The 115,343-nt window shown below is 35.7% G+C and carries 118 protein-coding genes (2 of these 118 cut by a window edge); 85 read left to right on the top strand and 33 right to left on the bottom strand.

The window, feature by feature from the left end; all coding sequences use genetic code 11:
- On the top strand, window positions 1-233 hold the 3' portion of the coding sequence (locus tag ABMA70_RS13025; RefSeq protein ID WP_392992970.1) for a hypothetical protein. The gene continues 163 nt to the left of window position 1, outside the view; only the last 233 of its 396 coding nucleotides appear in the window; the start codon falls outside the window, past its left edge; its stop codon occupies window positions 231-233.
- A gap of 20 nt (window positions 234-253) precedes the next feature.
- On the opposite strand, the gene ABMA70_RS13030 is transcribed toward ABMA70_RS13025, so the two are convergent.
- Both ABMA70_RS13030 and ABMA70_RS13035 read right to left on the bottom strand, forming a co-directional pair.
- Window positions 254-688 carry a hypothetical protein gene (locus ABMA70_RS13030; protein ID WP_103218344.1) on the bottom strand — a complete coding sequence of 145 codons (435 nt, stop codon included), beginning with the start codon at window positions 686-688 and terminating at the stop codon, window positions 254-256.
- Window positions 689-820: 132 nt separating this feature from the next.
- Complete coding sequence (locus ABMA70_RS13035; RefSeq protein WP_392992968.1) at window positions 821-2,656, bottom strand: hypothetical protein; 1,836 nt, start codon at window positions 2,654-2,656, stop codon at window positions 821-823.
- Window positions 2,657-2,732: 76 nt separating this feature from the next.
- On the opposite strand from ABMA70_RS13035, the gene ABMA70_RS13040 reads away from it, so the two are divergent.
- From ABMA70_RS13040 to ABMA70_RS13065, 6 genes are all read left to right on the top strand, one after another.
- The gene (locus tag ABMA70_RS13040) at window positions 2,733-3,224 is read left to right on the top strand and encodes a hypothetical protein (RefSeq protein WP_103218342.1); all 492 of its coding nucleotides are present in this window, start codon (window positions 2,733-2,735) and stop codon (window positions 3,222-3,224) included.
- 31 nt (window positions 3,225-3,255) lie between these two features.
- Window positions 3,256-4,101: an NIF family HAD-type phosphatase gene (locus tag ABMA70_RS13045; protein WP_392992965.1), complete on the top strand. Its 846-nt coding sequence runs from the start codon at window positions 3,256-3,258 to the stop codon at window positions 4,099-4,101.
- A 175-nt stretch (window positions 4,102-4,276) separates the two neighbouring features.
- Window positions 4,277-5,158, top strand: coding sequence for a M14 family metallocarboxypeptidase (locus ABMA70_RS13050; protein WP_392992963.1), 882 nt, complete (start codon window positions 4,277-4,279; stop codon window positions 5,156-5,158).
- Between the two features lie 138 nt (window positions 5,159-5,296).
- Window positions 5,297-5,689 carry a MarR family winged helix-turn-helix transcriptional regulator gene (locus ABMA70_RS13055; protein ID WP_103218339.1) on the top strand — a complete coding sequence of 131 codons (393 nt, stop codon included), beginning with the start codon at window positions 5,297-5,299 and terminating at the stop codon, window positions 5,687-5,689.
- Entirely contained in the window at window positions 5,686-6,915 is a 1,230-nt protein-coding gene (locus ABMA70_RS13060; RefSeq protein WP_103218338.1) for a TolC family protein, read from the top strand. The genes ABMA70_RS13055 and ABMA70_RS13060 overlap by 4 nt, the downstream gene beginning before the upstream one ends.
- An 11-nt stretch (window positions 6,916-6,926) precedes the next feature.
- Entirely contained in the window at window positions 6,927-9,989 is a 3,063-nt protein-coding gene (locus ABMA70_RS13065) for an efflux RND transporter permease subunit (RefSeq protein ID WP_392992959.1), read from the top strand.
- 47 nt (window positions 9,990-10,036) lie between these two features.
- Here ABMA70_RS13065 and ABMA70_RS13070 read toward each other — a convergent pair whose 3' ends face one another.
- Window positions 10,037-11,413, bottom strand: a complete 1,377-nt coding sequence (locus ABMA70_RS13070) for an HD domain-containing protein (RefSeq protein WP_392992957.1) — start codon at window positions 11,411-11,413, stop codon at window positions 10,037-10,039.
- A 56-nt stretch (window positions 11,414-11,469) separates the two neighbouring features.
- On the opposite strand from ABMA70_RS13070, the gene ABMA70_RS13075 reads away from it, so the two are divergent.
- The 3 genes from ABMA70_RS13075 (at window position 11,470) to ABMA70_RS13085 (ending at window position 17,303) form a co-directional block, all read left to right on the top strand.
- Window positions 11,470-12,828, top strand: a complete 1,359-nt coding sequence (locus ABMA70_RS13075; RefSeq protein ID WP_392992954.1) for a hypothetical protein — start codon at window positions 11,470-11,472, stop codon at window positions 12,826-12,828.
- Between the two features lie 290 nt (window positions 12,829-13,118).
- The gene (locus tag ABMA70_RS13080) at window positions 13,119-14,711 is read left to right on the top strand and encodes a hypothetical protein (RefSeq protein WP_392992952.1); all 1,593 of its coding nucleotides are present in this window, start codon (window positions 13,119-13,121) and stop codon (window positions 14,709-14,711) included.
- A gap of 87 nt (window positions 14,712-14,798) precedes the next feature.
- On the top strand, window positions 14,799-17,303 hold the full coding sequence (locus tag ABMA70_RS13085) for a cation-translocating P-type ATPase (protein ID WP_392992950.1): 2,505 nt from the start codon (window positions 14,799-14,801) through the stop codon (window positions 17,301-17,303).
- On the opposite strand, the gene ABMA70_RS13090 is transcribed toward ABMA70_RS13085, so the two are convergent.
- Entirely contained in the window at window positions 17,274-17,777 is a 504-nt protein-coding gene (locus ABMA70_RS13090; RefSeq protein WP_392992947.1) for a YgjP-like metallopeptidase domain-containing protein, read from the bottom strand. The genes ABMA70_RS13085 and ABMA70_RS13090 overlap by 30 nt on opposite strands.
- Before the next feature lie 15 nt (window positions 17,778-17,792).
- On the bottom strand, window positions 17,793-18,305 hold the full coding sequence (gene thpR / locus ABMA70_RS13095; RefSeq protein WP_392992944.1) for an RNA 2',3'-cyclic phosphodiesterase: 513 nt from the start codon (window positions 18,303-18,305) through the stop codon (window positions 17,793-17,795).
- A gap of 286 nt (window positions 18,306-18,591) precedes the next feature.
- On the opposite strand from thpR, the gene ABMA70_RS13100 reads away from it, so the two are divergent.
- From ABMA70_RS13100 to mnhG, 10 genes are all read left to right on the top strand, one after another.
- A complete protein-coding gene (locus tag ABMA70_RS13100) occupies window positions 18,592-21,399 on the top strand; it encodes a G8 domain-containing protein (protein WP_392992942.1) in 2,808 nt (935 codons plus the stop codon).
- A complete protein-coding gene (locus tag ABMA70_RS13105) occupies window positions 21,399-21,980 on the top strand; it encodes a hypothetical protein (protein ID WP_392992939.1) in 582 nt (193 codons plus the stop codon). Before ABMA70_RS13100 ends, ABMA70_RS13105 begins: the two co-directional genes overlap by 1 nt.
- Window positions 21,981-22,130: 150 nt before the next feature.
- Window positions 22,131-22,349 carry a hypothetical protein gene (locus tag ABMA70_RS13110; RefSeq protein WP_392992936.1) on the top strand — a complete coding sequence of 73 codons (219 nt, stop codon included), beginning with the start codon at window positions 22,131-22,133 and terminating at the stop codon, window positions 22,347-22,349.
- Between the two features lie 106 nt (window positions 22,350-22,455).
- Window positions 22,456-24,585 (top strand): hydrogen gas-evolving membrane-bound hydrogenase subunit E, encoded by a 2,130-nt coding sequence (gene mbhE / locus ABMA70_RS13115; RefSeq protein ID WP_392992933.1) that lies wholly within the window; start codon window positions 22,456-22,458, stop codon window positions 24,583-24,585.
- Window positions 24,578-25,003: an MnhB domain-containing protein gene (locus tag ABMA70_RS13120; protein WP_392992930.1), complete on the top strand. Its 426-nt coding sequence runs from the start codon at window positions 24,578-24,580 to the stop codon at window positions 25,001-25,003. Before mbhE ends, ABMA70_RS13120 begins: the two co-directional genes overlap by 8 nt.
- Entirely contained in the window at window positions 25,004-25,315 is a 312-nt protein-coding gene (locus ABMA70_RS13125) for an NADH-quinone oxidoreductase subunit K (RefSeq protein WP_392992927.1), read from the top strand.
- 86 nt (window positions 25,316-25,401) lie between these two features.
- Window positions 25,402-26,790 (top strand): complex I subunit 5 family protein, encoded by a 1,389-nt coding sequence (locus ABMA70_RS13130; protein WP_392992924.1) that lies wholly within the window; start codon window positions 25,402-25,404, stop codon window positions 26,788-26,790.
- 12 nt (window positions 26,791-26,802) lie between these two features.
- The gene (locus ABMA70_RS13135) at window positions 26,803-27,150 is read left to right on the top strand and encodes a Na+/H+ antiporter subunit E (RefSeq protein ID WP_392992921.1); all 348 of its coding nucleotides are present in this window, start codon (window positions 26,803-26,805) and stop codon (window positions 27,148-27,150) included.
- Window positions 27,147-27,413, top strand: coding sequence for a monovalent cation/H+ antiporter complex subunit F (locus ABMA70_RS13140; RefSeq protein WP_103218325.1), 267 nt, complete (start codon window positions 27,147-27,149; stop codon window positions 27,411-27,413). The genes ABMA70_RS13135 and ABMA70_RS13140 overlap by 4 nt, the downstream gene beginning before the upstream one ends.
- Window positions 27,413-27,697, top strand: coding sequence for a monovalent cation/H(+) antiporter subunit G (mnhG, locus tag ABMA70_RS13145; RefSeq protein ID WP_103218324.1), 285 nt, complete (start codon window positions 27,413-27,415; stop codon window positions 27,695-27,697). Before ABMA70_RS13140 ends, mnhG begins: the two co-directional genes overlap by 1 nt.
- Before the next feature lie 4 nt (window positions 27,698-27,701).
- Here mnhG and ABMA70_RS13150 read toward each other — a convergent pair whose 3' ends face one another.
- On the bottom strand, window positions 27,702-28,715 hold the full coding sequence (locus tag ABMA70_RS13150) for a S8 family serine peptidase (protein ID WP_392992917.1): 1,014 nt from the start codon (window positions 28,713-28,715) through the stop codon (window positions 27,702-27,704).
- A gap of 194 nt (window positions 28,716-28,909) precedes the next feature.
- Here ABMA70_RS13150 and ABMA70_RS13155 point away from each other — a divergent pair, with 194 nt between their 5' ends.
- Window positions 28,910-29,587 carry a hypothetical protein gene (locus tag ABMA70_RS13155; protein WP_392992914.1) on the top strand — a complete coding sequence of 226 codons (678 nt, stop codon included), beginning with the start codon at window positions 28,910-28,912 and terminating at the stop codon, window positions 29,585-29,587.
- Between the two features lie 80 nt (window positions 29,588-29,667).
- Here the strand turns inward: ABMA70_RS13155 and ABMA70_RS13160 are convergent, their stop codons facing one another.
- A complete protein-coding gene (locus ABMA70_RS13160; RefSeq protein WP_103218321.1) occupies window positions 29,668-30,123 on the bottom strand; it encodes a hypothetical protein in 456 nt (151 codons plus the stop codon).
- Window positions 30,124-30,539: 416 nt separating this feature from the next.
- On the opposite strand from ABMA70_RS13160, the gene ABMA70_RS13165 reads away from it, so the two are divergent.
- The 5 genes from ABMA70_RS13165 (at window position 30,540) to ABMA70_RS13185 (ending at window position 32,864) form a co-directional block, all read left to right on the top strand.
- Entirely contained in the window at window positions 30,540-30,812 is a 273-nt protein-coding gene (locus tag ABMA70_RS13165; protein WP_103218320.1) for an RNA-binding protein, read from the top strand.
- A gap of 59 nt (window positions 30,813-30,871) precedes the next feature.
- Window positions 30,872-31,084: a hypothetical protein gene (locus ABMA70_RS13170; RefSeq protein ID WP_103218319.1), complete on the top strand. Its 213-nt coding sequence runs from the start codon at window positions 30,872-30,874 to the stop codon at window positions 31,082-31,084.
- A gap of 411 nt (window positions 31,085-31,495) precedes the next feature.
- The gene (locus tag ABMA70_RS13175) at window positions 31,496-31,765 is read left to right on the top strand and encodes a PepSY domain-containing protein (RefSeq protein WP_103218318.1); all 270 of its coding nucleotides are present in this window, start codon (window positions 31,496-31,498) and stop codon (window positions 31,763-31,765) included.
- The gene (locus ABMA70_RS13180; RefSeq protein ID WP_392992909.1) at window positions 31,765-32,187 is read left to right on the top strand and encodes a cytochrome b/b6 domain-containing protein; all 423 of its coding nucleotides are present in this window, start codon (window positions 31,765-31,767) and stop codon (window positions 32,185-32,187) included. Before ABMA70_RS13175 ends, ABMA70_RS13180 begins: the two co-directional genes overlap by 1 nt.
- 176 nt (window positions 32,188-32,363) lie before the next feature.
- On the top strand, window positions 32,364-32,864 hold the full coding sequence (locus ABMA70_RS13185) for a hypothetical protein (protein ID WP_392992906.1): 501 nt from the start codon (window positions 32,364-32,366) through the stop codon (window positions 32,862-32,864).
- Between the two features lie 110 nt (window positions 32,865-32,974).
- Here ABMA70_RS13185 and ABMA70_RS13190 read toward each other — a convergent pair whose 3' ends face one another.
- Entirely contained in the window at window positions 32,975-33,442 is a 468-nt protein-coding gene (locus ABMA70_RS13190) for a DUF2938 domain-containing protein (RefSeq protein WP_392992903.1), read from the bottom strand.
- Between the two features lie 74 nt (window positions 33,443-33,516).
- Between ABMA70_RS13190 and ABMA70_RS13195 the strand changes: the two genes are divergently transcribed.
- A complete protein-coding gene (locus ABMA70_RS13195) occupies window positions 33,517-33,894 on the top strand; it encodes a MerR family DNA-binding protein (RefSeq protein WP_392992900.1) in 378 nt (125 codons plus the stop codon).
- Between the two features lie 26 nt (window positions 33,895-33,920).
- On the opposite strand, the gene ABMA70_RS13200 is transcribed toward ABMA70_RS13195, so the two are convergent.
- Window positions 33,921-35,654 (bottom strand): cystathionine beta-synthase, encoded by a 1,734-nt coding sequence (locus ABMA70_RS13200; RefSeq protein ID WP_392992898.1) that lies wholly within the window; start codon window positions 35,652-35,654, stop codon window positions 33,921-33,923.
- Between the two features lie 132 nt (window positions 35,655-35,786).
- Here ABMA70_RS13200 and ABMA70_RS13205 point away from each other — a divergent pair, with 132 nt between their 5' ends.
- The 3 genes from ABMA70_RS13205 to ABMA70_RS13215 are packed head-to-tail and all read left to right on the top strand — an operon-like array spanning window position 35,787 to window position 38,313.
- Window positions 35,787-36,950 carry a lanthionine synthetase C family protein gene (locus tag ABMA70_RS13205; RefSeq protein ID WP_392992895.1) on the top strand — a complete coding sequence of 388 codons (1,164 nt, stop codon included), beginning with the start codon at window positions 35,787-35,789 and terminating at the stop codon, window positions 36,948-36,950.
- A gap of 14 nt (window positions 36,951-36,964) precedes the next feature.
- Complete coding sequence (locus tag ABMA70_RS13210) at window positions 36,965-37,603, top strand: HD domain-containing protein (protein WP_392992892.1); 639 nt, start codon at window positions 36,965-36,967, stop codon at window positions 37,601-37,603.
- Window positions 37,603-38,313 (top strand): class I SAM-dependent methyltransferase, encoded by a 711-nt coding sequence (locus ABMA70_RS13215; RefSeq protein ID WP_392992889.1) that lies wholly within the window; start codon window positions 37,603-37,605, stop codon window positions 38,311-38,313. Before ABMA70_RS13210 ends, ABMA70_RS13215 begins: the two co-directional genes overlap by 1 nt.
- Window positions 38,314-38,349: 36 nt before the next feature.
- On the opposite strand, the gene ABMA70_RS13220 is transcribed toward ABMA70_RS13215, so the two are convergent.
- Window positions 38,350-38,901, bottom strand: a complete 552-nt coding sequence (locus tag ABMA70_RS13220; protein ID WP_392992886.1) for a TetR/AcrR family transcriptional regulator — start codon at window positions 38,899-38,901, stop codon at window positions 38,350-38,352.
- Window positions 38,902-38,984: 83 nt separating this feature from the next.
- Here ABMA70_RS13220 and ABMA70_RS13225 point away from each other — a divergent pair, with 83 nt between their 5' ends.
- From ABMA70_RS13225 to ABMA70_RS13250, 6 genes are all read left to right on the top strand, one after another.
- A complete protein-coding gene (locus ABMA70_RS13225) occupies window positions 38,985-39,551 on the top strand; it encodes an NAD(P)H-dependent oxidoreductase (RefSeq protein ID WP_103218309.1) in 567 nt (188 codons plus the stop codon).
- 92 nt (window positions 39,552-39,643) lie between these two features.
- Entirely contained in the window at window positions 39,644-40,642 is a 999-nt protein-coding gene (locus tag ABMA70_RS13230) for a hypothetical protein (RefSeq protein ID WP_392992883.1), read from the top strand.
- Between the two features lie 18 nt (window positions 40,643-40,660).
- A complete protein-coding gene (locus tag ABMA70_RS13235; RefSeq protein WP_103218307.1) occupies window positions 40,661-41,317 on the top strand; it encodes a hypothetical protein in 657 nt (218 codons plus the stop codon).
- 74 nt (window positions 41,318-41,391) lie between these two features.
- Window positions 41,392-42,234: a hypothetical protein gene (locus ABMA70_RS13240; RefSeq protein ID WP_392992880.1), complete on the top strand. Its 843-nt coding sequence runs from the start codon at window positions 41,392-41,394 to the stop codon at window positions 42,232-42,234.
- Complete coding sequence (locus ABMA70_RS13245; RefSeq protein ID WP_392992877.1) at window positions 42,231-43,943, top strand: ankyrin repeat domain-containing protein; 1,713 nt, start codon at window positions 42,231-42,233, stop codon at window positions 43,941-43,943. The genes ABMA70_RS13240 and ABMA70_RS13245 overlap by 4 nt, the downstream gene beginning before the upstream one ends.
- On the top strand, window positions 43,940-48,067 hold the full coding sequence (locus ABMA70_RS13250) for a hypothetical protein (protein ID WP_392992874.1): 4,128 nt from the start codon (window positions 43,940-43,942) through the stop codon (window positions 48,065-48,067). The genes ABMA70_RS13245 and ABMA70_RS13250 overlap by 4 nt, the downstream gene beginning before the upstream one ends.
- Window positions 48,068-48,387: 320 nt before the next feature.
- On the opposite strand, the gene ABMA70_RS13255 is transcribed toward ABMA70_RS13250, so the two are convergent.
- On the bottom strand, window positions 48,388-49,287 hold the full coding sequence (locus ABMA70_RS13255) for a helix-turn-helix domain-containing protein (protein ID WP_103218302.1): 900 nt from the start codon (window positions 49,285-49,287) through the stop codon (window positions 48,388-48,390).
- 67 nt (window positions 49,288-49,354) lie between these two features.
- On the opposite strand from ABMA70_RS13255, the gene ABMA70_RS13260 reads away from it, so the two are divergent.
- The gene (locus ABMA70_RS13260; RefSeq protein ID WP_103218301.1) at window positions 49,355-50,056 is read left to right on the top strand and encodes a hypothetical protein; all 702 of its coding nucleotides are present in this window, start codon (window positions 49,355-49,357) and stop codon (window positions 50,054-50,056) included.
- 166 nt (window positions 50,057-50,222) lie between these two features.
- Here the strand turns inward: ABMA70_RS13260 and ABMA70_RS13265 are convergent, their stop codons facing one another.
- Window positions 50,223-51,455, bottom strand: a complete 1,233-nt coding sequence (locus ABMA70_RS13265; RefSeq protein ID WP_392992870.1) for a hypothetical protein — start codon at window positions 51,453-51,455, stop codon at window positions 50,223-50,225.
- 293 nt (window positions 51,456-51,748) lie between these two features.
- Between ABMA70_RS13265 and ABMA70_RS13270 the strand changes: the two genes are divergently transcribed.
- Complete coding sequence (locus ABMA70_RS13270) at window positions 51,749-52,726, top strand: SAM-dependent methyltransferase (RefSeq protein ID WP_392992867.1); 978 nt, start codon at window positions 51,749-51,751, stop codon at window positions 52,724-52,726.
- A 10-nt stretch (window positions 52,727-52,736) separates the two neighbouring features.
- Here the strand turns inward: ABMA70_RS13270 and ABMA70_RS13275 are convergent, their stop codons facing one another.
- The gene (locus tag ABMA70_RS13275) at window positions 52,737-53,702 is read right to left on the bottom strand and encodes a YeiH family protein (RefSeq protein WP_392992865.1); all 966 of its coding nucleotides are present in this window, start codon (window positions 53,700-53,702) and stop codon (window positions 52,737-52,739) included.
- Window positions 53,703-53,747: 45 nt separating this feature from the next.
- On the opposite strand from ABMA70_RS13275, the gene ABMA70_RS13280 reads away from it, so the two are divergent.
- From ABMA70_RS13280 to ABMA70_RS13300, 5 genes are all read left to right on the top strand, one after another.
- Complete coding sequence (locus tag ABMA70_RS13280) at window positions 53,748-54,251, top strand: GrpB family protein (protein WP_392992862.1); 504 nt, start codon at window positions 53,748-53,750, stop codon at window positions 54,249-54,251.
- Window positions 54,252-54,315: 64 nt separating this feature from the next.
- Complete coding sequence (locus tag ABMA70_RS13285) at window positions 54,316-55,644, top strand: M23 family metallopeptidase (RefSeq protein ID WP_392992859.1); 1,329 nt, start codon at window positions 54,316-54,318, stop codon at window positions 55,642-55,644.
- 37 nt (window positions 55,645-55,681) lie between these two features.
- A complete protein-coding gene (locus ABMA70_RS13290) occupies window positions 55,682-56,350 on the top strand; it encodes a hypothetical protein (protein WP_103218295.1) in 669 nt (222 codons plus the stop codon).
- A gap of 31 nt (window positions 56,351-56,381) precedes the next feature.
- Window positions 56,382-56,921 carry a hypothetical protein gene (locus ABMA70_RS13295; RefSeq protein WP_103218294.1) on the top strand — a complete coding sequence of 180 codons (540 nt, stop codon included), beginning with the start codon at window positions 56,382-56,384 and terminating at the stop codon, window positions 56,919-56,921.
- A gap of 195 nt (window positions 56,922-57,116) precedes the next feature.
- Complete coding sequence (locus ABMA70_RS13300; RefSeq protein WP_392992855.1) at window positions 57,117-57,947, top strand: hypothetical protein; 831 nt, start codon at window positions 57,117-57,119, stop codon at window positions 57,945-57,947.
- Between the two features lie 22 nt (window positions 57,948-57,969).
- Here ABMA70_RS13300 and rluF read toward each other — a convergent pair whose 3' ends face one another.
- On the bottom strand, window positions 57,970-58,857 hold the full coding sequence (rluF, locus tag ABMA70_RS13305; RefSeq protein WP_392992852.1) for a 23S rRNA pseudouridine(2604) synthase RluF: 888 nt from the start codon (window positions 58,855-58,857) through the stop codon (window positions 57,970-57,972).
- A 119-nt stretch (window positions 58,858-58,976) separates the two neighbouring features.
- On the opposite strand from rluF, the gene ABMA70_RS13310 reads away from it, so the two are divergent.
- Entirely contained in the window at window positions 58,977-60,143 is a 1,167-nt protein-coding gene (locus ABMA70_RS13310; RefSeq protein ID WP_103218291.1) for a hypothetical protein, read from the top strand.
- Here the strand turns inward: ABMA70_RS13310 and ABMA70_RS13315 are convergent.
- Window positions 60,140-61,768, bottom strand: a complete 1,629-nt coding sequence (locus tag ABMA70_RS13315; protein ID WP_392992848.1) for an AMP-binding protein — start codon at window positions 61,766-61,768, stop codon at window positions 60,140-60,142. The two genes, ABMA70_RS13310 and ABMA70_RS13315, sit on opposite strands and share 4 nt — an antisense overlap.
- A gap of 211 nt (window positions 61,769-61,979) precedes the next feature.
- On the opposite strand from ABMA70_RS13315, the gene ABMA70_RS13320 reads away from it, so the two are divergent.
- Both ABMA70_RS13320 and ABMA70_RS13325 read left to right on the top strand, forming a co-directional pair.
- The gene (locus tag ABMA70_RS13320; RefSeq protein ID WP_392992845.1) at window positions 61,980-62,312 is read left to right on the top strand and encodes a hypothetical protein; all 333 of its coding nucleotides are present in this window, start codon (window positions 61,980-61,982) and stop codon (window positions 62,310-62,312) included.
- A gap of 22 nt (window positions 62,313-62,334) precedes the next feature.
- A complete protein-coding gene (locus ABMA70_RS13325; protein ID WP_392992842.1) occupies window positions 62,335-62,694 on the top strand; it encodes a nucleotide pyrophosphohydrolase in 360 nt (119 codons plus the stop codon).
- An 8-nt stretch (window positions 62,695-62,702) separates the two neighbouring features.
- Here ABMA70_RS13325 and ABMA70_RS13330 read toward each other — a convergent pair whose 3' ends face one another.
- Window positions 62,703-63,143, bottom strand: coding sequence for a hypothetical protein (locus ABMA70_RS13330; RefSeq protein ID WP_103218288.1), 441 nt, complete (start codon window positions 63,141-63,143; stop codon window positions 62,703-62,705).
- Window positions 63,140-63,928 carry a hypothetical protein gene (locus tag ABMA70_RS13335; RefSeq protein ID WP_392992839.1) on the bottom strand — a complete coding sequence of 263 codons (789 nt, stop codon included), beginning with the start codon at window positions 63,926-63,928 and terminating at the stop codon, window positions 63,140-63,142. The genes ABMA70_RS13330 and ABMA70_RS13335 overlap by 4 nt, the downstream gene beginning before the upstream one ends.
- Window positions 63,929-64,152: 224 nt before the next feature.
- Here ABMA70_RS13335 and ABMA70_RS13340 point away from each other — a divergent pair, with 224 nt between their 5' ends.
- Window positions 64,153-64,644 (top strand): hypothetical protein, encoded by a 492-nt coding sequence (locus tag ABMA70_RS13340; protein ID WP_103218286.1) that lies wholly within the window; start codon window positions 64,153-64,155, stop codon window positions 64,642-64,644.
- Between the two features lie 46 nt (window positions 64,645-64,690).
- Here ABMA70_RS13340 and rlmF read toward each other — a convergent pair whose 3' ends face one another.
- The gene (gene rlmF, locus ABMA70_RS13345) at window positions 64,691-65,605 is read right to left on the bottom strand and encodes a 23S rRNA (adenine(1618)-N(6))-methyltransferase RlmF (protein WP_103218285.1); all 915 of its coding nucleotides are present in this window, start codon (window positions 65,603-65,605) and stop codon (window positions 64,691-64,693) included.
- A gap of 163 nt (window positions 65,606-65,768) precedes the next feature.
- Between rlmF and ABMA70_RS13350 the strand changes: the two genes are divergently transcribed.
- The 3 genes from ABMA70_RS13350 (at window position 65,769) to ABMA70_RS13360 (ending at window position 67,628) form a co-directional block, all read left to right on the top strand.
- Complete coding sequence (locus ABMA70_RS13350) at window positions 65,769-66,197, top strand: host attachment protein (RefSeq protein ID WP_103218284.1); 429 nt, start codon at window positions 65,769-65,771, stop codon at window positions 66,195-66,197.
- Between the two features lie 208 nt (window positions 66,198-66,405).
- Entirely contained in the window at window positions 66,406-66,579 is a 174-nt protein-coding gene (locus ABMA70_RS13355) for a hypothetical protein (protein WP_158246892.1), read from the top strand.
- A 104-nt stretch (window positions 66,580-66,683) separates the two neighbouring features.
- Window positions 66,684-67,628 (top strand): carbon-nitrogen hydrolase family protein, encoded by a 945-nt coding sequence (locus ABMA70_RS13360; RefSeq protein WP_392992834.1) that lies wholly within the window; start codon window positions 66,684-66,686, stop codon window positions 67,626-67,628.
- Window positions 67,629-67,658: 30 nt separating this feature from the next.
- On the opposite strand, the gene ABMA70_RS13365 is transcribed toward ABMA70_RS13360, so the two are convergent.
- Window positions 67,659-69,131, bottom strand: a complete 1,473-nt coding sequence (locus ABMA70_RS13365) for a carbon starvation protein A (protein ID WP_103218282.1) — start codon at window positions 69,129-69,131, stop codon at window positions 67,659-67,661.
- A 94-nt stretch (window positions 69,132-69,225) separates the two neighbouring features.
- Here ABMA70_RS13365 and ABMA70_RS13370 point away from each other — a divergent pair, with 94 nt between their 5' ends.
- On the top strand, window positions 69,226-69,858 hold the full coding sequence (locus tag ABMA70_RS13370; RefSeq protein WP_392992831.1) for a trimeric intracellular cation channel family protein: 633 nt from the start codon (window positions 69,226-69,228) through the stop codon (window positions 69,856-69,858).
- Window position 69,859: 1 nt separating this feature from the next.
- Here ABMA70_RS13370 and ABMA70_RS13375 read toward each other — a convergent pair whose 3' ends face one another.
- A complete protein-coding gene (locus tag ABMA70_RS13375; protein ID WP_392992828.1) occupies window positions 69,860-70,702 on the bottom strand; it encodes an MBL fold metallo-hydrolase in 843 nt (280 codons plus the stop codon).
- A 78-nt stretch (window positions 70,703-70,780) separates the two neighbouring features.
- Between ABMA70_RS13375 and ABMA70_RS13380 the strand changes: the two genes are divergently transcribed.
- Entirely contained in the window at window positions 70,781-71,122 is a 342-nt protein-coding gene (locus ABMA70_RS13380; RefSeq protein ID WP_103218279.1) for a MerR family transcriptional regulator, read from the top strand.
- Here ABMA70_RS13380 and ABMA70_RS13385 read toward each other — a convergent pair.
- A complete protein-coding gene (locus ABMA70_RS13385; RefSeq protein ID WP_199177549.1) occupies window positions 71,106-71,582 on the bottom strand; it encodes an Rrf2 family transcriptional regulator in 477 nt (158 codons plus the stop codon). The genes ABMA70_RS13380 and ABMA70_RS13385 overlap by 17 nt on opposite strands.
- 38 nt (window positions 71,583-71,620) lie before the next feature.
- Between ABMA70_RS13385 and ABMA70_RS13390 the strand changes: the two genes are divergently transcribed.
- Both ABMA70_RS13390 and ABMA70_RS13395 read left to right on the top strand, forming a co-directional pair.
- Window positions 71,621-71,986: a group 1 truncated hemoglobin gene (locus ABMA70_RS13390; protein WP_103218277.1), complete on the top strand. Its 366-nt coding sequence runs from the start codon at window positions 71,621-71,623 to the stop codon at window positions 71,984-71,986.
- A gap of 12 nt (window positions 71,987-71,998) precedes the next feature.
- Window positions 71,999-73,159, top strand: a complete 1,161-nt coding sequence (locus tag ABMA70_RS13395) for an NnrS family protein (protein WP_392993654.1) — start codon at window positions 71,999-72,001, stop codon at window positions 73,157-73,159.
- Here the strand turns inward: ABMA70_RS13395 and ABMA70_RS13400 are convergent.
- Window positions 73,156-73,842, bottom strand: a complete 687-nt coding sequence (locus ABMA70_RS13400) for a TrkA C-terminal domain-containing protein (protein WP_392992823.1) — start codon at window positions 73,840-73,842, stop codon at window positions 73,156-73,158. The genes ABMA70_RS13395 and ABMA70_RS13400 overlap by 4 nt on opposite strands.
- 180 nt (window positions 73,843-74,022) lie before the next feature.
- On the opposite strand from ABMA70_RS13400, the gene ABMA70_RS13405 reads away from it, so the two are divergent.
- Both ABMA70_RS13405 and ABMA70_RS13410 read left to right on the top strand, forming a co-directional pair.
- A complete protein-coding gene (locus ABMA70_RS13405; RefSeq protein ID WP_392992820.1) occupies window positions 74,023-74,481 on the top strand; it encodes a hypothetical protein in 459 nt (152 codons plus the stop codon).
- Window positions 74,482-74,495: 14 nt separating this feature from the next.
- On the top strand, window positions 74,496-75,326 hold the full coding sequence (locus ABMA70_RS13410; RefSeq protein ID WP_392992818.1) for a hypothetical protein: 831 nt from the start codon (window positions 74,496-74,498) through the stop codon (window positions 75,324-75,326).
- Here ABMA70_RS13410 and ABMA70_RS13415 read toward each other — a convergent pair.
- Entirely contained in the window at window positions 75,319-75,759 is a 441-nt protein-coding gene (locus tag ABMA70_RS13415) for a methylglyoxal synthase (RefSeq protein ID WP_103218272.1), read from the bottom strand. The two genes, ABMA70_RS13410 and ABMA70_RS13415, sit on opposite strands and share 8 nt — an antisense overlap.
- Before the next feature lie 118 nt (window positions 75,760-75,877).
- Between ABMA70_RS13415 and ABMA70_RS13420 the strand changes: the two genes are divergently transcribed.
- Window positions 75,878-76,171, top strand: coding sequence for a DUF6172 family protein (locus ABMA70_RS13420; RefSeq protein ID WP_103218271.1), 294 nt, complete (start codon window positions 75,878-75,880; stop codon window positions 76,169-76,171).
- A 66-nt stretch (window positions 76,172-76,237) separates the two neighbouring features.
- On the opposite strand, the gene ABMA70_RS13425 is transcribed toward ABMA70_RS13420, so the two are convergent.
- The 3 genes from ABMA70_RS13425 to ABMA70_RS13435 form a co-directional block, all read right to left on the bottom strand.
- Window positions 76,238-76,591: a hypothetical protein gene (locus ABMA70_RS13425; protein WP_103218270.1), complete on the bottom strand. Its 354-nt coding sequence runs from the start codon at window positions 76,589-76,591 to the stop codon at window positions 76,238-76,240.
- A gap of 136 nt (window positions 76,592-76,727) precedes the next feature.
- Complete coding sequence (locus ABMA70_RS13430) at window positions 76,728-77,366, bottom strand: flavin reductase family protein (protein ID WP_392992813.1); 639 nt, start codon at window positions 77,364-77,366, stop codon at window positions 76,728-76,730.
- On the bottom strand, window positions 77,360-78,115 hold the full coding sequence (locus ABMA70_RS13435; RefSeq protein ID WP_392992810.1) for an SDR family NAD(P)-dependent oxidoreductase: 756 nt from the start codon (window positions 78,113-78,115) through the stop codon (window positions 77,360-77,362). Before ABMA70_RS13435 ends, ABMA70_RS13430 begins: the two co-directional genes overlap by 7 nt.
- A 37-nt stretch (window positions 78,116-78,152) precedes the next feature.
- On the opposite strand from ABMA70_RS13435, the gene ABMA70_RS13440 reads away from it, so the two are divergent.
- Window positions 78,153-79,418 carry an ABC1 kinase family protein gene (locus ABMA70_RS13440; protein ID WP_392992808.1) on the top strand — a complete coding sequence of 422 codons (1,266 nt, stop codon included), beginning with the start codon at window positions 78,153-78,155 and terminating at the stop codon, window positions 79,416-79,418.
- A 312-nt stretch (window positions 79,419-79,730) separates the two neighbouring features.
- On the top strand, window positions 79,731-87,296 hold the full coding sequence (locus tag ABMA70_RS13445; RefSeq protein ID WP_392992806.1) for a BspA family leucine-rich repeat surface protein: 7,566 nt from the start codon (window positions 79,731-79,733) through the stop codon (window positions 87,294-87,296).
- A gap of 4 nt (window positions 87,297-87,300) precedes the next feature.
- Here the strand turns inward: ABMA70_RS13445 and ABMA70_RS13450 are convergent, their stop codons facing one another.
- A complete protein-coding gene (locus ABMA70_RS13450; RefSeq protein ID WP_103218265.1) occupies window positions 87,301-88,173 on the bottom strand; it encodes an ArgP/LysG family DNA-binding transcriptional regulator in 873 nt (290 codons plus the stop codon).
- A 95-nt stretch (window positions 88,174-88,268) separates the two neighbouring features.
- Between ABMA70_RS13450 and ABMA70_RS13455 the strand changes: the two genes are divergently transcribed.
- Together ABMA70_RS13455 and sugE are read left to right on the top strand one after the other, a co-directional pair.
- Window positions 88,269-88,904, top strand: a complete 636-nt coding sequence (locus ABMA70_RS13455) for a LysE/ArgO family amino acid transporter (RefSeq protein ID WP_103218264.1) — start codon at window positions 88,269-88,271, stop codon at window positions 88,902-88,904.
- Between the two features lie 8 nt (window positions 88,905-88,912).
- Window positions 88,913-89,242: a quaternary ammonium compound efflux SMR transporter SugE gene (gene sugE, locus ABMA70_RS13460; RefSeq protein WP_103218263.1), complete on the top strand. Its 330-nt coding sequence runs from the start codon at window positions 88,913-88,915 to the stop codon at window positions 89,240-89,242.
- Here the strand turns inward: sugE and ABMA70_RS13465 are convergent.
- Window positions 89,232-90,218, bottom strand: coding sequence for an LLM class flavin-dependent oxidoreductase (locus ABMA70_RS13465; protein WP_392992802.1), 987 nt, complete (start codon window positions 90,216-90,218; stop codon window positions 89,232-89,234). The two genes, sugE and ABMA70_RS13465, sit on opposite strands and share 11 nt — an antisense overlap.
- Window positions 90,218-91,279 (bottom strand): alkene reductase, encoded by a 1,062-nt coding sequence (locus tag ABMA70_RS13470; RefSeq protein WP_392992799.1) that lies wholly within the window; start codon window positions 91,277-91,279, stop codon window positions 90,218-90,220. The genes ABMA70_RS13465 and ABMA70_RS13470 overlap by 1 nt, the downstream gene beginning before the upstream one ends.
- 85 nt (window positions 91,280-91,364) lie before the next feature.
- Here ABMA70_RS13470 and ABMA70_RS13475 point away from each other — a divergent pair, with 85 nt between their 5' ends.
- The 11 genes from ABMA70_RS13475 to ABMA70_RS13525 all read left to right on the top strand — a co-directional run bounded on the left by ABMA70_RS13475 (window position 91,365) and on the right by ABMA70_RS13525 (window position 98,627).
- A complete protein-coding gene (locus ABMA70_RS13475; RefSeq protein ID WP_103218260.1) occupies window positions 91,365-91,667 on the top strand; it encodes a helix-turn-helix transcriptional regulator in 303 nt (100 codons plus the stop codon).
- 151 nt (window positions 91,668-91,818) lie between these two features.
- Window positions 91,819-92,571 (top strand): class I SAM-dependent methyltransferase, encoded by a 753-nt coding sequence (locus tag ABMA70_RS13480; protein WP_103218259.1) that lies wholly within the window; start codon window positions 91,819-91,821, stop codon window positions 92,569-92,571.
- 2 nt (window positions 92,572-92,573) lie between these two features.
- Window positions 92,574-92,771 (top strand): cold-shock protein, encoded by a 198-nt coding sequence (locus ABMA70_RS13485; RefSeq protein WP_103218258.1) that lies wholly within the window; start codon window positions 92,574-92,576, stop codon window positions 92,769-92,771.
- A 166-nt stretch (window positions 92,772-92,937) separates the two neighbouring features.
- Window positions 92,938-93,765, top strand: coding sequence for an endonuclease (locus tag ABMA70_RS13490; RefSeq protein ID WP_158246888.1), 828 nt, complete (start codon window positions 92,938-92,940; stop codon window positions 93,763-93,765).
- Window positions 93,766-93,966, top strand: a complete 201-nt coding sequence (locus tag ABMA70_RS13495; protein WP_103218256.1) for a hypothetical protein — start codon at window positions 93,766-93,768, stop codon at window positions 93,964-93,966.
- A 125-nt stretch (window positions 93,967-94,091) separates the two neighbouring features.
- Complete coding sequence (locus tag ABMA70_RS13500) at window positions 94,092-94,679, top strand: TetR/AcrR family transcriptional regulator (protein WP_103218255.1); 588 nt, start codon at window positions 94,092-94,094, stop codon at window positions 94,677-94,679.
- A 20-nt stretch (window positions 94,680-94,699) separates the two neighbouring features.
- Complete coding sequence (locus ABMA70_RS13505) at window positions 94,700-95,221, top strand: GNAT family N-acetyltransferase (RefSeq protein ID WP_146037862.1); 522 nt, start codon at window positions 94,700-94,702, stop codon at window positions 95,219-95,221.
- Window positions 95,222-95,238: 17 nt separating this feature from the next.
- Complete coding sequence (locus ABMA70_RS13510) at window positions 95,239-96,891, top strand: AMP-binding protein (RefSeq protein WP_103218253.1); 1,653 nt, start codon at window positions 95,239-95,241, stop codon at window positions 96,889-96,891.
- Window positions 96,860-97,198, top strand: coding sequence for a hypothetical protein (locus ABMA70_RS13515; protein WP_392992792.1), 339 nt, complete (start codon window positions 96,860-96,862; stop codon window positions 97,196-97,198). Before ABMA70_RS13510 ends, ABMA70_RS13515 begins: the two co-directional genes overlap by 32 nt.
- Before the next feature lie 56 nt (window positions 97,199-97,254).
- Window positions 97,255-97,980: a pirin family protein gene (locus ABMA70_RS13520; RefSeq protein ID WP_103218251.1), complete on the top strand. Its 726-nt coding sequence runs from the start codon at window positions 97,255-97,257 to the stop codon at window positions 97,978-97,980.
- Window positions 97,981-98,033: 53 nt separating this feature from the next.
- Complete coding sequence (locus ABMA70_RS13525) at window positions 98,034-98,627, top strand: hypothetical protein (protein ID WP_392992789.1); 594 nt, start codon at window positions 98,034-98,036, stop codon at window positions 98,625-98,627.
- 19 nt (window positions 98,628-98,646) lie between these two features.
- On the opposite strand, the gene ABMA70_RS13530 is transcribed toward ABMA70_RS13525, so the two are convergent.
- On the bottom strand, window positions 98,647-100,350 hold the full coding sequence (locus ABMA70_RS13530) for a transglutaminase-like domain-containing protein (RefSeq protein WP_392992786.1): 1,704 nt from the start codon (window positions 100,348-100,350) through the stop codon (window positions 98,647-98,649).
- Window positions 100,351-100,611: 261 nt separating this feature from the next.
- Between ABMA70_RS13530 and ABMA70_RS13535 the strand changes: the two genes are divergently transcribed.
- The 3 genes from ABMA70_RS13535 (at window position 100,612) to ABMA70_RS13545 (ending at window position 103,281) form a co-directional block, all read left to right on the top strand.
- Entirely contained in the window at window positions 100,612-101,259 is a 648-nt protein-coding gene (locus ABMA70_RS13535) for a hypothetical protein (protein ID WP_392992783.1), read from the top strand.
- 88 nt (window positions 101,260-101,347) lie between these two features.
- Window positions 101,348-102,925 carry a Na/Pi cotransporter family protein gene (locus tag ABMA70_RS13540; protein WP_392992781.1) on the top strand — a complete coding sequence of 526 codons (1,578 nt, stop codon included), beginning with the start codon at window positions 101,348-101,350 and terminating at the stop codon, window positions 102,923-102,925.
- On the top strand, window positions 102,922-103,281 hold the full coding sequence (locus tag ABMA70_RS13545; protein WP_103218246.1) for a hypothetical protein: 360 nt from the start codon (window positions 102,922-102,924) through the stop codon (window positions 103,279-103,281). The genes ABMA70_RS13540 and ABMA70_RS13545 overlap by 4 nt, the downstream gene beginning before the upstream one ends.
- Here ABMA70_RS13545 and ABMA70_RS13550 read toward each other — a convergent pair.
- Window positions 103,278-104,153, bottom strand: coding sequence for a LysR family transcriptional regulator (locus tag ABMA70_RS13550; protein WP_158246886.1), 876 nt, complete (start codon window positions 104,151-104,153; stop codon window positions 103,278-103,280). The genes ABMA70_RS13545 and ABMA70_RS13550 overlap by 4 nt on opposite strands.
- A gap of 105 nt (window positions 104,154-104,258) precedes the next feature.
- Between ABMA70_RS13550 and ABMA70_RS13555 the strand changes: the two genes are divergently transcribed.
- From ABMA70_RS13555 to ABMA70_RS13565, 3 genes are read left to right on the top strand one after another with little or no spacing between them, the layout of a single operon-like run.
- Entirely contained in the window at window positions 104,259-104,786 is a 528-nt protein-coding gene (locus ABMA70_RS13555) for a YceI family protein (protein ID WP_103218244.1), read from the top strand.
- Between the two features lie 14 nt (window positions 104,787-104,800).
- Window positions 104,801-105,580: a 4,5-DOPA dioxygenase extradiol gene (gene ygiD / locus ABMA70_RS13560; protein WP_392992777.1), complete on the top strand. Its 780-nt coding sequence runs from the start codon at window positions 104,801-104,803 to the stop codon at window positions 105,578-105,580.
- A 13-nt stretch (window positions 105,581-105,593) separates the two neighbouring features.
- Window positions 105,594-106,460, top strand: coding sequence for an SDR family oxidoreductase (locus ABMA70_RS13565; RefSeq protein WP_392992774.1), 867 nt, complete (start codon window positions 105,594-105,596; stop codon window positions 106,458-106,460).
- Here ABMA70_RS13565 and ABMA70_RS13570 read toward each other — a convergent pair.
- The gene (locus tag ABMA70_RS13570; protein WP_392992771.1) at window positions 106,457-107,665 is read right to left on the bottom strand and encodes a PAS domain-containing protein; all 1,209 of its coding nucleotides are present in this window, start codon (window positions 107,663-107,665) and stop codon (window positions 106,457-106,459) included. The genes ABMA70_RS13565 and ABMA70_RS13570 overlap by 4 nt on opposite strands.
- A gap of 208 nt (window positions 107,666-107,873) precedes the next feature.
- Here ABMA70_RS13570 and ABMA70_RS13575 point away from each other — a divergent pair, with 208 nt between their 5' ends.
- From ABMA70_RS13575 to ABMA70_RS13605, 7 genes are all read left to right on the top strand, one after another.
- A complete protein-coding gene (locus ABMA70_RS13575; protein ID WP_392992769.1) occupies window positions 107,874-109,064 on the top strand; it encodes a hypothetical protein in 1,191 nt (396 codons plus the stop codon).
- Entirely contained in the window at window positions 109,045-110,241 is a 1,197-nt protein-coding gene (locus ABMA70_RS13580) for a hypothetical protein (RefSeq protein ID WP_392992767.1), read from the top strand. The genes ABMA70_RS13575 and ABMA70_RS13580 overlap by 20 nt, the downstream gene beginning before the upstream one ends.
- A gap of 80 nt (window positions 110,242-110,321) precedes the next feature.
- Entirely contained in the window at window positions 110,322-110,834 is a 513-nt protein-coding gene (locus ABMA70_RS13585; protein ID WP_103218238.1) for a hypothetical protein, read from the top strand.
- 131 nt (window positions 110,835-110,965) lie between these two features.
- On the top strand, window positions 110,966-111,433 hold the full coding sequence (locus ABMA70_RS13590; RefSeq protein ID WP_392992760.1) for a hypothetical protein: 468 nt from the start codon (window positions 110,966-110,968) through the stop codon (window positions 111,431-111,433).
- 46 nt (window positions 111,434-111,479) lie between these two features.
- Window positions 111,480-112,544 carry an AI-2E family transporter gene (locus ABMA70_RS13595; RefSeq protein ID WP_103218236.1) on the top strand — a complete coding sequence of 355 codons (1,065 nt, stop codon included), beginning with the start codon at window positions 111,480-111,482 and terminating at the stop codon, window positions 112,542-112,544.
- 20 nt (window positions 112,545-112,564) lie between these two features.
- Window positions 112,565-114,220 (top strand): Na/Pi cotransporter family protein, encoded by a 1,656-nt coding sequence (locus tag ABMA70_RS13600; RefSeq protein WP_103218235.1) that lies wholly within the window; start codon window positions 112,565-112,567, stop codon window positions 114,218-114,220.
- Window positions 114,221-114,232: 12 nt separating this feature from the next.
- Window positions 114,233-114,667 carry an OsmC family protein gene (locus ABMA70_RS13605; RefSeq protein ID WP_103218234.1) on the top strand — a complete coding sequence of 145 codons (435 nt, stop codon included), beginning with the start codon at window positions 114,233-114,235 and terminating at the stop codon, window positions 114,665-114,667.
- Between the two features lies 1 nt (window position 114,668).
- Here the strand turns inward: ABMA70_RS13605 and ABMA70_RS13610 are convergent, their stop codons facing one another.
- On the bottom strand, window positions 114,669-115,343 hold the 3' portion of the coding sequence (locus ABMA70_RS13610) for an FAD-dependent oxidoreductase (protein ID WP_392992757.1). It continues 507 nt past the right edge of the window; the window shows 675 of its 1,182 coding nt (coding positions 508-1,182); the start codon falls outside the window, past its right edge — the gene reads right to left on this strand; the stop codon is at window positions 114,669-114,671.

The raw sequence follows: 115,343 nt of genomic DNA on the forward strand, positions 1-115,343 counted from the left end.
AAGATTATAAATACGATGACTGTGATAAAAATATAAGTACTATTAGTGGATTACGAGATTCATTTAAACTTCTTTCTGAAATTTATATCAAGAATGGAAAATCACTTGAAAATAGCGACCTGAAGATCGTGAAATGCCCAATGGCAAAGGCCCGATGGATTCAAAAAGGTTCTTCTGTTAAGAATCCATATTATGGAAAGAAGATGCTTACTTGTGGTGAAATAGAATCATAAGAAGTAAGCATCTAAATTTTTTATAAGTGTATACAACGGTAAGTATCAAAAGTTTGAGACTCGATATCGTAAAGATAGAGTGCCTCAGAATATCTCTTTGTGTAAGCAACGTAGAGTCCACCTGATTGTGGATTTCCACAATAGTAGCGCTTGTCGTGTTCGAGTCGATAAACAGCAGTAGATGCCGAGCTAAATTGTTCAACATCTTTTTGTGCCTCAAGATAGGCGCTTTGAACTTCATCGTAGAATGGAAGTTCTGGCGTGAACTCGACACATTTGTATTCTTTTAGATTTCTCAAATCAGTATTGTCGATATAGTAGTAAAGCTTAGAACTTTCTTTGTAATAGATCTTAATGTGAGACTCGTGTTTCCCGCAGTAAAGGGCACCGTCATTAGAGTGGTGAAAGGCCATCGCAGAAAGTTGTAGTAATACAGCTAGACTGATTAATTTCATAAAATCTCCTTAATATTTCTACTTTATACACCAAATCCAATATATTGAGTCAGAGATTGTACTTTTAACAAGGTTTGAAAAGGAAGAATCCAGGAACCTCGTTAGAAGTTCCCGGAATTATTAGATCTTATCTTAGTTCTTTTCGATTGAAGATGTCTTAGCGTAGTTAATCGCTGTTGTAAGCAGAAGCCCAACAAAGAATAAGACGCTTAGGCTTGTTTGGTAATTAAAGCCTTCAACTCCAGCGATCTCCATTCCACCAATGGCAAGGATTCCAAAAAGAAGAGCAAATAAAGCGTCTCCTGTGATAAGTCCTGCGGCAGTTAAGATTCCTCGGTGAGTGATCTTTGTCACTGACTTTGTCCCAGCTAGTCTTGCAAGCGATCCCAGAAGAATTCCCGTCCCAATATATGATGGAAGATAAATTCCTACAGCAAAAGCAAGTGAGCTTAAAATAATACCTTTACGCTTTCCGATGATTTCAATGATCACAGCTAAAAGTCCAAGGCCTGCTCCGGCAAGTACTGGCATCATTGGAATATCACTTTGAATAAATAGTGATTTTAGAACTGTTGCAAAGAAAGCCGCCTGTGGTGCAGGAAGGGCTTCACTTCCAAGTGTTCCTGTTTCATGAGCAACGTAAACCGCTAGAGGTACAGAGATTGCACCACCAAGAAGACCAACAAGTTGTCCGATGAAAGAGCTTGAAACTTTAAGGCCATTAAATTGCATTGTCTTATAATCTTGAGATGAGTCGTTAGATGCACAGATGGCAACACAAGCTGCAACAATAATTGGAACTAGAAAGTAAACACCTTGGATACCTTCAAGACCAATTGCAAGTCCAACCAAACTTAGAACTAGCATTCCCATAAAAACAGTTCCACTAACAGGTGAAGCAGATGATCCAACTTGAAGTGATAAAAGTGCACCTAGGCCACTTAGGAAAAAGATGAGTAGTAGGGCAACAATTCCAAGTGCAACAAGACCTACGAGTGTTGCTCCTGAATACAGCATCATCGCAATTAGTAAGAATGCACCAAACCCAATCGATGCTAGAAGTTGCTTTCTTACGCTTGCTGGAATTTCTAATTGTTCAGCATCAAAGTCTGCTTCTTTATTAGCTAGAGCATTGCGAGTTTTTCTACCTTCAATAATATAAGCAATTAATGAGTAAACAACAGCAACAACCATAGCTGCTCCACCAACCCAACGAAAAGTTGTTCCTGGCATATTTTGAGCGGCCGACATTCCTTTAACAACTGCATTTAAAAGTCCTCCAAAGAAGATTAGGATTGCAGTAGGAACAGTTAGAAGTGCTCCAATACCAAAGTATAGTGGGTTAATTGGAAGTGGAAGTTTTGTTTCAACGCCACTTAGTGTGAACTTTAGGTCATATATACTTGCCTTTAAAACTTTAATTTGACTTAGGAAGGCCATGACAAATCCAAATGCTAGCCCTGGAATAAGTGAAAATTTTAAAGGTGGTCGTGCCTGAGGATTTTCTGCTGCTGTCTGAATTAGACGGTCACAGGCAACGGCCTCTGGCGCTGGAAGTTTTGGATCAGTTAAGAATCTCTGTGTTGCAAGACCAACAAATCCCCAACCTAGGAAACATCCTGCAGCTGAAGCTAAAATGAGAGATAAAATATCGACTGGTGGAACAGCTACTCCAAGTTCTGCTGCTAAGATTTGAACGATTGGAGCAACAAATGCGACACCTGCTGTTACGGCAACTCCTGCTGAGCCTGTTACTTGGGCCATGGCAAGAAAGCCTTTCATATCGTCTTTAAAGAAGGTACCCATTGCGACCCAGCCAAACAAAACGACGAGGGGACTGATCCCCGGTGTAATTCCAGCCTTTAGTGCTGAAAAGACAAATGCTGATCCGAGAACAAAGGAGATGACGAAGCCGAAGACAATTCCAGCTCTTTTCGATTTTAACGATGGTTCGTTAGCATTACTCATAAACTTTCTCCAGTTATTATTTAGTTATAATTATAGAATTACTTTACTGCTTAGATTTAGCAAGTATTATGTATATATGACGAAAATTGATAAAGAAAAGCTAACAGAAGAAATGAATTCTAAGAATCGTGAATGGCTAATTGAGTCTGATGGTGTTTCAGCGCTCTTCATTCATAATCTCGAAAACTTCGCTTATCGCTACCTTGAAACATCGACTGATAAAGGAATTAAGTGTGTTGTTGATGGTGAGCTCTATCAAGTCAAATCAACTGAGCCATCAATCATTGAGGCCCTTAAGTGGGATAATCCAGAGCTTAAGAAATCCCTTATCGATTTATGTAAGAAGTATCCAGGAAAAGCCTCTAAAGAGCTTAGAGTTAATCTAAGTTTAGTGACGAAAATGCTAGGGGAGCATAAGAATGAATGCTCTGCTCATATCACCTGCTTACTGCCAAATGGAGAGAGTTTAATTCTCTTTGAAAAGACTACGTCTATGAGTTTTGATGATCCGATTGAGCTTAGAAATAAGCATGCGGCCCTTCTAGAAGAGGTTTCAGTAATTTTTTAAGTATTTGACTAAAATGGTCGATAAGATATCAGTGAGATACCTTATTTTCATCCTAATATTCATTTCATGCTCTAAAGTTCTTAGGGGCCCAGCTCAGCTAAAGCAGAAGCATATTGTCTTTGATCTGGACCACACGCTCGTGGCCGAAATAGAAGAGGGTGAAACATTTAATCCGAAAAGAACTATTACCATCCAAGGCATTCACTATAGGATTATTCCATACGCCCAGGAACTCATCACTGAGTTATCAAAACGAGAAGATGTTTCAATTTCTTTTTTTAGTGGTGGGAGCGAGGATCGAAATCTTGAATTGTTAAAATCGCTCAAACTTTCAGACGGAAGTGATAAAAGTTTTCATGATATTTCTTATCGCATTCTTTCAAAGCGCCACCTTTACGATAATAGAAAAAATGTCCCTGAAGATTCTCGCTTTGTTCATAAGTGGAAGAAAGATATCTCCCTTGTTAGTGATGATCTTGATTCAATCATTCTCGTGGATGATCATAAAGACTTCTACTATCAAGGTCAAAAAAACAATACAGCATGGTTAGGAGAGTGGTTTAATAATTTTGAAAGCTATTCAGATGTGGAAGATTACAGGAAAAGAATTGGAGATGCTAAGGGCTTCAGACTTCCTCCATCATATAAAGACTGGTGGATGAATCGCAATAAACTGGCCCTTGTTGGAAGCGCTATTGAAGAAGCTTTGGATAACGATGAAGTCTTTGTGGAATCAATGAGAATTCATCTCAAGCATCTAGATGAGCAAAGAGCTGGAAGTCTTGAGAGTTTAAAAGATCGGGTTCATACCTTTGGAATACGTTTTGCGCCGGAGTCTTGTTCCTCGGCGCTTGGAAGTTTTCTTCAAATCCGATAGAAATGATATGTATGCAAGGAATTGGTTATATGAAAATAAGCGAAGTTGCCCAGACAACAAATCCTCGATACGTGTAACCAAAGACAGTTGGTAAAATTCTAATTGAGATTCAAGATATTGAAGAAATAAAAAAATAGTGCCAAAATCTTTTTGTGAAGTTTAGTATGAGGCACTTATGTGGAATGACGAACAAAAGAATATCTGGTTTGAAGAACAAGAGATAAAAAGATCGTATCGAGAAGAAGTCGTAACAAAGATTAAGAATCTAGAAAATCTTTTTGATATCTCTCAGTATGGAGCACTTCCGTACGATGAGAATAGGTATCCGCTGTTCTTAATAAAAAGCAAGAATTTCTTACCTGAGAATAAAACGATTCTAATTACTGGTGGTGTTCATGGTTATGAAACTAGTGGTGTTCATGGAGCTCTCGCTTTTTTAGAAACACAAGCTTTAAACTACACAAACGATTTTAATATTATTGTTGCTCCATGTATTAGTCCTTGGGGTTATGAAACAATTAATCGTTGGAATCCAATGACCGTCGATCCTAATCGTTCATTCTTCAATGATGGTCCTGCGCCCGAATGCAACCTTTTCATGAAGGCCATTTCTGAATTAAATCTTGAGATTTTTGCTCATTTCGATCTTCATGAGACAACGGATACTGATAATACTGTCTTTAGGCCGGCCCTCGAAAAAAGAGATGGAATACCTCAAGATATTTGGGATATTCCAGATGGTTTCTACCTGGTGGGAGATAGTGAGAATCCAACACCTGAATTTCAAAAAGCAATTATTGAATCTGTTCGTAAAGTTACACATATCGCACCAGCTGATATAAATGGGAATATTATTGGAGAGAAGCTAGAACAAGAGGGTGTGATTAATTATCCTTTAAAGAAGCTTCATCTTTGTGCATCTTTTTCTGATGCAAAATTTTGTACGACAACAGAGGTGTATCCAGATAGCCCAAGGGTTAGTGCTGAAAATTGTGTGGATGCACAAGTGGCCGCAATTATTGGTGGCATGGATTTTTTAGTTAACTCGATTAAATAAGCTGAAATTTTTCTAATGAATTATATTTGAAATCTTAAGATATCTTTGTAGAATACTTAACAAAGTTAAATATTAACAAGGTTACGTATTATTAAAGATTCATTATCTCGTAAATTTATCGAAGTCATCCCATCATCCATGGGCATTATTAGATCGTATATTAAAAGTGCTAGTGAGTCAGAGCTTAGCTTTCCAAAATATCGAATCCTTGCAAGAGTTGATAATGGCACATGTTCAGTAAGTGACCTAGCTGAAGTCATGTGTGTATCTTGTGCGGCCATTTCAAAATTAGTAGATACTTTGGTCAACGATAAATATATATCTCGTGAGACTTGTAAAACAGATCGAAGAATCACGAATCTAAAAATTACATCAAAAGGCAAAAAGAAATTTGAAAAAGTCAGAAGTGCTGCTAGCTGTCGCTTTTTAGAAAACCTAGATGATATTGATTCATCTGAGGTTAAAAAAGTAACAGATGCACTACTGGTAATTGAAAATTTTGTTAAAAATATACAGGAGACTAATTCTTGAAGTTTTATAAAATTGGATTATTGTTTTTTACACTTGTTCCTTGCTTAAGCAGCGCTTCAGTTGAGGATCTTTATTTAAAATCTTTAAAAAAGTCAAAACAAGTTGAAGTATTCGATCTTACAGAGAAGAAAACTATTTCAGACCTTGAAACTGTAGAGTCAACACTTTATCCGTCAGTTGATATTGTAAATACTAACACTTATAGTGAAGAGTATCGCAATGTTACAACTCGTAATAATGAAGTTGATTCAGAAGTTTTCCTTTCTTTAAATCAGAAACTATTTCAAGGTGGAGCTGAGTTTGCTCTATATGACTATAATAAAATTGTACCAAAGCAAGCTAAAGCTCTTACTGATAGAAGTCTTGCAGAGTACTACTCTCAATTCACGTCGCTATTCTTTCAAATGTCTTCCGCTATTGAAGAAAAAGAAAGAGTCGATGCATTATTAGAGAACCTAAGAAAGAGGGTTAGTATTGTTAGAGGTAGAACAAAAATTGGACGAGATCGCAAGGCCGATCTATTTGCTCTAGAGTCCCAACTACATCGCCTCGAAGCAGGACTTGTACAAAGTAAGGCACAGGTAAAGACTTCGATGACTGATCTTATGAATTTTTCTGGACTCGATAATATTGCTGAAGTGAAAGATAGTGTTGATCCATTAAAGTTAACGCTTTCATTAAATGTCGATCTTGAGAACACACCTGAACTTAAAAGTTTGAAGTATGATTATGAAGCTTCTATTGCAGAAGCAAAGATCGAAAAGGCCGCATATTATCCCCAGGTTGATCTTAGGGCCAATTACAATATTGATAAGAACGAGATTGGAGAGCGTGATTGGGGTGTAAGTCTCAATGTCTCTTTAAACTTATTAGACTTTGGTGAAAGAAAGTCTCGAGTTGTAAGTAAGAGAATCGCTTCACAAATCAACAAGGCCCAAATTGATTTCAGTAGACGTAATACGAAAAATCGTTGGAATGCATTTGTTCAAAATTTTGAATATAAGAAAAATGAATTAAAAACACTTAGAAAAGCATTGTTTCGAAGTCGTGCTTCGTATCAAGAGCAGTTGAAAGATCTAAATAAAGGCCTTGTTACACAGATTGAAGTTATTAGGTCACTAGATGATGTCATTGATCTTGAGAAGTTAGCGATTAGATCGTCTCTTGAAGTTAAGTCTTTATATTATCAAGCGAATGCTTACTTAGGTAATATCCCTAAAAATTAAGAAGGTTATATATGAGTTTATCATCATTATCGATAAGAAATCCTGTATTTGCATGGATGTTAATGTTCTCTCTCATTCTCTTTGGAATCTTAGGATTTAGAGAATTAGGAATTAATGAAAACCCAGATGTTGATTACCCATCAATTTCAATTGCCTACCAATATGAAGGGGCAACTCCAGAAGTTGTGGAAAAAGACGTATTAGAGCCGGCCGAATCTATTCTTGTTTCAATGCAAGGGATTAAAGATATGACATCTACTGCTGGACGTGGGCAAGGGCGAATTGATTTAGAATTTACACTTGATAAGGATATTGATTTCGCACTTCAGGAAGTTCAAACTCTTCTAGGACGTGCTCAAAGACAGCTTCCTGACGATGTCGAAACTCCAACAGTGACAAAGTCCAACGCAGCTGATGATCCAATTCTCTATTTAGCTCTTGTTTCAGATACTTTGTCTGAAAGAGAACTTAATATTTTGTTTAAAGATGGTGTTATTGATCAGCTGACTACAATCGAGGGGGTCTCTGAAGTTCGTGCTTTTGGTGCGAGAGAGCCTATGATGAGAATTGATGTTATCGCTGATAAGCTAGAAGCGTATCAATTAACTCTCTCTGATATTGTTCTTACACTCCAACGAGAAAGTGTTGAGCTACCTGCTGGTAAGTTTGAGACGGTTTCAAATGAGAAGAGTTTAAGAGTCTTAGGTGAAGGACGAACAGTTGAAGACTTCAAGAATATGATTATCAATCGACGTGGTGGCCAAGCTAATTACGTACCGATAAGACTTTCTGAAGTTGCAAATATTTACGCTGGTGTTGAAAATCGTACGCGTATCTCACGTGTTAATCAAAAACCATCGCTATCGATGCCAATTTACAAGCAAAGAGGTGTTAACGCAGTTGATGTTGCGGATAGAGTTAAGGCGAGAGTTGAAGAGATTTCTAAGAACTTGCCTGAGGGGACAAATCTTTCTGTAAACTTCGATAGAACATCTTTTATTAGGTTATCAATTGATGAACTTCTTCAAAACCTTGTGCTATCAGTAATCTTAACTTCTTTAGTGTGTTGGCTATTTTTGAACTCAATGTCGGCAACCATAAATATTCTTCTGGCCATTCCTACTGCCATTATTGGAACGTTTTCTTTTATGTACTTAATGGGATTCTCATTAAATACATTCTCACTTCTTGGACTAACCTTAGCAATCGGTATTGTCGTTGATGATGCTATTGTTATGTTGGAGAATATTGTTCGCTACGCCAAGAAGGGACATGATAAGGTTCAGGCAGCTTTTAAAGGAAGTCGTGAGATTGCATTTGCTGTTCTTGCCACGACCGCTGTTCTTGTTGCAATCTTTGCACCTATTACACTAATGCCTGGAATCGAAGGAAGGTTCTTTAAAGAGTTTGCTTTAACAATCTGTATTGCTGTATCTCTATCTTCTCTAGAGGCCCTGACTCTAGCACCAATGAGATGTTCACAATTCTTAAATGTTGCTTCAAAAGGAATCTTTGTTCACGTTTGGGTTGATAGGGCCGTAGAGTTTGGAAATAAAGTTTACATGGGAATTCTTAAGTTCGCACTAGGTCATAGAATTAAAGTTCTTCTTGTATCGACTGCACTGATTCTTGTTGCTTTCTTATCTCTTAATCATATCGATAAGGAATTTGCACCTGAGTCTGATCGTAGCTTCATGTTTGTAATTTTCATCGCTCCAGATGGAAAGAGCTTAGATTACACAAATGAGAAAGTTAAAGAGTACGAAGAAATCGTTTCTAAAAATGAAAATATTCAAAGAATGATTGTTGCAGTTGGTGGTGGACGAGGTGCTACTTCTGGAAACCGTGGTTTTGGTGTTTTAATTCTTAAAGACCGCGATCAGAGAAAGCTCACTCAATTTGAAGTTGCAGCTCAGTTGAGAAAAGAATTATCTGTTATAAAAGGTCTAAAGATCATCATTAGAGATCGTATGGGATCTGCCATTGGTGGCCGAAGAGGAAGTCCAATTGAGTTTACAATTACGGGGCCAGATGCCGCAATTCAAGCACAATTATATGAACAACTTGAAAAGGGGATGAAAGAATCTGATCTAATGGTTGGAATTCGCTCCGATGACATCGGACAGCTTCCTGAAGTTCACATTATTCCTGATCGAATTAAAGCACAACAACGTGGTGTTGAAGTTAATACTATTGCAACTGCTCTTAATGTCGGAGTTGCTGGTTCGGCCGCAACAAAGTATACGGAGCGTGGTAGACGTTACGATGTATTTGTTCAATTAGCAGAGGAAGATCGTACACGCGAAAATATCTCGTCACTACTACTTCAAAATAATCGCGGAGAATTTGTAACTCTAAATGATGTTGTAAAGATCGAAGATGCATTTGGACCACAGTCTATTTATCGTGAAAATAGAGCCAGAGGGATTCGAGTTGATGCCAATTTAAAAACTGGTGTTGCTCAAAGTAGGGCAATTGATTATATCAAAGAACTTGGTGAGAAAGTATTGCCAAAGGGTTATTACTTAAAGTTTTCAAAGGATCTAAATGAATCACTCTTTAGTGTTTTAATGATCATGGTTTTAGGACTTGTTATTGCCTATATGGTTCTGGCCAGTCAGTTTAATTCTTTTTCAGATCCACTAACTGTCTTTCTGGCGATACCTTTTGGATTAGCTGGCTCATTCATCGCACTATGGTTGTCTGGAAGTACTCTAAATATCTACTCGATGATTGGTATCTTACTCACAATGGGGATTGTTAAGAAAACTTCTATTCTTATTGTTGAATTTTCAAATCAACTAAGAGATGAAGGCAAAGAGTTAAAAAATGCCATCTTAGAGGCTTGTGAAACACGCTTTAGACCTATCATTATGACTACTTTTACAACTCTTGCATCTGCTGTTCCAGCGGCCGTCATTGTGGGAGCGGGCTCTGAAACAAGAAGACCTATGGCCCTCGTTATTATTGGTGGGGTTTTTCTTTCAACTATTTTTACTCTAGTTGTTGTTCCTTGCTTCTATTCACTAATAGCAAGACCTCGAAGAAAAATTTTAGAAGAAGTTGAATCATAAATATAAATACCGGAGGATCTTTTCATGGATCCTCTGGTATATTTTATTTATTTTAGGTCTTTTAAGATCGCAATAAGCTTATGATAACTTTTATTAGTATATTGTTGGTTTAGAAAAGTAATTAATTGTTCATTTGAAAAGTTTTGTCCCTTATCCTTTGTTTCAAAGAAGAAGTTCACAAATGACTCTGAGATCATCATAACTTTTGAAAGAGGGGAGATATCATCTCCTGGATCCATGGCAAAGCCTTCTCCATTTCTTGTACCGTGGTGTTGCAGGATAATTTGATCAACACCGTTAGGAAGTTTTTTAAGCTTTGAGACTTGCTCTGCTGCTAGCTTGGCATGCATTAAAATATAATTTAAGTTCTGTTCACTAACATCAAGTTTATATGCAAGATCTTCAACTTCAAATGCATCAGGATGTTCTTTGTAGACTGGTGCTAGGTAAATATCATGAAAGAAGAAAGCGCAGGCCATCTTCTCTTCTTGAGCAGAGTTACCCCACGAAACTTGTTTTAAGATAAACTGACTTACATATGTTGCAAGAATAGAGTGGGTATAAAGATATGATGATTTATTTGCAAGAAGATATGCTAATAATTTTTCAAGTTCACTCGATTCTTCAATAACTTCCTTGATGATCTTTATACAAGTTTGGCTTACTTTTGATACCTCTTCGAGGTTTGCTTCATCGCTTAAGAGTACAGAAGCAAGAGATTCTAATGAGACTTCAACGGCCTTAAGCTTTTCTTCTGGCGTCGCTGTTGTTTTTAAGTGCATGATTAATTGCATCGTTAAAAAGTTGATACACTGAAGTCTTTTTTCTGACTTCACATAGACTTGATCATCTTCTGCACTTATGTCTTTTTCATTAATCTTGTCATCCTTTGAATATACTAATTCAAATTCATCTTCATCTTTTTGTTCTTTTCGAAGATAAATATCACAGAAGGCCTGATCAGTTAATTTAAGTAGGTCTAGTGGAAGTGGGTAAAAATCTCCAACATCTAATGCAACCATATCCTTTGCCGTTACATTCATTAGCTTTGCTGATGATCTAACGATTGATTTAATATCGTATCGATTAGGAATGTAAATAACAGATGGTGGGATTGCGACTGTTGAATTTTGTTCAGTTAAATTATTAAACATAATAATATTAGACTTCAATTTCACAGAAGAAATGAGGTTTAATATTTCATCAGAAATATTTGGGAAATCTTCAAGAAAGTTTGCACAAACAATTAGATTTACGTAATCTCTACGACCTAAGTAGTTTTGAATTTCACTTTTTGTTTTTGCAACGATTACTTTTAAACCGACGTATGCACTTAAGTTCGCAGCATAAACGGAACTTAAGATATTTTCATCAGAAATAATCAAAACTCTAGATCGCATATAATTCCCATCGTAATAATTCATATGTATTATATACTATTATTTAATTTAATTAAGCTAAAGTTGTTAGGAGATCAGAAATGATAAGAGCATTATATATTACTGATGAAGATATCAATAAAGACAATTATCTAAGAAGTAACCTTCCTAAAGAAATCGAGATAGTAAAGGTGAACTCTAAAGATGAGGCTATCGATCAAGTATTGAGTAAAGGTCCATTTCATATTGCTTTAATTGATGTTGAAAATAAGGATATAGAAGCGCTTGATCTAATGACTGCATATAGTGAACTTGTCGATAGTATTGATTTTGTATTCTTTGGAAACTCATCGCTATATGCTGGAAATGTAGAATCCCAACTCGATGAAGAGATGATGGCCGTGGCCCATCACCTTGAATATCCTTTTAATGAAGACGCACTAGAAAATGTGTTTATGGATATCATATTAAAATATAAAAGAATTGAAGAAAGTGCGGCCTTGATTGAAATCGATGAATCTGAATTTGCTCCATTAAAGCTTCGAAGTTTATATTTATTTAAATCAATACCAGCGGATGCATATATTAAATTTTCTTCAAATAAATTTATGAAAGTGATTAAGAAAAATACTCTTATCACTGAAGCTTTAATTCAAAGTTTTGTTAAAAGAAAAGTTAAGTTTGTATATCTCTATAAAAGTGATCAGCTACAAGTTCTAGAAGATGCTATTACAGAGATGTATATTACGCTTGATAAGTATAAGGATACAAAAGTATTGCTTGAGAACCTTATTCGATCAGTTGGTATCATCCATTCGTACTTAAGATGGATTGGTACTGGAGATGCTGTTTTATCTCTAGTTGATAAGGTGATTGAAAAATGTGAGTACGTAATTGAAAAGGAGCCGGATTTATTAGCCCTGCTAGGAAAGTTTCCATTCAGCGCGGGAGACGTTGCTGAAAAGAGCATTCTTACATCACTATTTGGATGTAGTATCCTAGAATCCATCAATTATAAGGCAAGTGGGACAAGATCTAAAATTATACTCAGTGCACTCTTGTGTGATTCAACATTAGAAAATGATGACTTGTGTAAGATAAATTCAGTTAAAGATCCAAATCTAAGAATGTTTTCTGAAGATGAACAGGAAGAGTTTAAGATTCACCCTGTGAGAGAAGGTGAGTTAGCAAGTTTATTTACTAAATACCCAGAGGTTGATTTTATTCTTCATCAGCATCATGAACAGCCTGATGGAAGTGGTTTTCCTGTTGGTCTTCGTGGAAAGAAAATAACTTTAATTTCTGCAATTTTTATTCTTTGTAATGATCTTGCTTCTTATATAATTCAAAGAGGGCTAAAGAGATCTGTTCTTAGAAAGGCCGCAGAGGTATTAGAAGAGAAGTATTCGTACGTTCCCTTTAAGGAACCTTTCAAAATGTTAACGAAAAAATTCTCTTGATAATAAAAGCCTTGATTATGCACAAGTGAGTATCATTTAACTAATGATAGTGTAAGTTTTAGTGCTAACTTTCAAGGCTAATTCTCCCTAATTCTAGTAATCTATAATTGTAAGCTTTTCAGAAACTCAAGTTGATGATTTTGTTCAACTTTTATCGTTTAATACCGAATATATTTCTATGACCACTCGTTAAGGAGCATTGAATCTATAAGTATATTCTTATCATATTTCTACTTACTTTCTCTAGTAGATCATTTGCTGAGACCGGCAGTTGTTTGGTCAATTCTGAAGTGGTCAAAGATAAAATAAGTTACTTAAGAACAAGTGTTATTTGCGCAAACTCTTCATCGTTAAATGATTGTCTTGAACTTGTGCAGTTAAGAGATATTGAGCATTCTCATTTAATTGATGCCGCTATTAAAGAGGATTCAGCTCTTGTTTGCTCTCTACCTGTTACTGGCTATCCTGTTGTTACATCTACTTTTCTTGCTCTTCAAAAATCTTCGATGCAAGTCATCTCAGAAAAACTTGCTCCTAGAAAGTATGTAAATGATGCACTTGATTTTTATCAACATATGCAAGCTCATAAGAAGCGTGTTGTCGAGATGGGAATGAGACTACTTAAGGAATTTCCTGACGAATTTAAAGGCTTGGATGAAAATATTTTAAAGAGTGTTTTGTCCGTACATGATAATGCCAAAGTAAGAACCACTAGTCGCTATAACGGACGTCCTTTTTATGAAGTGCTCTATAATGAAGGATATGGAAAAAAACTAGATCGTAAAATTGTTGATGCTTTAAATAATCAGGATGAAAAATTTGTTAAAGAAGTCTTTGATCAGTTTAATCTTAATGATTCGACACGTGAAAAAATACTACGTATTGAAAAAATCGCAGACTTTGTTGATAGAGGTATGAGTCCTGTTGCAACTGAGGAATTTGGAAGGAAGACAACTCTGGCAAGTCAAAGTGACTTTTTTCTTAAAGATAAGATGGATAGAAATTTAGCGAAGTATCTGGAAGATAATTATCAAGATATCAATAAGGACCTTCATTATAAGAAATTGAGTGTTCTCGAAAAGGCAAAACTTAAGTCTAGGTTAGATGTTAAGCTAAAGTATGGTGAGCTTGTCAATGAAAAGAAAGCTGGGGTGTTTGCAATTAGTAGGGCCGCACTAGCTTCACAAATTAAGAGTCATGCGAAATCTTTAGGAAGTCGAATTGCTGGACTTTTATCTAACACGAAATTTATTAAAGGAGTTACAGGTGTTGATTTAATGTTAACTTCGATAAAGACTGGATGTCAGGAAATCGGTTATCACGACTGGGTACAGGATCCTAATTGTGGGCCATTAATTGGCTTAGGTCCTAATGTAATCAAATTTTTAGATGAGCCTTGGCAGAGACAAGAAATGGCCTTGCAGCATGGCCAGCATATGTGCAGTGTTGTTGATGGCATATATAATGATCTTCAATCGAATCGTGTTAATAGGAAATCATGCCTTAGGGATGGAAAGGTAAAACTTAATGGCCTCGATAAAAGAAATATTCTCGTAACTAGTGAAGATAATAAGATTGATAAAGTCCAGTTTTATGAAAGAAAATACGGACGTATGGGAGTTACGATACCCGTTCTTAGTAATTTAGAATTTGATCCAAATGGGGAAATTGAGAAAGCCTGTTTTAGTGTTCAAAATGGTACAAAGAATCTATGTAAGAATAAATATGAGATAAAGTCTAATAGTTTAAATAATGTTTACAGAAATGCTATTAGCAAAGCTCAGGAATATTTGAAAAAGAACTCTTTTGATATTGCGCGTTCTATTTCTTGTTGTCTTAGAGAAACTCAGGACCCTTCGTTAAAAGCCTTCTGTGCAAATTGAACAGATAAACTTTAGTCCTCTTAAGTATTTTTACGCATGCTACTCTTGCTAGAATATGATCAACTTTAATGATTGGTGAACGTCAGTATGCAAAAGAAAGTCTCATTTAGTAGTTTAGTCGGTCTTACTGGAACACCTAATGGATTAGATGAAAAAGAAGTTAGCAAGCAACGTTTAAAGTTTGGATCAAATGAAATTGTCGAACGCATAGGAAATCCATGGATTGATATCATTATTGATACGCTCAAGGACCCTATGGTATGGTTTCTCGTTGGGATATCTGCTGTATTTTATCTTGTTGGTGATTATACTGAGTCTCTCATTCTAATGCTTGCAACACTACCGTTAATCTTTATGGATGCCTTTTTACATTTGCGTACACAAGTCTCAACGGCAGCTCTACGGAGTCAATTATCCTCTAAGGTTATATTAATTCGTAATGGTAAAAAAGTAGAAGTTGATTCGTATGAAATTGTACCTGGCGATCTTGTGGTTCTCTCTTCTGAAGGAGCCTACTTGCCTGCAGATGGTTTTTGGGAGGAGGCAGATTCACTTCAAGTAGATGAATCTGTACTAACTGGGGAAGCCTTCCCGATAAAGAAAAATCCCATACATTTTGATCCATTTAAAAATACAGCTGATACTTTAGTTGAAACAAATATATTAGGCTTTGCTGGAACACGAGTTTTAGCTGGAAAGGGAAATCTTAGAATACTATCGACTGGTAGGAATACTTCATATGGAGAGATCGTTCAGTCTGTCGCTCAGATCGCTCACGAAAGAACTCCTTTACAGTCTGCGATATTAGAGCTCACACGATTTCTAATATATGCTGCTGTCATGCTCTGTTTTATCATTGCAGCGGTTAGGCTCTACCAAGGTCATGGTTGGCTTGATGCTCTCTTAAGTGCAGCAGTATTGGCGGTTGCTGCTATCCCTGAAGAGTTTCCAGTAGTCTTCTCCTTTTTCTTAGGAGTCGGTGTCTATCGTTTAGCGAAACACAATGCACTTGTTCGAAGAGCGGTATCGGTCGAAAATATTGGTCGAGTCACTCAGATTTGTACGGATAAAACAGGCACGATAACGGTTGGTAATCTAGAGTTGACCCACTTTGTGAATGCATCTGATACTTCAGAGTCTCATCTTCTTACAATGGCACTTGCGGCATCTAATAGGCAGGGGGCCGATCCTGTTGATATTGCAATTATTAATGAAGCGAAGAATAGAAATACGACAATACTTAATCGTTTGTCGGTAATTCCTTTTACAGAGGATAGAAAGAGAGAGACGGCATTTATTGAATATGAAAATACCTTAAGGTGTGTCATCAAGGGGGCCCCTGAAATTGTTTTATCTAAATCATCTCTTAATGACGAAGAAAAGAAGATGTGGGGAAAAGAAATTGAGACATTGGCCAAAGGTGGTCACAAGGTTTTGGCCGTTGCAGCTCTTGTGGTTAATGACGAGCTTGTGGAGTCTTGTTTAGAGCCTGAAGAAGGATTTCACTTTTATGGACTTTTGGCATTTGAAGATCCTGCCCGTCCCGAAGTAAAAGAAGCCTTAAAGTATTGCATGAAAAATGAAATTAAAGTTTTAATGATTACGGGAGATCATCCAGATACCGCCCGCGCAATAGCGAAAGATATTGGCTTAATACAAGAATCAGCTGTCATTATTTCTGCCGAGAGTGAGCCTCATAAACTTGAAGAAGAGTGGTTACAAGATAATCCAGGGTTCTTTAAAGGTGTTGATGTTGTTGCAAGATGTAATCCTGTACAGAAATTTAAGATTGTTGAGAGTCTAAAGAAAGCCGGGGAGCTCGTTGTCGTCACTGGTGATGGAGTAAATGATGTTCCAGCACTGAAGGCCGCTGATATTGGTGTTGCAATGGGGCTTCGTGGGACGAGAAGTGCCAGGGAGGTATCTTCAATCATTTTGAGTGACGATAATTTTAGCACAATTGTAAATGCAATTCGTGAGGGCAAGCAATTATTTGAAAATCTCAGAATGAGTTTTAAATACTTACTACTTATTCATATACCATTTGTTCTATCAGCTGCCTTAATACCGCTACTTGGTTATAAACTTCTTTATTTGCCAATTCATGTAGTATGGCTTGAATTAGTTATTCATCCTACTGCTCTTTTTGCTTTTCAACAAAATATTAATTTAGATACGCAAAAGGATCTTTCACATCGAAGATCATTTTTTAGTAAAAAAGAGTTAATGACTATTTTAGCATTGGGATTGAGTTTGACTGCAATACTCATTATCTCTTATATTAGTGCGCTCTCTGAGAGTCAAGATGTCGCTCACGGGCGTGCTAAAGCGATGGCACTGCTTTCTCTTTGGAGTGCTGGGATAGTTATTGCATTAACAAAGTGTCGAACAACTGCCGCTAAATTGATCATACTGTGCACAATCTTATTATCTCTTGTTCTCACACAATATAACTTAATGGCAAATGCGTTGCACTTATCTCCACTTCATCTCATGGATTGGATTAGGGTGATTACCATCGCTTTTGTATTTGTCTTGATTTTATTTCTTTTGGATAGTCCTTTAAAAAAGAACTTCTCCCTGATCAAGTAGCACAAGATAGAGTCTTAAATCGAACTCAACTTGGTGATAGTTTGGTTGCATATATTCACAAAGTTTATAGAATGCTTTGTTATGATCTTTTTCTTTAAAATGGGCAAGTTCGTGTACCACAAGCATTTCGAGCATCTCTTTTGGTGCGTCTTTAAGAACTCGTGAGATTCTCATTTCATGCTTCTTTTTTAACTTTCCTCCGTGATTTCGACTAATGTAGGTATGTGTACCAAGTGCATCATTTACAAGATCTTTTTGTTTTTCGTAAATAACCTTACTGAGCTGAGGAACATTACGCATATACTTATCTTTAAGCTCATTTGCATATTTATAAAGTAATTTATCAGAATTTATTTCATGCTTGTTTGGATATTTTTTTTGCAGGTAAGATTTGAGATTACCACTAGCAATGAGGTCTTCAATTTGTTGTTTGATATGTTCTGGATAGTATTTAAAGTACTTTTCAATAGGCATATATACTCCAATTCCTCAAAAAGTTGCTAGAGGAATGTATTCAACACCATTTTTGGTTGAATGACTATGAAATAAAGTAAACTCATTAACTAGAATATTGAAGTCATGTATTTGTACCGTCTTAAGGAAGCTTCTTATCTCTTCTTCACCAATACCTTTATCCATTCTGCCTATGGTGAGATGAGGAGTGTACTTCATATTATCCAATTTTAAATCTAATGTTTGTAGCTTTTGTTCAATCTGAGTTTGTAGTTTTTCGAGCTGTGGATTATGTTCAACTCCAATCCATAACGGTGTGCCTCTACGGTGCGGATGAAAATAACCTAAAGATTGAAAAGTAAGGGGAAAAGGTGAAAACTTAATCGTTACCATTAATTTGTTAATTTGAGCTAATAATGCATCAGAGACTTCACCAATATATTTTAAAGTTAGATGTAAGTTGGCAGCAGGGTAGCGATTGAAATATTGATGTGCAAAGCTTATCTGATCTATATGCTCTTTGATATCTTTAGGTAAATCAATTGCCATAAAAACTCTCATCTCACAACATTCCTAATTTAGTATTAGTTTAAAAAAAGCCTCACAATTTGAATGGTTAAATATACTGAAATATTACTTATTAAAACATGAACCTATTTTTGTTTGCACATTTTTGTGCATATTTCTTTCTTGATAATTTGCTCTATTGCAATATCTAAACTACTGAAATTATTGTCTTTAATTAAATGTTCTTTAGAAAAGTTAAAATCACTTTTGTTCCACGATTAAAATACCAAAGGATCTATTCTTACTGGTTTTATTATAAGGGAATTAAATGAGAGATTTATTTAGAACGTTTGTGGTTATTAGTTTTGGAATACTAAGTTTAAATAATGTATATGCTGAGATTAAAGGTCATATTGATGCTGTAAAGCTTGTAAATAATAAATTGGTGGTAAGTGGTTGGGCCTGTGATCAGGCAGTAAATCAATCCATTAACGTTCATATTTACGCCGGTGATTCATTAAGCAGTAAGAAAATACTTTCAAACTTTAAAGCAAGTAATCCAAGTGAAGCCGCTGTTTCAAATGTTTGCCAAAATACATTTAATAAACATCGTTTTGCTCACGTATTTTCTGACGATCAATGGAAAGCAAATGCTGGAAAGCTTGTTTTTGGATTCGGTATCTCTCTAACTGGTGGAGCGAATCTTCAGATTGGAAAAAGTGGTTACTTTCGAATTCCAGCCTATGTTACTGATAGAAAGATTAGTGACTTCTATACAACGAGTGGACAAAATTTAACGATACCAAATGGAATTACTGCTACTCTTGATCGTGATATTAACGTCGGTTTATTGCAAGTAGATGGAGAGTTCAGGTGCCCAGATAATACATCAAGCTATCAAATTATAGCCAAAGGTATTTTAGTGAACGGTAAGTTTATATGTGGAACAAGTTCTAAAAGATTTCAAGGAAATTTAAGAATTGAGCTTGCTGATGGACTAGAGTTAAATAGTGGAAACCACTCAATGGGAAAGAGGGCCTTTGCTGTTCATAGTCAAGGACAATTACACCTGCATGGAGCTTATAAGAATAGTGGAATCATTAAGTTAGCAAGTCACGCTAATCCTGGTGATACATCAATTACACTTTCAACAAATGTTAACTGGAAGAAAAATGATGAGATTATTATTTCTTCGACTTCATTTGATATGAATGAAGCTGAAAGAGTAAAAGTTGTTTCAGTAAATAATAATGTCGTCGTACTTAATCGAGCTCTATATCACAAACACTGGGGTGTTAATCGTACTCTTAGTCATAGTGGGAAAAGTTGGACGCTTGATAATAGAGCAACTGTTGCAAACCTAACTCGTAATATTTTGATTACTTCATATGGTGGCGGACATGAGTCATCATATCTTGGTGGTCATGTTATGGTGATGGGAAATGCTAAGGCATATGTTGACTCTGTCCAATTTTCAAAATTAGGAAGAATGGGGGAGATGGCAAGATATCCATTCCATTGGCATATGGTTGGAAATGCAAGTGGACAATACATTAAAAACTCGTCTGTAACAGATAGTTATCAAAGATGTATCACCGTTCACGCAACTAACTACGTAAGCGTTATTGGCAATGTTTGTTATAATCACTTCGGACATGGTTACTTTTTAGAAGATGGTAATGAAGTAAAGAATACGCTTAGTCATAATATCGGTCTGGTTTCAAAGAAAGTTCCAGAATCTCGTGCTTTATTAATTTCAGATGTCAGAGGTGTTTCAGCAAGATTTCCTAGTCCATCTACATTTTGGATTTCTAACCCAGATAATACTGTAGCATACAACGTAGCGGCCGGATCTGAAGGTACTGGATTCTGGATGGCATTTGAAAAAAATAGAATTTGTTCTCCTGACGGTCTATGTTCGACTCCGATAACGAATAATACTCTAAGATATGACAATAATACGGCCCACTCAAGTAAGGTTGGTCACACATGGGATGGGGCACCTGATGGGGCCTTAAGAAATAATCCAAATAATCCCGAGGATAGAGAGCTTGTAAGTGCTCATTATGGGCCATCTACTTATCCTGTGTTTAAAAACCTGGTTGCTTTCAAGAATACAGAGAGTGGAATCTATTTTAGAGGAAGGGCCGCTCAATTTGATAATGCTGTACTAGCAGATAATCGCTGGGCAATCTTTACTGCTTACTCTCAACGTTTTACTAATTCGGCAATTGTTGGGCAATCAGCAAATAACTCTAATAAAGATAAGGGGATTCTCGCAAGTGCTCTACCTGGTAATTCTTTTGTTTCCGGAATCGTTGTCTATGATGGGCCTTTTGAATTAGATAATGTAACTTTCTTTGATTACCCAAATACACAACAAAGTTACAATGGTAAAAATATTACTCCAATTCCAATCACTAATATTGGAGGAGCGAATCGATTTGAAAATAAGGTACGCGGTCTGAAATTTGCCACAACACCTTGGAAAAGATTTTACTATGAAACGAATAATCAAAACTGGATTGATTCGCCTTATTCAATGTCGGTTAGAGACCTTGATGGTTCCCTAACTGGCGTTAGTGGTTCAGTTGTTGTTCCTTATAATAGTTTCAATAATAATGGCTGTAGTGCAAGAACGAATTGGAATGCTTACGTTTGTAACTATAATCTTGGTCTTTTTACTTTCCGTTCTGTTAAGGGGAGAAACGGCGTAGAAGATAATAATAAGATCTACTTTACTTTAAAAAGAGGAGCACAAGCTAAGGTTCTAACTTCAATTGCTTCTAGTAATTGGAGTAATAAATTTAATACTATTGTAGGGACAAATGATATTTATCAAGTTGATTTTGAATCGGTTCCCTCTCTAGATAAACAATTTAAAATTAACTACCAAGCTGAAAGTAATCAGGCCACAAGTGCTGTTGTACAAATCGTTGGTGGAAATAATTGTGATCTCATTGGAGCAACAAAGTTACAAAGCTTATCTGCTCTAAGAGGCCATAATGGAAATGGGTATTATGTCTCTGCTAATTCTATGTATCTTAGAATGAAAGCTACAATTGTACACCCATGGCATGCTAAAGCTCCACTTAGTAACTCGTTTTATAGAACTATGGATATAACTTGTAGGTAATGATGAAAAAAGTTGTCATCTTTTTTATAATCACATTTTCAGGAGTTATGCTTATCGACACGGATGTTGAAACGGCAAATGTATCAGTTGTTGAAAGAGCTAATGAAGAGGCATTTTCAAATGAAATAATCTTGAGTGATGATCATAATTCTTTCGAAGAAGTAGAAATTGTAAATATTGAAGATAGGATCGAAAAGATCGAGATAAAAATTTATGAGTCAGATGATCTTTCAAGTGCAATTGCTAATGATCTTAGTAAAACTATTTTAAGTCTAAAAGAAAGTTCTGGAATCGAGGTTGATACTTTGGATAAGCTTTCAAATGCAGAGAGGGCATATATTATTTTGAAGAATATAGGGCCTGAAGACTTCTACCAATTGTCGTATCAAGACAAGGATATTTTAATGGAAGAGTTTGGTGGACGAGCAGTTCTTAGTGAATATTATTATAAGCATGAAGTTCTCGGTGAAAATTATGATTTACCAAATCCAAATCAAATAAGGCAATTACGTAGTCTTGCACAATCAAAGATCATTGATGAAGGGGATTCAACAATGATGGTGTATGAAGGTAATAATTGATCATTTTTTTTAGCTCCTTAAAATCACACATTAGTAAAAAAAGTTAAGATTTAGCTTTGAATAAATTAATACAATCTATTGTCAATATATATATTATTGATGTCTAAAAATCCGGTATAGTTATAGGAAGTGTTAACGAAGGAGCATTGCATGAATGTCAATGAAATCATTTTCCTAATTTCATGCCTCGCATTGATTGGAGTGTATATTACGATTGAGAAGTTTATCAAAATAAAATCTTCAAAAAGAGAATATTATACTAATGCAAGTAAATTGAGTGATTCAAAGAATCGTAGCGCAAAGGTTACAACTGATCACTTGGTTGCCATGAAAAAGAAAAGTCAATTATCGGCTAAGAAAAGTGCTTAGAAAAAGAAAGATTCATTTTTTGAGGTCATACTAGATTTTGTATGACCTCATATTTCAAACACACACTCACTGAAAATTAAACTCGTAATTTATACGAAGGATTGTTTTGAAGATACTAGTGGAAGGTATATTTTCGTTTTCAAGTGTGAATAATCTATTTGGTGCTCTTGTCGCCATCATAGGTATAGGTGTCTTTATTTATAGTCTCATCTATATGAAGAGCTTTAGTTCTAAAGATAAGCTAATCTACTATCTTTCTCTAATTCTTTTTTCAATATCGATGTTTGGGATAATATACTCTTCAAATCTCTTATTTCTCTATCTGTTTTGGGAGATGACTAGTGTTACATCCTTTTTTCTTATCGGCCTAAAAAATGAAGATTCGCAAGTTAGAGAAAAAGCAAAATGGGCACTCTATACAACCGTTGGAGGAGGGCTTTTTCTTCTTTTTGGAATATTACTTATTTCTCAAATAGGTGCTGATTTTGGCCTGTCATTTTATGACTCATTTAATTTAACTAAGTTGATGGAATTGAAGAACTTTGAAAATCATATTTATTTCAGAGTCTCTTTAATCGCACTCTTTATAGGTATTTGTTCTAAATCAGCTCTTTTTCCATTCTCTTTTTGGCTTCCTTTGGCCATGGCGGGGCCCACTCCAGTGAGCAGCTTTCTTCATTCTGCAACAATGGTAAAGGCGGGCCTGATCTTAGGATTAAAGGTATTTCCATTATACGCACAAGACTCACTTTGGCAGATGCTCTTTATTAGTGTTGGTGCCATTACAGTTCTTCTTGGTGGTTTTCAGTGCTTACTTCAAAGTAATTTTAAGACAATGCTAGCATATTCTACTATTTGTATTCTTGGTATGTTGGCCATCCTTTTAGGAATTGCTAACGAATATTCAATTATAAGTTTCGTCTTATTAGTTATTGCTCACGCGTTTTATAAAGCAAGTCTCTTTCAATATGTTGGCTATTTTTCAAAGGCCTTAAAAACGATGGAACGAAAAGAGCTCTTAAATGGTGATCGAGTTGGAATATTAGCTTTCATTATTGCACTTCTTAGTACCATGAGTATGATTGGATTTCCCTTAAGTATTGGCTTTTATGCAAAGGAGTATATCTATTTAACAAGTATCAAGACATTCTTACCTTGGATTATCATTCCTACTTTTTTTATCGGTAATCTATTTATGGGAATACAAGCGGTGAATCTTCTTCGGGTATCGTGGCCTACAAGAAAGAGTTATGTGATAAATTATAAGGGACTCCTTATATCTCCCTTCATTTATTCAGTCTTGGCCCTCGTTATTGCACTAGTACCTAATCTAACTGGTGTCGGCCTTATTGCTGAAAAAGCATTAGGAGAAATTGGTTTAAGAGAGCAAAGTGTTCATATTAAGTTATGGCACGGTATTCAATATCCATATAATCTTGTTCTTTTTCTGAGTGTTTTGACTATTCTAGGTAGTGTTGGAGGAAGTTTCTTTCTCGATAAATACTTTATTAAGCTTGATGAATTTTCAAAGAAGTATTCAGAGTTTAGTCTGTGGCCTCACTTAGAAAAAATACTTTATTTGATTTTGGACTATTTTAAAAAAATGAATTTGTTGATGCAAAATGGAAGTTTTGCACACTATATACGCATAACATTAAGCTTTTTAACCTTACTTACTATTCTTTCTCAATTTGGTATAACAAATTTTGTCTTTCCAAAAATAGAATTTACTCTTTCAAAATTCTTAAGTTTGTCAGGAATTCTAACTGGATTAGTATTTGCATATATAAGTAAGTCAAATCTTAAGGCTATTCTATATTTTGTACTTTCTGGTTTCTTCCTAGTGCTCTTCTTTGGTTATCATAGTGCTGCAGATGTTAGCATGACTCAACTTATGGTTGAGACACTTTCTTTATTTTTTGTTTTCTTCCTTATAAAGGCCGTTCCAATAGATGGACGTGATCTAAGAATCAATATTAAGCCTATAAACTTTATCATTGCTTTTCTTTATGGCCTCTCAATTATGATTTTTTCTCTAACAAAGAAATTGGATTTTGATATGAGTGCTAGTCGCTATTTTTTTGAAAACTCAAAACTTTTGGCAAAAGGAGAAAATGTTGTCAATGTGATTCTCGTGGACTATCGGGCAATGGATACTTTTGGTGAAGTTCTTGTTGTTGCTATCGCTATTGTTGGTGTATTAGCTATTTTTTCTAAAAGAGGTGAGCGTGAATGAAGCACTAATTCGAGGTAGCTTTAAGCTTGTTTGTCCACTTCTGGTCATTTTATCTGTCTTGTTACTTTTAAGAGGACATGATTTGTCAGGTGGAGGATTCATAGGAGGCTTACTTTTATCTTTGGCCATGATTCTGCACTTTATATCCCACCATGACTCAAGACTAAGAAAATGGATTTACGATAATTACACTTATATTATAGGATTGAGCATTTTAGCTCTTGTTTATATCTTCTCATTTCCTGTTTTTTTAGGAAAGGCACCACTTAGTTCAATGTGGTCAAGTATTCCTTTCCCCATAGCTGGAAAAATTAGTTCTGTTCTTGTTTTTGATACCCTCGTTTATATTATTGTTTCTTTGAGTACAACGATGGCCTATGTGAAGTTTATTAGCTTTTCAAAGGAAAATGGTAACTAGATGACGTTCTTAGTTGGTTGTATATTTTTAATTATCGGTTTTCTTTTTTTATTAAAGAATACTTGGGTCAATAGTATCTTTGCGATTATTACTTTAGGTAATGGTGCTAATCTAATTATCTTCTCAATTGGAAAAGTCGTCTCCCATGGTTATCCATTTGCTAAAGTCGGAGCGAAGTTTGAGGCCAGTATTGCTGACCCATTAACTCAAGCACTCATCTTAACTGCGATTGTTATTTCTTTTGCAACACTTTGCTTTGTCATCTCAGTTATAAAGAAAATCAATGATTCAAGAGAAAAGGGGAAGGCGTAGTGATACATCAGAACTTTTTTATCGTCTTTCTTATACTACCTCTTGTTTCAGCTGCCTTTTCTCTTTTGTTTAAGGAGTCAGACAAATTGATCTTATTCTTTTCAAATTTATTTGCACTTCTATATTTTATAATTTCTGGATTATTCCTTTTTTCATTTAAACAAACATCAACATTTGTAGTAGGAAGCTGGGAAAGTGGAATTGGAATATCTTTAAGTTATGATATTTTTTCAGGAGTTATGATTTTCGTTGTCGGCGCAATATACTTCACTGGTGTGCTTTACGCTTATCCTGGTGTTACTGTTGAGAAAAAAAGCATTTATCATTTCTTGTACAATACACTCTTTCTGGGATTGACTGGTGCCTTTCTTACTCGCGATCTTTTTAATTTATTTGTGTGGTTTGAAATTACGCTAATGAGTAGTTATGTACTTGTTGTCCTTGATTCATCTCGTAAAAGACTTAAAAGCGGTCTTAAGTATATACTCCTAAATTTCATTAGTGGACTTATTTTCTTGATTTCAATTGCACTCATTTATAAGTTTACAAATACATTAGACTTTAAGGTTTTAAGCGAAAGATTGGCACAATTATACGTTAGTGACCCCGGCCTTGTTCGCTCTCTTGCGATCTGTCTCTTTGGTGCTTTTGCAATTAAGTCAGCATTTTTTCCATTATTTTTCTGGCTGCCAGAAAGCTATCCAAAACTTTCAGCTGGACTTAGCGGAGTCTTGGCGGGGCTTCTGACAAAACTTGGCCTCTATGCAATGATTAGAGTCTTCGGTCAGGTTTTTCCTTCTGATCTTCAATTGTTTTGGACAATTCTAATTTTAGCGATTCTTACTCTTCTTGTCGGTGTATGGTTTGCAGTTGTTCAAAACAAATTAAGAGAGATCTTAAGTTATCATATTATTAGTCAGGTTGGTTTTATTGGAGTAGGTGTAAGTTTTTGTCTTCACCCTGATTTGGCAATAAAGAAGCTTGGTTTCTCTTGTTCTCTTTTTTATATCTTTCATCACATTTTAGTTAAAACAAATCTATTCTTCGTTTCTGGCCTGATCAGAAACTTTGCATATACAGAGAAGATCTCTAGGTTAGGTGGACTACTAAAAACATCTCCTGTTATTGCTATTCTCTTTATGATTCCTGCTGCTAGCCTGATTGGAATACCACCATTTTCTGGATTTTGGGCGAAACTTGGTCTCTTTAAAATAGCAACTGAGAGCCGTCTTATTTGGATCATTATTCCCATGATTATAGGAAGCTTCTTTACTTTATATAGTATGGTGAAAATATGGAGTGGAGTGTTTTGGGGTGAGTATCATGAGTTTATTGTGTCTTTTCCAAAGGTCTCTATTATTCGATCATATATCTCCTGTATCTTGCTTTGTATTTTTACTTTAATTATTAGTTTTAACCCACTACTAATTTATGAGCTTGCCCTGGAAGTCGGTAAGATCGGACTAATTTATTAACGAGGTTCTCCTATGAGATTATGGTATATCTTAGAATTTATTATTCTCTATTTATGGGATCTTACTCTAGGTGCTTTTAGAGTAGCTCAAGATGTAGTGACACCTCAGAACTTATCAACTCCAGGAATTATAAAATTTCCACTAGAAGTACAGAGTGATTTTGAAATTGCTTTGTTATCAAATCTCATTACTTTCTCTCCTGGGACCATGGTTATTGATTTAGATGCAGATAAAAAACATCTCTTTATTCACATGATGTTTTTAGAAAATGAAGAGGAGGCCATTAAGGAATTCAAAGAAGTTATTGAGAGTCGTGTTTTAAGAATTCTAAGGGGAGCTTCAAATGGAGGAGTTAAATGAGTGTTCTGCTAATGATCTCTATTGGCCTTGTTGTCTTGACCTTCTTTCTTCTCATTCTAGAAGCAAAAAGAGAAAAGGAAGTCCTTGTTAAGGTCCTTGCTTTTGACTTAATTGGAATCTCTGGTGTTAGCCTTTTTCTAATTCTTTATACATTATACGGAGATCTCTTTTTTTATAATATTGCCTTGTTATTTGCTGTCGTTGGCTTTGTAACAGCATTTGTATTTGCAGTTTATTTATCTGATATGAGTAAGGAGAATTAATGATAAATCTTATCGGTGAAGTTTTAATCTTTTTAGGATCTATCTTTGTTTTCCTTGCTGTCGTGGGATTTATGAAAATGCCGGACTTTTATATGAAGCTTCAGGCCGCAAGTAAGGCCAGTGCATTTGGAGCAGGTTTAATCTTGTTAGGAACAGCAATGATATTTGCTAATCTTAATATCGTAATAACTAACTTCTTTCTTTTTATATTCTTATTGATTACGACACCGATTGCAACACATGCAATGGCCTATGCTTATACTAAGAAAAATGAAACTTCATAATTTGTTATTTAAGTGCCTCATAGGCATCTACAATTCCACCAGATACACTCAGGCCTTCAAGGCTTTTTAGTGGACGACTTGTCTTAATTAGTCGCTCTCTCATTGTCCATCTCGACTTCGGCCCATGTGTTGCCAAAACCATGGCCGCAACTGCTGCAACTAGTGGTGTTGAAAAGCTTGTACCACTCGATGGACCATAGGTATTTGATAGGTGTGTTGTTAGAATTTTATCACCAGGTGCAAAGAGGTGAACTGATTGATCTCCATAATTAGAAGACTTTACTCTATTACCATTCTTATCATTTGAGCCCACGACAATAATATTTGCAAATTCCTCTGCATAAGCACCTGGGTATCGATTCGTCGAGTTTTCAACTCCAACATTTCCAGAAGAGGCAATGACGAGAATCCCTTTGTCATTTAGTTCTCTGAGTACTTTCTTAAATGCCGGTGACGTTACTTTAAGCCTCGCAGAAAAGCTTATAATATCTGCTCCTCTCTCCATTGCGTATCTCATTGCCTCTATAAGGTGTGGAAGCTTATCCTTTCTCTTTGCCATAGGCTCTGGTTTAACGATAGGAATGATCTTTATACCTTTTGCAACGCCCTTGATACCGAGGCCATTGTCATGCTTTGCTGCAATGACGCCTGCTACAGCAGTGCCGTGTTTTGTTTGAAAGTCATAATCTCCTGAAAGATCACCATTTTTCTTATTCGCATTATAACCATAATAATCATCTGTATAGCCGTTATTATCGTCATCAATCCCATTGTTTGGAATTTCCTCTTTATTAATAAGAATACTGTCTTTTAAATCTTCATGATCAATATCAAATCCAGCATCGATAATTGCAATAACGGGTTGATAATTTGACTCGAGAATTTTCCAGGCCTTCTCAATATTTGCACCCTTATTTTTAGCGTTATATTTCAGATGCCACTGATCTTTTTCTAGTGGGTCATTTGCAAGAGCGGTATTTAATGTGAAAAGAGTAAGAAGAATTGAAATTTTCTTCATTGATATTCCTTGTCGCTTCTAAATTGAATTCAGGCCGATTTATAGTATTTTTAATTACTTGGAACAAGCTAGGTGGTAATAATGACACGCTTTGAAAAGTGCATTATCCTAAACATTTTACAATTTGGATGTCTTTAATATTAGATCTGCTATAAAGACAAAACTTTCAAGACATTATTTATTTAGGGATTATTATGAGAAAATTATCACTTTCAATTTTATTGCTAGCTCTTGGTCTTAATACTTATGCAATGGACTACAAGAGATATAAAGGTGGATGTGAATTCACTGCTTCTTACCAAGATATCTTTACTTACGAGACTCTTTTTAAGGATAAGAAACTCTCTTTTCGTAATAATTTCGTATACACTAAAACTAGACTAGGGCCTGTTGAAGTTCTTCACTTAGACAGAGGCTTTACTCCTGAGAATGTGGAGCTTCCTCTTGCTGATTATAAATATTTATATCAACGTTTTGTCTATCAAACTGCTCCAAGTCTATATACATTCTTTGCAGGACTTCCTTTAAGTAACTTTAAAAAACCTTACTCAGAGAGTGAAGGCAAGCAGCTATTAGTTTCTCTTATCAAATCACTTGTTGACGAAGAATATAGTGCTCCTTTGGATGATGTCGATTACTTCGAGTCATATGTTGATTTTGATAAGCTATACGCAAGAGATACAGGGATTGATAATTATAGTTATCTTGTTAATGACAGAAATTTTGTTGGCCTAACAACAGATCATACTAAGCGTAGTGTAACGATTCGCTACCAACTTCACTTCTCGCCAAAAGTTCACAACGGTACATCTTATCACTTATATATGAGATGTTTTGGAGGAGAAGAGATGAAAAGAGTTGTACGACAATAGAAAATAAAGTTATCAAAGAAATTTAGGGAAGCCTTGGTATCAGTACTTAGACTTCCCCAATATGATTAGAATTTATTATTTTATTTACAAAGGTTTTCTAGCTCTCTCAGCGTTCTCTTCGCTGTCTTTGCACTTGATGAGCTTCTGTACCATAGGATGTAGTGAGAACGTTTCTTTGTATCGACATCACCATCTTCATATTTTGTGTACGTAACTTCATTTGAATCGAAATAAATTGCTAGGCCGTAGTAACCATAACCACTGTCTTGTACTTCAGTTCTATATCCGCCATTTCCTAGGTAGATCGTTACTTCTTGTTTTGAAGTCCAGTAATATAACTCTTGTGAGCTTTTAAGTTGAATTACACATACATCAATATCATTCACTGTATTGCTGTAGTTATCGTCATTATTTCTAAAGCCTGTTGGTGTATAATAGTCTAACTGATCGTATAGTTCGTAGAATTGATTATAACTAACTGATGAAAATGAGTTTAAAGAGAATAGTAACGAGAAAATGATAGCTAGTTGTTTCATTAAAAATACCTATGAATTATTGTTAAAATTATTTTTGGTTAACTATCATTCTATTAAAAGTATGTAAATTAATTTTTATTACTTGAGTTATTTTATTATTTTCTAATAATTATCATTTAAGCCTGTGTATTTACACAAAGATTACTCTATTTGCTAATAACGCATTGATAGGCTATACTTATAAAGTCGAGATGTTCTTTATGGCCACGTAGCTGGCAATCACTGAATAATAAATATCTTTTTGACTATAGGATTAATATAAAAATGATCCTAGGTTATTTTCTCTATTAGCAACAGTTTAAATAATTTTATTAATAAAATGTACTTACACAATCTTGTGTAGCAGGGACAGTAGTCTCTTTATACTCTTAGCATGGATCCTATCTTGTTAAGAGCGATTTACCTTGGAGGTAAAAATGAAATCTAATATTTATGTAGGAAATTTATCATACGATATCGAAAATTCTGATCTTGAAAAGCTTTTTGCTGATGTTGGAAACGTTGTAGCAGTAAATGTTATTAGAGACCAAGAGTCAGGCAGAGCAAGAGGGTTTGGATTTGTTGAAATGGAAACAGCAAGTGATGCTGAAAAGGCGATCAGTAACCTTAACGATAAAAACTTTATGGGAAGATCGTTAATTGTGAACATGGCCAAAACTACAAAGAAAAAATCGCACGATCGCTACTAGTTTCTGAATAAATCGGGCGTCATTTTATGGCGCCTTTACAATTTTACTAGGAGAAACTTATGATTATAGATTTTGAAAAACATATTGAAAATAAAACTGAAGTATATTCTCACGAATTTGGAGTAGGTAAAGTTATAAGTATATTTAAGCTATATGATGGAGTGTTTGATTATTTTGAGGTTCAATTCGAGAGAAATAATTTCAAAAAATTCTTTATTATGAGAGCAAGTGAAGAGATACGTATTTACTCTAATTCAATCATTTTGTTATAAGCATCTTTATTATACAAGAAGCTAATGTGATTTATCATTAGCTTAAAATATCTTAATTTTTTTCTCCAGAATTCATTTATGAACCTTGACTGTATAAAATTATCACTTTAAAATTTTTATAGTTAGGGAGTAGTCAGTTGCCACCCAAAAAGGCAAAAGTTACGTCGACATAATGGGGAAACCCCGGTGTAACTGCAAGAAATTATCTTGTTGACGAGACTAGCACTAGTAATTAATTGTAATTGCTGTGTTGTCTCGTACCCATCTATAGGACTCACTGCAATTCATGTAGTGAGGATAAAATTCAAAAATTTAAATTCAATTTAATCCGAAAACGTCTTCTATATGCCGATATATTATTGGTTTATATAGTTATGTTTTCATTAATATCAATCTAGAAAGGAGTATTAGATGAAAAAATTATTACTATTAGCAACAGTTGGTTTAACTCTTGTTTCATGCTCGTCAAAGAAAACTCAGTGTACAACTGAAGATAAGAGTAAATGGCAAAATGAAGAAGATTTTCAAGCAAAGTTAGTTGCCGAAGGTTACAAAATTAATAAATTTAAAGTAACCGAGGGAAATTGCTACGAGATTTACGGATGGGATAAAGAGCAAAATAAAGTTGAAATTTATTTTAGTCCAATTGATGGATCGATCGTTAAGAAAGAGATGCATTAATGGGTGAGATAAGACTCCCACTTATTTTTAGAGTCTTACATTGGGGGGTGGCCATTGCGGTCATCCTCAATGCTTTTATTCTTGAAGAAGGTAAGCAAGCTCACCGTTATCTCGGCTACATTGCGGTCTCATTCGTCTTGCTAAGATTATTAATTCATAAGAAGAATCCAATCACTCATTATAATCCAAAGGCCAAGTATGTTTATTGGCTGATGTGGACAGCAATCATAGGATTGTCCACGACGGGATTTCTAATGGGACTTGATCGATTCTTTGGAAATGACTTATTAGAGGATATTCACGAAGTATTTTCTAATATTCTTATTTTCCTGTCTCTACTTCATTTAGGGGGAGTATTTTTTGATGCTTACAAGATGAAGAGAAGAACATGGATGGTTATGATAAGTGGGGAAAAAGAGTAGTAGGTAGCATTAAGTTTTAAAAACTTAGTGCTACTTTTTTTAATTTTCTCTTATACTTCATTGAAATCATAATCTCTAGGTATAAAATAATCTTATTGCAGTGATTAATAATAATCATTTTATTTATTTTAATATGAATTATAGATTCTCTCTAGAACCTAACCAAGGAGAGAGAGATGAAGAAGTTATTATTAGGTCTATTAATTGCAGCAACTACTCAAGCAGGCGTTATTCATAGTGACCTTGATTGTCGCGACTCGAGTTTCGCTTATAATAAGATGTCAGTTCTTGAAACTGAAAATAGTCTAAATATTAGTCTAACAGGTGCAACAGTCTTTAAGCTTTTTAATCACTGGGAAGCTCGTGCTCTTACAAGCTTTAACCTAGATAAGTCTAAATGTCGTTTCAGTGAAGATAGGCTTCTAATCAGTTGTCGAAATATTGAGAATATTACTGTTACACGTACTAATCCACTATTTGGCCAACCTCATGAAACAGATAAGGTTGAAGTCGTTAATCTAAAAAATTTAATGTTTGAAGTTCGCTTTGAAGAACGTGCAAATTACTCTCGATTTGTACTGGAAACACAATACGTAATTGAAGGCTCTGAAGAGGTTACTAGTAACAAAGTTAGTTTCTCTGGTGCTCGAGAAGTTGGTTGTGAAAGAGAATTTTAATACATTCGCACCTATTCTAAGTAATAATTAAACTAGGATAGGTGCGAAATTCGTTCTGTTGAAAAAATCCTGAAAGTGTGTCTGCTCTTGCTTTTAAGCTTCCTAAATTTTTAAAGAGATAAAGTAAGTCCTGCTAAGTATAAACCTACTCCATATGAGGTATGTGCCATAATGCTCTTTACTCGTGTCTGAAAAGGAGCCGGGGTTAGAGATGCTGCGACACCAAATCCAAATGCTGGTTGCATGATATAAAAAGGTGCCAGTAATGTAATTAAACCAACGATAAGAGCAGGAATTAATTGAGGGGCAAGAAGCCAATCACTTCCGAAAATTATAATTAAGACAATTGCAAAAAATATTCCGATTAAATAGTGAATACTCCAGCCAATGAGTGATTCATTTGGAGCAGGCTTTGTTTGAATAATTGTTTGGTGGAAAAAAGTACCTTGGGTTATATAATATGCCCAACGGCCAACGAGCTTGTAATCAAGTCCTTTAATATTAAAGGTAATTTTCATCATATATGCCCATAAATCCATAAATAAAGTAGCGAGAATTCCTAGTATTATAATTTTCATAAAATATTCCTTTGTTATATTCACTCTACAAGTTAAAGTTAACTTCAAGTCAAGTAGTGTTATCAAGGATTAATATGGATATAAGTGAATTATCAAAAGTTACATCTCTTGCTTCATCTAAGATTCGTTATTACGAGAAGATTGGTCTAATAAAGTCGATAGGTAGGCATGGCCTAAAGCGAGTGTTTCCAAAGGGTGTTATTCATAATCTCTCATTTATTTCATTGGCACAATCTTGTGGCCTAAGTCTAGAGGAGATTTCCTCAATGCTTACAGCTAACGGAAAGTTTAAAGTTAGACGATCACTTTTTACAAAGAAGATTAATGAAATTGATGAGCAGATTGAAAAACTAAAGAAAATGAAGAATAGCCTAGAACACTTGAATAATTGTAAGGAAAAAGATCATTTTGAGTGTGCAAATTTTCAAAAGTTATTAAAGGATGCCTTATAGGAGAAGTACGCGCTAGGCGCGTACTATTAGTAAGCTTCTTTTACAAATCTCTTAAAGACTTCCTGGTGTTTTTTTAGATCAAAGTCAGCAGCAACAGAGACGCGAACGATATAGTCTTTGTCGCTCTCTTTTGTCGTCCCTTGAGTTGAGGTTGCAGGAACTGTCCAGTAACAGCCTTTTAGTTGGCCGTAGCTTACACAATGCTTACTTTCTTCAGGGATTGCTTCAATCATCATTCGGATAAGTTTGTGGTTAAGTTCACGTTTATGCTCTTCACTAGTCGCTGGAAGGTCTAGTGAGAAAACAGAAGGAGTAAAAGTTGCATCTGCAAGTTCATGCGAAACAAAATTGATCTTTGCCTTTGGAAGATGTTTCTGAATATAGTCAACAAGCCCACGTGTATTTGCGTAGGCCTTAGCGATTCTTTCATTCATACCTGGCATTTCACGAGTTAAAATTTGAAGTTGTAGATTAGTTGCTACGTTATCACAAAGTTTCAGATGATTTTCAATATAGCTCATATACTCAGCAGCACTATCACTTGCAACTGCATAGCCTGCAGTACAAAGGCCACCACTTGGAAATTTTGATCCACTTACATATGAAATAACTTTCACGTCATTTAGGTAGCCGTGATCCCCAAAGAATTTTACATTTGGGCAAAAAGTTTGATCGAGATTGAAAACTGCACCAACTGCAGTTGCTCCATCATCAGTAAATCTTGGCTTCTTAAGAGTTTCACGCAGTTTAATTAAGTCTGGGATTTCAACACGTGGGTTAGTTGGAATCTCACCAATAATATATGGAACACCATCCGCATGAGCAACGTCTGTTAGAATACGCTCAAGTTCTGTTACCATATCTTTTCCACTATCAACTGGAAGGTCAATAATTTCGACGTTATCAATACAAGCAGCTACACGTCTTGCTTGGTCATTTGTTCCACCGTAACAATTCGGCGGTACAATGAACTTAATATCTTTTCCAGGATGGTTTACATTAGCAAAGTGCACTTGTCCCATCATGATTGCATATTGTGCGGATAGACCGCAGTTACTAAATGCAACTTGTGTCTTAGAGTTTGTGATATCCTGAATTGTTTTTGTTAGCTCTGTTGTATCAACAGTATTCATCTCACTTGGACTTTCTCCAAGCATTGCCTTAATAACTGTAAGACAGTTTTGCGGAGTCATGGCAATCGATTCACGACGTCTTACGTGTTGAATCTCTTTAATATATGCTTCATCATTACTATTTACAGTTATGATACTTCCTAGCTTTGGATAACGAGCAACATTGATATCAGCTTTTTCACTTCCATCGATTACAATTGTAGTTCCATCAAAATCCTTATCCATTTGTTGTGATTGAATAAAGTCGTACTGATAAACTAATTGAAATAATTCTGATAATGGCCTTTCACTAACGATTAGAGTGCGCTTTCCTAGAAACTTATTTGCGCGAAGAACGGCGAGGATTGGCATTATTTCAGATGAAAATGAAATAACACTTTCAGCATTTAGTCCCGCTTCTTTTGCAATGGCCCACTCAAGAACACATGAAAGTGGATGACCAAGACGAATATAATCATATGCAGTTGGAAGTTCTTCTAGCTCAACTCCAGCTTCTAATTTTTGAAGAAATTCAACTTTGGCAAGTGACTCATTATAGATATCAAGTCTGTGTGTCGTTAAGCGCAGCCAGTCTGTCGGCATATTATTTACGATTTGCGTTAGTCTTTCTTTTATATTTGTGTCCATATGGAACTCCGTAATTGATTCAATATTTAGTGAGATTCTACGATATAAAATATCAGATGTCGGCCTTTGGCAGAGGATTTTTTTTGAACACAATGTTAAAATTATCCTAATAATACAGTGATAGGGATAATTATGTTGTTTGAACCAATAAAGCACGAAACTTTGATCGATGCTGGATGGAATTTAGAGAAAGTAAACGAAGTTATTGAGTTAATCTTTAATGACACTCTGAGAAATTTTGATGCTAAAAAGTATTGGATTGCAGACAAGAATGAAGATGCGCAAATCGAAAGTAATAAGACGATTTATTATGGCGCTGCAGGTACTGTTTGGGCGTTGAATAAAGTTTCAAAATTTCTTAATCGTGACCTCCCTTTCAATAAAGTAGAATTATTAAATCAAATTCATGAGGACTATCTTCGTCGCCCAGATACTAAAAATGTAGTTCCTTCTCTTTTTCTTGGAGAAGTCGGGATTCTTCTCGTTCAAAACCAGTTTTCTCCTGCAAAAGTAACTCAAGATAAAATATTTGAGTTAGTTGAGTCTAATATCGAAAATGCAACCATTGAGGCCCTATGGGGTGCTCCTGGAACTATGCTTGCAGCTTCTTTTCTTTATCGAGAAACAAAAGAAGAGCGTTGGGCGAAACTCTTCCTAAAAAATGTCGATTTTTTAATTAAAAAACTGAAAGAAGAAGAGGCCAAAGGTGAGCTTGTTTGGGAACAAGATATGTATGGCAAGAAGGTTCGCTATATTGGAGCAGGTCACGGCTACTTTGGAAATATTTTTGGAATCTTAAAAGAGATTAATCTTCTCTCTCAAGGTGATAGGGATTATCTCCTTGCTCACGTTAAAAAAGTTATGAAAGCTGTTAGCAAGGAAGAAGGTGAGATGATGAATTATGAAGTTGTCTATCCACCAATGCCGCAAATAAAGCAGTTAACACAATGGTGTCATGGAGCTCCTGGGGTAGTAACTTCACTTGTAAATTATCCTGGCGATGAATTTGTTGATGATTGCCTTTTAAAATCAGCTGAGGTTATCTGGCAAGCTGGGCCACTTAATAAAGGGGTTTCTCTTTGTCATGGAACAGATGGAAATGGTTATGCTTTCTTACAACTCTATAAAAGAACTGGTGATAAGAAATGGCTTGATCGCGCTCGTTCATTTGCCATGCATGCACTAACTCAAAGAAATGGCCGTGCTACTCTTTTTACAGGAGAGATGGGACTTGCTCTTTATCTTATCGATTGTATCAAAGAGGGAAGTGATTTTCCGTTTCTCGATAGTATTTGATGGGAGAGTCTTAGATGTTTAAAAAAGAATTGCTAGATAAGATTAGGTCATACTATGACCACGATGATCCGAGTCACGACTGGTCTCATGTTATTAGAGTTGCAAATTTATGTGAAAAACTTTCTCATGGCCAGGAAGTCAATTTAAGAGTCTTAAATACTTCGGCCTATTTACACGATATTATTAATATTCCTAAAAATAGTGAACATCGTAGTAAGGCCAGCGCTCTTGCTGCACAAAAGGCTAAGTCCTTACTTAGTGAATATAATTATACTGATAATGAAGTAGAGCATATTGCACAAGTTATCTTAGAGCATTCTTATAGTGCCAACTTAAAGGCCAGCTCTATAGAGTCTGAAATCTTACAAGATGCGGACAAGCTCGATGCAATGGGTGCAATCGGAGTGATGAGATGGGCCAGTTGTGGAACTAAGATGAAATCTAAGTATTATCATCTTGATGATCCATGGGCTCAAGAGCGCACTTTAGATGATAAGAGCTATTCTCTAGATCATTTTGAAAAAAAGTTATTAAAACTAAATGATCGTCTTAACACGCAAGCAGGAAAAGAAGAAGGAATGAGAAGGCTTGCTTTCTTTCATGCCTTCTTAGATCAACTTAAAACAGAAATAACATATAAAAGGAATAATTAATGAGTGATTTAAATAAAGGGTTTCACGACTCCCCAAACATTCATGATAATAGTGGTGTATACGAAATTGAAAATATTGCTTGTGACCCAGAAAATAAAATAGAAAAGTTCATGGAGAGTAGCTTCGACCTTGAAGGAAAGAATATTCTCGACATTGGTTGCGGGACAGCTTTCCATTTACCACACTTTGCAAAATATGCAGGACATGTCTTTGGTGTTGAGCCATTTGATGTTAACCGAGTCAAAGGCATGAAGAGGATTTGTGACTTGGGCCTAGAGAATGTGTCTTTATTAAAGGGAACTGCAGAGGCCTTACCTCTAAGTAATGACCTTATTGATTTTGCTTATGCACGCTTTGCTTATTTTTGGGGAGAGGGGTGTGAACCAGGACTTGATGAAGTGTTTCGTGTGCTAAGGCCAGGTGGGACCTTTCTTATGATTGATAATAATCTTGAGCGTGGAAGCTTTGGTGGTTGGGTTAAAAAAAGTTTTAACTTTAGTGACACTCACCAAGAAGAGATTGATAAGTTTTGGTTTGATCGCGGCTTTAAGCTTGAAGTTATTGACTCAAATTGGAGCTTTAAGTCTCGTGAAGATTTTGAAAGTGTTATTGCAATTGAATTTCCTGAAAATATTGCGAAAGAAATTCTAGAAGTACACAAAGGTACATCAATCGATTACACATTCAACTTATATTATAAAACGAAATAAAATTTGCGCTCCATGAATCCATTCTCATGGAGCTAATTAAATTATATCTTTTAGGATCTTATCAATTTCCTTTTCAGAAAATTCTGCACAATTATCAATGATAAGAAACGAAACGCCGTGGATACAGGCGAGTATTTTCTTTATTTTATAATCATCTTTCTTAAGCGATGTCTTTGTATCGATTGATTCCAAAAGGTATGCATAGAGTTGATCTGTGATGCTTTCAACTTCTTGAAACTCATCCATTGAACAAATTTTCTTAAAATAAATGGCCCTAAAGTGTCCCTCGTTTTCTTTTGCAAAATTAATATAAGCTTTACAGTATTTCAAAAGGCCAGGGGACTTTGAGTTTGAAATAAAATCAAACTCTTCTTTAAGAAGACTTACTCCTTGAAGAGCAAGTTTCACTGCAATTTCATTTCTTGATTTGAAGTGCTTATAAATAGCAGCAGGAGATACTTTGCAAGCATTGCTAATATCTCTGATTGAGAAATCGACACTTCCATTCTCTGCAATGATTTGACTTGCATTTAATAGGATTGATTCTTTAAGTGCGCCATGATGATAAGTATCCGTTTTTTTTCTCATTTCTTCATTTTGCCTTCTTTTTTCTTGAAAGTAAACAAGTGTTAACTTATATTAAGTAAACATTTGTTAACATTGAGGCGCATATGAAAAATATATTAGTTATCCAAGGTCATTCTGATTCAACATCTCTTACATACTCTCTTGCTAAGTCTTATCTTGAGGCACAGGAGGCCAAGGGAAATCGTGTGAGCTTAATTGATCTATCTGAAATTGAATTCAATCCTATTTTAGACAAAGGATATAAAGAAATTGTTCCTCTTGAAGATGTGCTTATTTCTGCACAGGCATCAATACAAGAAGCCAGTCATATCGCTATCTTCTACCCAACATGGTGGGGGAGTCTACCTTCCAAATTAAAGGGTTTCTTTGATCGTGTTTTCTTGCCAGGATTTGCCTTTAAGTTTGAGCCAGGGCAGAGCTTTCAAACAAAACTTCTGAGTGGTAAGACTGCGACAATTGTTACGACAATGGATACGCCACCATTTTACTACAAGTATGTTCAAGGGAATTTAGGGCCAAAGCTGCTTAAAAGTTTAATTCTTAGCTTTTCAGGGATAAAAACTAAGAGAACGGTTTTGGTAGGGCCTGTACGCAATTTCGATGAAAACAAGACGAGGTCTTGGATAGAGAAAATGAAGTATATTGATTAATCATTATTCACCCTGTGTAAATAATCATGTAACACACAAACTAAAATTTATTCATGCTAACTTTAAGCAATAGTAAACTATTAGGAGTTAGAATGAAGCATTTTTTCGTTTTATCATTAGTCTTACCTTCACTTTTAATTGCATGTAAAGATAAGACAAATAGTCGTATAAATCATGAAAGTAACTCTACAGAAGTCTCTTCTGTTGCGAATAAAAGCAAATTCAATTTGGAAAATATTGATATTTTGAAGCGAGTAAAATACGAAGATGTATCGATATCTTACAGTCCTGTAAATCTAGTTAGTGAATTTAGCGAGGGCAATATAATTTTAAAGAATCGTGATACATCCAAGGTTGTTGCACAGTTAAGTGTTTCTGATTTATCTAATATTGAAGAACTAGATATCTCTGGGACTAATCCAGTCTTTAGAAAAAAAGGCTCTAACAAAGAACTTATTCTTGAAGTATTCGATGTAATTGAAGCTGAAAGTATTCTTCGTCATAGCTTTTATGACAGTACACCGAATTCAAAATCATTAGAAAATGGGACAATCATCTTGAAGAGAAGGGATGATAGTGAAAACCTTAAAAACTATGTTGCTCATATTTCAGATGCACCTATTCAGTATCTCGCTGCACGCCGAGTCGGAAATCTCGATCAAAATGGAACCTATGAGTTTTGGTTTGATAATGAATTGAAGATGGTTAGAGAAGTTTCAAGTGACAATATTTCTAGAAAAGAATTTGAAATCATTGAGTCTATTAATATTGATAATGCTCTTAGTGAAAACTTTAAAATCGATTTTAATATTGAAGAATTAGACAAGGATTATAATAAAATTTCGTTTAAAGTAATTAACGAAACTGATAAAGGGGCCTTTGTTACATCAAACCCTATTACAGGATTAAGCCACAAGTGCGTTGAGATGAATTATAAAACCGGCATGATTTCAAAGAGAATCGAAAATGGCGTTTTATATACAATGGCCTTTAAAAAAGGCCTGCACCCAGAGTGTCTAACAAGTAAACATGAAGATAAATCAATATACATTTTTGATAAAGACCTTAACTATATCAAAGTTAAATACTAGTAATTCCAGGAGTTTAGAATGAGAACAACAATAGTAATTGGCATACTACTTGCTTTGTTTAGTAATAACAGCTTTGCCCAAAATTATTGTGATATAAGCCTAAAACAGATGGATGAATTTCTATCAAATAATTCTGGTTTTGCTCCATTTATAGAATATAGCTGCTTAGAAGGTAACCCAAAATATGTAAAGAGTGCTTTATCGATCTTTGCTCAAAACCTTCAAAAGCAATTTGATAAGTTAGAAAATCTTGAAAAGAGTGCGAAAGATTTTAAAAAATCAAAAATGAAGGAAGCTAAAGAAATTGAAGATATGATGATCATTGATATTGGAAATAACGTCTTTCAAAATAAGAAAAACTTCTATTTCCAAAAGCTAATCAATATTAGCCAAGATATTGCAGTAAAGGAAAGAAACTTCATTAATGAAATTGATAATATGCGAGCAACGGGAGCATTACTTGAAAAATTTGTTCCACACCTAGAAGGTGATGTTGAATTGGTTAAAGCTAAATTCGGATATGACAGCATTGATGAAGTAAAGGAATTGAAAGAGTATCTATTTGACTACGGACAAGACTTAAGAGACACGCCACTTGAAATACAAATGGCACTAGACCAACTAAAGGAAACGCAAAAGCATTTGACGCCAGTATGGGAAAATTTAAAACTATAACTATATTTTTTTGTTTATTAAGCTCTTTTGTTTTTGCAGAAGAGCTTTTTGTAAAACCTAATCAAACAGTCTATTTGAATCTAAAAAAATTTAAGAAAGAAAGTGACTCTGTTTACTCTCTCTACATCAAAAAACTTACTCTAAACAACGAGTCTGTTTTATTCCTTCCAAGAGATCTCTCTAACAAAATAGCAAAAATAACTATTGATGAACTCCATATTCATGGCAAAGGCTATATTGCTCAGTCAGTAAGAAGCAATGTGAATATTGTACGTCATAAGGGAGAAGTTGGATTAAAAGAGTATTTCGAAGATTTAATTCCAAGGGCAGAGAAAGGGAAAGATGGGGAGCGTGTAAATCATGAGCGTGCTAAAAGTGGTGATGGAGATAAAGGCCGTGATGGAAAAGATGGAAAAAATGGTCGAAGCGGAATCAGTGGAATTAAAGAGTTAAATTTAGATATTAATATTGCCTCATTCGGACAGCTTGATGTCGTCTTAGTTGGAGAAAGTGGAGGTCATGGTGGAAATGGATCAGACGGTCAAGGTGGTAGCCATGCTGAGTGTGATAGAAATCGCGGTGCCAACGGTGGACATGGCGGAAATGGTGGACAAGGTGGATTCCCTGGAAGTGTCGGTGCAATAAATATCACATGGCAAAGTGACTTACCTCTTATTACAACAGGACAAATACCATTTGGATTAAATGTAAGACAATACGCGGGACTTGCTGGCAATCCTGGAAATGGTGGAGCAGGTGGCTCTGGTGGTGACTCTGTAAGATGCGGACTGTGGAAACGAAGTGGTGGTAATCCAGGTGAGCCAGGACGAATCGGAACATCTTTAAGAGGTGGTGGCGATTATATCTTTTTTGGCCGAGTTGGAGATGTCTCTATCATCAATAAGGATATGCAATGAGAATGATATCTTTATTAATTCTTCTCTATTCGAACCTTTCTTTTGGAAAATCAATTGCTGTAACTGGAAAGCCAGCAAATAGCGACTTATTCAGATCTGTTTATACTTTAGAGAATCAGGGGACATCAAGCTATTATTGTCGAAATATTTATCTTTATGGTATCGATTATTTATCAGATGGAGAGTTCGTTTATTCCTTAGACGATAAGATTCAAAATAAGTTAATCAATGCTAAGAGCTCAGTTGAAGTTGATCAAGGTTTATCACAAGATCTTATCGATATGGTTGATCTATTTCCAGACTTAACGGTCAGTCATACAAATATGACTTACAGTCATGACTGTGAAGTTAAGAGTGTTCGTATGAATAATATCTTTGTACTTGATGATGGTTCTCAATGTGGGAGAGGTCTTTCATTAAAGAAGTATGTTTTAGATAATGGAAATAGGGATTTAATTAGTGTTGAAGAAAAGGAAATAAACTTCACTAAAGATAGCATTTATACAAAATTAAATGTAGTTGATGCAATTCTTGTTTTAGATAAGGGAAGTTTTCAAGTACTAGATACTAAAGATAATTCGGTTACTCCTGTTTCATTTGATCTAGCGGATCAGTACTTTATTTCTGCTTTTGGGATCTCTAAAGATAAGTTTGTCATTGTATCTTATGATAGAGAAGGAATGAAACTAAATCTTGTTATAAAACATAATGATAAATTTGAATCTGTTAAAGAAATTGTAACGAGTGTTGGAACTTTAAGATTTAATGAAGCTAACGAAAAATTAATAAATGTAGAAGATGCCAAGTATAAACTCTTTAAACAAGCCGAAAGAATCAGTAAAACAATTAGTGTCTATATTAAAGAAGAGATGTCATTTGAGTCTCTTGAAATTTTGATTTCATACCGTTTTCCAAAAACAAGAATGTTACAAACTAGTTATTCTCTAACTAAAAATCATTTCACTAAGTATAAATATGATGTAAGTGATGTTTTTAGTGATAGTAATATTGGCTTTAAAAAGTATGTATTAGACCTCGGACAGGAGTTTAGAATTTTAAAAGATTTAAATATTAGCTTTGATAAGGTTCAAGATGAGATTTCAGAAGGTATGTATAAAAAAGCTGCACCTTCTAGTCGTGTATTAAGATATGGGGACTACAATATCAGCGTACGTGATGATTCGCTTAAATTATCATTCGATCAAAAGAGTATTGAAGTCGCAGGGACATGTCGTCCACAGCTGATTTTTTCAGATAAGAAGTATCTCTTCAAAAACGCTGACATTAATACTCTTTATCAAGGTAAAACACTATTGACGATGAGAGTGAGAAGTTCAAATTATAGTGAAGCATTAAAGTTAATCGCAAATGGTGCACGAGTCGATGAAAAGGATATTAGAGGAAAGCTTCCAATAGACTACGCGGTCTATAAAAGAGACTTGAAGATGATCAGATTATTACTTGAAAATGGTGCAACACTAAGTAGTTCAAAGTCATTCAATCTCAATGACCAGTTTGAGAGAACATTTGATGACTATGAATATCAGAGTCAAGTTACTCAAAAGGAAAATATTGAATATTTTAGCTATCTTGTAAAGACAGCTTTAGAAAAAGAATATTTTCACTTGAGTAAGAGTGAAAGAAGAATGTTAAAAGATAATATAGCTTCTATCACGGATCTCAATAAAGTCTTAAGTGGTGTTCTATGAGTAAAGTATTAATTTTATTTTTATTTTCTCTGAATATTCTTGCTATATCTGATAGTGTTAAAAGTGCTATTGATATTGATAGTGTTGAAAAACTTGCAAAACATAAGTATGAAGAACTATCAAGTAGTTCAAGAGATAGGGCCGGACAAACACCATTGATTTATGCTCTCCATAAAAGAAAACTAAATGTAGCGAAGTATTTAATCACGAGAAAATTAGGTGTTAATGCAAAAGATTATATTAGTAGGTCACCTATAACGATTGCTCTTAGTAAGTTTGATGATCTCGAATTAATTGAACTGTTTATGGCAAATGGTGTTGATCTAAAAGTTAAAGATAAGCATCAGCGTGATATTTTCTATTATCTAGAAAAGAATAGTAATGAATCAATAAAAAAGTTTATTAAGGCCGAGTATAAAAAAATTCAAGATGTTTCAATTAGTCAAATAGATGAGTTGAAGAGTTCTCTTGTTAATGGAGAGTCAAAAAAACTTGAGCAGTACCTAAGTAAGTACCGTACGATTAATATTAAAATAAATAATACTTCTGTTTTAGATTTTCTGATTAAATCAAATTCTCTTAATAAGTGGTCAATGTCTTATCTTGCATCACTTGGTTTGGATGTATTTGAAACAGGATTTATTTATCAGCTTATTATTACAAAAAATTTCGAGGCTTATAAAGAATTGTCGAATTATCGTACAAATATCATAAGTGGTCCAAAAGGGGAGAGTCTTCTTGAGATTGCGCTTAAAAATGATGCTCCAGATGATATTTTATTAAATATTATTAAGAAACAAAAAGATCTTAAGATTAAAGATATTGAAGGTAACTCATACCTACATCTAGCAATTATCAAAAATCGTCCATTAATCGTAGATTCTTTGATTAAAAGAGGACTTAAACTTAGCCTTCGTAATAGAAATGGTGATACAGCATTAATGCTTATAATTGATAATTTTGATAATGCTAATGCCGAAAATTATATAAAGGACAATCTTGATTTAATCAATATCCAAAATAATGATGGTACTGATGCTGTTATTAAACTTGCTAAGTATAAGCCTGAGCTATTAAATTCTATTCTTAAAGAATTGAAAGGAAAGTATGATTTCACACATGTGGACAAATTCGGAAACCGTGCCGTTGTCTTAGCAGACGTAACAACTCCACGTGCAAATCCTGCAGAGGTTGGAGCGACTTTAAATGAATTACCTAGAGTTGATTCAGCACAATTAAATACACCTAATCTAAATGCTGATATTAAAACTGTTGACCAAGTTGCTAAGGACTTAAACAGTATCGACTCTTATATCGGCGATCGTTTATTTGACAGATTTGTTAATGATAACGTTGATGCATATATTGCAAAATCAGTATCTAATTTTAAATTACATATCCTAAAATTAAAATCAGTTGAAGATGAAGACTTTTCTTTTGCATTAAAAGAAATTGAAGATCTTAAATCGAATTTGAGAAATACACAGAATTCTTTAAATGCTATAAAACTAAAGAAGATTGAAACAGTCGCATCTTATCAAAAGCTTAAGGCCAGTCTAGATGGTTTTGATAGTGAGGGTTTTAATCGAACGATTAATTCTAGTGTTTCTCAGTTAAAAGGGGAACTCAGTAATATCATCAACTTTGTAAATGATGTTAATTTTGAATTGAAAGAGTTTAGCTCTCATCGTAATGAGCTAGAAGGTGTTCTTAAGCAATTTAAAGAGGGCAAAGATAAAATCTCTCTTGAAATTGATATCGTTAGACAAGAATTTACTCAAACTAAGAAGCAACTTTTAGCTTCTATTGAAGAAACTAAGTTTTACTATAGTGGTGAATTATTATCTCTTGAATCTAATGTACGACATGAAAAAGGTAAGCTAGATCATGCTAAATCAAATCTGGATGAAGATGACAAGCTAATACGACAGGCGAATGCGAACATAGCTTCTGCTGTTAGGAGTAAAGAAGATTATAAGAGAAGAGAAAATCACCCGGGGCATGACCCAAATACTTGCCAGTGGACGACAAAACGTAGGGCAATGGTTAAGCGAATTGAAGAATTAGATAAACAAATTGAAAATTTAAATGAGAAGCGTAGAAGATCAAGCCGAATATTTAACGATATGTTAAAGAATTATAATTTTACAAAGAATGAATATGCAAAATTTAAAGCATTTTCTAGTCAGAAAATACAAGAGTTTAGAACAAAAATTAATAATGAAATCAAATTAAAAGAAAATAATGTTAGAAATGAACTTGCTGCTCTTGAATATGGGAGAGACCTAGAGTTTGATGATGTAAGGATAGAAGTCGAAGGCTTAAAGAATGAAATAGAGAAGCGTTTTGGGGATATTTCTAGTGTTGAAAATACTTGGAATAATCTTTATTCTTCTGTGCAGAAACTAAACTCAATAGCATCTTTAAAGGATGCTATGAGGTGTGGGATGTTGGGGTGTGCTCCAAGCATTTTACTTCCTGATAATGGTACTAAGCTCGCAAAAGATTTCAATGATAAAGTTATGTCCCTTTCATTGAAATATGCAAGTTATTCTTCGGTTTATGATTCACAACATACATATCGTTATCAAGTTAATAATCTTGATAAAATGGCCCTTGAAATTGAAAACCTTAAGACACAAGAAGCTTCTTTATTAGATAGGGCCAGAATAATAAGTAATGATATAGTTTTAAAATCAAAAGAATTAAAAGAGATTAAGTCTCCTGATAATCAAGTATTAAATGAGCTAATTTCAATTGAGGAACTAGTTTTTAAGAATCAATTTCTAAAAACGACGGTAGAAGTTAATGCTAGTGAGCGAAGTGAATTAAAAGATGAGTTAGGAATCGATAGAGAGCTCACTGTTGAGTCTTTGATCGTTAAAGAAGAGCATAAATATGCCCCTTTAGTAATAAATTCAATATCTCTTAACTTCGAGAATTTAGAAACGCTTGAATCTTATTCTAAAGAAAATATTCCTTCATTATTAGGTCAGTGGTTCGATATTCTAGCTACAAATATGAAGGACTCTCAGGGTCTTTATACTATTGAAGGTCGTGATTTATTTATTCGTTCTTTAAAGGATAAGGTGACAATTGAAAAGGTAACAGATGGTGAACTTACTTCAGTTAAGATCCTTACTAGCTATGGTGATTTTGTTGTAGATGAATCAGGAATGCCAATTTCTGTAGATGAAGAGGATAAGTCTCCACTAGATTTTGAACTTACTTCAACAGGTATCGTAAGAGAGCGTATTTTAGAAGTAATTTCTAAATTTCGTAAGGTCTACCCTGATGCTAAAATGGAAGATTTAAAGCAAAATCAAAATCTTTCAATTATTGTTTCTCTGTTAAAAATGGCCGATCAGATTAACGATGCAAAAAGAGCTGAAGAGATAATTGATGTAATATTTGTTATTGCTAATCCTATTCTTCATGCTGTTCCAGGTGGGCCAGTTGTTGCAAAAAGTCTTGGTATGCTTAAATGTAGTTATGAGTATTTCAACCGCATTCGCTTAGGGATACACACTTCATCTCTTGAAGATGGTACGCGAATCGTTTCATGTTTGAGTGACGTGATATTATCGATTCCTTTTAGTAAACAGTTTAAGAGGCAACTATCAAGTTTTTTTGATGATGTAATCCCATCTAAGCTATTAGTTAATTTAACAAAAACCATTTTTGGAAGTGGTGCTGATAAGTTATTTTCAGTTAAATCAATAGAGATTCTTTTTGAAGGCATCTTTGGTTTAGCTGTTTCTGATTTAAATGAAAAACTGTTTGTTGAAAATGGTAATGTGTTTAAGAACATTGTATCTTCTTATCATTTTTACGATAGTGGAATATCATTCAAGGGTGAAGCTGAAATAGTGAAGGCCGGACTCAAATTCAAAGCATTAGAAATGTTGTTAACATCCAATTTCAATGGTTCAGTTTATATTATAAATAGAAGTTTGAAGATTCTGAATGTTTGTAATTATAGTAAATCTCAAATAACTGAAAAAGTTTCCGAAAGTCTAGATGTGAAGATTAGTACAGTAGAGTTAAATCCTTCTGTAGTTCTAAATAAAGGTGACAGTTCTTATTTGATAAAAGGAAGTTTATGTCTATTAGTAATCGACTAATTAAAGTTTTTAAAATTATCTTGTATTTGATTGGTTTTTATAACTTCTTCTATTTATCGACATTTGCTAACTTCGTGTGGCCCTATGTTATTGTTTACTTAAGTTTTCACTACATTTTGGGAAAGTATTTGCAGAAAAATGGATCTGCACAGTTCGAAACGATAAGGATTATAAGTACGAATATATTTTATATATTACCAATCATTATCTATTTCTCAATGGAGAATACTGATAAGTCTATTTATGACTTCTTATTCAGTGCAAATTTCTACAAAAATATTTATACAATTATAAAAAGTATGTTTTAGGTAGAACAGAATCTATATGTTCAATAAGAGAAGGTCTCTGTATTGAGAAATTGGCATTTTCATTTCCTTCTTAAAGAAACGTCTAAAGCTCATATCATCTATAAAACCGAGTCTGAAAGAGATTTCTTTTATAGGAATATTTTTTAGAATATATTCTTGAACTTTCTTTAGACGATATTTTTTTAGGCTGTCGCGAAAAGTTATTCCGTACTTCTCATTAAGATGGCGTTGAAAAGCTCGAGGTGACATACCCATGTCTTGTGCAATATTTGTTAAGGAAATATCTTCGCCTTTTAGCTTGTCGTATATTGCAAACAAATTATTTAACTCAGGATTACCATCTCTTTTCTGCTTTGGTATTTGATACTCACGAATCCCTGGCCCTTGGATAATTTCGTTATACTTTCTGGCCGTCTTTTTCCCCAGCTCTTTCTTTATTATTAGGCAAATGACATCAAGGTAACTAAGAACTCCGCCTGCCGTAATAATCTTTCCTGATTCAATGATTGTTCTGTGGGCCTCGACATTAACTTTTGGATACTCTGTTTTTAACTTCTTTTCAAATAGCCAATGTGTTGTTGCTTTTCTTCTATCAAGTGCTCCTGTGGATGCTAGTTTTAGTGCTCCACCACAGCATGCTACTATTTTTGATTTTTCTGATGATATATGGGCACTTATTATTCTAGCTTCCTCTTTTGTGGCTTTTTGAGGCTTGTAGCAAGGGGGGAGGATAAGGTAGTCCGCTACTTTTCCTGCTGTTATTTTTGTGTTCATTTGGTTAGTGATATTAAATATAACCTTATCATTTATATATCTTAGTATTTCAAAGTAATCGATAAAGTTTTGTGTTGTGCTTTTTAAAGAATCTTTACAATCTAGAATATGAATATTTAATGTTGTCGTATTTTGCATAGTTTATGTCATAAGTGACAATGTAGTTTAAGTCAAGACTTAGGTATAGTTTACTTAAGGAGTTACTATGAACACAATTAAACCTCCTCACAAGTGTGGGGTAATCAAGAGCTTAATCAAATATGACTTAAAAGAAACTATTTATCGTAGCAAGATGGCGTTAACGAGAAGAAGTGCGAGCTATATCAATTCCGTTGAGTGGAGTATTCCAAAGAGCGAAAAGGTACAAAATATTATTGCTCTTGCTGATAAGCTCTATGATGGACCGCTCTTCAATCATGGAATAAGAAGTTACGCCTTTGGAAAGATTTTAATGAGTTTAAATGATGAAAAGGTTGATAACGAAGTTTTCTTTATTGGATCGCTTCTGCATGATCTGGGGCTAATCAAGGATTGTACAGGTACGACTTTTGAGCTTGTTGGTGCAGATGATGCATGTGCTCATTGTAAGGATATCTTAACACCAAGGCAGCTTGATATTATTCATGAAATGATTCTTCTTCACGGAGCGATAGGGCATGCAGAGAATAAAAGTAACGAACTTAAATATCTTCACTATGGGGCTGGTGTGGACGTTGCAGATTTGTGGAGTCATCGCTTGAATGAAAAAAATTATTCTGAAGTATATGCTAAGTATCCTTCTCAGGGTCATATTCCGTATATGATTGATCTTCTCAAAAAGAGAATGAACGAAAACCCAAATATGTACCTGTCTACAGTCATCAATTTAGGTTTCTTAGGTAAAATGAAAAGCAAGGAGCGCTCCTAAAAGGGGCGCGGGTACTTTTCGAGATTACGAAGAGTTATATATGCCTTTAAAAGTCATTTGAGGGCCCATATTAGCTAGATTACTAAAGTTTCAATGGATAGTTGTCGTGAAATGGGTCGGGATTACGTGTAAGTACCTAAAATTTCCATTTGTACCCGCGCCCTTTTCACAGGGGATTGCTTACCAGTTGGCGAAGTACATCAACGCAATTATTGCTTGTCTCAATGTCCAATCGTTCGCGCTTTATCCACGCCTTTGCATAGCTTGTAACAAAGTTATGATCGAGAAGCTTCCTATAAAGATTGATTGGTGTATTGGAGTCACTATTTGTGATTATTTTTTGAATTTTCATTTCAAGATTCCAATCGATCTTCATGCCAAGGTTGTCTTTCAAATTTAGAAGTGTCACAAGATCATCAATTGAGTCTGTGCGCTCAAGAAATCTCTCCAAGAGGTATTTAAAGTCTCCATGGTTGGCAATAAGATATTCGGGTAATTCATTTGGTACGTTCATTAATGAGAGACGATCGATTATCCCTAGTGTCAGGTTATTTGAGTAACCTTTGGGAGGATTTTGAATTGCACTCATAAATTCTTCTGTACTAAGTGAACTTAGGCTTTCTAGGAAGAGCTTATCATTATCCAAAATAGTATTTCGTTTATTCTGCATACGTGATTCAATTCTTTTAAAAAGATCTTTAAACTCCTCAGTTAATTTAAATGTCTTCTCATATTTTTCAGCTTGAACTTTTACCGAATCAACTGTGAATGGAAGCTTGTCTTGGCCATCTTTAAATAGTTCATGTGAGTGGGTCCAGTCCATAAGAATCCACCTTTCATCATGAGGAGAGTAGACGAGTTGACCGAGGTGGAAATCTTTCACTAATGTGTAAGCCGCAATCGATTCGAAAAAGTCTGGAAGTTTATCTAAGGCCTTTGCAAAATCTTCTGGATTTATCGCTTCTTTGTTTAAGAAGAATGCATCAAGATCAAAAGAATCTTTGAGATTCAATTTTTCAACGAGTAGGTAATTCTCTTTCTCATATGCATAGATCTCAGGAATTGAAACTCCTTGGCTTTCAAGGCTTGCATGTCCTAGGTAGAAGGCATCGATATAATTCGAATATTTTGAAAACGTGTTAAATGCTCCGTGATATTTTGGAACTCTTAGGGCGTAGATATTATTCCCTGATTTTACTTCATGGATGGTTGTTGTATTTCCAGCACCAAGGATTTTGATAAACTCGACCTTTTCACCATTCATAAGTTCAATGATTTGTCCTGAAGCTAGGTCTTTACCACGGGATTCAATTAGGTCATTAAGACTTATATCAGAGGCAATGCTCGACGTTGCGAAGAAAGTCGCTAGTAGTAAATATCTAAATAGTCTTATAAACATGAGATTTATAGAGCAACTTAAATGCCAACGGTTATGATTTAAGTTGTTATAATCACGAAGGCCGGGGTGTCATTTTCTGTATATTTGAAGAAAGTTTAAACGATCTTTGATTTCAATAATCCCATAGGAAGATTTTTAAAAATAATAAAGACTAGGTTGGGCCGGTAAGGAATATCAGTGAGAACAAGAATAAATATTGGATTGAGTAGTATAAATATATACATAAATGAAATTAGATATGTGATAAGATTGGTCTTTAAATGTATATCATCCGATAAGTGTCCAGGAGACATATGAGTCAGCAACAATTTATTTTTATTTGTACGAACCCAGGTAATGAAATTCTTTTAAAAGAAGAAGTTAAAAACTTCTATCCAGAATTTACCTTTAGCTTTTCAAAGAAGGGCTTTGTTACATTTAAAAATACTGGTGTCGTTTATGACTTAAAAACCATCTCTCAACTACAGCTTACTTTTGCTACACGTTGTGGGATTTTTTATGGAAAGTCGAAACCGGAGACGATCGTTGAAGATGTAAAGAGTAGCGGCCTTGATATCGAAAATTTTATGATTCATAGCTTTGCAATTGGCTGCGAAACTGACTTTGATGCCGAGGCGGTTTTTGGACGAGAAGTGAATGCTTACAGTGCTGAAGGAAAGACTGTTATTGATTTAATTAGTCTTGGCCCTGATGAAATTTGGTTTGGTGCCCACTCTGTTGCAAGTGGTTGTACTCGCTATCCTAATTCAATGGTGGAAGTTGATGTTCCTGAGAATGCAGTTTCTAAAGGATATTTAAAACTTGCTCAAATAGTAAAACTCTATGCCGTTAAATTGTATAAAGGTGATTTATGGCTAGACTTTGGTTGTGCCCCTGGTGGAGCGTCACAGTTTCTTTTGAATGAAGGCTGCAAGGTTGTGGGAATTGATCCTGCAAAAATTGATCCAAGTTTAGCTAATAATAAAAACTTCTCACATATCAAAAGATCGGTTCAAGACCTTTCTCATGAAGACCTACCAGAAGAGGTTCGTTGGATTCATGCAGATATTAATATAAATCCAAAACAATCCATCAAAGAGGTTTTACGTCTTGCTAAGAAGTATAACCGCACACTAAAAGGTGTTATTTTCACCGTTCAGGTTGTGAAGATGGAATATATTGAGAATATCGAATCATTTGAAGATCAATTCTATGATTGGGGATTTAACAATATTATTAGCCGCCAAGTTCCATCACATAAGAAAGAGTATATTATCTTAGCTACAAGATAGATCTCCTTTCTTATTTGAAATTTATAATATTAGTCATGATTAAAGTAAGTGTTGAGATTGCTGTGAAACACCAAAGTATCACACCTTGAAGCATAGGCTTAACTCCTGCCTCTTTAATATGATCTAATGTAATACTCGAACCGATATAAAAGAGAGTTAAAACCATAAGCTTTTTTGCTCCGGCGTAAATCATTAGTCCTGGCGACTTTAATTCTGGGATAAAAGTGACAAGTGCTGCTGCCGTGATGAATCCTAAAATAAACCAAGGCTTCTTTGTTTTTGTTTGAACAGATGCACCTTGCTTTTTAAGTTGCATGGCAGTTGTAACACTAAAGATAAGTGCTAATGGAATAATCCAAAGTGCACGAACTAATTTGACAATTGTTCCAACCTCAAGTGCCTGCGGTCCATAACTTAGAGATGCTCCAACAACGGAACTGGTGTCGTGAATCGCCAAAGCCGACCAAAGTCCAAATGATGTCTGATCTATTTTTAATAAGTGACCAACCCATGGAAAAACAAAGAGAGCAACGGCGTTTAATGTAAATACCACGGCCAATGAGACTGTTACCTCATGATTCTTTGCTTTGATAACAGGAGCGACAGCTGCAATTGCACTACCTCCACATATGGCCGTTCCGGAGTTTATTAAAAGTGTTGTATTTAGCGGTGTTTTAAAAAGTTTTCCTAGTAAAGTTCCTACAACAAATACTGCCAGTATACTAAGTGCTGTAAACCCAACTGACTGCAATCCAACTTTTGTCACTACATTCAAATCCATTCCCGCTCCTAGACCAATTACAGCTAGGGCCAATAACTTCTTTACTGCTTTAGTAGTCCATTCTTGAAATGGATTTCCTATAAATAGTGAGAATATGATTCCTGCAAAAAGGGCCGTCGCTGAAGACACCCACGGACTTAAACATAGGATAGAGAGGACGATGAATAGTAATTTCTTTACGCTTTGATTTTTCATAACTTTACTATCGCACTCTTTTTATGATTATGCTAAGTTCGCTTCATGGAAAATAAGATAGAATTAGTAGAATATAATGATTTTTGGTTAAAAGTATTTGAAAAAGAGAGTCAGTCTCTGGCAAAGCTTTTGAGAAATAATTTAATGGGTTGTGAGCATATTGGCTCGACTGCTATGCCAAAAGTTGTTGCTCGTCCAACCCTTGATATTCTATGTGTTGTCCATACTCTTGATGGCATTGAAATGTTTCGAAATGAATTCAAGGCCCAAGGATTTTCCCTAACTTCAAATGATTCAAAACATTTCTTATTTGAGCGTAAAGCACCTGAAGGCAATAGAGTGCTGACAAGTGTGCGTATTCTTAAGAAAGGTGATGAAAGTATCAGTGATATCTTAGACTTTAGAGATTATTTAAATGCAGAGCCTATGATTGCGACTGAGTATAAGAATGCAAAGTTGAATCTCATACAAAATCACTCAAATGATATTGCTCTTTATGAAGAAATGAAGACAAGATTTATTGAGGCCGTATTATCTAAGATCAGTTAGAAATTATTGAGTTTTTAAGTTAAGAGTTGGTTAAGATTTTTTGGTAAATTCCGATAAGTTTGCTATGCTTATTAGTAAGATGTCGAAATTATTTATTAGCTTAATTCTATTAAGTGGCCTTACTGGCTGCCAACAAGTTTATGTGTCTCAAAATGTAGAAGCATCTAGCTCTACTACTATGATTCCTAAGAGTCCTCTTATTCATACAACTATTGTTAAGAAGGGTGAGATCAAAAGAGGCCAAGGTCTATATCAGGCACTACAAAATATTAATATCGATAATAAGCAGGCCCTGAATCTAATCAATCAACTTAGAGATGAAGTTGAGTTTTCAAAGCTGAAAGTAGGGGATCGATTAGAAGCAACATTCGACGAATACAACAAACTTATTAAATTTTCTTTTGCTCAAAATGACTATGAAACTCACTTGGTTTCTTTAAATGAAGATACTGGTAAGTGGGATTACTCATTAAGTGAGTTAGATACGTATTGGCAACCTCGTATGATCGAGGGACAACTAAACTCTGGCTCGACACTACAAGATGATCTTTTGGCCATGGGGCTAGAAAGATCAGTTGTTAATGAAGTTGTTAACGTTTTACTTTGCAAGGTTAACTTTAGAATGAATGCTCGTGCGGGAGACAACTACAGAGTTCTTCTTAGTGAAAGAAAACATTCTAAAAAAACAGTTCAAACGAAAGTTCTTTTTACTTCTTATAGTGGAGTAAAAGCTGGCAGTCATGAAGCTTATTTCTATGAAGACCAAGAGAAAAGTTCGACTTATACTGCACATTATACACCAAATGGGCAGGCCCTAATTAATTCTGGGCTTCGCTATCCACTTCCAAGACTTCACATTCGTTCAAGCTATGGCTGGCGTATGCACCCTGTAACGGGTAAGCGAGCTATGCACAGAGGAATTGATTTAAGAGGAAGAACTGGAGAGAGGGTTCATGCCGTTGCAGCTGGAAAAGTAATCATGTCTACTTACAATGAATTTGCGGGAAATAAGATTGGGATTAGACATAGAGATGGATCAACTTCTCTTTACTATCACCTTCACCGCCGTAATGTGAAAGTAGGTGCATGGGTTAGGTCTCATGAAGTGATTGGAACAGTAGGAGCTACTGGAAGAGTTACTGGGCCACACCTACATTTTGGATTTAAAGATTCGAGAGGTAGATGGTTGAATCCTTTAAATAAAAGAATGATCGCAACTCCTAAGCTTACTGGAGAGCGCCTTGCTAATTTACAAAATCAAGTGAGTAAAATTAAAGGTGTGGTTGCTGATTTACAAATTAGTAAAGAATCAAAATATCTTGTCGCTAATTTAGATAAGATCAAGCGTTTCCCGAGTGCTCTTGATAATTTTAGCTTTTTACCTAAAGAATAAGCTCAACTATTATTAAAGATTGTCGATAAACGTTCATATGCGTTTAAAGCTCTTTGTACTATCAATTCAATCTATAGTTCTTTTTTGCCTTGTTGGCCTAGGTTTTTATTCTTCTAATATTAAAGAAGGCCAACGATCAATAAGCTCTTACTCAACTTCAAGATCAGTTTCTGAAATAAGTTGTTCAAGTGCTCTTCGAACTTTTCTTTCTCCCTTAAATATTGAAGAGAATATTATGCTATGGCATATCTTTAAAGAGCAGGGAGCATCTGTGAACCCAAAGTATCTTTCACATGAAGACTTTGATTCTCTCGCATCAGATCCGGACCATAACTTTAAGCAAACTCAGACGAGTCAGCTAGAGGCCGTAAGTGGTCTTTATGCTCAAGAGAGGGGAATTATTGCTGCAGGAATTGAAAGAGGTCCTGAGGGAACGGAGTTTGTTGATGGTAATGGCATCTTCTGGGATGTCAAAACTCCAATTTCTCCACTTCTAACTCATTCATGGCGCTTTAATATTGAAAATGCTGGCAACAGTATTAAGCATAAGCTTGAGGCCGTAGGCAATATCCACATTCTTGTGGATCTCTCTTATATGAGACAGAGAAATGTAAGTGACCTAAAGAAATGGATTAAAAATAATATCTCTCAAGATCTACAACATAGAATTCGTTATGTTACAGTTCCTGATGCAATTGTTGATTAAAGCTTAGCAAAAATTATTACGATAAGTAGGTATGAGATTAATTAAAACACTTCTCATATTTCAATTTGTATTCTTTGGTCTTGCTGATGAGACCGAAATGAATACATTAACAATTCGCACCTCTAGCGAAAAGAGTAAGACTTATAAGATTAAAAAAATTGTTAAGACTAGGCTTTCAGCAGATAGTGGGCGTGTCATCGTTATAGAAACCTATGGAAAAGATAAATGTGTTATTCCCTTGGATAAGGTTGTGAATACTCCACGACCAAATTATGAAGGCTGTACACATTGCTTTGCCGATGATGCTGAGGTCGAAAATTATTATACTCAAATGTTTTTAAATCGCAGGAATCCTAGGATTACTTGTGATATTACGAATGGGGAAGCAGTTGGATTCAATTTTATTGGTGGAACAACTATTAACGGCGAATCAAAACTTGTTTCTTCTGGCCTTGTTCTAGAGTCTGCAGTTTATTCCGATGGACCATTTCTTCACAAAGAGACGAAACCTAATGCTCTTGAGAGGTTATTGGATGGAACAGCCGATCTTCTTCTCGACGCTGCATTTTAATATATTTTTTTTCTTTTTAAGTTTTATTAGTTCTTATAAGTATTCATGCACATTCATCATTTTAATCTTTAGATAACCTAAAGAATCACGTCTTATTCTGTCTCTTATGCATTTTTAGACGGTTGACAAAGCTTCTTACCGGCCAGTATTGGTGTCATCTATATTTATTTACAGAGAAATTTATCGGAGAGAAAAATGTTTCGTAACTTATTAACGATTATGATTACTATTGCCTTTGCATCATCTGTTGTTGCACAAACTCAAGTACCAGCTGAGTTTGAAAAGATTAACACTTACAGAGAAATGAAGAATTATGCGCAAAATAACTTCGCCGCAAATACAACGTGTATGGATGAATATCATCAAAGAGTTAGGAAGCTTAGAAAAGATCTACTTATGCAACCAGTGAAGCTTACACTGGGGCTAGTTCAACTTCCAATTGTTGCGACAATCGGTGGATTTGTTCTTGGTGGTATTGCAGATGGTGGTCCAATTACTGAGTTCGGTGAAAAAATTCTAGAACTACTTGATATTGATTTAACAGAGACGATTGACGCTGAAACGGCCCAAAAGATTATGGATGATTTTGGAATTAAGCCAATTGAAGCAATTCAAACTGGAGCTGGTGCAGGGATTGGTGCTATTGGTATTGTTCTTGTATATAACGTTGTAAAGTTTGGTGTTATTAGCTCTAAAATTATTGCTGCTAAGAATGCCGCTAAAATGTCATTTACTGGTTATATTGGCGGTGGAAAGAAGTTTGATAAACTTGTTGCTAAGGTTAATAGAAGAGTAAATCGCGTTCTAAAAAAAGAAGGACTTGAAGAAATTGAGATTGCACCAGAAAGAATCTCTGATCTACTTATTGAGGCAGATCAAAAATCATTGTTTTGTACTGGAGAGCTTAGAAGGTCAAAGAGTGCAAAGAAGTTTGGAGCACCTCTTAGAAAGAGACTTGCAAAGAAGTCTGATATCTATCGATACCTAAAGAATACAATTTTAGCAGAGTACGGAATTACTAAGTAATTTATGCGGGCAAGCACTTGGTTTAGCGACGACGGTGTTTGCCTTTAGCATTTTGCTTGCGCTTCTCTTCACGTTTTGTTGTCTTACCACTGAAGTTAAACTCCTTATCTAAATCTTTAAAGAGTTTGTCATACTTACTTTTTTTCTTTTTCTGTGGCTGTTGCGGTTTCTTAGCAGGAGCTTTTTTAATAGCTTTTGCATCTTCTGATGAAGAACCCTCAATTAACTTGTAGAGAGTCGCAATTTCTCTCTCATTTAACTCACGCCAGTCTCCAACACCAAGGCCATCAAGACCTACATTCATGATACGAACACGATCAAGCTTAGTGACATTGTAGCCAAAGTATTCACACATACGACGAATCTGACGATTTAGCCCCTGAACAAGAGTAATTTTAAAAACCATTAAACTCATTTGTTCAACTTTACATTTCTTCGTCATCGTTCCTAGAATTGGAACACCTGCGCCCATACCATTAATGAAGTTATCATTGATTGGTTTATCAACTGTGACGACATACTCTTTTTCGTGATTATTTCCAGCACGTAAGATTTTGTTAACGATGTCACCGTTATTTGTTAGAAAGATGAGTCCTTGTGAGTCCTTGTCTAGGCGTCCAATAGGAAAGATTCTTTCCACGTGATTAACGTAGTCGACAATATTGTCTTTCTCACTACTTTCAGTTGTTGAGACAATACCGCGAGGCTTATTTAGAGCAATAATAATTTCTTTTTCAGCAACCTTTGGTTTAACGACCTGGCCACGAACTTCAACAATATCTCCTTCATTAACTGTGGCACCGATGTCTGCAAGAACACCGTTGATCTTAACAACTTGCTGTTCAATTAATTCGTCAACTTCACGACGAGAGCAGATACCACTTTGGCTAATGTATTTATTGATTCTCATTGCTGAATAAACCTTATCTAAGTAAATAATTGTGGGCCAATCTATCACATTTTTATGTCATAAATATAGCATCTTGAAATAATTCTCTCTTTTTGTGATCAATATGTTATCAAGAGCTTATGAGTAAAAAGAAAAAGACAACAATGGCATTACAAGGTGTAGGTATTGCACCAAATATTCTTCTCCAACATGTTGAAAATACAGCTCCTTTCTTATTCCAGGGAGAGCTCGATACGACAGGGGACAAACGTGCATTCCTTGAGAAGCTAAGGTTTTATAAGAAGAACCTTAAACAGCTAAATAATATCAATCTAGCAGAATACTTTCATATTTGTATCAGTGCTCACTGGGCAACGGCGGGAACATTTGTTCCTACAGATGTGGACAATCAGATTAGAGAGTCTTTGTGGAAGCATGGGCACATCTCAAAGCATATTGATAAGATGGCCAGGCTTACAATTGAGTCTTGGACTTGGGACTACTCTCAGGTAACGAGTCGTAAGGCCTATAATAACGATAATAATACTGTCATGAGTACCCACGAAGGAACATGGTTAAGTGTTGCTATTGGTGCTTACTGTGCTCTTGTTAAAAATCGTAAGACTGAGCTTGCACAGGAGATGGCCGATGTCATCTTAGAAGAGATTAAAAAAGAAGAGCTAATTATGCAAAAGCTTCGTGAGGAAAGAGATCATATCAATTTCCTAAGAGCTGCTCCTCTAATGGCCCATAATTTTGGGGATCTGGACCGAGTGATGGTTCAGTGGAATATGAACCCTGAAGATGCTTTCTATAAGCGTATCTTTAAATTAGGTCATCAACTAAATGAAAATTACGATCCAATTCTTGTGTATACAGGAAAGGTGAATAAAGAGTTTTCTTCAAAAGAAAACCACCGTCACATGGCAATGAGACAGCCTAAGTGTTTAAGAAAATCTTCTAAGTTTTTAATTCCAGTTGGGCCATTTATGGATGACTGGGGAAGAATTCTTGGGGAGAGTGATCTTCTTTCGATGGAAGAGAAGGCCGAGATTGTAACGGCTTTCTATGATGGTTATAAGAGACAAGATGAAGCCTTTGGTTATATTCGCGGGTATAAGAATCTTGTTGATTCTATCGATGGAGGACTTGCTGCTTTAGAGATGTATCTTCCATTTGATCTTGTGGCAGAAATGAAGAAGTCAGAGTTTAGCGAACTCGCTAAATTATCTCGTGAAGAGTTTGAGGCAGACTACAAGAAGCGTCTTGAAGAATTCATCTGCCCCGTAACTAATTTAAAGTTTTAATCTTCACGTCTTTTTAAAAGAAAGCGCTGAATCTTCCCACTTGGAGTTTTTGGAAGTTCGTCAATGAACTCTATTTCACGTGGGTAGGCATGGGCAGCTAGTCCTTTTTTTACAAATTGACTTAATTCATCTTCTAATTCTTTTGACGCGACAAAGCCTTTGTTTAAGACAACAAATGCTTTAACGATTTCAGTTCTTTTTGGATCAGGCTTTCCAATGACGGCCGTCTCTAAAACACAAGGATGCTCAAGAAGAACACTTTCAACATCAAATGGCCCAATTCGATAACCTGATGAAGTGATAACATCATCGTTTCGACCGACATAAGTTATACGTCCATCTTCTGTTTGTTCTGCCGTATCACCAGTTGTGTAAAAACCATTTGCGATGGCCGGTGTGTCGGCCTTTAGATAACCTTTAAACCACATAATGGGAGAGTTTGCGATATCAACAGCAATGACTCCTGGAGTATTTGGTGGTGCAACTTTTCCGTTCTCATCAAGAATGACAACGGTATAGCCAGGCATAGCATAGCCCATACTTCCTGGCTTAATTTCATGCTCGAGTTCATGGTGATTATTTACCGTCATTCCGGTTTCAGTTTGGCCGTAGTGATCGTTAATAACAACATCAAGCTTATCTTTAAACCAGTTTATAACTTCTGGGTTAAGAGGTTCTCCAGCACTACTGACAGCTCTTAACTGTCCCTTTATCGCCTTTGATACTTCTTCTCCATTTCCGATTAATAACCTAAAGGCCGTTGGAGAGCCTGCTAAATTTGTTATCTTATATTTTTGAATTACTCTAACTGTACTTTCAGCACTAAACCCACCTTCATAAAAAAGCAGTGCATTTCCATTTACAAGTGGACCAATAACTGAATAATAAAGTCCATAGGCCCAGCCTGGATCGGCCAGGTTCCAAAAGCGATCAGTTGGTTTTAGGTCAACTGCAAGATCCATATATTGCTTAAACGAAGAGAGGGCAAATAGTGGAACAGGTACGGCCTTTGGCAGTCCTGTGGTTCCAGAAGTTGAAAGAAGACAGAAAGTATCTTCGCCCTTTCTCATGACTGGTGCAAAATTTGTACTTTGCTCATCCATGGCCTTCTTAAAATTAATATCGTCTTGTGCCAATTGGTAATCATCAGATCGAACAAGCACACACTTCTTTGGATTCATCGGTAGTTCATCTAATTTTGCACGATTGGTATCATCGGTAAAAACGATTTTGGCCTGACTTGAATTTAGTCTTTGCTCAATTGCCTTCGGACCAAAAGCTGTAAAGAGTGGTTGATAGACAACACCAGCTTTCCACGCACCTAGGATTGTATAAAGAAGCTCTGGAGTTCGTGGCAGAAGTCCTGAAATGACGTCTCCTGGTTTTACTCCTTGGGCCACAAGAAAGTTTGCAAGTCTGGAAGTTTCTTCTTTTAACTTCTTAAATGTGATGACTTCTTCCTCACCATTAACTCCCTCCCAGTAGAGAGCAACCTTATCTGTAGCCGCATAGCGATCACAACACTCGACAGCAGCATTGATTGAGTTATTGATATCTCCATCGAAGAACTTATTAAACTCATTAATGTTGAAACTACTATAGTGATCTACGTATTTTCTTTTCATAACTTCTCCTTAAGGTATTAGTTTAATTATAAGGGGAAATTGATCTGTGTAAAACTTAATATGGTTAAGATGGTTAACTTTAAACTGTATTATTAGGTGTTTAGTGAAGATTTCTCCTTGTTATAAAATTATCTTATTAAATATTACTCATAAATTTATTGTATTTATTAAGTATGATTCTCTATCTTACTCTTAACCGAAGGGAGGAGAGATGAAGAATTTTCTACTAATCACACTTACAGTTTTTACGTCTGCAAGTCTGCTCGCAAGTGATGGGAGTATCGCTCGCAAAGATTTTGAGGTTCAAAACTATGCTTGTTACACAGATAGTATCGGGGCGCTAAGCGGTGCTGTGGATATGATTCTACATAATGCTCAGAAATGGTGTGATAGCTTAAATGGAGAGCTAAGCCGCCTGAATAGTAATGATCTAGAGGTCGTTGTTCACAATGAATCGCCATTTCCTGGTGGATGTAGTGGTGATGTTACTGTGAAATCGACATTTACTTGCTTTGCTAATGGGAAAATTACTATAATCGAATAGAAGACTTGAAGAAAAGGCCTATATGAAATCGATTAATGTTGAAAAGATAAACTCTGAAGTAAGTAAATTTATAAGTGAGAGAGATTGGGATCAATTTCACTCAATTAAAAATTTAGCAATGGCACTTAGTGTGGAGACTTCTGAACTTGTGGAAATCTTTCAATGGCTAAAGGAATGCGAATCCAATGATATTGCTTCTAATTCAATTCTCAAAGAAAAGCTAGAGGATGAGATTGCTGATATCTTTGTTTACCTGATGAGAATTGCAATTAAGTCCGATATTGATATTGAAGAGGTGACTCTTAGAAAAATACAAAAGAATGCCAAGAAATATCCAATTGAAAAAGCGAAGGGCTCAGCAAAGAAATATACTGAGCTCTAAGCCTATTTTTATTTTAAGTTTACTTCAAAGTACTTTTTATCTGGATCAATATTTACTTGATCTGTAACTTCATCAATTGTGAAGTATTCATTCACAAGCTTTTTATACTTAGACTTAAAGATAGTAATTGGACCACGACCTTTTAATTCATCAATTAAGTCTTGATTGAATAATTCTTTGTCGTAATTAACTCTAACTTCAGCGTATTTTCCATACATCAGTTTATTAGCATCCTTTTCACTTAAGAAAGGATCAAATTTTGTAACTCGTTTTTGATAGATAACTGTCAGTTCAATCTTATCTTTATTCCTAGAGAGCTTGATGTCTCCGAGCTGAACAGAGTGGTCGAGTTTGTTTAGTGCTACAACTTTAGGGCCACCACCATAGTCTCCACCAGCTAATATAGTCGTTGCTAAACTTGCTAGGATTATCCATTTTAAAACTTTCATAATTCACTCTTTGTAAATGTATCAGTCGTCATATAAGTAAAGACCCTCTTGCCTTTTACATTAGTGCGATACTTCTTCGCTATTTCAGCTTTTTTTATAAATGCTTCTTTATCGATCTCAAGCCATTTCTGATAAGCTTCCTCTGGTAGCGAATCAACATAAAGTCCGATGAAGTTATCACCAGTAATTTCACAGTTTTGGTGTTTAGAATACTTCTGCGATAGAGTTAAGCCGGCCTTCTTAATTATTTCAGCATCTAGCTGCACCCTAGATGTTCCAAGAGCGATCGCTCCATCATCGAGGTATTTAATAGCATTAAGAGAAAACATATTATCAAGAATATGTAGTCCATGCTCTCCGTATTTGAACATAATGAGATCACGAGTAACAGGTGCTGTATCAATTAAAAAGTAAATCTCGCAAAAGACATCATTCTTTAGGATTTCACTTTTAATAACTGCTGAGTAATCAACGTCAGTTTCAGGTAGATCGATTCCATCTTTAAGTACAACTTCTTTGATTGCAGTTGGAAGTAGGGGAAGTAGTTTTGAAGTATTACTTTCTCCAAGAAGGACGCGGTAAATTTTTAGAATTGTAATATGCCCAGGAGTATTCTCTTGGCGACAAATTCTTTGGATCGTCTTTGGATGAATATCAGCACTTTCAGCAAGCTTTCTTTGCCCAATCTTAGCATCCTTGAAGTTCACAAGGTAGCGATTGATATCGGCCTGTACTTGTGCCCTAAGGCCAAGCTTTGAATGGGAAGTAGAAATGCTATTTTGCATGGATATATAACTATCGTTCACTATTCATTTAATCAATAATTGTTATGAAACTATGAAAATTTTGGACAAAAACATAGGATTTGTCCGTTCTAGGGCCTTGAAATTACGATATTGGACAAATGTCTTTGAAAATTTGGACAAAATTTGAAGAATATATATTTTTTGTCGTGCTTAGTTCAAATTACCTCCATAGAAAACATTGCTAACCAATTCTTGGAGGATTTATGAAAAACTTATTAATCGCACTTACACTAATCGCTGGACTTTCAACTCAAGCAAAAACAATCTCATACGATGTATTCGCAACTGAGAAAACTGTTGAATCTTCTAGAAAAGTAAACGTAAACGTATTTGACTTCAAACTAACTGAAGTTGTTGAATCAAAGAATGTTGTTGTTACTAACTGTAACTCAAATGGTCCAGTTAGAGATAGAGCTCAAACTGGTCTTTGTAGCGAAGTAACTCTTTCAAAAGTTCAAGTTGCTCAAGTTATTCTTAGCTTCAAGCCATTTGGTACAGCTGATCGTCACGGTGAAGTAAATAACGGAAAAAGAACTGAATTTGTAGCTTTCAATATCTCTCTAGATAAGCTATCAAGCTCTGACTTAGAAATCCTATCAAATGCTAAGAGATCTGATCGTAAAGCTCTTGCTCTTGAAATGTTTGAATTTGAAGTTGTTAGAGAAGGTGCTGTTCACACAATCATCCTTCTTTAATACATATGTCCATACCTTGATTTCCCTAAGGTCAAGGTATGGACTTCTAAAATTTCCAAGCAAGAATATGAGCAATCTTGTGTCCATGAATCATTTCAATAACTCGACTATCACTTACACCTTGTCTCTTAAGCTCTTTATTTAAATCAACTAGATTCTCTTTTTGAGAAATAAGAGTCGTAAACCAGTGACATTGTTGCTTAAATTCAACACTTTCTTGAATCATATTTGTGACAAATGCTTTCTCTCCACCTTCACACCAGAGCTCATTTTTTACTCCACCAAAATTCGATTTTGCCGTGGGGTTATGTCCTTTCTTGATTTTGTTTGCATTCAGATTTTTAAGCTTCTTAGCTCTCTCTTTATCGGCTTCTTCTTGTGATGAATAAAAAGGTGGATTACACATCGTAAAATCAAACTTCTCATCACTTTTAATTAGTTCTTTAAAGATATGTTGAGGTGATTTTTGAAAGCGTGCCTTAATATTCTTTTTTAAAGATGAATTTGCTTTAAGAATTGTATTGGCATGATTTATTGCTTCAGAGCTAATATCACTTCCAACAAATTTCCAACCATAGATACTATTACCAAGAATAGGGTAGATACAACTCGTTCCAGTTCCAATATCTAGTCCTTTTATTTTTGGACCAACTGGAACTTTTCCATTATTGTCCTCTGCTAAAAGGTCGGCAATATAATGAATATAGTCGACTCGTCCTGGAATAGGCGGTACAAGATTTCCTTGGGGAACACTCCAATTAGTCACTTTATAGTAATGAGCTAAAAGTGCCTGATTAAGACATAAAAGTGCTCCAGCATCCGAGAAGTTTACACTTTGATTTCCGTATTGATTTGCTTTTACATAACTTTCAAGAGTCGGAAAGCTCTTTATTAAAGCATTAAAATCATAGCTCTTATTGTGAAGATTTCTTGGATGTAGTTCTTTGTTATCTGTTTTCATTCAATATTTTTAACATACTTTTAACAGTTTATAAGAAAAAAGAACCTGCTCTGAAATTAGGAACAGTTCACATGGAGTTGTGATAAGAAATATTTACTATTTATTTGTTGGAATTATTTTTGAATTAGGGCGATGATAAAAAAAATATCTCGTGGAGGTAGATATGCATCGATCATGGGTTGTTGTTGCAAGCAAGTCTAATGCACGTATTTATGAGCGAAAAAAAAGAAATACCTTAAAGCTAATTAAATCCCTTGAAAATCCTAGGATTAAATTAAAAGAGGGAGAGGTGAATTCGGACCGCCATGGCTCAATGGCCAATAGTAGTGCTCACGGTTATCAATCTTTTACACCTAAGAAAACAAATAAGCAGCATCGTGAAGAATTATTTGCAAAAGAGATTAATCAGTTCTTAAATCAAAATCATGATAAGCATAATTTTGATGAGCTTGTGATAGTAGCGGAGAACTCTTTTTTAGGAGTGATAAGAAATAACTTGAATAGCAAGTTGAATAAGCAGGTTAGCAATTATTTAAATAAGGACCTCGGAAACTTGCCTGATAGTGAAATTGAAAAAATTATGGCCGCTTAGTGCAGCGTAATGGTTATAAAATTGTAAAACAAAAGGGTCAGGTAATGGCCCTTCTTTTTATTCTCTGATTACCTCGTCTTATCTCTATTTATTGACTTTAGTTATTTTTGTTAAATCTTTTATCGTAGTGTGAAATCTTCGTAAGGTCCCTATATATAAGTGGTTTCAAGTGTTATCTTTTTGAAAGAGACTTAACAAGGGAATAGATATGAAGAAACTTATACTGTGTTGTGCTGTACTTTTATCAATGACTTCTATTGCTTCGCAGGAGAAGGTAAAAGAAGTAAAAAAAGAAAAGGTTAACAAAGATTCATCAAAAGATTGTAAAAGTCACAATAAAGCTGGAATTAAAGAATATCGAAGTGAGTTTTTTGGAAAATAATTTGGAGGTTTAACATCCAAATTTAAGAGAGGTTAAATATCTTTCTATTCAATTATATGTTTAAATTAAAATACTCTGAGAGGTGCTGACTTAAGGAGATGAAAGTGAAAAAACTTGCAATCGTTCAGCTTCCACCTGTATTTTTAAATTTAACAAAATCAATCGAAATAGCTTGTGATTCTATCACTGAAGCAGCTAGAGAAGGCGCTCAGCTAGTCATGTTCCCTGAGGCATATTTACCAGGTTATCCTTCTTGGGTATGGCGGCTTCGACCTGGTGGAGATATGCTGATGTTTAAAGAACTTCACCATGTTCTTTTTAAAAACTCAATTGATCTCTCTAAAAATCAACTATCAGATATTCAAGAAACAGCTAAGAAGAAAAACGTAACCGTTGCAATTGGCTTTAATGAAATTAACTCTGAAGCAAGTGGCTCAACACTATTTAATTCATATGCCATTATTGGCACAGATGGTGAAATTCTAAATCTACATCGAAAGTTAATTCCAACTAACCCTGAACGCATGGTTTGGGGCTGGGGAGATGCTCGTGGCCTAAATGTTGTGGATACTCCGGCCGGAAAAATTGGAAGCCTCATATGTTGGGAAAATTATATGCCACTTTCTCGCTTTAGTTTATATGCCCAAGGGGTCGAGGTTTACTTGGCACCAACTTGGGACTGTGGGGAATCTTGGCTTGGAACTCTTAAGCATATAGCTAGAGAGGGAGGCTGCTGGGTCGCAGGATGTTCTACAGCTATTCAATGTTGTGATATTCCTGATGATGTACCTTTTAAAGATGATGTTTTCCCAGAGCCAGATGATTGGTTATCTGATGGTGATGCTGTTTTATTTAAACCATTTGGAGGTGCCGTTGCTGGTCCAATGTCACGGGAAAAAGGAATTCTTTATGCAGAATATGATTTAGAGGAAGTTATTGATGCAAGAAGATCTCTTGATATTGGAGGTCATTATTCTCGACCAGACATTTTTAATTTAACAGTAGATAAAAGCAAAATGGATTCATTTCATTTGAAAAAAGCAAGTTAGCATAGGTCCTTTATTAAAGGACCTACGTGATCATACTTGGGCCTTAAGTGAGTATTTTTTACGATGAAAAACGATAAGGATAATTAAGCAAATGATTCCAACTATAACTCCAATTGGCTGGGCCTGCTCTTTTGAAAGATTAACTCCTATAGGAGCAGTCAGAATATATGAAATTGTAACTGCCGTTCCAACAATTGCTGGTAGGCTAACTATCCAGTGTATTGCTTTGCGATCAAATAAATACTTCGTTGCAAGCCAGAGAACACTTGTTGATAAGAGCATATTTGAAAAGGCAAAGTAGCGCCAAATAAGAGAGAAGTCGATTTTTGTCATAAAGTAGGCGACAGTTAGAATTGGTATTGAAACCAATAGTCGATTCCTTATGCTTTGATGAATATTAAATGCATCAATAATCGTTAATCTTAATGAGCGAAATGCAGTATCTCCTGAAGTTATAGGGAAGACTGCAACCGCCAAAACGGCCATAACACCACCAAGAGCACCTAGGTATGTTGAGGAGATCTGTTTCACGACTAGCCCTGGACCACCTTGTGCAATAACGGCCTTTAGTTGTACGTAACCTTCTGGAAACGCAGATATTCCGGCAAGGGCCCAAACACATGCCACAACACCTTCAGCTAACATCGCTCCATAGTAAACTGGCCTTACATATTTTTCATTTCCAAGACATCTTGCAATGATTGGAGCTTGTGTTGAATGAAATCCACTAATTGCACCACAAGTGATTGTCACGAATAAGAGTGGCCATACAGGGGGTCCATTAGGATCTCTGTTTAATAATTCATAGTTAATATGTGAATGCGATATGTATGCAAAGATATTCTCTATTTTTGGTAACATTGGTGCGTGAAGAATTAATGAAATTGCTATCAAGACGGTCATTACAACCATTAATAGACCAAATAATGGATAAAATTTTGTAATAATTTTATCGATAGGAAGTAATGTCGCTAATAGATAGTAAGCGAGAATGACTAGTACCCAGAAGTTATTACTGGCAAACATCGTGTCTTTAAAGGCATCGAGATTGCTGATTAGGCCGGCGGGGCTCATGATAAATACAACACCAACAAAGAAGAGGAGCATTGCTGTAAAAAGTAACATGATCGCTTTGAAGTATGTGTTTAAATAGTGACCTGCTATTTCAGGTAAACTTTTTCCATCCTCCTTAATGCTAAGTACTCCCGAGTAGAAGTCATGGACAGAGCCTCCAATGATATTTCCCAATACAATCCAAACGAGTGCGATAGGTCCATAAATAGCACCTAGAATTGGTCCAAAAATAGGGCCAACTCCCGCGATATTTAGAAATTGAATTAGGAACGCCTTTGTAGGTGATACTTCAACATAATCAACACCATCTTCAAATTTTTTAACTGGTGTTAGATTCTGAGAGTCGATACCTGCTTGTTTTTCAACAAATGGGCTATAGAATTTATAAGCAAAAGCAAGCATCAAAAGACAAATGATAAAAATAAGCACTTAACACATCCATGGTTAAAAGTTTTCTTTATTCATTATAACTGGATAATAGTAATTACTTGGTAAATTCTAAAAGTAAATTTTATTGAAATATATGCTAAACTCTTTTATAGAGGAAAATAAGACAAATGAATTTATCTATATTGACTACCTTGGTACCTTTGCCTTCGCCGTTACAGGTGCTTCAGTTGGTGGAAAATCAAAGCTTGATCTATTTGGAATGCTATTCTTGGCCTTCCTAACTGCTGTTGGGGGAGGTACGGTAAGAGACCTTATTATAGCTGAGCCTGTTTTTTGGACTAAGAACCCAATTTATCTTTATATCATTATCATTGCAACTCTCTCGACTTTTTTCATGAGAAAGTTTTATGAGCGCCAAAGTTCATTACTATTATTTCTGGATACACTAGGACTTGGTTTCTTCGTTGTAATTGGAACTCAAAAGACTTTGCTTTTGGGATTTAATAATGAAACGTCATTATTGATGGGAGTTGTGACTGCAGTGCTAGGAGGGATCTTACGATCGGCATTCAGCGGAGAATTATCAATTCTCTATCAGAAGGAACTATATGCGACAGTAGCTGCGATTTCGTCTGTCGTCTTCATCATTCTTTCTCAAATTGATTTTGATCCTCTATACCCAGCGCTGGCAGTAATGATCACAACATTTGTTCTAAGGTATGGTGCTATTAAATTTGGCTTGAAGCTTCCAACGATGAAAGAATAGCTCAATTCCATTTTGGATAATAGCCAAGTGATTCATGCACGTAGAAGTCGTGTGTTGGTACAATGATGTAGCCTTCTTGTTGCATAAGTTTTACGATCTCAATTTTCTTACGTGCCATCTCCTTGTCTGTATCAACTAACTTAGAAGAAAGATAGGGCTTGTTTTGAAGTGGACTAAGTTGTCTTGTTGTCCAAATAGCATCGCCGACAAAGAAATACTTCTTACCATCTTTAGCATTATTGAGAATAATTCCAAGTGAGCCATGGGTATGTCCAAAAAGAGGTACAATTATGACATTCCTGTCCCCAAAGACATCATAGTATTTGTGAAAACTAAGGTATTCTTCTTCTTTCCATTTAAAAGCTTTTGTTTTGATATTTTTAAATTGAGAAGGAAATGTACGATTTGGAGTAGGGTGAATTACTTCATGCATTTCTTCTTCGCTTACAAGTGTTGTAATTTCTGGATAATCGATAAGGCCACTAGCATGGTCCCAATGAGCATGAGAAAGAATAATATTTTCAATCTTATAGTGATCCTTGATTTGATCTTTAATTGAATCAAGCTTATGGTAAGCAAATATAGGCTTTGCCCACCAAGACATATCGAGTGCAAATTGATCATGCACATCATCGCCTAGGCCAGTTTCAAAAAGAATATACTTACCTTTATTCTCTATGAGAAAACCGGCATGATTCACCATCATTGTTTTAAAAAGACTACCTTCTTCATAAATTAGGGCCTCTAATGTCTTTGCTGTGCCTGTTTGAATAATTGAAAAGCGAGGAGCTTCACTTGCCGCTAGAATATTTAATGCTAATAGTACTGTAAAAAAATATTTCACTTGTTTTCCTTTTTATGATTAGTTTAGATTAGTATAAACCTTAAACCATACTTTAAGGTCAAGCTCTGGAGTAAAAAAATGAAAATAGGTGATTTATCTAAGCAGACGGGAATACCTTCATCGGCCATTCGTTATTATGAAAAGATGGAGCTTCTTGTTCCTAAAAGAGGTGATAATGGCTATCGAGTTTATCCTGTTGAAGCTGTCGAACTTTTAAAACTAATTGTGCAGGCAAAAGAGCTTGGTTTTTCACTTTCTGAAATTAAGTCAATGGCAAAAGTACTCGCCTCTAAAAATCCAAATGGCCGACTTCGAAAACAACTTGAAGAAAAATTAACTCAACTAGATGAGCAAATAAAAGTTATCAGAAAATTTCAAAAGAATATTAGGGGACTGTTAGAGTCTAATTGTCCGCTGTAAAGATTTCGACTAATTTTGCTTTATTAGAAATAAGATCGTCCAATGTGTATTCATTGAGTGCTTCATAGAATTTATTTTGAGCAATTATCAGTGCACTCTTTAACTTACAAGTTGGATTAATTATACAATTTCCTGAATTACCAAAGCACTCAACAAGTGGAGAGTCCTCTTCTAATTGGCGTACTAAGTTTCCAATTACTATTTGGCCAGGTGCAGTGGAAAGCGTGATGCCTCCACCTTTTCCTTTATAGGAGTCAATGATTCCCATTGAGGAAAGATTGTGAACGACTTTCACAAGATGATTTCTTGAGATTTTATACTTGTCGGCTATCTCTGCTACAGTAGAGCGTTCATCGCCCTTTAGAGCGATATATATAAGTACTCGTAAACTATAATCTGTAAAACTGGCCAAACGCATATTAATTTTCCTGTTTACTTTAATACCATTTAAGTCTAGCATACATAATATGTATTTCAGATATATATTAAGGAGATGAAATGACAAAGTTATTTGAAAGAATTGGTGGTAGAGAAGCAGTTAACGCAGCTGTCGATGTTTTTTATAATAAGGTTCTAGCTGATGAGCGCATTAGGCACTTTTTTGAAGGAATCGATATGGCCGCTCAAAGAAGAAAGCAAATTATGTTTTTAACTTATGCCTTTGGTGGTCCAAATACATATGATGGAAAGGGAATGAGAGAAGCTCACGAGGCCCTTGTTGCTCAAGGATTAAATGATGAGCATTTCAATGCCGTTGTTGAAAATCTTGGCGCTACTTTACAAGAGCTGGGTGTGGCAGATGAGCTAATTAAAGAAGCTGCAGCAATTGCTGAGTCGACTAGGGCCGACGTACTTCTTAAGTAAGCAGAGAGAGTGATGGGATTAAGAGCACTATTTTCAATCAGTTTTAGGCCATTTTTTCTTATGGCCGGATTAATGGCGGCCCTTAATCCCATTATTTGGGTTCTTTCTTATCTTGGGCACATCGATGTACCACTGAACTCGCTTGATACGATATTTTGGCACTCGCATGAAATGCTCTTTGGTTTTTGTGGTGCCTTGATCGCTGGATTTTTGTTAACAGCAAGTGCTAATTGGACTGGTTCTAGGCCTTATCAAGGAAAGTGGTTGGCTTTCTTACTTCTCATTTGGGGCCTTGAAAGGTTGGCCTATTTTATTCCTCTTGGGCCCTCTAGCTTGCTTATTAACTTAAATCTTTTTTTCCCTACATTATTAATAATGCTTTTAGTTAAACTTTGGCATTTTCCAAAGCAGAAATTTGTTTTTATTCCTCTACTATTAGGCTTTTCTTTGAGTAGTTTTTTGCACACGTGGGGAAATTTATTTCAAGAAGCTGTCGTGGCAGATTATGGAAGAGACCTTGCGATTGGGCTAATACGTTTTATTATTTTGTTGATCGCTGGAAGGGTAATACCTTTCTTTTCCAGAAGTAAAATATCAAATATTAGTATTGATGTTCCTAATTGGCTAAACCTTCTTAGCTTAGGTTCTGTTTTGATGCTGGCCGTTTTATGGAATCAAGACAATCTTTCAGCTATTAACCTCGCAATTCTTATTATTGCTATTGTCTCAAATTGCTTTAGACAATATTTATGGCGTCCTTTAGCAACTATAAGCATTCCGATCCTCTTTATTCTGCACATAGGAATTGCACTAATTAATCTTGAGTTAATTCTACGATTTGTAGGTATTTTTAATATGCGTGTTAATGAGACAAATGCAGCCTTACATTTACTTCTTGCCGGGGGGCTAGCAGTCGTTGCAATAGGGATAATGACACGTGTTTCGCTAGGACATACTGGTCGATCAATTCAAGCAGATACTTGGACGAAGTTATCTTATCTACTAATCATAATTGGTGCACTAACACGTTCGTTAATTCCAATCATATCGTCGCAGTATTATTTTACTAGTTTGTATGTGGCCGTATTATTTTGGTGTGGTGGGTTTGCTATTTTTCTTCTTAAGTACTTTAAAATTCTAATAGCACCAAGACCAGATGGAAGAGAGTATTAGCTTGCTTCACGGGTTTCAACAATTTCCTCTTCTCTAACTTTTTCTTCTTTTCGAATTTCTGCTAATTTTTCAATGGCCTCTTTCCGTTCTGTATCACCAATATCAACTGTTCTCGTACTTATCTCACTAAGCATATCTGCTCTTCCGTATAAAATGACCGTATCACCAGTCGTTATGACATAGTCTTTTGAGGGAAGTCCTAAGTATTCTCCGTTAGCAACTTGCACTCCGAGGACAATAAGTCCCTCTCTCGGAAGTGAGAGCTCTCTTACAGTTTTATTAGAAAACCAGTGATTATCTGAAACATACACCTCTCCAATACCAAAACTATCTCCAATATGTAGGAGATTTGCGTAATCCACGAGTTCGACATTTGATAGTTTTCCTAAGTAAGCTTTAAGTTTTTTATTAAGCCACTTATTAAAGAAATTGCTTTGTGTGATGTATATAATTATTGAAAAAAGAGTGATCGCAACTGCAAAACGACTAAGTCCTTCAACTGTTGTATCGATATTAACAAATGATAAAATAGCGGTTGATATAACAGAGATTATACCTACATTACTAATAGTCATCAGAAAACTGAGAACGCGCCTTCTCAAAGGATGATTAACAAGACTTTCAGACTCACTGGTCGTGTATCCTGTTCCTGTAAGAGCTGACTTTGCCTGAAATCTTGCCACCTCATCACTTAATCCCGTCAATACCAGTATTTTTGTGGCAACTTTCACAATGGTTATTGAAGTAAATAAAATGATCGTTAACGTAAGTAAGGCCAGCATGATAAAACTCCACTTTTCATTATAGAGAAAAAACAGCTAAACTTATCTATAAATGAAGTTAAATATACTTAAGGAAGACTAATGAATCATCGCAATTTAAAATTCTCAATTTTAAGCCTAATTTCTCTTAGCTCGTTTGCCAATTGCCCAGCACTTACTGGTACATGGGAAGGGCTTTGTGATCGAGATGGATCAGTTAAAGTTGAAAAACTCTACATTAAGCAGGAGAGCTGTGAGCACATAAATTTTTATGGGATGGATTATAAGATAGGTAAGCCTTATAGTGAACAATATGAGAATAAATATGAAAAGACATTTAATGTTCACAACCTATACTGGGGCAGAGATGGGCAGAGTCTTTACTTTAATGTCGATCGTGTTCAATGGATGAAAGATCGTAATCAAACTTCCAATGCACAGGGAGTGGGATTTCTTAAAGTCGATGGTGAGGAAATGAGCTATTCAAGAATCTATAGTGGAAGAAGTCGTGATGGCCAGTATTTTAAGAAAACAAGAATGTGTAATTTTACACGAATTTAAAAATGAGAATTTAAATGAATATAAAAGACCTTTTGAATATTGGAAAAGAAATAGAAGCCTTGAGGCCAAGTGAAGAAGACTTTTCAAGAGTATGTACTGATTATCTTTTGAAGTCTAAGTTTGATTTTGAACTTGAAGAGATTGAATCATTTATTGCGCAGTGGAGTTTAGAGCAAGAGACTTTTCCTGAGCAAGTTAATGTTTATAACGGATTTGGTCAGCCACCTGTTACAATCTTCAATAATGGACACTTTGTTGTTGATCTATATTTCTGGCAGACTTTAGATACTTCAATCCATTCACATTCTTTTTGTGGAGCTTTTCAAGTTGTGGCCGGAGAGTCAAGACATGAAGTATTTAAGGTTCATATGAAAGAAGAATTCTTTCCTGATATCTACACAAGTGAAATCGAATGTGTAATCGATGAAACTTTGGTTAAGGGTGATATCCGTGAGATTAAAAGAGGGCTGGAGTTCTCACATCGTGTACTGCACGAGCAAAACCCAACCGTTACCCTTTGTATTCGAACAGTAAATGATAAAACTCCTCAATGGCATCACTTTGATAATGGACTTAGTATTCAAAAACGCTCTGCAGAGGCATGTGATATTAAAAGATTATCAATCTATGATTATCTTCTTACACGCAATCCTCAACAAGGCTTAGCTTATCTAGAAAAACTTATGGATTCATTTACACCAAGTCTTATCATGAATCTTTATGAGCAGCTTTCATATGACCAAATGGGCCTAACTGAAGAAGGTGTTGAAGTCTTCTTTGATAAAGTAGTTGAGCGCTTTGGAGATACTCCTTGGTTTAAGGTGTATATGGACTTTTTTAATTAATTCCTTTTCGTGCTTGATTGTAATTATTGAGCACAGAAAGTTTTCTCTCATATTCAGAGTCCATTAAACTTGAGTTGATGAAATAGTCAGCGCTTGTTTGATTGCAGGCCATTGGGATATTGTAAAGTGTAGCAATTCTTAGCAAGGCCTTGATATCTGGATCGTGTGCCATTGACTCTAATGGATCCCAAAAGAAAATAAGCATATCAACTTGATCTTCAACAATTGCACTTCCAATTTGAAAGTCTCCGCCAATAGGCCCACTTAGGTACTTATGAATATTAATGCCTAATTTTTCTTCTAAAAGTCTTCCAGTTGTTCCCGTTGCACAAAGATTATGATTAGTTAGTTTATCTTTGTGATCTAAAGTCCATTGGATTAGGTCATTCTTTCTACTATCGTGTGCCACGAGGGCAATTGTTTTTTTCTTCATAGTCTTATTCTATTCCTGTCCTTAATTTAAGTAAAGTGAACTAGGTTGTGATTAATAGGGTGTGTTCCGAGATTTTCCATGCTAAAAGCTTCTATTACATATAAATAGTGAGATTAAAGTGAAGAAAACGTTTAAATTAGTGGATGAAAAGCGCTCAGCTGAAAGAGTCGCAGATAAAATTAAATTTGAAGTAAAGAAGTATATTAAAAGAGAGCGTCGAAAAGAGTTGCCTGAAGGTTCTGATTTTTGGGATTTCGACTGTCGTATTGGTGAAAGTGCAGAATCTGCTCAAGCGATTCATGAAAAAGAAATCAACAAAAAGATTGATTTACTCGTGAGTGAAAAAGCTGAGTCATTCTATTTAGAAATTATGGCAAAACAAGCTCGCCGTAATCCTCGTTCAAAAGAATAGATCTAATTAAGTTCCAGGAACCATAATTGGTTCCTGGAGATGTCAGGAGTTTTGCCAAGGGATAAATTACGCGACTTGCGGTCCACGTAAATTACTTGCTAAGCTATTACTAAATCTTTCTCTTTTCCATTTTAATAATTGCTCATCGATTTCCTCCTCTAAAAGGAGAAATGCCTGATATGGGGTATGTGCAACTTTTTTTGCATAGAAGTTTTTCGAATAGGACTTAATACTGAGCTGAGCTATATAATTAGACTCATGCTTCTTAAATTCAAGCTGATAGTGGCCATGATTAGGGCATCGGTCCATAAGCCTATCGAGTCGTGCTTTTATTTTCTGATGCTGTTCATATGTCAGCTCAATACCGAAGTCAGAAAATAAAGGTTTTGAAAAATCACATAAATTAGTTTTCTTTAACATAAAGTCTCCTTGATACGGTTTGTAGTAAAAAAGATTCTTTAGAGGTCGAAAAATTAGTTATTTACCTCTCGTAATAAAAAAATGGTAGCAAAAAAAATAGTGTCAATGCTAGCTAGGAAAATTTTTGTATTTTTCTCTAAAGCCAACTTGGTGGGCGATCGGCCTTTGCATAGCTGAGGCGACCTAGAGCACTCGTCGTAAAGTAAGCATCTAGACCTGACACACAGATTGTAGAGGCTTTATGAATATCGATATGGCCATCTTCCTCAAGGCAATCTTGTGGTAAGTGAACACTTTTAATTTCACCAATTAAAAAATGAGTACCATTTTCCTCAATTTTAATTTCACGCACAAATTTTATCGCCATTTTAATATTTGCTTCTAAAACATATGGTGCAAGAAATTTATCTTTGTACTCTTCAGTTAGGCCACAGGCATCAAATTCACTTTGATCTTGAGGATAGCGGGCACTTGTTTGATGGGCCTTTTCTACAATTGTTTCATTAACATGGTTAATCGTAAAAAAACCATTTTCACGAATATTTTCTAGTGTATCTCTTCTGGCCGTATCAGGTCTAATCACGAGGCCAATAAGAGCTGGAGACGCACCTAGATGAACGACAGAACTAACAATTGAAAGATTAGTTTGTCCTTCATTATTGACTGTACCGACAAGATTTGCTGACTTAAATCCTGATAAAGCATTTATGAATTTTATTCTCTTTCTCTCATCAAAGTTTTTAAAATCAGTATCATTAATTGTTGTCGTTACCATGGAATTTCTCCGCCGTCCCAAGATAGAAACTTTCCAGTTTCACTAAGTTCTCTATTATTAATGGTATTAAGTATATTAGAAGCTGTTTCGTGTGTCTCGTGAATTATGTAGGAAGTTCTACCTATAAATGGTTCGGATAATTTTGTTTTAGTCGTTCCTGGATGAATAGCAAGAACTACACATTTTTTTCTCTTTCTTTCGAATTCGATAGAAATATTTTTTATAAGCATATTCAGTGCCGCTTTTGAAGTTCGGTAGCTGTACCAGCCACCAATCTTATTATCTTCGATACTTCCTACTTTTGCTGAAATGCTTGCAAAAAGGCTAGGAGTATTACTTAGACTCTTTTCAAAATACTTTCCAATGAGTGGTGTAACCATTGCGTTCACTTGAATAATTCTAATAAAATTCTCAGGATCAAATTCTTTAAGAGATTTTTCTGGATTGAGTACTATGTCATGGAGCATTCCGACGCTATTAATTATCAGATCAAAAGAGCTATCAACAAGTTCTAGGGCCATGTTTTTTATCTGCTCTTCTTTAGTAGGATCTAACTGGTATACATGTAAGTTATTAGGAAATAACTTTTCTAGGCTTAATAAATCTAAGGCACTTTCTCTTTTTCGATAGGTTGCTGTGACGTGCATACCTGAGTAATTCTCTAATAAATTTTGCACTATCCCAAGTCCGATTCCATGACCGGCACCAATTATTAGGGCATGCTTACAGTTATTGAGTCGAAAATACATCCATTCTCCTTTAGTTAATGTTAGAATAAGAATGCTAATGAAGAAAATAAATAAAATAAAAAATAAGTTCATCTCAAGACAAGTAGGGGTTGCAAAACTCGCTTTAAAAATGGGAAAAGACGTTTGGTCTAAACGTAATGAAGATTTAAAAAATAAATTGAGTGGTGGTATTGGTCCTCACGTGGAACTCATTGTAAATGAGCTCGGTGTGATGAAGGGCTCTCTCATGAAAGCTGGTCAATTACTATCGACTTATGCAAGTGCGTTCCTGCCGCCTGAAGCGCAAAAAGTATTAAAGCAGTTAGAGAGTCAGTCTTACTATCTAGAGTGGGAACAAATTAAAGATCAAGTTCCTAGAAGTTTTTTAGAACAACTTGAGATAGAAGAGAAACCAATCGCGGCTGCAAGTCTTGGCCAAGTTCATCTTGCTCACTATAACGGTGTTGATTACGCCATGAAGATTCAGTACAAGGGTGTCAGAAAGGCAATCAAGAATGATGTTAAGGCCCTAAAAATCTTAATGAAGTTACTCAATGTCATACCAAAAGAAGTAGACTTAAAAGAAATCTATAGTGAAATTGAAGAGATGCTCTTTCTTGAAACTGATTATCAAGCAGAGGCTAAGTCTATAAATGAGTTTCGAAAATTATTAAGTGAATACCCGCAATACAAAATACCTGAAGTCTTAGAGGATTTTAGTAATGAGCAGGTTTTAACGATGGAATATCTTGATGGCCATACCCTAAGAGATCTTGACCAATTAAATCTATCTCAAGAAGCTCGAAACGAGCTTGGTAGAGATTTCATGAGACTTATGTTCTTAGAGCTTTTCCAGTTTAAAAAGGTTCAGACAGATGTTCATATGGGTAATTATATTTTATTACCAAATAACCGCTGGGGTTTAATTGATTTTGGTGCTTCAAAAACTCCACCAGACAATTTCTTGAAAGGCTATCAAACTCTAATCATTGCCTGCGCTAATCTTGATCGCGAGTTATTCTTCTCAAACCTCTATGAGATGGAATACCTATCTAAGAATAAAAAAACAAATGAAGACTTCTTCTGGGAGTATGCCAAAATTATAGCTGCACCTTTTCAGGGTGGGGTCTATGATTGGGGTCGCTCCAACGTTGCAGATAAGGTTATGGAAATGGCCCCTCAGCTAATGAAGGAGGTCGCCGTTGGAAATCCTTCAAGACATACCGTTTTTCTAGATCGAAAGATAGGTGGTGTTTTCTTTGTTCTTCACAAACTAGGTGCTCAATTTGATGTGCGTGCCCTGCTTGATGAGTGTCTTCTTTAATTTCAGATAGTTAGATTCATTTTGAAAATTTATCAAAGCAAAGAGAATTTGTTCATGATTCTATAGAGACTACCGATAAGTTATTCAAATAATTTGCCTTAGGGTGAGTTGGTAAATGTTGATTAATTTAGGGGTTTTCATCATTGCACTTGGCCTAAATTTTAGGCGCGCTTTTTTTAAAGAGAGCGAATGATTTTAATTACTTAGCTACAAAATTAGTTTGATTTTTAGCCTTAAGTTATTATTTTTGTAGTGCACATTAAATTTTCTTTAGTTTAGAGAGTTTAGTGCAGTAGGTGGGGGATCTTTAAATTGAGGAATAATTCAAGATTATTCAAATTCTCATTTATCGCATCGGCTATTTTCTTAGTTTATTATTTCTCATTTTCATTCAACGAAAATCAATCTGTAAAATCTAAAGAAGAAGTTAATCAAGAAGTAACAAATAACTCAAAGCTTTCCTTAAAGAACGAGCAAAAAAATCAAAGCTATCCATTCAAGGATATCTCTCAATCTTCACAGGATGAATTCAAGAAAGAGCAAGATCGTAATGTGGCCAGTACATTAGTGGCCGAGCAGTATAACGAAGAGGAAAATGTCGGATACTATTCGATTGGACAAAAGCAGGGCGGCTATAGTTCTGCATTAAGTAATGATCCTGTAAAAAAAGTCTCTTCATCGGATGAACGTTTTTTTGAAACTACGCCGCAAGATTTTGATTCGCCAAGTTTTGCTCCAAGTAATAAAAATAAAGAAGAGAAAGAACTTGGGATTAAAATGACAAGTGTCTTCAATCCTTCTGAAGACTCTGAAGCAGACAATAGTGAAGAAAGTTCAAGTAATTCTTCTGGAAGCTCAAATACTTTTATCGGAAGAGTGAATCTAACTCTTTCAACGAACTCTATTAGTAACTTAAATATTTCAGGAGGAGCTTCTCCTGGTCCTAGTGAAACGCTAACGTTAAAAAATTTAGGAACTGTTAAGAGTGCTGCGCTGATGGCACCAGTTATCGTTGGTGCGGATGCTGAGCATATTGAAGTTATCAATGATAATTGTGAGGGAGTTGTCTTAGCTCCTAATGATACATGTACTTTCGATATAAGGCCTGTTGCCTCAAATAATGGAAGTTATAGTGTTTCAATGTATACAAGTGACTCTAAAGAGAGTTCTGATATTGCCACAGTAAGTGGTACGCTTTCAGGCTTTGTTCCTCCTGTCGTTGATGCAATTGCTGATCAAGGGCCAATTGCGGAAGGAAGTCCAATTGCAACTATTGATGCCGGTGATGGTGGAGACGATTTTGATAGTGGAGGTGAGCCTCTTACTTATACATGTACTTATGACATGATTGCTGACGGAAATGTGAATTCGGGAATTGATTGTACTACGATAGCCGGAGTTTCATTAAATCCTTCTTCTGGTGTTATCGATTGGACGCCAAATTACTTTCAAAGTGGAAGCTACGAGTTTATGGTTGTCGCCTCAGATGGAAACCTTGTAGATGATGAGATTTTCGTTATAAATGTTGCCAATAATAATCGTGCACCTGTCATTGATAGTATTGCAAACCTAACTGCAAATGAAAATTCGGCAATGGCTACGATTGACGTAGCTGATGGAGGGGATGATTTTGATATTGATCTTGAGGCCATCACTTATTCGTGTGAATTTGATACTGTTGTCGATGGAAGTGTTTCAGGGACAAGTTGTTCAACACTTTCTGGGTTTAATCTCGATCCAGCGACTGGAATTATTAACTGGACGCCTAGTTTTATCCAGGCCGGTGGTTATGAATTTAAGATCATTGCGAGTGATGGAAGTCTTAGTGATGAAGAGATATTTACAGTAACTGTTAACAATGTGAATCGTGCACCAGTACTGGATCCTATCTCAAATATCATAGTTGCTGAAAATAGTGCCATAACAACAGTTAATGCTGGTGATGGTGGTGATGATCTTGATATTGATCTCGAAACAATTACTTATTCTTGTTCATTTGATACTACAATTGATGGGAGTGTTACTGGAGCTGACTGTTCAACATTAACAGGGATTTCGTTTGATATTAACTCTGGAGAGTTTGACTGGACACCAAGTTACTCTCAATCGGGAAGCTATGAATTTAAAATAACGGGAACAGATGGTGGTCTCAGTGACGATGAAATCTTTTCGATTGTTGTAAATGATGTAAATGTTGCTCCAGTATTAGATGCTATTTCAGACATTATCGTAAGTGAAAATAATGCTATCACAACTGTTGATGCAGGAGATGGTGGGGACGATCTCGATTTTGATTTAAATACGATTTCTTATTCGTGTTCATTTGATACTACAATTGATGGAAGTGTTATTGGAGCTGACTGTTCAACATTAACAGGGATCTCTTTTAATACTAATTCTGGTGAATTAGATTGGACTCCTAATTTTGACCAAGAGGGTAGTTACGAGTTTAGGATCACGGGAAGTGATGGCAGCTTAAGTGATGATGAAATCTTTGTGGTTACTGTTACAAATACAAATCGTGCACCTGTGCTTGATGCAATCGCAGATTTTAGCGTCTCTGAAAACTCTGCCATAACTACAGTTGATGCAGGTGATGGAGGCGATGATAGTGATATTGATTTAGATACAATTTCATACACTTGCTTTTATGATACAACAGTTGATGGTAGTGTTGGTTCAACTAGTTGTCTAAGTCTTTCCGGGGTAAGTTTTAATTCTACAACAGGAGAACTCAATTGGACTCCTGATTTTACACAAAGTGGATTGTACGAGTTCAGAATCAATGGTAGCGACACAAGTTTAAGTGATGATGAGGTCTTTGTTATCACTGTTAATAATGTTAATCAACCACCGGTTCTTGATAATATTTCTGACTTTAGTGTTGCTGAAAATAGTGCAATAACAACTGTTAATGCAAACGATTCAGGTGACGATTTAGATGGTGATTTTGAGGCCATTTCATACTCATGTCTATATGACACTATTATTGATGGTACGGTATCAATAGGCTCTAACTGTACTTCATTAACAGGTGTTAGTTTTAATGTGGCAACAGGGGAGCTAGACTGGACTCCTGATTATGACCAATCTGGAAATTATGAATTTAGAATTATAGGTAGTGATGGTACGTTAGATGATGATGAAATATTTGTTATTAACGTAACAAATACTAATCGTGCACCAGTCTTAGATCCAATTGGTGATCAAACAGTTGCAGAAAATTCTTCGCTATCAACCATCAATGCTGCTGATGGAGCAGACGACTTAGATGTTGATCTAGATACCATTACTTATAACTGTGAATACGATTCTGTCATTGATGGGGCAGTGACGAGTGGAACTGATTGTTCTCTACTTCCAGGAGCATCTTTTGTAATCGCAACTGGGGTTTTAAATTGGACTCCTAATTTCTCTCAGGCAGGAACTTATGAGTTTAAGATTGTTGGGAGTGATGGAAGCCTAAGTGATGATGAGATATTTTCAATCACTGTAAATAATGTCAATCGTGCCCCTGTATTAGATAGTATTTCCGATGCATCAGTAAATGAGAATTCAGCTTTAACTACGATTAATGCAGCTGACGGTGCTGATGATTTAGATATTGATTTAGATACAATTACTTATTCATGTACTTTCGATACTACTGTTGATGGAAGTGTCGCAGGTGCCAATTGTTCGACTCTATCAGGTGTTACATTTAATAACTCAACAGGGGAGCTTGATTGGACGCCAAATTATAGTCAAGCCGGAAGCTATGAGTTTCAAGTTAATGGTAGTGATGGAAGCTTAAGTGGTAATGAAATATTTGTTGTCACTGTTAATAATGTCAACCAACCTCCAGTCCTAGATAGTATTTCAAATCAATCTGTCGCGGAAAATTCTGCGATGACTCCAATTAATGCCGGTGATGGTGGAGACGACTTAGATAATGACAATGATACGATCTCTTATACATGTATCTATGATACTGTCGTAAATGGTAGCGTCAGTGGTGCAAATTGTGCGTCTCTTACTGGAGCTAGCTTTAATGGTACGACAGGAGTTTTAAATTGGACTCCTAATTATGATCAGTCTGGTTCATATGAGTTTCAAATAACTGGATCAGATGGAAGTTTAAGTGACTCTGAGATTTTTAGCGTTACGGTTACAAATACAAATCGTGCTCCTGTGCTAGATTCTATCGCAGATATCGTTGCTTCTGAAAACTCTGCGATGTCGAGTGTAAATGCTGCTGACGGGGGAGATGATTTAGATGCTGATTTAGATTCTATTTCATATTCATGTACATATGACACAGTTGTTGATGGTGCTGTTGCAAGTGCTACTTCTTGTACATCGTTGTCAGGGGTTTCATTCTCCGCGACGACCGGGGTAATGGATTGGACACCTGATTATACTCAATCTGGTAATTATGAATTTAAAATTATCGCTAGTGATGGAAGCTTAAGTGATGATGAAATCTTTAGTGTAACAGTTAATAATGTGAATGCTCCTCCTGTTCTTGATGCAATCGCTGATCAAAATAGTGCTATTGAAAATACTCCTATTACAACTGTTAATGCATCTGATGGGGGGGATGATCTAGATCTCGATGGTCAGGCGCTAACTTATTCATGTACTTACGATATCAATATTGATGGTAGTGTTTCTGGTTCAAATTGTACGGGCCTAACTGGTGTTAGCTTTAACACTTCAACAGGTGTTATGGACTGGACTCCTGACTTAACCCAAGATGGTGAGTATGAGTTTATGATTACGGCAACAGACGGTAGTTTAACGGATAACGAAATATTTGCAATCGTTGTGGCCGACCTCCCTGGGCCTTCTTATAATGAAACATTTGCTTCTACTGGAGTTACGACTTGGTCTCAATCTGCGACAGATGATGGAAATTGGTCTGTCGATCCTGATACTACTCCAAGCTCTGGAACTGGTCCTAGTTCTCCAACAGATGGTACTTACTATGCTTTCATTGAATCATCGAGTAATTATAGTAATACTCATGTTATAGAAAGTCCGGTTTTCAATACGGTTACTGATAAGTATGTGATTGAATTTGATTGGCATCTGTATGGTGCAGCGATGGGAGAATTAAATTTAGAGTATTCTCTTGATGGTGGAAGTACATGGGAGCCGAGTACTCTTTGGAGCCAATCTGGAGATCAAGGAAATTCATGGTTCTCTGAAAGTATTAACTTATGTGAATCTTTCCCCGGTTCAACAACTACAATGGTTCGCTTTAGAGGAGTGACAGGTACTAGTTATACCTCAGATATGGCCTTGGATAATATTCGACTAACAGCAGGACATCCATGTGATATCCCTCCTGTTATTTCTTCAGTTGCCGATCAAAATTCGTTAATTAGTATAGCAACAAATCCGATTCCATTTACTATTGGTGATGCTGATTCGACGATAACTTGTTCTGGTTCAGTAACTGGAAGTTCTAGTAATACTGCTCTTCTTAGTAATGCAAATATTGTTATTAGTGGAACGGCCCCTAACTGTACAGTTACGCTAACTCCAAATGCTGGTGTAAAAGATACGAGCGTCGTTACACTTGCTCTTACAGATGGAAACTCGACCGTTTACGAAATATTTAATTATCAGACGGTTGAGCAATTTGACATTTCTCCAGAGGTTTTAAGTAGTCTTGATATTGAACCCGGAGAAATTGGAGATGAGTCTATTTTAACTGTGACGAATAATGGAACGATTGCAACAGGTACAATTCAAACTCCAGTTATTACAGGAGACACAAGTAATTTTGAAGTCGTTGTCGATAATTGTACGGGAATCTCTTTAGGAGCAGGAGCAAGTTGTACAATCAGTGTTCGTGGTGTTGAAACGGCCGCAACAACATACACAGGTAGTCTAACTGTTTCAGATGGAACATATACAACACCTACTGTTTCATTATCTGGTAAACAAATTAATCCGTTTAAGACGACTTGGAGAACGACGGCTGTGAATGAAGTTGTAACTTTACCACTTGTCGCAACTTATAATTATAATTTTACAGTTGATTGGGGTGACGGAACACCTGTTCAGACAATTACATCAGATACTGATGCAAATAAGGCCCATACTTATGCAAGTGCTGGTGACTATCAAGTGAAGATTGTTGGTACATTTGAGGGAATGGATTTTCTCAATGGTGCTTATACTAATCAACATCAATTAATTTCAGTCGAATCTCTTGGAGAAGTTGGTTGGGTAAGTTTATCTCGAGCATTTTACAATTGTAATCAACTTACGACTTTTGTTGCAGGTACGGCGTCAACTGGTATTACGTCGCTTGAATATACTTTTATGAATAATACGTCATTAACTTCAGTTGATATGACCGGGCTTGATACAAGTAGTGTTGTAACAATGTCCTATATGTTTAATGGGGCGACAGCTTTAACAACACTTGATTTATCTGGATTTAATACTTCAAATGTTGATTCGATGACACAGGTTTTCTCTAATATGGGGAGTCTGACTAGTTTAAATATTTCTAATTTCGATACAAGTAATGTTTTAAGTTTCATTAGTATGTTTCAGGGAGTTACTAATCTGACTTCTCTTGATCTGTCTCACTTTGATACTTCTAGTGCTCTTTATATGACTGCGATGTTTAAAGACATGAGAAATCTTACGTCTCTTAATATCTCAAATTTTAACACTGCAAGTGTGACGAATATGAAGGAGATGTTTAAGTATGTTCAAAGTTTAACGACTTTAAACCTATCAAATTTTAATACAGGAAATGTAACGAATATGGAGGGGATGTTCTTCCATGTGGATTCTCTCACAACATTAGACTTATCAAGTTTTGATACGAGTAAAGTTACTAATATGAGAGATATGTTTTACTGGAACACTAATATGCTTTCAATGAATCTCTCTTCATTTAATACTGCAAATGTCACTACGATGGAGAGAATGTTTGCAAGTAATACTCTTTTATCTAGTCTTAATGTTTCTAATTTTGACACGACAAAAGTTACGACAATGAAGAGTATGTTCTCTGGTCTTGATACACTAACAACATTAGATCTTTCAAGTTTTAATACTGCCAATGTTACTGATATGTCTTATATGTTTTCATCGGGCATTAGTTTAACTTCGCTAAATATTTCAAGCTTTAATACTTCTAAGGTTAGGTATATGCAGTATCTATTTAGCAATCTTAATTCTTTACCAAGTTTAAGTGTGGCCCACTTTGATACTGCCATTGTTGAAAATATGGATCGAATGTTTAGTGGGATGAGTACTATTACAACTTTAGACCTAAGTATGCTCGATACATCGAATGTTACGAATATGACGGCTACTTTTTCAAATATGACTGCATTAACTTCTTTAAATCTTACAGGCTTCGAAACTAATAGTGTGACGAGAATGGAGAGGATGTTTGATGGCACCTCTTCTTTAGCAACTCTTGATTTGACAAGTTTTGATACTTCTCTCGTTACAACAATGACGTATATGTTTTCTGGTATGGACTCTTTAACAAGTCTTGATATTTCAACATTTGACACTTCATCTGTGACAAATTTTGCTTATATGTTTAGACAAACTGTTTTACCTGTTATTGATCTAACGCATTTTAATACTTCAAGTGCAACTAGCTTTGTAGGGATGTTCTATTACGCTGATGGAGTTTCATCAATTAATATGGCAGGACTTAATACCTCAAGTGTAACATCGATGACTTGGATGTTTAGATATGCGGATGTCTTGGCCGTTGATGCGACAGGATGGGATCTTACAAGTGTAGCAAGTAGTACTGATATGTGGACGTCTTCAAATGCTCTTCTTGTTTTAACATGTGACCAAGGAGGCTCGCCTGGTACAGGTGATATCTTCGGAGAGCCTTGTAATTAATTTTCTATAATTTTTGTGCGGCCTTGATTAGTTTCTCATTAAAGAGCTTAATGTGTTCTCTTTGATATTCCCATTGGTGCAGAAAGAGTGAAACACTAAAATTCTTAGATGGATTTAATTGAACGAATTTTCTCTTCTTCATCTCTTTTTCCATATCAATGAAGGGAAGGAGTCCATAGCCGTATCCTCCTAGGATTGCTTTTTTAAAACTTTGGACTGATGGCATAAGATTGATTTTAGTAAGCTTATCGACTTTAAAATTTTCTTTCAAATAAGTGTGTTGGGCCTTGTCATATTTATCAAAGACGACAAGAGGAGCCTCTGAGAGAGTTTTTTTATTCACACCTTCATTGAAATATTCCTTATAAAACTTCTTAGAACAAACTAGCGAGTAGACCATATCTCCTAGATGAGTCGAGGTGTGGTTAGGAAGAGGCTTCTTCTCAGAACTTATACACATATCAACTTGACCGCTTTTTAAATATTTTAAAGTATTGTCCTGGTCGTCAGCTATAATTTGTAATGTCAAAACTTGAGATACTTTTGTATCAGTAAGGACATCGAGAAAAAACAAGTCGAGGCTATCTCGGTTCATGGCAATCTTTAAAGTAGGCTTTGCTTTTTTGATATCATCATCTTCTAGAATTTCATTTTCTAGGCTTGTTACTTTTCGCAAAAGATTCAGGTACGACTTTCCTTTTTCAGTTGCACGGTAGGGTGTCTTTCTAATTAATAACTTTGTCCCAAGAAAGGACTCAAAGTTTTGTATTCTTTGAGTTACTGCAGACTGGGAAATACCTATGGCCTTAGAAGCAAGTTCAAAACTTTGATATTCGATGACGGCCTGTAAGGCCCTGAGTGCATGGTAATCAATCATTATTTACTCTCATAAGTTTTACTAATTAATAATTAAAAAGATTAATTTAACTTATATCATGATTTGCATTAAATTACGCCTCAGGAGCAGGTATTATGGAATTTTTTACTCAAGGTTTTTTATTGCAGGCAAGTCTTATTCTAGCACTGGGTGCACAGAACCTTTTTCTTATTGATATTGGCACTAAGAAAAAGAATCACTACCTAGCAGCAGCTATTTGTTCAGTGTGTGATATGGCGCTAATTCTATTGGCCGTTCTCGGTGTTTCTGGTGTTCTTGTAAAAACTGTTGAGTTTAAAGTCGGTATCGGACTTCTTGGAGCTTCTTTTCTGCTTTACTATGCGGTAATGAAATTTATTGACTCTGTGAAGGGTGTTAAGGAAGTTGAAGAGAGTAAGAAGTTTGCTCTTTCGCGTCGTCTTGTGATTTTAACGACGCTTAGTTTTACCCTGCTTAATCCTCACGTCTATATTGATGCCTTTTTCTTAATTGGTGGATACTCAACACGCTTTAATTTAGTTCAAGATCGTTTTCTTTTTGGACTTGGTGCCGGTGTGTTTTCAATTATATGGTTTTACTTTCTAGTGACTTTTTCTTCTAAGTTCTCTCATATTTTAACTAAAGAGAAGAACTTAAGAATCTCGTCACTTGCTACCGCTATTGTACTAGGTTATCTTGCTCATAAGCTTGGAAGTGAATCTGTAACAGAGTTTATTCAACTACTCTCATAGGAGTTCTTATGGCCTCGACAACTACTGCATGGGTTATTCTTGTTATTGCAGGTCTTCTTGAAGTATGTTGGGCAATTGGACTTAAATATACTGAAGGCTTTACGAAACTGATTCCAAGTATATTCACTCTTGTAACTCTAGCTGCAAGCATGTTCTTACTTGCTAAGGCCAGTCAAACTCTTCCTATTGGAACGGCCTACGGTGTATGGGTTGGAATAGGAGCGCTAGGTGCTGCAATCTTAGGAATAGTTCTCTTCAATGAGCCAATTACTCTTGCACGTACAGCTTTTCTAGCGCTACTGCTTATTTCAATTATTGGTCTAAAACTTACTGCTTAAAAATTTCAGACAGAAGCTTTAGAGATTTTATCTTTTTCTCATTATCGAAAATTGAGGTCACAACCATTAACTCATCTGGACGGTAACGTTCGATAAACTGATCAAGGCCTCTTTTAACAGTTTCTTTGGAACCAACAAAAGAGAAGTGAAGCATATGTTGGGCCATCATCTTCTCGTGCATATCCCAATAGGTATCCATATCTTCAATAGGAGCTTGGAATTTCTTCTTTAATCCACGACGAAGATTGGCAAATGATTGTTTCTGGCTTGTTGAGAGAAATTGAGCTTCCTCATCTGTATCTGCAATGATGATATTCACACCCAACATAACATAGGGTTTGTCTTGTTGAGCCGATGGTTCAAAGCCCGCATGATAAAGAGATAGTGCTTCTTGAATTGCATCAGGGGCAAAGTGCGAAGCAAAGGCATATGGTAATCCAAGGTGTGCAGCAAGCTGTGCTCCAAAAGTACTTGATCCTAGAATCCATAAGGGAACTTGTGATCCTAGCCCAGGAGTGGCGACTATTGGATCGTTTGCACTTTCCATTGAGAGTAGACGCTGAAGCTCAACAATATCTTGTGGGAAATTATTTGAACTTTGAGCTGTTGTTCTTAAAGCCTGCACGGTCATTTGATCAGTTCCTGGAGCGCGGCCAAGACCTAAATCAATACGTCCAGGATAAAGTGCTTCTAGTGTTCCAAACTGCTCAGCAATAACAAGAGGAGAGTGATTTGGAAGCATTATTCCACCAGCTCCAATACGAATTGTTTTTGTTTGACTTGCTAGTAATCCAATAACTACTGAAGTTGCTGCACTTGCGATGGCAGGCATATTGTGGTGCTCGGCCACCCAAATACGATTGTAGCCATATTCTTCTGCTGCTTGCGCGCTACGAACTGAATTATCAAAAGCATCTTTTACTTCCTGGCCTTCATTAACGAAGACCAAGTCTAGTATCGATAGTTTTGGTGTCATCACAGCTCCTTCAAAGTCGGGTAATCTGTATAACCAACATGATCAGGTCCATAGAATGTATCAAAGATTGGCTCATTTAATGGTGCATCAATTCTTAGTCTTTCAACTAAGTCTGGGTTTGCAATAAATGGAACACCAAAAGAGATTGCATCAGCAATTTTATCTTCCAATGCTTTTTCAGCTGTTATCTTTGTAAATTTTTGATTGGCAATTAGGACACCATCAAATTTTTCTTTTAACTTTGGGAAGAGACTTTGCTCATCTAGTGGGTCGCGAGTAAAAATGAAAGCAATCTTTCTCTTATTTAATTCTTCTACCACATGGCCAAAAAGTTCCAGGGGATTAGAGTCACCCATGTCGTGGCTATCGCAGCGAGGAGCAAGATGAACGCCGACGCGATCAGCGCCCCATACTTCAATGAGTTGGTCTGTAATTTCAAGCAAGAATCTTGTACGGTTTTCAATCGTCCCTCCGTAGATATCGTCTCTCTTATTAGTTGAGTCTTGTAAGAATTGGTCAATTAGGTAGCCGTTGGCAGCGTGTACTTCAACTCCATCAAAGCCAGCTTCCATCGCATTGATGGCCGCTTGACGATAGTCTCTTACAATTGCTTTCACTTCTTCAGTTTCAAGTGCACGAGGTACTTCGTAGTTAGTAATTGGTCGTACTAGTGATACATGTCCCGCAGGCTGGATAGCACTTGGTGCAACAGGCTTTTGCCCATTTAAAAAACTTGAGTGAGAGATCCTTCCCACATGCCAAAGTTGCATATAAATTTTTGAACCTTTTGCGTGAACTGCATCTGTTACTTTACGCCAGCCATCGATTTGATCCTTTGACCAAATTCCTGGTGTATTTGCGTAACCAACGGCAGAGGGTGTAATTGCCGTTGCTTCTGTAAGGATCATTCCTGCATCAGCTCGTTGTTCATAGTATTTCACCATGAGGTCATTAGGAATTCGTTCAGCTCCTGCTCTGGCACGAGTTAGAGGGGCCATAATAATTCTATTTTTTAGCTCAACACTTCCAAGCTTTATCGGTGTAAATAAATTCGTACTCAATTGAGACTCCTTTAGTTTGATGTTTATCAAACAATAGGCCTGCCCTTGATAAAAATCAAGTCCTTTGTTAGAATTTTATCTAACTATGAATGATTGCACACAAATACCATTAGATAAGATCTTTAAATCACTAGGCGATCCCATTCGCATGAGTGTGATAAAGCAGTTAATTGCATATGAAGAAGAGCATGGTCACAAGGAGATTACTTGTGGAGGCTTCGATTATTGCGTAAATAAGGCCACTTTTTCTCATCATATTAAGATTCTTATTGAGGCCCATATCATTTGCCAAAGAACAGAAGGGGTGAAGAAGTACCTATTTCTCAATCCTAATATCAAAAAGTATTACCCAGGCTTGATCGAAACAATTAAAAAAACATGCGAATAAAATACAGTAAGAAGAATCTCGCTTGTATTAGAGCTTTGGACATAGTATCTTGTGTCAAATTAGGTTTCCTATAGTTCACTTCCTTATTTCGGTTCTGTCTATTTTTAATCTTTTATTATTTAGAAACGACAGAATTGCAGGGAATACCTTAGTGAACGAAGTGCTTAATGCAGACTCAGTACCATTGAAAGATCTTATTAAAAATCCGCGTACATTTATGAGAAGCAATAATCATCCTCTGGAGCATGCGAAGGATTTAGACCGAACACTTGGTTTTCGTATTCCAAGAATAGAGGGGAAACTTCTACAAAAATACAAAGCTTATTATAAGCAAAATGATGGAACAAAGGGAAAGCAGCACTTTCAGGGGACACAGACTTGGATTGGACTGCATCCACAAGTTCTACAAACACCGTATAATGATATCTTTGAGGCCCTTTATCTTTTAAAAGACTTTGAAGTAAATAAAGTGGTGGATATTGGTGCAGGTTATGGACGCGTAGGCATTGTGATGAACTCTGTCTTTCCTGAAGCCCGCTTCATTGGATATGAGATTCTTAAACAAAGAGAGAGTGAGGGAAATCGCCTCTTTGAGAGATTAGAATTGCTCAATTGTGAGATTCTCTTAGAAGATGTTTTAGAAGATGACTTTATTTTGCCAAAGGCACAGATCTATTTTATCTATGACTTTAGTGAAATTGAGGATATTTCTAAGATTTTAGACGAGCTTGTGGCCCGTGTTGATGATTACAGCTTTTTTCTGGTAACGAGAGGCGATCGAATCGATTTCTTACTAGAGAGAAAATATAAAAAATTATGGAATGCCAATGGGCGCTTAAGCTCTGGCGAATTAAAAATATATAGTTCTAACGTAGACCTAAAGAAGCTTAAACATAAGGAGTAAGTATGAAAACAGGTAAAGTTAAGTTTTTTAATGATGAGAAAGGTTTTGGATTTATCGTTCCAGACGATGGAAGCAAAGATCTTTTCGTACACATTTCAGCAGTAAACGGTAACACTCTAAGTGAAAATGACGCTGTTGAATTTGAAGTAGGTGAAGGACAAAAAGGTCCTTGTGCTGTTTCAGTAAGCGTTCTTTCTTAATCTTAAGAATGACTCGTCGTACCTTTTAAGAAAGCGAAGAATTTCAGCTTCTTAGAAGGTACACCTTCTTATAAAGTCCGTTTGTTTATAAGAAACCCTAATACCTCCTATAAGATTTAGTAAATTTTTCATTGTGTTCATGTATTTTAGTAGATACTCTCTTGGCATGAAAATCACACACATCGCAACACTACTTATTTTAATCTCAAGCGCGGCCTTCGGCTCATCTTGTGATCAAGAATTTTTTTACTCAGGACTTTCAACTGCTTCATCTGGATATGTATTTAAGTCACAGCTTTCTTCTCTTTTAAGAAGAACTCATCGTGGTATCTCGTATGATGACCTTCTTAAGGCGTATCGTAGCACTGATCTCGATACTACTTACGATGGTGATCGCACGATAATGGATATGTATTCTGAGAACCCAAACGGAAAAGATCCATATCGCTACCAACCTGGCCGTCGTACTTGTGGCCAGTATAAAGGTGAAGGGGATTGCTACAATCGTGAACACCTATTTCCACAAGGGCTTTTTAACAAGAGACGCCCAATGAAGACAGATATCTTTCATGTTTATCCAACAGATGGAAAGGTAAATGGCCACCGTGGTTCTTACCCATTTGGAGAAGTTGGAAAAGCTTCATGGGTTTCTAAAAATGGTTCTAAGATTGGTACAAGCTCGACAAGTGGATATCGTGGAAGAGTTTTCGAACCTATTGATGAATTTAAAGGTGATATCGCTAGAGCAATGCTTTACTTTGCTGTTCGTTATGAAGCTGAGATTCCTAGGTTTAAAGATAATCCAATGACAAATGGCTCTCGTGAACAAACTTATAGCTCTTGGTTTATTAAGCTTCTTTTGAAGTGGCACAAGCAAGATCCTGTAAGTGAGCACGAAAGAAGAAGAAATGATATCGCATGCGAATATCAAAAGAATCGTAATCCTTTCATTGATCACCCTGAGTGGGCAATGGCCATTTGGGAAGTTCAATAGATGTTTCGAATTCTAATTACAGTTATTCTAACATTTATTTTTCTCGTTCCGTTCTTCTCCACACCAGTTGGAGAAGAACTGTATCTAGAATATCAAGATACGGAACTCTACAGATCAATCTATTGCCAATATGTTGAGTGGTTTGGTGCTGAAGGTTTTGATAAAATTAAGTTTGCTGTAAAGTGCCAACTGCTAAAATAAGTCTATAAAATCAAAAAACTAAAATGTAATTTCAATAAGTTATATCATTTAACTTGAGTCTACTCGTGTCTTGTGGCATATTTTAGAGTCTACGTCTAGACAAGTTGTCTATAAATGGAGTGGCGGTGAAACAGGACTCAAAAGAGGCCATTTTTGAAGGTGTGTTAGAGCTTCTGAAAGAAGAGGCCATCTTAGATATTTCCGTATCAAAACTTAAAAAACAGACCGGCCTTTCAACTGGAACTTTCTATTATCATTTTCCAAATGGAATAGAAGATATCTATAAATCCTTATTCATTAAACTATCTACTAAGATTAGGAATAAAGCTTTTATTGCGGCCAGTGCGGCCAAGACAGTAGAAGAAACTCTAATTGATTTAGTTAGTGTTTATTTTGACTGGCATGAGTCGAAAGTGAAAGAAAGCGACTTTTTTTGGAAGGCTTCAATGTCTGGCTACCAAGAAATTAGAGAACTTCTAATTAGTGAGTATGAAATTTTATCGACAAAAATATATGACGTTCTTACCACGCAAGCTGAAGTCGAAAATATTAGAATTGTTGATCGTCGAATACTAGATGCCATGTTATTTGGCGCTGCTAGAGAGCTTGTTTATTCTTGGATAAGACGAGGTAGAGATAAGAAAGAATTTGAAGTCATTAAAGAACAATTTATAAAGACGCTGTATAGAGCATGTGTCATTGAAAGATCTTGAAAAAGACTGTGAGCGAAACTGTGAAGTATAACGAAAAGTTCTTTGAAAAATTTGAGCATCTTGGTGAAAAGTACGTCATTAGAAGTGTCAGTGAAAATGATCAAGAGAAGTTGATTGAAGCATTTAAAATGGCCTCTCACCGAACACTTAATAGTCGTTTTCTTGCGGCCAAGAAAAGCTTATCTAAGAAGGACTTAGAGCTATTTACTTGCCCTGATTATATTAATCACGTTGCCTTAACTGTAATGCAGGAAAGTGAGGACGGCGAAAAGCCTGTAGGTTCTACAAGATTTTATCGTGACTCGGATAATTCTCCGACGGCCGAGTTTGCCGTAACAGTAATAGATAAGTATCACCGAAAAGGCTTTGGTGGGATCTTGATAGATCATTTAATCAAGGCAGCTAAAGAGCGTGATATAAAAGAAATATATGGAACTGCTAGCACTGGAAATCATGCTGTGCTTGGACTGCTAAAGAGTCGCGGTGACGTTGTCGTTGAAACTGAAACAATGGGAATTGTGAATATTAGATTAAAGCTATAAGAAAAAAGGATATATAAATGAATAGAGTATGGTTGGATAATTATCCAAAGAACGCCGCCACAGAAATTAACCCTGATCAATATAATAATATTGTTGAAATGATTGATGAAACTTGTGGAAAGTTTTCGACGAGAAAAGCTTTTATCAATATGAATGCAAGCATGACTTATAGTGAAGTCAAAGAGAAGTCAGAAGCCTTTGCTAATTACCTTATAAATGATTTGAAACTTAAAAAAGGTGATGTCATCATGATTCAGATGCCAAACCTTCTGCAATACCCGGTTGCTCTTTTTGGTGCTTTCAAAGCAGGGCTAATTGTTGTTAATACAAACCCTCTCTACACTACCAGAGAAGTAAAAAAGGTACTTGAAGATAGTGGGGCAAAAGCAATTGTTATCTGTACAAACTTTGTTGCTAATCTTGAAGAGGCCATTGAAGGAAGTCAGATCGAGCATATTATTACGACAGAAATTGGTGATTTTTTTCCATTAGTAAAAAGGAAGCTAACAAATTTTGTTATTAAGCATGTAAAGAAAATGATTCCTACTTATAAAGGTAGTTACTTAACTCTTAATGAAGCAATCGAAAAAGGACAAGGACTGAGTGTAACTTATCCAACAGTGGAAAGAGAGGATACTGCGCTCTTTCAATATACTGGTGGAACAACGGGGAAAACAAAAGCGGCCATCCTAACTCACCGAAATATTATCGCGAATATGCTACAAATGGATGTTTGGATTAAGGCAGGACTTGGAACAGAGCCTGCAAATATCCTCGCTCCACTACCTATCTATCATGTCTTTACTTTATCAGTTAATATCTTTGGTTTCTTTAAGATGGGGATGACTAACGTTCTTGTAACAAATCCTCGTGATTTAAATTCACTTATCAAAGATGTGTATACACACAAGCCGAAAGTTCTAATTGTTGTCAACACTCTACTGCAAGCCCTACTTGCAAATGAAAATTTCAGAAAACAGAATTTGAGCTTTATTGAGTTTAGTGTTGCAGGTGGAATGGCCCTTAAGCCAGCTGTTAAGCAAGACTGGGAGAAAATTACAAAGACAAGAGTTATTGAAGGATATGGCCTTACTGAAGCATCTCCTGTTGTCAGTTGTAACCCAACAGATGGGACGGATGAAATAGGTTCTATTGGGCTTCCTCTTCCTTCAACTGATATTAAAATCATTGATGCTGATGAGAATGAGTTAGGTTTTAATGAAGAAGGAGAGCTTTGTGTAAAAGGGCCTCAGGTTATGAAAGGGTATTGGAATCAACCAGAGGAAACAAGTAAGACCTTTACTAAAGATGGTTGGCTTAAAACAGGAGACTATGCCACGGTTGATGAAAAAGGTTTCCTAAGAATTTTAGATCGTAAGAAAGACATGATTGTTGTTTCTGGATTTAATGTTTATCCAAATGAAGTTGAAGGAGTTCTATTAGAGCTAGATGGTGTACAGGATGTTGCTGCTATTGGAATTGAAAGTGAAAAATCAGGACAAGTTGTAAAAGTCTTTATTGTTAAATCAAAAGCAAATTTAACAGAAGAAGATATTAAGGCTTATGCGAAGAAAAATCTTGCTGGCTATAAAGTTCCAAAGCAAATTGCTTTTGTGGACGATTTACCGAAGAATAATGTTGGGAAAGTTCTTCGCCGAGAGCTTCGCTAAGATGTACTCTAGCTCAAGAAGATACCGAAAAAACGATTGGTGGGATCTGGTGGCCGTCATTGACCAAGAACTGGGGAGAGATGATGGCCCACAAACTTACTACTATATTTTTGATGAATTAAAATGGAGAATGGTTGAGTCGATTTCAGAGGGCTCAACCTTCAAAATTAAAAAGAAAGCAAATGAGCTTTATGATCGAATTCAGGTTAGTCAAAAAAATTGGACTAATATAGCACCTGATTTAGTAAAAGAAATCGAATTACTTTTAGAGTTCTTACTTGATCCCCCAACTAAAATTTTAATTTAATTTACCTACATTGAAGTATTGAAGATCGCTATAATAACCAAAATGTAGGAGGAAAGATGACAAACGTACTTCATCGTGCTGATTCACGTGGTCATGCAGAACACGGTTGGCTGAAAAGCAATCATACTTTTAGTTTTGCCGATTACTATGATCCTGAAAGAATCCATTTTGGAGCGCTAAGGGTTATTAATGATGATGTTGTTGCACCTGGAAAAGGCTTTGGAACTCATCCTCACCGTAATATGGAAATTATCTCAGTGCCTTTAAAAGGCTCCCTTCATCATAAAGATACTATTGGAAATGACTTTATCATTAAGAAAGGTGAGATACAGGTTATGTCGGCCGGTTCAGGAATTTCTCATAGCGAGTATAATAACTCTGACAGGGAAGAAGTACACTTCCTACAAATTTGGGTATTGCCTAAAGAGCATAATATAACACCCACTTATTCTCAAAAGTACTTCAAAGAATCAGATCGTAGAGGAGAGTTTCAATTAATTGTCTCTCCTGATGGCCGAAGTAATTCAGTTAGTATTAATCAAAATGCTTTTTTCTCATTAGCTAGTTTAGAGGAAGGTCAAAACTTAACCTATAAAAAGTTTATGGAATCAAATGGTGTTTATATCTTTGTGATCAGTGGTGAAGTTAGAGTAAATGATCTAACTCTTTCTGCTCGAGATGGACTTGGTATCGATCCAGGTAATAATATTGGGATAAGGTCATTTAATGACTCAGAATTTCTTGTTATGGAAGTTCCAATGGATGTGGAAAAATATAACTAAAAATGCTGATTTTAATCAGGTTAAACTAATAAAATTGTTTGCTAAAATAAAGTATGAAAAAAGAAAATATCGTACTTCTAGCTCTTATCACTTTAATTTCATTTGCAGGTGTTGCGTATTACGCAAATAACCTTAATGAAGATACACAAATTGAAAGGTGGGTGTTCTTTGATTTGGGAGATACCATCATCAATACTAAAAAAAGTGGTAATTATCACTATTACGAAGGCTCTCTTGAGTATATTAAATCACTAAAGGATATGGGGATTCATGTTGCCATTATCTCAAATATTCCAGAGTCGTTTGGTGAAACTTACGAACAAAAAATTACGACTTTGAAGGAATATGTAAGAGCGCACTGGAATGATTCTGTTGAGTTTGATTGGAGTGTGTTTGAAAAAATCTATATTCCTATGAGTAATGAAGAATTAAAGCCTGCGCCTTATATTTTTAATAAGGCCCTCGATGAGACTGGCCGCTACCCAAGTCTTTATATATCGGAGTCTTTAAAAGAGGTGGATGCGGCTAGACAACTTGGACTTGCTGGTTTTCACTTTAAAGAAGGTAATTTAAACAAGGCAAAGCGTAATATCTATATTCATTTAGATGAGATTATTGATTATATAGATAGTAATAGTCACCTCTAAGAGGTGACTATTATATTTATTAAAAAATGTATTCACCTTCAAATTTGTAAGTCGCTTCTTGATTATCCTTTTTTATATATTTAATACCTAAACTTAAACTATCTTTTAAAATTTTTGTTTGAGCAGAAATGTATGTCGATTTTTGATTTCCTTTTACCCAAAATCCTGTTCGACCATATAGAGGAGCTTTCATTCCTATTTCAAAAGAGTGGCGTCCATCCTCTGAGTATAGTGTAATACTATAGTCTGCAGTTGCGCCTTCTTGTCGAATATAGATAATATTTTGAATTCCAACTCCATACTCTTTCATAATTTGTTTTTTGATTTCGTTTTTAATTGTTCCACCAATTACGGCCATCGTGTATTTACCTTCTTCTCTAACGTCTGCTTTCATAATTGAAGCATGGGCCGTAACAATTCCTTTCCAATCAAATCCCAGATAGTCTGAATCAGCATAAAGTGAAGATGAGAACATATTTTGACTGTCACTAAAATCACCTTCTGTTTGGAAATTATCTGCTTTTATCTTTCCATTCCCCACAGTGATACTAACGTGGGATTTTACGTCAGCATAAACATTTCGAAGAATTCCTAAGTCTACTTTTCCTGACTTAAGGCGAGTATCCATTCCAAAATAAACACTCGTACTATCCTTTATAAAATCTCTGTGTTCAAGTTTCTTCTGTTCTCTTTGAATAGCAATTCCCGCATCAAACTTAATTCGATTACCTTGGTTTTTTAAAGTTGCAGCAACACCAGATGCTGTTAAGCCGCTTGATGATTCAGCATAGTAGCTTTTTGCATGAATTGCGCCATTTTCATAATTCATTGAGATAACATCGATATTATCAAACTCTACACCTGGGGCAATCATTTCAACGTCCAGACCTACTGCTTGATTTAATAGGTAACCAACTTCACTTGGTACACGATCAACAGGCTCACCATCAGCGTTAAAGATTCTATAATTTATTCCAAAATCTGCTAGGGTTGTATCTTGTGCTAACCCCTGAGCACTTTGGCTTTCGTTGATTCTTGTTTCACCGTAATTAAAATTGATAATACGATCTTTATTACCAGGGTCTTGTACGACAACAGTAGCGTGACCAACATCTCTTGTATTATATGCAACAACATAGACGTCATCTATATTAAGCTTTTTAAGAACATTTGCTTGAGCTACCGCAATGTCACGACAAACTCCCGCTTTGCTTCCTTCTCTAATTGCTTGGAAAAGATCTTCAGTGGTTACAACACCTTCCTTATCACGTTGAAAATCGTAGTGATTGTTCATAATGGTACCAAGGATATGGGCGAGGTAGATCTTTTGGTTGAAGCTTAAAAGTAGCTTTGCTGAAGAATAGATATTATCCCTTCTTACCTCAGGAGAGCCAATAATTAATCCGGCAACTACATTGGTAAAGTACATTTCACCTTCTTCTTTACCAAATTGTGCCACAGACTCTTTAAAGATATCTGACATGTCCATTTCATTAAAATAGGCACAGTTTTCGCTAAGGCAGCCTACGATAGATTTAACAACAGCTGTTCTTCGCACGGTATCGGTCCAGTACGATTTGGTATTGAACTCGTCTGTTTGAATGAGTGGTCTCGTCTCATACTTTCGTTTATTTACTTCAACACCCGAGCCTTGATAGCCAATGCTAAAATCTGCTTGAGTATTAAAAGATAATAGTAAGCCTAGAAAAAAGAATTTCTTCATTACAAACAACTCCATAGTTTAGTTCAAATGTATAATCTGCAAGGAGGATGCCATTATTTTTCGCGTATATTCATTTAGTTGGCCTAATTTCGATGTCGAGAAATTAAGCGGCCGTACAATGTTCATTCATTTATTCATAGTAATTCTAGATATATAGAAGAGGTATCTGTAGTGACTCTAAGTACTTGAAATTCCTTAATGTTCTAAAGGAAATTAGTCGATAAATCTTCAATGAACTTATTCAAGATGGAGGAATATCAAATGAGAAAGATTTCAGTACTTGCCCTTTTTGCACTATTTATTGGTTGTGCAAACTCACCAAAAGACTTTAAGGCCGATGCACTAGGAGATAATGAAGGAGTATTTTTTGGAAAATTCTCCCTGTACTTTGATGGTGCGAAATTTGCAAACACTTGTAACTTGATTTTTACAGATAAGGCGAAGAATGAGGATACTGTCTTAACAACTGATGAGTCTGGATTCTTTGTAGGTAAATTTCAAAAAGGAGATACTTATCTAAGTCAGATTGGTTGTACTTCGGGAATGACGACAAAGATTTATATGTTTGAAGAGAGTAATACAGTGAAGTTTTCAAATGTTGGAAATGGAAAGAAAACTTATGTTGGAAATATCTCAACTTTCTTTTCCTCTGCTGAAGAATATAATAATCCGGCCAAATATGTTGTTGGTGGACTATTTGCTGGGGCGATTATAGCAGATGAGGCAAAAGAGAATGCTAAGAAAGTTAGATTCGATATTCAAAATGATATTGAAGCTGATGAGATGCAATTTAAAGCAACAATTTTAAAGGCCAGACCTATGAAGACTGTCTTTAAATCGCTTAAGTATCCTAAAAAAAATAGAATGCCAGCAAGTACGGCAACAAAAATCATCAAACTTAATAAGTAATTTGATGGGCTAGGTAACTTATTTACTGTTATCATTTAAAGATATCACTTTACGTTAGCGTAAATAATACTTAGTAGAGAGTTAGTTAATGAAGGATTTTCAAATTATCTTGGCCGCGACATCGAGTGTAATACTCTTTGTCTTTGGCCTTGAGAACTTTTCCAAAGAAGTTCAAAATATTACTGGTGAAAAATTTAGAAAATTTCTAGGTAGTGCAACAATGTATCCTGTCGTGGGGGTATTAATTGGTGCCATTATTACTGCCTTAATTCAATCGAGTTCTGCAACCTCTGTCATTGCAATCAGTCTTGTAAACGCTGGGGTCATGTCTTTTAAAAATAGTGTTGGAATTATTTTTGGAGCTAATGTCGGAACGACGGTAACGGCACAGCTTGTAGCGTTCAAATTGACTGCCTTTGCACCGATCTTCATCATTTTGGGGTTTCTACTTTCTTTTACGAGATCACGTTACGCTATTTTTGGTAAAACATTCTTTTACTTTGGTTTTGTTTTCTTTAGCTTAAATTTGATTTCTTCAACGCTTTCTCCACTTCAATCAGATTCACGATTAATTGAGTTTTTAACACGTGCCCATAATCCTTTACTTGGAGTATTGGTAGGAGCTGTTATTACGGCAATTGTTCAATCTAGTTCGGTGACAACTGGTTTGGCAATCATCTTCACTCAGCAAGGCTTGATGAGTCTCGATAATGCGATTCCCATATTAATGGGTTCAAATCTAGGAACAACTGTTACTGCACTTATTTCAATTATCAATATGGATATTTCTGCAAAGAAGACGGCACTGGCACATTTTCTTTTCAATTTAGGGGGCGTTTTAATCTTTCTTCCGATTATTATCTTTTGGGGAGATCGACTGCCATTAATGTCAAATATCCCAGCTATTGCTCTTGCAAATTTTCATTTAATTTTCAATGTGACGACGAGCTTAATCTTTATTGTCTTCTTAAATCCTTTTTCGAGTCTAATTGATCGTATGTTAGGAGAAGGGCAAATGGACTTTGAACGTATTGAGCTGGGATTAAAAGAAGAAACACAATTTGATGAAATTGAAAAAAATCTGATGGTGGATCTTGAGAAAACTTTTCGATTCGTTCAAGAAAATTACAATTTAGTAACATTGAGTATCGAAACAAATTATCGAGGAATCTATGAAGCCGCAAAGAAGCGTATCGAGTATATGGACTTTCTTAAAGCAGAACTTTTAGGATTCTTTTCTAAGTTTATTTCAAAATGTAACAATGAAGACGAGATTGATCGTATTGTGAATGTAATGGCAATGTATGAGTATATCTTCCAAATGCATGACTCAGTTAAAGATATTGCAGGTGTAAAAGAGTCTATGGACAATAATTATATTGAGCTTAAAAGTGATGTGCTTATGATTGTCCGAGAAATAGCAAGTACGACACTTTCTGTTTTTGAGAATATCACTAGTGAAGACCAAAAGGATAAAGATTTAAAGAAGATCTCACAAGAGTTTCAAAGAGATCTTGAGGGTTTTGGAAAGAAGGTTTTTATTTTAATGGCCAAACCGGAACGTAATGATGCTGGCGCAATTATGCATCTTTTAACTTATTCTCAGCGTCTTAAAGATAAGTTAATGAATTATCATCATCTTAAAGAAGGACATATTGCTCCATGAGTCTACTAAGGAAACTAGAAGATTTATATCTTGATTCTCTTGTATACTTTGCTTCAAAGAAGAAAGGGATGCTCTTAAAGATCAGGAAGTCTTTGATCGTTCTACGTGATGGCCTAGAAAAAGAAGGTGCTGAAACAAGAGAAATGTTTGTCATATATGGACGATATACTCAGGGGCGGGCTTCTAATGAAGAAATGAAAGAAGCAAATAAGCAATTTCTCGAAATTATCAAAGGTTTAGGAGTCGGTGCATTGCTTGTTCTTCCTTTTGCTCCGTTAACTATTCCCTTTGTTGTAAAACTTGGACAAAGGCTAGGGGTTGATATTATTCCTTCTTCCTTTCGATCTAAAGATTAGCTCTCTAGGCTACGCTTTAGATTCTCATAAAGATAGTCTTTAAATATTCTTACATGCTTTGGCGTATGCTTTGAAGGCTTAGATAGTAGAAATAGAGTTCTTGCAAGGTACTTTAAATCTGGTAAAACTTTGATGAAACTATTTTCCACAAGCTCCCTCTTACAATAGAAACTAGGAATCATCGCTGGGCCTTTATTCTTTGCAACGTAATCTTTTAATATGGGGAATGAATTACTAGCAAATTGTGGAACAACCTCTTTAAAACATGACTTATTTAAAGGATTACCATAAAGATCAGTTAAAATTGCTACAGGATGTTTTTGAAGATCATTTACTTCATTAACCTTTGTCGAAGTTTTTAAATACTGTGCTGAGGCAACGAGTCCGACTTCAATATCACATACTTTCTTTTGTATTAACGATGAATCCTTCAGTTTTCCAATTCGAAGGGCCATATCAAGTTTATGTTCTTTGAAATCCATGAGTATATTAGTGGAGTACAACTCAATTCTTATTCCTGGATACTTATCCATAAATTCGCAGACGATATCTGTAAGTATGAGTTGGGAAAGGTCTTCTGGCGCTGTGATTTTTATGAGTCCTTTCATTTCATTAGTTTGATTTTTAATTTTTAAAACGGAAGCATCTAATGACTCAAGTGGTGTTCTTATTAATTGTAAAAGACTTAAGCCTTTTTCTGTAAGCACAATTCCTCTTGGCCCGCGAATTAATAAAGTCTGTTCAAGTTCATCCTCTAACTTAACGAGATCACGACTTATTTTAGACTTGGGGTGTCCTAGTACTGTCGACGCCTTTGTTAAACTTCCAACTTCTGCAACTTTTTCAAATATCTTAAGTAAATTTAGATCCATAGAGTGTTCCTTATATGGAACATTATATTGCAATATTGTGGTCTTTTGCAACACTCTCTTTTTCTCCATAATAGAATACATAACAAAGCAAATCAGGAGAAAATAATGAAAGCTAAATTTATAATTCTAGGACTAATTTTAACTTCTTTTACGGCAATGGCCGATAATATTGACTTAGCTAGAAGCTCTTTTGTGTGGAAAGGAACAAAGATCACAGGTGATTTTCACTCTGGCCCAATTAAAATGAAAAGTGCAAGTTTAGATAATGGAAGAGGTTCTTTTGTCGCAGATATGAGTTCAATTGACGATACAACTCTTAAAGGGGAATGGAAGTCTAAGTTCTTATCGCATATTAAGAGTAGTGATTTCTTTGATGTTGAAAAGTATCCAACAGCAAAGTTGAAGATTGATAAAATTGATAATGGCCATTTATACGGGAAGTTAACAATAAAAGGTAAGACTAATGCCGTTACAGTTCCTGTAACTAAAAAAGGTAAGGTTTACTCTGGTGTATTAGCTTTTGATCGTACAGAGTTTGATATGGTCTATGGTTCTGGAAGTTTTTTTAAGAACCTTGGTGATAAGGTAATTTCAGATACAGTAACTCTCACATTTAAAGTCGTAACAAAGTAATTGAGGGGATAGTCATGACTAAAAAGAGAATACCAACACTATTTTTAGGACATGGCTCTCCTATGAATGCTGTTGCAAGTAATGAATTTACTGAGCAGCTTAGAAGCATTGGAGAGGAACTTCCGAAACCAAGAGCAATACTCATGATATCTGCGCATTGGGAAACTCAAGGTACTTGGGTCACGGCGATGGATAAACCAAAAACAATTCATGATTTCTACGGTTTTCCAAAAGAATTATATGAGATCGAATATCCTGCACCAGGCTCTCAAGAACTTGCCAGAGAAATAGTTGATCTTATTGGTGAAAGTATCAAGCTTGATAATGAAAATTGGGGCCTTGATCATGGCACATGGTCATTATTGAAATTTATGTACCCTAAGGCGGATATTCCAGTTGTTCAGTTGAGTCTGGATATGGGAAAGCCACCTCAGTATCATTTTGATTTAGGTAAGAAGCTTAGCGTTTTAAGAGATAAAGGTGTTCTGATCATAGGAAGTGGAAATATTGTTCATAACTTAAGAGCAATAAGCTGGAGTCAAGACGCCCAAGTTTCAAATTGGACAAAAGAATATGATGAGCTTATTAAAGAAAAAATTATTGAAAAAGATTTTGATTATTTAATAAATAAATTTCAAAAAACAGATATTGGTAAAATGAGTGTACCTTCGATTGAACACTACTTACCGCTCTTATATATCATCGGAGCATCAAGTAATGATGATCAGTTGAAATTTGATTTTGAAGGAATTCAAAACGCTTCCATTTCGATGAGAAGCTTTAGCTATAGATAAAAAGGAGAATTATATGATTGCATTAACAGGAGCATCTGGACAACTCGGCCAGTTAGTAATTAAGGCGTTATTAGATGAAGGTGTTAAGGCCAATGAGATTGTTGCAATTGCAAGATCGACAGATAAGTTAAGTGATTATGAAAAACAAGGTGTACAAGTAAGATTTGGGGATTATGAAAAACCAGATACTCTTGATAAGGCACTCGCAGGAGTTGATAAATTACTATTAATATCAGCTAGTGAAGTAGGGAAGCGATTACCTCAACATAAGAATGTAATTGAAGCAGTAAAAAGATCTTCAGTTAAGCATCTTACTTATACAAGTATACTCCACGCTGATAAGTCGCCTTTGGGACTTGCAAAGGAGCATGTTGAAACTGAACAACTTATTAATGAGCTCAATATTGCAACAACTATTCTTCGTAATGGTTGGTATTCTGAAAACTATACAATGGGCCTACCTAATATCATCGAGCACTCTACTGTAATCGGTTGTGCTGGAGATGGAAAATTATCAACTGCTGCACGAGAGGACTATGCTTTAGCGGCAGCAAAGGTATTAACGAGTGAAGGACATTCTGGAAAGGTTTATGAGCTAGCAGGAGATGAGGCCTTTACACTTTCTGAATTTGCAGAGGTCGTAGGAAAAGAATTTGAGCGTGAGATTAAATATCAAAATTTAAGTGAAGTAGAGTTTAAGTCCGCCCTAATGCAGGCCGGACTACCTGAAGGTTTTGCACAGCTCTTGGCCGACTCTGAAAAAGGTGCATCCAATGGAGGCTTATTTGATAATCAAAGACAATTATCAAAGCTCATTGGACGCCCAACGACAACAATCTCAAAATCAATTAGAGATTTTAAAGAAAGTTATCAGTCTTAATTATTTTGACTAGCTAAGGACTCATTCATGCGAGACACCTGATGAACTAGATCGCTTCCGATATCGTTTATCTCTTTTAGTGATTGCTTGAGTGAGTCTTTAAAATTTGTTAGTTGATCGAGTAGACTTGAAAGTTCTCCTGAATTTCGGTTTAACTTTGCCGCTTCAATCTTACCACTTATGCTTACCATCTCTAATCCAATTGATAGCTTCTTCACATCATTACAGACTCTTTTGAATTCACTAAATTCTTTTTGAATATCAATTAGGCTCGATTTAGCGTTCATATTCTGTTCATTTTGTAAGTGTGCTAAGATTCTCATTTCGTTTTCTTTTTGAATAGGCGAGGGTTTAGTCTCCTTTTCAAAGAAGCTGTAAATTTCTCTTTGCAAAATTGAGTTACAAACGAAGAACTGGCAGTCTTTAACTTTGTCTTGAACGAGCTTTCCCGAAACCATAAACTTATTAATTTCCTCTTGAATCTCTTTTGCAAGATTATCGTATTGTGTTGAGATAGTTGCGATCGAAGCTGCATCTTCGCCAATCTTGGCCGCCTGAAGTTCTAAGTTCATAGGGACAAGCGAAGTCTTTTGATACTCCTCAAAAATACCTTCTGACTGCTCTTGTAAAAACGATCCTGACTTTAAGGCTTTGCGCAAAAGATTAAGTTCCTCAATTGGTTCTTCTCCAAGTGCTTTCTGTCTCGATTCAAGCTCTTGCATAAGCGCCTCAATCATAAAGTTTTCGTAAGACTCAAACCCTAATTCGCCAATCATTTCAAGAAGCTTCTCCTGAGATTGTGCTGGTGTAAGCTTCTTGCGCTTCTCTAGTAGAGTTAGCTCAATATACTTCTCTTTTACGATCTCAAAGAAATGACTACTAGGCTTTAGTCTTACTGATAGATAGCCATCGTCAATAGGTGAGACGAGGGCATAGACCCAATAATTACTTCCATCCTTGGCCTGATTGTTTACGTATGCGCCGATCATCTTATCTTTGGCAATAGTGTCCCAAAGAAGTGAGAAAACCCCTCGGGGCATCTCTGGATGTCTTACAACCTTGTGGGGCTTGCCAAGCATTTCCTCCCACTCGTACTGACTGACTCGTTGAAATACTGAATTTCCAGACGCGATAACTCCTCGCTTATCGGTCCTGGAAAAGAATAGTTCATCAAAATCGAAGTTACTCTCTCTCTCCTTCGACATGCGTCCTCCCTTTTCTGAAAAAAATGATGAATATTTTCTGTTTAGAATACAAAAACTAAACAAAACATGATCTATGTCATAAATTGTTGAAATTATTGATTTCTTAACGGAGTTATCTTAACTAGTTGGATTAAATTTACAACTAAATAATTAGTGTATAAATTTCACCACTTATTTTCTTTGTTGAGTGTTCAGGGTAGATAGGCATATGCAAAATCGTCTACTTATCCTTATTCTGTCTTTGAATATGAGCTTTCAAGCATGTGGGTTAAATCTCGCAGGGCAAAGTGCGTACTTTGATAAGGAAGATATAGCAAAGGCCCAAGCAGGTCTGAGCTCTCAGGAAATGTCTTTGTTAGGAGAAGTTGATCTTTCTAAGCAGAGTTGCGAGTACGATGTGCTAGAAGAGATTAATCAAGTTGCGAATCATAAACTTTATGAGGCGCTAATATACTTGCGCTCGTCTTCGAAAATGGATGATACACAATATCGTCTATTGCTAAGAACGATGAAGTCATTTGAGAAGTCGAAGAAAGAAAAATTTCTAGCACCTCTTAATCCTATTGTTAAAGATTTTAGATCACAACCTTTTGATAACTTCCAAAGGGCACAAGAGAGAGGACTGTGCTTTAATCTAGCAGCGATGAGTCTTTTTAAAGAACTTGCACAAAAGAAGCCAATCAAATTTTTAAAGAAGGCATATCATGAGGAGCTTATAAGTAAGCGTACATATTGGATGTTAAAAAGACTAGCTCAAGAAGACTATCATCTTGAGCCACAGACGTTGGCCGAGTATTTGAAAGAACAGGCATTTTTAACAAAACAATTTCCCGAACGACTAGATATAAAAGGTACAAACTTTATTTCAAGTCGACGTGATAAGAGTAAGGTTTCTCGAAGAGAGACATTACTTGCAAAGTACAATCAATTTCAAATTATCTATCTTCGAGGAATGACTCAAAGATTTTTAAATCGACTTAATGCAGATGAAGTTATTATCAATGTGATAATTGATGATGAAAGTGTTGAAGAGATTATTCTTGATCCAATGGAGCAGTATCGATTTGCTGCAAAGATGGTTAGAAAAGAACTTGGAGATCTTCAAATGATGAATTTATTTGAAGGTGTTAATGTTTCCTTTGAGGATATTCTCTCTGCTTCTTATGAAACAGGACTTGTGTCAGGAGATGATTTAAGTACTCTTGCACTTGTCGATGATGTTTGGAATCCAGAGCTAACCAAAGCAGAAAAGAGAAAAAGATTTATTAGAAGATATGGAACAATTTTTGTTGCAGCAATTCCTACTACTTTCTACTTTGTGAAGGTTTTATCTTTAGTGGGAATTGAGATGTTAACAGAGACAAAACAGGAGCCAGCACGTGATCACTCAATTTTCTAAGTTGCTTCTTGTTTCATTTCTTACAGTAACTACTTTTGCAAGTTATAAGGCCCAGGTTATTACGCGAGATAATGACATGGATCTGATTAAGAAAGAAGTTGAGCTTGATCTAGTTAATACTCCAATCCTAGAAAACAAAAGTTTTAAAATTGTTTATGGGAAATCAAATGAAGCAATCAATCTTGAGAGTTTAACGGACGAAGTTGAAAAGCTAAGGGCCGCAAGTGTCTTTTATCACTTAACAAAGGCAAAACGTTATTTTCTTAATGTCGTTAAGTCTGATTACGTAAAAGAGTTACCTCAACTTATCGTTCGCTTAAATATAACAAATCAATTTAATTCAATTGGTCACTTCGCTCACGATAATTTATCACCTGAATATAATAATGCTCTTTCAATTCCACCTGGAGAGGGTAGAGAAAGGTTTGGGATTAAGCCTTGGAATTATGAAATTTGGTTTCGTCCGGCAAAAGAAATCAACCTTCCACAGGAAGGGTTAAAGAATGACTTTGAACAAACTGCTGCTATCTTTAGTGAGTTTAGGAATCAATCAAGATTAGCAAGTTTTCAAAAATTTATAAGTGACTTATTTTTACTTTCTGGAGATGCTCTTGCGCAGAGTGGTTTAAATATTCTTGGATCGACTGCAATTATTGAAGCTTCTTTTTATGCAATGAAAAAGCTTTACGGACTTCTTCAAGGAAAGAAGTTCTTTTTAGATACAAGCTTTATCCCAGAAGTTGTTTATCATGAGTTTGCTCATGTTGCTTTGAGTGATCATCTTGGCCTTAGTCATTCTTCTCCTGTTAATGAAGGTATGGCAGACTTCTTTGCGGCATCAATCGCTGATAGCGCAACGATTGCTGATAATGTGAAAGATTATGCGAAAAGAGTCCGTGAAAAAGATGCCTTTCGCGATGAAGTTTATAATGCAGGGTTTGAAACAAATGCTTACGCCAATATTGATTTTGTCTTGGGCGTATTATGGCAAGTACGCGAACTTGATAAAGAATCAAGTCATGGTCTTGTTTATGATGTTCGTAAGAATATCACGAGCAGTTCAAATATTAGAGGAGATTTATTGAAGTCGATTCTCAAAGAGTGCCGTAAATCATGTAAGTCACCTTTGAGGGATCGTATAAACCTTCTAAATGCCTATCACGAGATGGGTTTATAAGGTAAGTAGGCTTTTATTAAATTGACAAAATATGTTTAGATAGGGTAGTTACCCATAACGTTATTAATAGGGAGATGTTCATGTTAAGAAAATTAGCTGCTGTAGCACTTGTATGCTTTTCGTTCTCGGCTCTTGCAAATGTTGAAGCTAAAATCGCACCAATCTTTGAAGAAGTTGAGTTTAAATTATCTGTAGAATGGGATCAAAAAGATCAAAACTTCTACAATGAAACTGTTAAATCATTTGAAAAACAATTAGGTGATCTAGCTCAAGAAGGTGTTAAGCCATCTGAAGTTTTAAATTACCTACAAGCAAATATTAAAGATAAGAAAGTTGCTACTGAACTTTCTAATCTTGTTGGTTCAATCAACGTAGAAAATATGACTCTTGAAGAGTCAAAGTCACTAATTCAAGACTATGTTGATGGTATGAAAAATACAGGTGCTAACTACTCTGGGTACTATAGCTACGACTATGGACTATACTTTGTAGTGTTTGGTGGTGTTGCATTTTATTACTACTGGTATGCATTTCACTATACTTACTACTATGATTGTTACCGTGATTACTGGGGTAACTACTACTGTTACTAGAATCAAATTCTAATATAATAAAGGCTCCTTTCGGAGCCTTTTCATTTTTAAGCTCTTCCAAACAAATAATCTCTAAGTAAAGTTGTCCAGTATATTACCGATAATAGCCTAATAATTTTAAGGGCCCAAATATGGTTTTGAATTTGAAATCGACAGTTATTGGTTGTGGAACTTCAACACAAAGTGGAAATGATCGCGTATTTAGTTTTGTTGAGTTCAGCGATGGAACTAGAATTGAAAATGTGATTACTTCATCTTCTATTGCGGAATTCTTCGATAGAGATGAAGAGATAGAGTTAGCATATTTCAAAGTCGGACAGTACTACTATATCGCGAGGGCAAAGGTAGCAAAGGATGTTAAGGTCGCGACAACTACGCCAATTCTCGTAAGTATGATCGTTAATTTCATTTCTATCTTCTTTTGCTTTGGTATTTTATCTTTCATTATTACTTTTATTGTAATTATGTACTTTCTAAAAGATTTCAAAATGGCATTAACTTATGCTGCCATCATAGGCGTTATGCCTGGAGCCTATTATCTTACGAAGTTATTAAAACTATTTATTGAACTCAGGCAGTGTCGAGCACTAATAAAGTAGGGGAATTAAAATTGCCTATTAACCAATTCAAACATACAATATTTATATGCAAAATAAATATAATGTAACGTACGTATTCTTCGGTTTTATCTTTCTTTTAGTCTGTTATCTTGTATGGATGATGGCCAAGCAAATGATTGCTCCAATCATCTTTGGCTTTGTTCTGGCTGGAGTATTTAATCCTCTAAATACTAAGATAATTGAAAAATTTAAAGTCTCTGACAATATGGCCGCATCGATAACAAGTTGTTTAATTATTCTACTTGTTCTTATTCCTCTAATCTTCTTATCAATTGCTCTTAGTAAAGAAGCTCTAAGCCTTTATCAAACGATAATGAAGGCAATGTCTCATCATGAAGTTAACGACTTTTTATTTGGTGATGGGCCAGTCGCTGCTCTTATTAAAAGTGTTTCAGATATCACTGGAGTTGATATTGATATGGAACAAGTTAAGACGACAGTATTTGGTACTCTTAAAGGAATATCGGGAACTGTTATTTCGAGTATCAATTCAATTGTAGGAAATATCATCACATTCATTTTTGATCTCGCAATTATGATGATTGTGGTTTTTGGTGTTTTTGTTGAAGGAAAGAGGTTAAAGACATATATATTTGATCTTTCGCCACTTCCATCAGACCAAGAACAAAAAATCCTCGATAAGTTTAATCAAATGAATTATGTAACACTGGTTTGTAATGGTGTTGGTGGAGTGATTCAAGGAGTCCTTGGAGGACTCGCTCTTTGGTTGGCAGGAATTGAGTCAGTTGTTCTTTGGACTGTTCTTATGATTTTCTTGGCCTTCGTTCCTTTAGTTGGTATCTCTGTTGTTACGATTCCTGCAAGTCTTTATCTAGTCCTTACAGGAAGTCCTACTTCAGGTGTCATCCTTTTTATTTTCACAGCGCTAGTTGGTCTTGTTGTGGAAAATTGGTTTAAGCCAAAATTCATTGGTAACCGTATTCAAATTAATTCAACTTTCGTTCTTCTTTCGATTATAGGAGGAATGGGTGTTTTTGGTATGGGAGGAATCTTCTATGGACCAATTATTGGAATACTATTTCTAACGATTGTTGAAATTTATCACGATCAATATAACGTCGTTTCATAGGCGAAAGGAAGTGGAGAGCAGTGGAAGTTTTTAAACTTATTTATTCTGTCCTTGGTGGGCTTGGTATTTTCTTCTATGGAATGAAGAATATGTCAGAGGCACTACAATCAGTCGCTGGCGACGTCGTTAAAAATACGATTAATAAAATTACAACAAATCGCTTCTCTGCTGTCATCGTTGGAACTCTTGTTACCATCTTTGTTCAAAGTTCATCTGTAACTACTGTTATGACTGTTGGTTTCGTTAATGCTGGTTTAATGAATTTAGGACAGGCCATTGGAGTTATTCTAGGGGCCAATATCGGGACAACAGTTACTGGTTGGATCATTTCAATAAAAGTAGGGAAGTATGGACTTCTCTTTATCGGTCTTGGAATCTTTCCTTTGCTATTTGCTAAAACTAATCGCTATCGCCAAATTGGGCGTATCCTTTTTTCAGTTGGTATGATCTTCTTTGGTTTAAGTATTATGTCCAATGCATTTAAACCACTTAGAACAATGCCTGAATTTTTAAGTATGATTTCATATTTCTCTGAACAGAATTACGGAGCATACTTTGCGTGTATTATTGTCGGCTGTATATTAACTGTCGTAATTCAATCTTCTTCTGCAATGTTGGGTATTACAATAGCCCTAGCTGGATCAGGTGTTATTCAATTTCATACGGCCGCTGCTCTGGTATTAGGGGAAAATATTGGAACAACCATTACCGCTCTTTTAGCGAGTGTTGGAGCTAATATAACCGCCAAAAGGGCAGCTCGAGCTCACGCTATATTTAATCTCTTGGGTGTACTTGTTATCTTTTTATTCTTTCCATTCTATGTTGAATTTATCGATTACTTAGTTCCAGGTGCTGCAAATGCTGTCAATGCAGATGGTGACTTTATCAATGTTGCTGTTCATATTGCTACAGGACATACTATCTTCAATGTCGCGGCCACGATTATTTTTATTCCTTTCTTAACTCAGTTAGCAAATTTTGTGACAAGGATTACTCCTGCTACCGGAGAGAAGGAGCAACACCACCTTGTCATGTTAGGTGATCCAAGCCAAATGGTAACTGCGGCTGCGCTTGCACAAGCACAGGCCGAGGTTAATAAAATGAAAGATATCGTTTCTAGACTTTATGCTTTAGCAGAAGAGATTTATATTAAACAGAATTTTGGCGAAAGGGAGAAGATTGCTCTTAAGGCCAAGGATTATGAGAGAATTACAGACAATATACAAAAAGAAGTTACCATTTTTATCGTTAAACTTATGGTTAATCCTTTAAGTGAAGATGAGTCACGCCGTTCTCAGTCGATGATTAAGGAAGTCGATGAGTTAGAGAGTATTGCTGATTATATCGAAAGGCTGATTGCTTATAGTGATCGAGGTGATATATCAAAACTTATGAGAGATGAGGCAAAGAAAGACTTTGATGACTTATTTGTTAATGTAAAGGCATTCTATGATTCAGTCTCAAATCAAATTTCTCTTGATAAGGTTGATTATAGTGTTGCTGAAAGAAAGTCTAAGGAATTAAGAGACCAGGCCGAGCAAATAAGAAAGAAGCACTTAGATCGTGTTTCAAGTGGAGAGTATGATGCACTTGGTGCACTTACTTATTCCGATATGATTGTGGCACTTCGAAAAATTAGAAGTCATACTGAAAATGCTGCTCAAGCACATGTTTAATTAGGAGTATTTATGGGTACGTATACAACGATTACTAAGGGAAACTCTGAAAGTATCGAGTTAAGCCTTACGGCAGATAAAAAACAGGCCATTACGATTACTCCGCCGCCTGAATTTAATGGTGTCGAGAGTGAGTGGAGCCCTGAAGATCTTTTTAGTGCAAGTATCTCTAGTTGCTATATTCTAACATTCAAGTCTTTTGCTTCTTTTAAAAAACTTGCTTTTAATAATATTGAAGTAAAGGCAGATGCTCATCTCGAAAAAGTGGCCAAGGGCTATGAATTTACGAAATGTGATATTCACGTTCATTTAGAAATTTGTTGTGAGTCAGATGTTGATCCTTATTTAGATCTTCTTTACAAGGCCAAGGATAATTGTCTTGTTACAAAGTCAATGAAGTGTGAGTTTACTCTACATCCTAAAATTAAAAACCTTGCAAAGAAGTAACTTACATTCTTCCTTTAAGCATTCCATGCCAGTAAACAATTGGCAAAATATGTGCTTTTAGAAAGTACATGCTCCAGCGAGGCTTTGCTTGATCAAATGGGAAAGTCTCACATGGATTTCCGTCGTAATCAAATTCTGCAAGAATTAGTTGTCCGTAGCCAGTTACAATCGGACATGAGGTATAACCATTATAGCTTGTATTGAAATTAGTTTTATTATTAATGAATTTCACAATATTTTCGACAAGAACAGGAGCCTGCTTTCTTACTGCCGCACCTGTTTTGGCCGTTGGGACATTTGTCGCATCGCCAATCGCAAAAACATTGGAATATTTCTTATGTTGAAACGTATGCTTATCAACATCAATCCAGCCCGTGCTATCAAGTAGATCACTATCCTTTAAGAAGTCTGGCGCTGACATCGGCGGAACAACATGAATAAAAGAATAATCTTTTTCTATTAGTTCATTTGTTTGGAGATCTCTAAAATAGGCCTTGTTATTTTCACCATCTAGTTTTTCTAAATTGATGTGAAAGTGTGTTTTGATATCTCTTTCTTTTATAATCTTTTCAAGTGCAGCTTTATATTTTGGAATTCCAAAAATTGCCTGGCCTGGACTTGCGAACTCAATCGTTACATTGTCTCTATTGCCATGTTTACGTACATAGTCTTCAAC

The organism is Halobacteriovorax sp. XZX-3, assembly GCF_043196495.1.
In the GTDB taxonomy this organism is placed as follows: Bacteria; Bdellovibrionota; Bacteriovoracia; order Bacteriovoracales; family Bacteriovoracaceae; genus Halobacteriovorax_A.

Coding starts and splice junctions, on each gene's coding strand:
- ABMA70_RS13230 (WP_392992883.1), top strand. CDS start 39,644: ATGAAGCATTTTTTCGTTTTATCATTAGTCTTACCTTCACTTTTAATT.
- ABMA70_RS13185 (WP_392992906.1), top strand. CDS start 32,364: ATGAAGAAGTTATTATTAGGTCTATTAATTGCAGCAACTACTCAAGCA.
- ABMA70_RS13200 (WP_392992898.1), bottom strand. CDS start 35,654: ATGGACACAAATATAAAAGAAAGACTAACGCAAATCGTAAATAATATG.
- ABMA70_RS13165 (WP_103218320.1), top strand. CDS start 30,540: ATGAAATCTAATATTTATGTAGGAAATTTATCATACGATATCGAAAAT.
- ABMA70_RS13435 (WP_392992810.1), bottom strand. CDS start 78,115: ATGTATTTTCGACTCAATAACTGTAAGCATGCCCTAATAATTGGTGCC.
- ABMA70_RS13475 (WP_103218260.1), top strand. CDS start 91,365: ATGAATGATTGCACACAAATACCATTAGATAAGATCTTTAAATCACTA.
- ABMA70_RS13415 (WP_103218272.1), bottom strand. CDS start 75,759: ATGAAGAAAAAAACAATTGCCCTCGTGGCACACGATAGTAGAAAGAAT.
- ABMA70_RS13270 (WP_392992867.1), top strand. CDS start 51,749: ATGAGTCAGCAACAATTTATTTTTATTTGTACGAACCCAGGTAATGAA.
- ABMA70_RS13465 (WP_392992802.1), bottom strand. CDS start 90,218: ATGACACCAAAACTATCGATACTAGACTTGGTCTTCGTTAATGAAGGC.
- mnhG (WP_103218324.1), top strand. CDS start 27,413: ATGATAAATCTTATCGGTGAAGTTTTAATCTTTTTAGGATCTATCTTT.
- rluF (WP_392992852.1), bottom strand. CDS start 58,857: ATGAGAATCAATAAATACATTAGCCAAAGTGGTATCTGCTCTCGTCGT.
- ABMA70_RS13275 (WP_392992865.1), bottom strand. CDS start 53,702: ATGAAAAATCAAAGCGTAAAGAAATTACTATTCATCGTCCTCTCTATC.
- ABMA70_RS13105 (WP_392992939.1), top strand. CDS start 21,399: ATGATGAAAAAAGTTGTCATCTTTTTTATAATCACATTTTCAGGAGTT.
- ABMA70_RS13040 (WP_103218342.1), top strand. CDS start 2,733: ATGACGAAAATTGATAAAGAAAAGCTAACAGAAGAAATGAATTCTAAG.
- ABMA70_RS13195 (WP_392992900.1), top strand. CDS start 33,517: ATGGATATAAGTGAATTATCAAAAGTTACATCTCTTGCTTCATCTAAG.
- ABMA70_RS13180 (WP_392992909.1), top strand. CDS start 31,765: ATGGGTGAGATAAGACTCCCACTTATTTTTAGAGTCTTACATTGGGGG.
- ABMA70_RS13545 (WP_103218246.1), top strand. CDS start 102,922: ATGAGTCTACTAAGGAAACTAGAAGATTTATATCTTGATTCTCTTGTA.
- ABMA70_RS13355 (WP_158246892.1), top strand. CDS start 66,406: ATGAAGAAACTTATACTGTGTTGTGCTGTACTTTTATCAATGACTTCT.
- ABMA70_RS13335 (WP_392992839.1), bottom strand. CDS start 63,928: ATGCAAAATAGCATTTCTACTTCCCATTCAAAGCTTGGCCTTAGGGCA.
- ABMA70_RS13210 (WP_392992892.1), top strand. CDS start 36,965: ATGTTTAAAAAAGAATTGCTAGATAAGATTAGGTCATACTATGACCAC.
- ABMA70_RS13255 (WP_103218302.1), bottom strand. CDS start 49,287: ATGCAAAATACGACAACATTAAATATTCATATTCTAGATTGTAAAGAT.
- ABMA70_RS13320 (WP_392992845.1), top strand. CDS start 61,980: ATGAAGAATTTTCTACTAATCACACTTACAGTTTTTACGTCTGCAAGT.
- ABMA70_RS13535 (WP_392992783.1), top strand. CDS start 100,612: ATGAGAAAGATTTCAGTACTTGCCCTTTTTGCACTATTTATTGGTTGT.
- ABMA70_RS13450 (WP_103218265.1), bottom strand. CDS start 88,173: ATGATTGATTACCATGCACTCAGGGCCTTACAGGCCGTCATCGAATAT.
- ABMA70_RS13085 (WP_392992950.1), top strand. CDS start 14,799: ATGCAAAAGAAAGTCTCATTTAGTAGTTTAGTCGGTCTTACTGGAACA.
- ABMA70_RS13520 (WP_103218251.1), top strand. CDS start 97,255: ATGACAAACGTACTTCATCGTGCTGATTCACGTGGTCATGCAGAACAC.
- ABMA70_RS13225 (WP_103218309.1), top strand. CDS start 38,985: ATGAAAAATATATTAGTTATCCAAGGTCATTCTGATTCAACATCTCTT.
- ABMA70_RS13550 (WP_158246886.1), bottom strand. CDS start 104,153: ATGGATCTAAATTTACTTAAGATATTTGAAAAAGTTGCAGAAGTTGGA.
- ABMA70_RS13100 (WP_392992942.1), top strand. CDS start 18,592: ATGAGAGATTTATTTAGAACGTTTGTGGTTATTAGTTTTGGAATACTA.
- ABMA70_RS13340 (WP_103218286.1), top strand. CDS start 64,153: ATGAAAAACTTATTAATCGCACTTACACTAATCGCTGGACTTTCAACT.
- ABMA70_RS13410 (WP_392992818.1), top strand. CDS start 74,496: ATGAATATAAAAGACCTTTTGAATATTGGAAAAGAAATAGAAGCCTTG.
- ABMA70_RS13540 (WP_392992781.1), top strand. CDS start 101,348: ATGAAGGATTTTCAAATTATCTTGGCCGCGACATCGAGTGTAATACTC.
- ABMA70_RS13125 (WP_392992927.1), top strand. CDS start 25,004: ATGACGTTCTTAGTTGGTTGTATATTTTTAATTATCGGTTTTCTTTTT.
- ABMA70_RS13280 (WP_392992862.1), top strand. CDS start 53,748: ATGGAAAATAAGATAGAATTAGTAGAATATAATGATTTTTGGTTAAAA.
- ABMA70_RS13430 (WP_392992813.1), bottom strand. CDS start 77,366: ATGGTAACGACAACAATTAATGATACTGATTTTAAAAACTTTGATGAG.
- ABMA70_RS13380 (WP_103218279.1), top strand. CDS start 70,781: ATGAAAATAGGTGATTTATCTAAGCAGACGGGAATACCTTCATCGGCC.
- ABMA70_RS13205 (WP_392992895.1), top strand. CDS start 35,787: ATGTTGTTTGAACCAATAAAGCACGAAACTTTGATCGATGCTGGATGG.
- ABMA70_RS13235 (WP_103218307.1), top strand. CDS start 40,661: ATGAGAACAACAATAGTAATTGGCATACTACTTGCTTTGTTTAGTAAT.
- ABMA70_RS13030 (WP_103218344.1), bottom strand. CDS start 688: ATGAAATTAATCAGTCTAGCTGTATTACTACAACTTTCTGCGATGGCC.
- ABMA70_RS13300 (WP_392992855.1), top strand. CDS start 57,117: ATGTTTCGTAACTTATTAACGATTATGATTACTATTGCCTTTGCATCA.
- ABMA70_RS13065 (WP_392992959.1), top strand. CDS start 6,927: ATGAGTTTATCATCATTATCGATAAGAAATCCTGTATTTGCATGGATG.
- ABMA70_RS13215 (WP_392992889.1), top strand. CDS start 37,603: ATGAGTGATTTAAATAAAGGGTTTCACGACTCCCCAAACATTCATGAT.
- ABMA70_RS13330 (WP_103218288.1), bottom strand. CDS start 63,143: ATGAAAGTTTTAAAATGGATAATCCTAGCAAGTTTAGCAACGACTATA.
- ABMA70_RS13495 (WP_103218256.1), top strand. CDS start 93,766: ATGTTTCGAATTCTAATTACAGTTATTCTAACATTTATTTTTCTCGTT.
- ABMA70_RS13590 (WP_392992760.1), top strand. CDS start 110,966: ATGGTTTTGAATTTGAAATCGACAGTTATTGGTTGTGGAACTTCAACA.
- ABMA70_RS13090 (WP_392992947.1), bottom strand. CDS start 17,777: ATGCCTATTGAAAAGTACTTTAAATACTATCCAGAACATATCAAACAA.
- ABMA70_RS13310 (WP_103218291.1), top strand. CDS start 58,977: ATGAGTAAAAAGAAAAAGACAACAATGGCATTACAAGGTGTAGGTATT.
- ABMA70_RS13510 (WP_103218253.1), top strand. CDS start 95,239: ATGAATAGAGTATGGTTGGATAATTATCCAAAGAACGCCGCCACAGAA.
- ABMA70_RS13150 (WP_392992917.1), bottom strand. CDS start 28,715: ATGAAGAAAATTTCAATTCTTCTTACTCTTTTCACATTAAATACCGCT.
- ABMA70_RS13440 (WP_392992808.1), top strand. CDS start 78,153: ATGAAGAAAATAAATAAAATAAAAAATAAGTTCATCTCAAGACAAGTA.
- ABMA70_RS13425 (WP_103218270.1), bottom strand. CDS start 76,591: ATGTTAAAGAAAACTAATTTATGTGATTTTTCAAAACCTTTATTTTCT.
- ABMA70_RS13555 (WP_103218244.1), top strand. CDS start 104,259: ATGAAAGCTAAATTTATAATTCTAGGACTAATTTTAACTTCTTTTACG.
- thpR (WP_392992944.1), bottom strand. CDS start 18,305: ATGGCAATTGATTTACCTAAAGATATCAAAGAGCATATAGATCAGATA.
- ABMA70_RS13155 (WP_392992914.1), top strand. CDS start 28,910: ATGAGAAAATTATCACTTTCAATTTTATTGCTAGCTCTTGGTCTTAAT.
- ABMA70_RS13265 (WP_392992870.1), bottom strand. CDS start 51,455: ATGTTTATAAGACTATTTAGATATTTACTACTAGCGACTTTCTTCGCA.
- ABMA70_RS13350 (WP_103218284.1), top strand. CDS start 65,769: ATGCATCGATCATGGGTTGTTGTTGCAAGCAAGTCTAATGCACGTATT.
- ABMA70_RS13170 (WP_103218319.1), top strand. CDS start 30,872: ATGATTATAGATTTTGAAAAACATATTGAAAATAAAACTGAAGTATAT.
- ABMA70_RS13525 (WP_392992789.1), top strand. CDS start 98,034: ATGAAAAAAGAAAATATCGTACTTCTAGCTCTTATCACTTTAATTTCA.
- ABMA70_RS13405 (WP_392992820.1), top strand. CDS start 74,023: ATGAATCATCGCAATTTAAAATTCTCAATTTTAAGCCTAATTTCTCTT.
- ABMA70_RS13455 (WP_103218264.1), top strand. CDS start 88,269: ATGGAATTTTTTACTCAAGGTTTTTTATTGCAGGCAAGTCTTATTCTA.
- sugE (WP_103218263.1), top strand. CDS start 88,913: ATGGCCTCGACAACTACTGCATGGGTTATTCTTGTTATTGCAGGTCTT.
- ABMA70_RS13220 (WP_392992886.1), bottom strand. CDS start 38,901: ATGAGAAAAAAAACGGATACTTATCATCATGGCGCACTTAAAGAATCA.
- ABMA70_RS13595 (WP_103218236.1), top strand. CDS start 111,480: ATGCAAAATAAATATAATGTAACGTACGTATTCTTCGGTTTTATCTTT.
- ABMA70_RS13370 (WP_392992831.1), top strand. CDS start 69,226: ATGCTAAACTCTTTTATAGAGGAAAATAAGACAAATGAATTTATCTAT.
- ABMA70_RS13530 (WP_392992786.1), bottom strand. CDS start 100,350: ATGAAGAAATTCTTTTTTCTAGGCTTACTATTATCTTTTAATACTCAA.
- ABMA70_RS13075 (WP_392992954.1), top strand. CDS start 11,470: ATGATAAGAGCATTATATATTACTGATGAAGATATCAATAAAGACAAT.
- ABMA70_RS13070 (WP_392992957.1), bottom strand. CDS start 11,413: ATGAATTATTACGATGGGAATTATATGCGATCTAGAGTTTTGATTATT.
- ABMA70_RS13395 (WP_392993654.1), top strand. CDS start 71,999: ATGGGATTAAGAGCACTATTTTCAATCAGTTTTAGGCCATTTTTTCTT.
- ABMA70_RS13570 (WP_392992771.1), bottom strand. CDS start 107,665: ATGTCGAAGGAGAGAGAGAGTAACTTCGATTTTGATGAACTATTCTTT.
- ABMA70_RS13585 (WP_103218238.1), top strand. CDS start 110,322: ATGTTAAGAAAATTAGCTGCTGTAGCACTTGTATGCTTTTCGTTCTCG.
- ygiD (WP_392992777.1), top strand. CDS start 104,801: ATGACTAAAAAGAGAATACCAACACTATTTTTAGGACATGGCTCTCCT.
- ABMA70_RS13245 (WP_392992877.1), top strand. CDS start 42,231: ATGAGAATGATATCTTTATTAATTCTTCTCTATTCGAACCTTTCTTTT.
- ABMA70_RS13035 (WP_392992968.1), bottom strand. CDS start 2,656: ATGAGTAATGCTAACGAACCATCGTTAAAATCGAAAAGAGCTGGAATT.
- ABMA70_RS13160 (WP_103218321.1), bottom strand. CDS start 30,123: ATGAAACAACTAGCTATCATTTTCTCGTTACTATTCTCTTTAAACTCA.
- ABMA70_RS13055 (WP_103218339.1), top strand. CDS start 5,297: ATGGGCATTATTAGATCGTATATTAAAAGTGCTAGTGAGTCAGAGCTT.
- ABMA70_RS13175 (WP_103218318.1), top strand. CDS start 31,496: ATGAAAAAATTATTACTATTAGCAACAGTTGGTTTAACTCTTGTTTCA.
- ABMA70_RS13190 (WP_392992903.1), bottom strand. CDS start 33,442: ATGAAAATTATAATACTAGGAATTCTCGCTACTTTATTTATGGATTTA.
- rlmF (WP_103218285.1), bottom strand. CDS start 65,605: ATGAAAACAGATAACAAAGAACTACATCCAAGAAATCTTCACAATAAG.
- ABMA70_RS13490 (WP_158246888.1), top strand. CDS start 92,938: ATGAAAATCACACACATCGCAACACTACTTATTTTAATCTCAAGCGCG.
- ABMA70_RS13390 (WP_103218277.1), top strand. CDS start 71,621: ATGACAAAGTTATTTGAAAGAATTGGTGGTAGAGAAGCAGTTAACGCA.
- ABMA70_RS13140 (WP_103218325.1), top strand. CDS start 27,147: ATGAGTGTTCTGCTAATGATCTCTATTGGCCTTGTTGTCTTGACCTTC.
- ABMA70_RS13285 (WP_392992859.1), top strand. CDS start 54,316: ATGCTTATTAGTAAGATGTCGAAATTATTTATTAGCTTAATTCTATTA.
- ABMA70_RS13250 (WP_392992874.1), top strand. CDS start 43,940: ATGAGTAAAGTATTAATTTTATTTTTATTTTCTCTGAATATTCTTGCT.
- ABMA70_RS13605 (WP_103218234.1), top strand. CDS start 114,233: ATGGGTACGTATACAACGATTACTAAGGGAAACTCTGAAAGTATCGAG.
- ABMA70_RS13575 (WP_392992769.1), top strand. CDS start 107,874: ATGCAAAATCGTCTACTTATCCTTATTCTGTCTTTGAATATGAGCTTT.
- ABMA70_RS13110 (WP_392992936.1), top strand. CDS start 22,131: ATGAATGTCAATGAAATCATTTTCCTAATTTCATGCCTCGCATTGATT.
- ABMA70_RS13295 (WP_103218294.1), top strand. CDS start 56,382: ATGAGATTAATTAAAACACTTCTCATATTTCAATTTGTATTCTTTGGT.
- ABMA70_RS13290 (WP_103218295.1), top strand. CDS start 55,682: ATGCGTTTAAAGCTCTTTGTACTATCAATTCAATCTATAGTTCTTTTT.
- ABMA70_RS13565 (WP_392992774.1), top strand. CDS start 105,594: ATGATTGCATTAACAGGAGCATCTGGACAACTCGGCCAGTTAGTAATT.
- ABMA70_RS13315 (WP_392992848.1), bottom strand. CDS start 61,768: ATGAAAAGAAAATACGTAGATCACTATAGTAGTTTCAACATTAATGAG.
- ABMA70_RS13325 (WP_392992842.1), top strand. CDS start 62,335: ATGAAATCGATTAATGTTGAAAAGATAAACTCTGAAGTAAGTAAATTT.
- ABMA70_RS13050 (WP_392992963.1), top strand. CDS start 4,277: ATGTGGAATGACGAACAAAAGAATATCTGGTTTGAAGAACAAGAGATA.
- ABMA70_RS13260 (WP_103218301.1), top strand. CDS start 49,355: ATGAACACAATTAAACCTCCTCACAAGTGTGGGGTAATCAAGAGCTTA.
- ABMA70_RS13485 (WP_103218258.1), top strand. CDS start 92,574: ATGAAAACAGGTAAAGTTAAGTTTTTTAATGATGAGAAAGGTTTTGGA.
- ABMA70_RS13135 (WP_392992921.1), top strand. CDS start 26,803: ATGAGATTATGGTATATCTTAGAATTTATTATTCTCTATTTATGGGAT.
- ABMA70_RS13385 (WP_199177549.1), bottom strand. CDS start 71,582: ATGCTAGACTTAAATGGTATTAAAGTAAACAGGAAAATTAATATGCGT.